This is a genomic window from Nitratifractor salsuginis DSM 16511, from assembly GCF_000186245.1.
Lineage (GTDB): Bacteria > Campylobacterota > Campylobacteria > Campylobacterales > Sulfurovaceae > Nitratifractor > Nitratifractor salsuginis.
The window spans coordinates 1,808,532-1,921,554 of sequence record NC_014935.1 but is presented as its reverse complement, the minus strand read 5'-3'; the positions used below and the strand labels follow the sequence as shown (position 1 = coordinate 1,921,554).

Below are 113,023 nucleotides of genomic sequence, written 5' to 3'. Positions count from 1 at the left end.
AGTCTGAAGACTCTGAGACGGAAAAATAAACACCACTAGGATGAAGGATAAAAAAATGTCAAACGAAATGCGTAAAAAGATGGCGGATACCATCCGGTTTCTCGCGGCGGATATGATTCAAAAAGCCAACAGCGGCCACCCGGGTGCTCCCATGGGTTTGGCGGATATCGCGGTGGTGCTGAGTGAACACCTGCGCCACAATCCCAAAAATCCCCAATGGCTCAACCGGGACCGTGTAGTTTTCTCCGGCGGTCATGCTACGGGTCTGATCTACAGCCTCCTCTATCTCTGGGGCTATGACCTGAGCATGGAGGACCTGAAGAACTTCCGCCAGCTGGGTTCCAAAACCCCCGGTCACCCCGAGTACGGCCACACCCCCGGCGTGGAGATCACTACCGGCCCCTTGGGACAGGGCGTAGCCAACGCCGTGGGCTTCGCGATGGCCAAAGAGTTTACCGCCAGCAAGGTCAACTCTCCCACTTGCAAACTCATCGACCATAAGGTCTACTGCTTTTGCGGGGATGGCGACCTGGAAGAGGGGATCAGCTACGAAGCCTGCGCCCTGGCCGGGCGCTTCGCCCTCAAAGACCTCATCCTCATCTACGACAGCAATCACATCACGATAGAGGGGGAGACCTCCATCGCCTGGAACGAGGATGTTGAAAAGCGTTTCGAAGCCCAGAATTGGAAAGTCCTCAAGATCAACGGTCACTGCTATGATGAGATCGATGCGGCCCTGACGGAGGCCAAGGCTTCCGACCGTCCCACCATCATCGTGGCCAACACCATCATCGGGCGCAAGGCGGTCGGCCTGGAGGGCAACCACGAAGTCCACGGCGCCCCTCTGGGCGAAGAGGTCATCAAAGTCTCCAAAGAGAAAGCGGGCTTCCCGCCCGACGAGAGCTTCTATGTGCCCGAAGATGTGCTGATTCGCTTCCGCTGTGCGGTAGAGCAGGGCGAACTCTACGAAAAAGAGTGGCGCCACCTGCTCAAGCAGGCCCCTTACGCCGAGCAGAACGAAGCCCTTGAGCGCCTGCTCAATCCTGATTTTGACGCCATCGCCTGGCCCGATTTCAGCGACACCAAAGAGATGGCCACCCGCGACAGCAATGGACAGATCCTCAATGCCATCGCCCGGGCCGTCCCCGGCTTTGTGGGCGGTAGCGCCGACCTGGCCCCCTCCAACAAAACCTACCTCAAGGATATGGGTGACTTCCCCGAAGGGAAAAACCTCCATTTCGGTATTCGGGAACATGCGATGGGAGCCATCACCAACGCGATGGCGCTCTACGGCACGGTCATCCCCTTCAACGCCACCTTCTTCGTCTTCAGCGACTATCAGAAGCCGGCGGTCCGCATCGCGGCACTTTCGGGGATTCCCAACCACTTCATCTGGACCCACGACAGTATCGGAGTGGGTGAGGATGGCCCGACCCACCAGCCCATCGAGCATCTGAGCCAATTCCGTGCTCTGCCTGATTTCTATGTCTGGCGCCCCGCCGATGCGACGGAGAATGTGGAAGCGTGGAAGGTGGCGATCCGGATGCAAAAGCCCCAGGCCTTCGTCCTCAGCCGCCAGAAGCTCAAGACCCTCAAACCCGAAAAGGACTTCGGCGATGTCAGTCGCGGCGCCTATATCGTCAAGAAACGCAAGGATGCGGTTTTGACCATTATGGCCAGCGGGTCAGAGCTGATGCCCTCCCTTCAGGCGGGATGCTTCCTGGAGCGGATGGGGATCAATGCCAACATCGTCTCCGTCCCCTGCTTCGACCTTTTCGATGAGCAGGATGAAGAGTACAAAAAAGCGGTGATCGACCCCAATACCAAGGTATTAGCCGTCGAAGCGGCCCGGGGGATCGAGTATTACAAATATGCCGACGACGTGCTGGGTATGGAGACCTTCGGGGCTTCGGCACCGGCAGGAGATCTCTTCAAAAAGTTCGGTTTCACCATCAAAAACATCAAAGCCCGTGCCGCGGCATTGATGGGTGTGGAGAACAAAAGCGTCACGATCGAAAAAATGGGAGAGGCGTAAACAGAATTGAGAATAATGAGTAATGAGCAACCGAGTAACCGAGCAATAAAATCTTTGAAGGCTCAGTGCTCAACACTCATCGATTCTTTTAGTACTTGCCCATAACGTTTAGCACAAAAAAATCTTGCGACGTGAGGGGCAATGCCCCGTGCTTGCGACTTGCAACCGATAGCCGAAGGCTTCGATCTACCGCTTGAGCATTTTTCCCCTGATTTCGTCTTCATCCAGCAGCTCTTTATCGTATTTGATCACCATCACCCCCTCGGTCTCATTGACGTAGACATCATTGATCCCCGCCTCTTTTTTCAGCTCGGGCAATTTGTTCCGGTCGTAATGCTCGGTATCGAGGTAGAGGGTTCCTCGCAGGCCCGGATTGCGCATTCCTGCGATCCAGAGTGCCCAGAAGACCGAAACGATCAGGACGGTGATGGCTACCCCTTTGACACTCCAGTGGGCGAAGATCCATCCGGCCAGGGTGGCGCCGATCCCCATTCCGACATAGGCGAAGGTATTGGCGACGCCCAGAGCGGCCCCTTTCTGGTGGGCTTTGGCGAATTTGCTCACGAAGCTCTGGAGCAGGGGTTCGAACATATTGAAACCGATGAAGAAGAGGGTGACCCCTACGCCGAAGAGCCAAAGCGAGGGGGCGAAGCCCATCAGGACAAAGGCGAGGGCGATGAAGGCGATGGAGATGAGGAAGACCTCTTTACCTTTGTTGTACTTTTCACCAAAGACCGCCGAGGGCCCCATCGCCAGGATTCCGAAGATTACCGCGGGGAGATAGACTTTCCAAAATTCGGAGAGGGGAAGATGGAAGGTATTTTTCAATTCCAGGGGAATGAGGAAAAAGGCGATCGCCATCGTCGAAGAGTGGAAGAGGAAGGTCACATACATCCGTACCAGGTCTTTATCCTTGAAGACGTGGACGACCTTGGCCTCCTCTTCGGCGAAGGTATGAGTGATCTTGGGAGGTTCGGGGACCACGGTAAAGAGCAGGACGATCGAAAGCAGCGCCATCGCGGCGGTCAGATAGAAGAGCAGGGGGACGCCGTCGGGAAGTCCTCCGATGATGGGCCCGATGATCATCGCGGCGGTGAAGGCGAGGGCGATGACCATCCCCATGACCGCCATAGCGTGGGCGCGCTCTTCTTCGCGGACATGATCGCTGATCATGGCGATGATGACCGCTCCGATGGCCCCGGCTCCCTGGAGGAAGCGTCCGGTAAGCAGCGTATAGATATCGTGGGCCATTCCGGCGATGACCGAACCGGCGGCGAAGATGAGCAGACCGATGAGGATCGCTTTCTTACGGCCGATTTTGTCACTCAGGCTCCCGAAAGGGACCTGGAAGGCCGCCTGGGTGAAGGCGTAACCTCCGACGGCCAGACCCACGAGGGTCGGGGTGGCACCGGGGAGGTCCTTGGCGTAGGCCGAGAGGACCGAGATGACGACGAAGAGGCCGAGAAAACGCAGGCCGATAATCAGGCTCAAATGCCAGGTTTTGGCAATGATCGGTTTCATAGGGTCAGATCCTTTATAGGGTATAATCTCGTCATACCCAAAATTTGGGCATAAGAGGAATTTATGGTGAAGATATTCTCTATCGATGAGATATGTTCGTCAGAGATGCCGGAATTATAGTCCCAAGATGATTAAAGAAGGTTAATGAATGCAGTGGGTGCTTGCGACAGGAAATCGGGGAAAATTGCGTGAATTTCGCGAAGCGTTCGGAAAAGAGATCCTGGGGATGGATGAGGTGCTCGATTCGGTGCCCGAGATCGTGGAGGATGCCGACACCTTTGCCGGAAACGCGTTGATCAAAGCGAAAGCGATCTATGATCTCCTGGGGCCGGACTATCTGGTCATCAGCGATGACAGCGGGATCTCCGTCCCTGTATTGGGAGGCGCACCGGGGATCTACTCCGCCCGATACGCCGGAGAAGGGGCCACGGACCGGGAAAACCTCCAAAAGCTCATCGAGGTACTCAAAGAGAGAGGGATACAGCAAACTCCCGCCTATTACACGGCAGCGCTCGCCATCGTCGGAGCGCTGGGGGAATATGTGGTCCACGGCTGGATGCACGGTAAGGTGATCGACGAAGCCCGGGGGGACAAAGGCTTCGGTTACGATCCCATCTTCATCCCCGAAGGGTACGACCGGACCCTGGGGGAGCTGGATGAGTCGGTCAAGGCGGGGATCTCCCACCGCGCCAAGGCGATCACGCTGGCCCGCCCCGTTCTGGAGCTACTTCAACGCAGAGGAGGAGAATGATGAGAGAGTCCTTTATGAGAGACCTTCAGGCGCTCTACGATGAGCTCCAGCGTCGTCAGGAGGAGCTGGGAGCCTATATGGAGATCCTCCACGGCAAAGAGAATCCCGAGGCGACACAGACGGTGGAACGTATGCTGGAACAGCTGGGCCTGCCCAAGAACCCCGAAACGGAGATGGCGGCTCTGACACGGCTGGTGAACCTCAGGGAGGATGCCCTGGAGCAGGTGATGAAGCAGGAGGGTTTTTCTGCCGAGGAGATCATCGCGGCAAAGGAAAAAGCCTACTTTTTCGTCGCCGACTTCCATCTGGAGCGTTTCGAATCCCTGATCGTCTGGATCGAGGAGCAGGGGCTTTTGACCCCCTTCTACCGTTCACTCATTTCAGGGGTCCACGCCGTGGGCCTGGCGGTGACCCGTTGGCAGAACGGCTGGACTTCTCACATCATCCATGGGATCAATCGGGAATTACTGGAGCTTTTCAACGGCGATGAAGAGAAGATCTTCGAAACGCTTCGGGAGCAGAAGCTTCTGGATCGCCACGAAGGGGAGGAGGCCGATCGCTGCTATTCGGTGCTGGTGCCCGACAGCGGGGGGTATCGGCGGGTGAGTTATGCCGAAGCCTTTGCCGAAGAGGTCCGTGAAGTGACTCAGGCGCTCACGATGCTCCTGGAGACGCTGGAGGGTCTGGAGGATAAGATCTACGGTCAAAAAGAACCCTGGCTGGAGTATTTCCGGGCGCTGAAGCGGGCTTTTGCCCATACCGATCCAGATGAGCTGGTGGCCTACTGGGCCGAGGTGGACCGGGCGTGGATGGGGGTGACGACCCCGATCCAGGTAGGGCATCCCCTGGAGTATTACGAAGATCACTACCGCAAAGCGGTGGCTCTGGAGTGGGACCTGCGGGTGATCAACCCCCGGCTGCAGACCGCCGTCAAAGTTCCGGAGCAGATCCGGGCCTTCGGAGCGCATATGGCGGTGGAGCTGGGCCTGGAAGCGCAGAGGATCTTCGCCAAAAACGTCGATCAGATCGAAAAGACCCAACTCTACATCGGCCGGCCGATGCTCTATTACGGTGCGGAGTTCAACGGCCTCTTCTCCGCCCAGGTAGTCCCCAACGATGAAAAGGTCTCCAGCGAACTGGGCAAAAAGATCTTTGCCTATGCCGATTATGTGCGGCAGTCCCAAAAGGACAAGCCGGTCATGCAGCTGAGCCTGGAGAGCCTCGGGGAGGAGCTGGTGCGCAAGCGCCGAGTCCTGCTGGAGCAGCCCGAGCGTTGGATGCGCCTTTACGAGATCGCTACCATCGGCCACGAATACGGGCATATCCTCTGGATCGACAGCGATACCGAAGTGGCGATGAACCGAAGCGGGCAATTCAAGAACATCGAAGAGTTCAAAGCGACGACGGGCGGCTTGATGGCCTTTTTCGATTACGAAGAGGCTTCGCTTAAAGAGGAGGTGATGGAGGACCTCGTCAGCCGGGCGGTCGGATTGATGGCGTGGCGGGAAGTGGGGGAGGTGCTCCCCTACTACTGTGAAGGGCTGATCCATCTGGAGATCCTCTATCGGAGCCGTGCTATCGATTTCGAAGGGGTCCGGGTCCATATCGATCCGGCTGCCTATGACCGGATGAAAGAAGGGTATCGGCAGGCGTACCGGGATCTCGCCACCCACTACGTCCGCAAAGAGGATGCCGCGGATTACCTGGGATGTTACGCCCAAAAGGTCGACGGCCATTTCCTGCCGGTCACACCCGAAGTGCGAAAGTTCGTCGAAGCCTACTATCGACGCTATCTGGAGATCGGTCAGAAAATTGCCCTGATAGAGGGTTGAAACGTTCCGAAGACGAGCGGATGGGTTCACGATATAAAGAGCTTCACGAGCGCCTGAATCTTTGGTACCGGGAGCATGGCCGCCACGATCTCCCCTGGCGCCAAACCCGCGACCCTTATCGGATCTATTTGAGTGAAATTATGCTCCAGCAGACCCAGGTGTCGACGGTACTGGAGCGATTCTATTTCCCTTTTTTGGAACGTTTCCCGACTCTGGCGGTGGTGGCTGAGGCTTCCGAAGAGGAGGTGCTCAAAGCGTGGGAAGGGCTGGGCTACTACAGCCGGGCGCGCCATCTGCACCGCACTGCCCGTCTATGCAACGGCGTGCTCCCCTCCACTTCACAGGAGTTGGAGCGTCTGCCCGGGATCGGCCGCTCCACGGCCCGGGCGATCGCCTGTTTCGCCTTTGATGAGGCGGCCCCGATCCTCGATGCCAATGTCCGCCGCATCCTCTACCGCTTTTTCCGGCGCCGGAAGGCCACGGAGCGGGAGCTTTGGCGAATGGCCGAGCGACTCTTTGACGCCAAACGCCCCTACGATTACAACCAGGCGATGATGGATCTGGGAGCGATGATCTGCACTCCCAAAGATCCCCGATGCGATCTCTGTCCCCTTCGGGAGGGGTGCCGGGGCAGGCAAGCCCCCGAGCGCTACCCCGAAGCGAAAAAGGCTTCCAAAACGCCTGTGCGTCGGGCCAAAATCCTTCTTTGTGAACGAGGTGGAGCCTGGGCCCTGAGCCAAAGCCGGGAGCGTTTTCACGGAGGGCTCTGGCATTTTCCCCGATTCGAAGATGAAGTCTCGGGAGAGTTTCTGGGGCGGGAGCTCGCCCGTTACAGTCATTTTGCACTGGAAGCGGAGATTTGGCGGGTTGCGGTCCTTCCCAAAGATTATGACAAGCCGATCGGATTTTTCACCCCCAAATCGATTGAAGAACTCCCCTTGGGCGGCATCGACCGAAAAATTTTCAAAAAGTATTTTGGAGTGTTGAGCGTTGAGAGTTGAGAGCTGAGAAAGTTGATTCTTCATCCAAAATCCAAAATCCCCTAATCCAAAATCATCTTCAATCTTCCATTTTCAATCCTCCATCAACTTCTTTAACCCCCCTTTGGATATAATCCAACGATTTATGCCGCATTGCTTGGCGTATATTTTTTGCAGAAGGATTCTCTATGCTGCTCTTTACCCCCGGGCCTACGCCCGTTCCCGAATCGGTCCGCCTGGCGATGGCGGGGCCGACCCTGCACCATCGTACTCCCGAGTTCGAAGCGATCTTCGCCGTCGCCCGGACCAAACTCTTCGAGCTGATGGTTACCGATGAGGTGGTGATGCTGGCCTCCAGTGGCACCGGCGCGATGGAGGCGGCAGTGACCAACCTCTGCCACCGTAAACTCCTCAATGTCAATGCCGGCAAGTTCGGGCAGCGCTTCGGCCTCATTGCCCAGGCTCACGGCCTGCCCCATACCGAGATCGTTCACGAGTGGGATACCCCCGCTACGGTGGGGGAAGTGATGGAGATCCTGCGCAGCGACAGTGAGATCGACGCGTTGGCGATCCAGATCAGCGAATCGGCGGGAGGGCTGCGCCATCCAGTCGAAGAGATCGCCGCCGCGGTCAAAGCGGAGCGCCCCGAAGTGATGGTAATCGCCGACGGGATCACCGCGGTAGGGGTCGAGCGGATCGATACCAGCAACATCGACGCCCTCATCGCCGGCAGCCAAAAGGCGCTGATGCTCCCTCCCGGTTTGGCGATCCTGGGGCTCAGCAACGTGGCAGTAGAGAAGATCGGCAATGGTCGGGGTTACTATTTCAATCTCGCCTCTGAGATCAAAAAGCAGCGCCAGAACACCACCGCCTACACGGCGCCGACGACTCTGATCATCGGGCTCAAAGCGATCCTCGAAGAGATTGAAAAGCAGGGCGGCCTGGGGAAACTCTATTGCGACACCGCCCGCCGGGCCAAGGCGACCCGTTTTGCCCTGGAGGCTCTGGGCCTGCACAGCTATCCCAAGACCCCCGCCCGCTCTATGACGACCATTGACGATCCCGACGCCAACACCATCCGCTCCCTGCTCAAGAGTGACTTCGGTGTCAATGTCGCCGGAGGGCAGGATCATCTCAAAGGCAAGATCTTCCGCATCAACCAGATGGGCCTCATCGAGCCCCACGAGATGGTCTGGGTGGTCAATGCCGTGGAGTTGGCCCTGGCGAAGATGGGCCGCCGCCCCTTCGACGGCACCGCCGCACGGATCTGGAACGAAACCTACTACAAAACAATGCTGAGCAAAGCGAAGGGTGAAGAATGATCTTCGAACACGAAATTCCCAGCGGCAGCCGGCTCTATTTCGACGAGAGCGCCCGGATCAAACGCCGGATCGAGAACAGTGCCGCGGAGTTTCTGGAGGAGCGGGGCTACCGGGAGATGGTGACGCCGCTCTTTTCCTACCATCAGCACGAGAGTTTCGATGATCCCAAGGCACTGATCCGCCTCAACGATACCGACAACCACGAAGTGAGCCTCCGGGCCGATTCCACCGCCGATGTGGTTCGCATCGCCACCCGGCGGCTGGGGCGCAGCACCGATTTCAAACAGTGGTTCTATATCCAGCCGGTCTACCGCTTCCCCACCCGGGAGCAGTATCAGATCGGCGCCGAATTTCTGGAAGGGGATTTCCCCAAGATCGTCGCCGACGCCACGGCATTATTGGGAAGACTGGAGATCCGTCCTCTGCTTCAGATCGCCAACATCGCCATCCCGAAGATGCTCAGCGAGGAGTATGGCGTCGATCTCGATGCCCTCAAAAGTATGCATATCGAGCGGATCCTCGAGGCGGGCCACAGCTGGCTGGAGCCGTTGATCCGCATCCACCGCGTCGAGGATCTGGCGGACCTTTCTACCTATCCCGAGGCGGTGGCCCGGGAGTTGGAGAAGATGCGTGAAGCGGTGGCGGGGCTGGAATATGCCCCCATCGTCGTTTCGCCCCTCTACTACGCCAAGCTGCGCTACTACGATTCGCTGGTCTTCCGCCTCTATGAGGGCAACACCCTCTTCGCGACAGGGGGGACTTACCGCATCGCCGAAGTGCGCGCCGCCGGATTCGCGATCTACACCGATGCCTGCATCGCTGAAAAAATGTCGAAAGGGACACTATGAGTACACAAGCAGATCTCATTGTCGGACTCCAGTGGGGGGACGAAGGGAAGGGCAAGATCGTCGATCATATGGCCCAGACCCACGACTACGTCTGCCGCTTCGCCGGAGGCCACAATGCCGGCCATACCATCGTGGTAGGGGAGAAGACCTACGCCCTGCACCTGATCCCTTCGGGAGTCCTCAACCCCGAGGCGGTCAATATTGTGGGCAACGGAGTGGTCCTCTCTCCGGCGGATTTCATCAAAGAGATGGAGCAGTTCGGTGATTTGACCGGGCGGCTCTACATCTCCGACAAAGCCCATCTGCTGCTGCCCTACCATGCCGCCATCGATCAGGCCAGAGAGCGGATGAAAGGGGACAAAGCCATCGGTACCACCGGCAAGGGAATCGGCCCCGCCTACGGCGACAAGGTCGCCCGGGTAGGTCATCGGGTCGGCGAGCTTCACGATCCCCGCAAGCTCACCGACAAGATCATGGCCTATTTCGCCATGAACCGTCCCGTCTTTGACGCCATGGGTGTGGCGGTGCCCGACGAGCAGGAACTCTTCCATGAGCTCGTCGCCTACTGGGAAGCACTGGAGCCCTACATCACCGATACCACGCTCCTGGTCTGGAAAGCGCTGGAAGAGGAGAAGAAGGTCCTGCTGGAGGGAGCCCAGGGGACCATGCTCGATATCGACCACGGTACCTACCCCTATGTGACCAGCTCCACCACTGTCAGCGCCGGGGCCTGCAGCGGGCTGGGGCTCAGCCCCAAGGATATCGGCCGGGTCACCGGGATCGCCAAAGCCTACTGCACCCGGGTGGGTAACGGCCCCTTCCCCAGCGAAGATTTCAGTGAAGCGGGACAGCGGCTGCGGGACAACGGCCACGAATACGGCACTACCACCGGCCGCCCCCGCCGCTGCGGATGGTTCGACGCCGTAGCCATGCGCCACGCTGTGCGGATCAACGGAGCCGACCAGGTGGCATTGATGAAACTGGATGTCCTCGACGGGTTCGATGAGGTCAAAGTCTGTGTAGCGTACCGGGTCCACGGCGAAGAGATCGACTATGTCCCCTACGATCTGGAGGATGCGGAGCCGGTCTATCGGGTCTTCCCGGGGTGGGAAAAGAGCTGCGGCGCACGCCGATTCGAGGAGCTGCCCGAAAATGCCCAGAGCTACATCGCCGAGCTGGAGCAGATGATCGGCTGCCCCATCGGGATCATCTCCACCTCTCCGGAGCGGGAGGATACGATCGTCCGCTAAAGGTCGGCAGCCGGGAGATCGATCGCCGATCTTCACCGTGATTGGATATAATTTTTAGAGCGTATGACCGCCAAAAGGATGAGTATGAGATTGAAACCGCAACAGACCGGATACGTAGCGAGCAAGGTAGCCATCGATCTGGCCAATGCCCCCTTCGTCAAGCTTCTCAAAGGCAAGGATGCCGTCCGGGAGAAGGTCAAAGAGCTGATCGACGCGAATCTGCAGATCGAAAAAGCACTCGATGAGCAGGTCCACAAGATCATCGACGAAAACTACGATGAGATCGAGTTTCAGCACGCCGATGAGCGACAGCTCTTCTTTATGATCAAAAAGAAGCTGGCACCCGAATACGGTGTGATTATGAACTACGACGACCGTTACAACGATCTCTCCCACAAGATCCTCGATGAGCTCTATGAGAATTATCTCATCGAATATGATGTCAATGAGAACCAGGTCAAAAACGTTATCTTCAAAGCCTTCAAAGAGTTCGCCAACGCCTATGAAGAGATCGACGACATCGTCTACAACAAGATCCGGAACATGGAGCGTGAAGTCATTCCCGGCTCCCAGGATTACGAACTCCTCTATGAGCGGCTCTACCAGGAGGAGCTGAGACGGCGGGGTATGTTGTGATGCCGGAGGCATCAGAGCAAATGAGGAGTTAGGAATGAGGAATGAGGAATTAAGGAAAGCGTTGCCTTGCAACGCCTTTGAATTGAGAATGAGGTAAAAATGCAGAAGGTTTCACTCTATTTTGAGAACGGGCTCTTTTTGGAGGCGCGCAGTTTCGGTGCCGAGGGGACGGCGGTAGGGGAGATCGTCTTCAACACTTCGATGACCGGTTACCAGGAGATCGTGACTGATCCCAGCTATGCCGGTCAATTCGTCACCTTTACCATGACCGAGATCGGCAATGTGGGGTGCAATGCCCAGGATATGGAGAGCCGTGGAGCCTTTTGCAAGGGGATCCTGGTACGTCAGTATCAGAAGCGCCCCTCCAACTTCCGCAGCGAAGAGCCCCTCGATGCCTTGCTCAAACGCTTCGGTGTGATGGGGATCTGCGATATCGATACCCGCTATCTGACCCGGATGATCCGCAATCAGGGGGCGATGGAGATGATCGCTTCGACGGAAATCCACGACAAAGAGGAGCTCAAAAAGCGCCTGGAGGCCGCTCCGAGGATCGAAGAGATTAACTACATCGAAGAGGTGAGCACCGACGAACCCTATGTGCATGAAGAGGGACGCTACGATGCCAAAACCTTCCGCTATGAAAAACCTCAGACCAGCAAAAAGATCGTCGCTTATGACTTCGGGATCAAACGCAACATCCTCAATGAATTGACTCACGCCGGCATCCGGGTAGAAGTGATCCCCAACGATACGCCTGCCGAGCAGGTCATCGAGCGTTTCCAGGCGGGAGAGATTGATGGAGTCTTCCTCTCCAACGGCCCCGGCGATCCGCTGATCCTCCACGATGAAAAAGAGCGCACCCAAAAGCTCCTGGATGCCAGGATCCCCATGTTCGGCATCTGCCTGGGGCATCAGATGCTCTCCATCGCCCATGGCTACGATACCTACAAGCTCAAATTCGGACACCACGGAGGAAACCATCCGGTCAAAAATGTCGAAAAAGGCACCGTGGAGATCACCGCTCAGAACCACAATTACAATGTCCCCGAAAGTTTGACAGAAGTAGCGGAAGTAACCCATGTTAACCTCTTCGACAATACCATCGAAGGGGTACGCTACAAAGAGGAGCCGGTCATGTCGGTTCAACACCACCCCGAAGCGAGCCCCGGCCCCCATGAAAGTGCCTATATTTTCAAAGAGTTCTATGAGATGCTCTGAAAAATAAATGAGGAATGAGGAGTGAGGAATTAGGAATTGACGTATGTGTTGCTTCGCAACACCTTTTTTCTTAAATATAGAGCATTTAGCACAAATAATAGATGAAAAAACTCCGACTTTATCTCCACGAATTGCTCGACGATCCTGTCGTCACCTATCCTGCCTGGTATCTGCTTAGCCCCAAACTTTACCGCGACGAGAACCTGCGGGAGACTCTGCGAAAGATCCATTTGATGGAGTTTGATGCCTGTGTGCATCCCGCTGAGCCTTCGGAGATTTTTTCGGCTCTGCGTCAGAGGAACTATCCCATCTATCTCGAAAAATATGCCGTCGGATATTTCGGCGGAAGGGTGATGTATCTCGAGAGCGGAGGCTGGAAGAGTATGCCCCTGAGCGAAGAAGCTTTTGAAATGAGCAATTGGCTTTTGTAGAGTCAGAACCTAACTATTTTTATATAAAATTATCTATTTTACATTATAATTACCGCATCTCACACCAAAGGAACAGTATGAAAAAAGTTCTCTTGCTCTTGTCACTCTGCTTTGCGTTCGCTTTCGCCCTCAATCCTCAAACCGCTTCCAAAGAGGAGCTCATGAGTATCAAGGGGATCGGCCCGGTCAAAGCCGCGGCGATCCTGAAATGTCGACGTACCCATACCATACGCAATAGAGAGGATTTGATGAAAGTCCAGGGGATCGGACCCGAGATCGCCGAGAATGTCTACAAAAATGTCAAAGCAAAGGCGCCTGGCACTGCATCAGCCTCTCGTTCGAAAACAAAGTCTTCAAAAACAGGCTCTCCCCGATCCTCCGGCACGACCAAAAAGAAAAGTGCTGCTTCCGACAGATTGAAAAGCAAGGTCGAAGAGGAAAAGGTCCAGCTCAAAAAGGACAAAGCGGCATTGAAAAAGGCTCAAAAAGCCAAGGACAGCAAAAAAGCGGCCGTCCTCAAAAAGAAGATCGCCAAGGAGGAGTCTCAGCTCAAAAAGAATGAGAAGGGATTGAAGACGTCTCAAAGCAAAAAGTCCAGGAAAAGTCCCAAAAATAAAAAATAGAGCCTTGTCTCTATGATTTCTATCCGCTTTTTCCGGATAGAGATGCCCTCTTTTTACTTCTAATCCGGTTTCCTGACACTTTTCCGAAAGCAATAATGTTAAAATGGTGCCATCAAATCCCCAGTGGAATGAAAGAGGTATCGTGATATGAAAATCGCCATTCTCTTCGGCGGCTCCAGTTATGAACATGAGATCAGCATCGTCAGCGCAATTACCCTCAAAAAGAGTTTGAAGCGAAATGAACCGCTCTTTATTTTTGTCGACAGCGCCCGGGAGTTCTATCTCATCGAACCCGAAAAGATGAAATCCAAGACGTTTAGCTCCGGTGAGTACAAAAAAGCCAAAAAGCTCTCCCTGGAAAGGGGAGGCTTTTCGATGGCAGGAGGATTGTTGGGAGGCCGCAAGCCCCTTGAATTCGATTGCCTGCTCAATCTCATTCACGGTCGGGACGGTGAAGACGGCAAGATCGCCGGAATGATGGAGTTTTTCAGGATCCCTTTTATCGGTCCGAGGTTGGAAGCGTCGGTGATGAGTTACAGCAAGCTCAATACCAAGCTCCTGGCCCAGGCACTGGGAATTTCGGTTTTGGAGTATGAGCTGCTTCGAAAAGAAGGGCCCCGGAAGCTCTCCCGACTTGAATATCCGGTCATCGTCAAGCCGGTACACCTTGGCAGCTCCATCGGGGTCAGTATCGTTCGCGAAGCTTCCCAGCTCGATTATGCTCTCGATGTGGCTTTTGAATTCGATGATTTGGTGATTGTGGAGCCCTTTGTGGAGGGAATCCGGGAGTACAACCTCGCCGGCTGCAAAACCTCCGCCTGGGAACTCTCACTGATCGAAGAACCCCAGAAAGAGGAGTTCCTCGATTTCGACAAGAAGTACATGGACTTCTCCCGGGATACGCGGGTGCAGGAGGCGGTGATCGACGCCCCGCTCAGGGAGCGTCTGGAAACGGCTTTCAAAAATATCTACGATCCTCTTTTCCTCGGGAGCCTGATCCGCTGCGACTTTTTCGTTGTGGAGGAGAAGGTGTATCTCAATGAGATCAATCCGATCCCGGGGTCGATGGCTCATTACCTCTTCGATGATTTTGAAGGGATCATAGAGCGTTTGGCGAAGAATTTGCCGAAAGAGAAGAGTATTCCCGTCGATTATCGCTACATCCACTCGATCCAGAGTGCCAAAGGGAAGGCGTGACAGGGCCCTTCCCTCCTAAAACTTATACATAAATTAAAAATATAATCTAATTATCCCCTCCGAATAAAATCCTTCCTGTTTAAGTTTTTTTATAGCTATGAGCGCCTATAATATGCCGTTACCGTTACATCGTCGTAACAAAATCTTATTTAGGAGGCTTGTATGCAGTCTAGTGCAGCGCTGGAATATGATTATTCCGTTGCCAAACTCTACATGTGGACCGCGGTCATTTTCGGTATTGTCGGAATGACCATCGGTGTTCTGATCGCGTCTCAATTGGCGTTCCCGGAACTCAACTATCTTTTCGGTGAGTACGGGACATTCTCCCGCCTGAGACCCCTTCACACCAACGTGGTCATCTACGGATTTACCGTCAGCGGGATCTTCGCGTCGTTCTACTACGCCGCGCCCCGTGTTTTGAAGGTATCCTTGGGTGAATCGAAGCTTCTCAAAGGCCTGGGTTACCTGCAGTTCGGTCTCTATCTGATCGCGGCGACCTTCCTGGTCATCAGCCTGGCGATGGGAATCACCGCTAGCAAAGAGTACGCTCAGATGGAATGGCCTCTGGATGTCCTGATCGTCGTGATCTGGGTTCTCTGGGGAATTATTATGTTCGGCCTGATCGGTATGCGCCGTGAAAAAGCCCTCTACATTTCCATGTGGTATTACATCGCTACTTTCCTCGGGGTAGCGATGCTCTATCTCTTCAACAACATGGAAGTTCCCACCGTCTTCTTCTCCGGCGGACTCGGTCACTGGTATCACTCCGTCTCCATGTATGCCGGAACCAACGATGCATTGGTGCAGTGGTGGTGGGGTCACAACGCGGTGGCCTTCGTCTTCACCGTGCCCATCATCGCAATCATCTACTACTTCCTGCCCAAAGAGTCCGGACAGGCTGTCTACTCCTATAAGCTCTCTCTGCTGAGCTTCTGGGGACTGATGTTCGTCTATCTCTGGGCCGGTGGTCACCACCTGCTCTGGTCCACCGTTCCCGATTGGATGCAGACCATGGGTTCTGTCTTCTCTGTCGTACTGATCCTCCCCTCCTGGGGTTCTGCGATCAACATGCTGCTGACAATGAAGGGTGAGTGGAATCAGCTGACCGAGAACCCCCTGATCAAATTCATGGTTCTCGCCTCCACCTTCTATATGCTTTCGACTCTGGAAGGTCCCATTCAGGCGGTCAAGTCGGTCAACGCGATCGCTCACTTCACCGACTGGATCCCCGGTCACGTTCACGACGGTGTTCTGGGATGGGTTGCCTTTATGATCTTTGCGTCGATGATGCATGCGGCTCCCCGCGTCTTCAAGCGTGAAATCTACAGCAAGTCTCTGCTTGAGGCTCAGTTCTGGATCCAAACGACTGGTGTTGTTCTCTACTTCACCTCGATGTGGATCGCCGGAATTACCCAGGGTATGATGTGGCGTGCAGTCGATGAGTACGGTAACCTGATGTACAGCTTCATCGATACCGTATCCGTTCTGCACCCCTACTATACGATTCGTGCAATCGGTGGTCTGCTCTATTTGATCGGTGTGTTCATGTTCGCTTACAACTTCTTCATGACAGCGACCGCAGGACGCAAACTCGAGCAGGAGCCTCAGTTCCGCTCCCCTATGGCCTAAGGAGGTAAAGAATGTTTCATTGGTTGGAAAAAAATCCCTTCCTCTTCTCGGTAGGGGTCTTCATCGTTATCGCGTTCGCGGGACTGGTAGAGATCCTGCCTGACTTCGCCAAAGCGTCTCGCCCTATCGTCGGGCTCAAACCCTATACCGTTCTGCAATTGGCCGGTAAAGAGGTGTATAAGAAAGACAACTGCATCGCCTGCCATTCGCAGCTGATCCGTCCTTTCAAAGCTGAGACTGACCGCTACGGTAAGTATTCCCTCTCCGGAGAGTATGCCTATGACCGTCCCTTCCTCTGGGGATCCAAGCGGACCGGTCCCGACCTGCACCGTGTCGGTAACTACCGGACACCCGAGTGGCATGCCAACCACATGTGGGATCCCAAATCGGTCGTTCCCGCGTCGATCATGCCCGCGTATAAGCATCAGTTCAAGAACATTGCTGATCTCGAGACCGCTTATGCGGAAGCCGTAACGGTCAAGAAGGTCTTCAATACTCCCTATGGCGATGATATTCAGCCCGGCAAAGCTGCCTTCGAAAAGTATTACAAAGAGAAGGCCCTCCCCGAAGCGCTCAAGATCGCCAAAGAGATGAAGAACAAAGAGGTTCTCGCACAGGTCCAGCAAGGTAAGATCCCCGAGATCGTCGCCTTGATTGCCTACCTCGAACGTCTGAAGTAAGGAGTCTGCGGTGACATTGACCGAGTTGCAGGGTTACGCCTATTTCTTTCTCACGGTTTTCCTGGTCGTGATTCTATATGGTTATATCCTGCATCTCTACCGCAGTGAAAAGAAGGGTGAAGCGGATTATGAAAAGTACGGGAAAATGGCGCTCGACGACGAGCTCCACGACAAGCCCGTCGAAGCGAATCCCAAAGTTATGAACGAAAAGAAGGAGCGTTAAATGAATTCATTCATTGTCAAAGGGCTGGTGCTCGCCGGGGTATTGATCGTGGCGACGCTGGTGGTGATCAAGCAGATGCATATCGATCTGAGCGATCCGGTCAACCTGATCACATTCCTGGGTGCTGTGGCCATTGCCGTTCTGACCTTCGGGGTCGGAGCGAAATATATGGCTCAGATGAAGACCGATACCGCCAGTGGAGAGCTGGCTGAAGAGAACTGGGACGGTATCGGTGAGTATAAAAACGAACTGCCTTCCGGTTGGGCTTGGTCTTACGTAGGTGTTATGATCTGGGCGATCTGGTATTTCCTCTGGGGATATCCCCTCAATGCCTACAGCCAGATCGGAGAGTACAACAAAGAGGTCAAGAACTATCAAAAGAAGTTCGAAGCAAAATGGAAAAACCCCTCTCCCGAGGTCCTCAGAGATATGGGTGAGTCGATCTTCCTGGTCCAGTGTGCTCCCTGTCACGGTGAAACCGGTGATGGTTTGGACGGTAAAGCGCAGGATTTCACCAGCCGGATGACCAAAGAGCAGATCCTGGCTGTCATCAAAAGCGGCCAGCATCAGTTGATGTATCCTCTGGGTGCCATGCCTGCGGGTATGGCTTCCGGGAAGCAGGCTGAAGAGGTTGCCGCTTGGATTGCCGGTGGAATGAAGGGTAAAGCGCCCGCTACCTGGGCGACCTGTGCCGGTTGCCATGGTCAGGACGGTAAAGGTAACGGCGGCAGCGCACCCGACCTTGCCGAATATGACGAGACACTGGTCAAGCATGTTCTCAAGCACGGTAAAAAGGGTATCATCGGACAAATGCCCGCCTTCCCCGGACGCTTCACTCCTGTCCAGGAGAAAGCGCTGGCAGCTTACCTGAAAACATTGAAACAGTAAGGAGCGTATCATGGCAGCAACAGAAAATACCAGCCGCAATATGTGGGGAATCAACGGGATCGTTGGAATGCTGATCGCTACGGCGCTCCTGCTGAGCATCCTGGCCTTCCTCGTGACCAAGGCTATCGAAGTGGAGCGCGCACAGTCGACTCATTATTACGACCCCACTCCTCTGTGGAACAGTCTGGATAATGTGAAGATGATCAGCAAAGACAATGCCAAATTCAGCTTTGTCGATGCGAAACCTGCTCAGAAAGGGGAGAAAAAATGATCAAGATTATGGATAAAGTTATCGGATGGATGATGGTTCTCCTGGCGATCATCACACTGTGGGCGGTTCTGACTCCCAATCACCTCTACGTAGGTTAATCATTCATGTTTCACACAGCAAGGGTGACCTTGCTCGTGTTTCTTCTCACTTTTTCACTCTCAGCCCAATATCTCATCAATGACCATTTGATCTCACCCAAAGCAGGGGATGTGATCGAAAAGATCGGTCAGGAATTGACACAGAAGACCGGATTGAACGCTTATGTCATCGCGAGCAACGATGTGCTGGACAAACGTGGCAATCTCTACGAGTATGTGAAAAAATACGAGAAGGAGCTGAACGAGCCCTGGGTCGCCATTCTTTTTCTCCCCAATAATAAGCGTTTGGGGATACTCGTCTCCGATCCGAGTCTAAAAAAAGCTTATGATCCTTCCGAGGTCAAAAAGTATGCCATCGATATTCTGGGGAGCGCCGACAGCAACTCCGTGCAATCGAAATACGATGTAGCGATGGTCCAAGCCTATTCGGAGCTGGCCGATGAATTGGCAGCCTCCAAAGGGGTCAAGCTCAAAAACACCATCAAGGACCAGGGGCGTTGGATTATAAAAGTTATAACCTGGCTTGTCTATTTAGGAGCCGTTTTGGTTTTTTGGGTATATTTCGGGCGACCACTTTATATGAGGATACGCCATGGCAAACAATAGTGACAAAGGTAAATATTGGCCCTATATGATCCTGGGCTTTCTGGCCATCGGGATTACGTTGGGCTATTGGACTGTCAAGCATGCCATCGGTATGCCGGTGCACGAGTCCAATGAGTATATGCTCAAATACCAGACGGCCGAAGAGGATGCCAATGAGATCATCAAAGCCCAGCAGCGTTTCGATAGCCGTTACAATCTCAAGCTTGAAGGTCTGAAAGCTTCGGATTTCAAACCCAAGCATCTCAAGCGTAAGCACGCCCAAATCGTCGCTTTGAACCGGGAGAACAGCTTTGCCTATGTGGTAACCGACAAAGCGGGTAAGCCGGTAAGCGACGCCAATGTTTCTCTGCTGGTGACCCGCCCTTTTACCGAAAAAGAGGATCAACATTTCGATTCCATTCCCTATAGAGATGGTCACTATCCCGTCGATCACCTGAGCCTCAAAAAACCCGGGCGCTATATCCTGCGTGTTCGGGTCCAAAAGGGCGATGCCGTTGGCTTCCGGGATACCGAAGCCTACCTGGCTCCCAAAAAATAGGGCAGGTCACCTTAGGGGGAATCTGCCGCGACGCCTCTTTTTTCTACTGCTATAATAATCCCCAAAACCCCAAAGAATCATCATGTCACTTTTGAAAATATACCCCACGGCTCGTGCCATACGTGAAGAGCTGTCCCATTGCCGGACCGAGGAGCGTTTTCTGCCTCAGTTGATGAGGATGGATGAGTTTATCAACCGCCTGGTACGGGTGCCTGGGCGTCGGGCGGCAGAGGGGAGCGAGCGGATCTTCTGGCTCAGGGAGGCGGCGGAGTTCGACGGCTTTTCGCGCCTGAGCCGTGATCGGGAATTGATCCGCTTCTTCACCCGAAGCAGCGATTTTTTCCGCTTTTTCGAAGAGTTGGCCTGGGAGCAGGTGCCGCTGGAGCGTCTCGACGAGGCGGATGCCTATGCGGAATATGCGGAACATATCGAGCTCCTACACACACTCAAAGAGCGCTACCGGGCGATCCTGGATCGGGAATCGGCCTATGACCGGATCTTTCTGCCCGAGCTCTACCGTTTCAACGAAAGCTTTTTGGGTCAGTGGGAGCGGGTGGAGTTGCACCTGGAAGGGTATCTGAGCCGCTTTGAGATGGAACTGCTCACCCAGGCGGCGAAAAGGGCGGAGCTGGAGATCTCCTGGCGCAGCACCCCCTATAATGAGAAGATGCGACGGCGCTTCGCCGATGTGGGTCTGGAGCTTCCTGCTCAGAGCCGCCTTCGCTTCAGTCTGAGCCGGGAAGAGGTTTTGGAGGCAGAAAAAGATCCCCTGAAGATCGATGCGAGGGTCCTGGCGGTGCAGGAGCGCTACGAGCAGGTGGCGGTGGCTTTGGCGGAGATCGAAGGGATGGTGCACCGCGGGATTTCTCCGGATCGGATCGCTCTTGTCTTGCCCGATGAGGGGTTGATGCAGATCTTTGACCTCTATGACCGGATGGACAACCTCAACTTCTCTATGGGATATGACTATCGTGACCGCCCCGAATACCGCCTGCCCGCGGCGTTGCTCGAATCCTGGAACCGTCCGGATGAGCCCGAATACCGTCGCCGGCTTGCCCATTACGGCTTAAGCCTCGACGTTTTGGGCTCTTTGAAGGCAAGTGAACGCTGTGGTGTGGACGGATTCCTGGAGCGTTTTGCCGAAGCGAAAATCCCCGGATTCGAACTCCCCGAGCCGGGCCGGGAACCCCGCCGGGAGGAGGAGCCCCTTTGGGAGTTGAGGCATCGTTTCCAAAAGCTCAATGCCGGCCGAACTTTGAGCCTGAAAGAGTGGCTCTTTCTCTGGCTCGAAGAGGTGGGGGCGCTTCGCCTGGACGATGTCCGTGGCGGAAAAGTGACGGTGATGGGGGTGCTGGAGACGCGGGGCGTGGCCTTCGACGGTGTGGTGATCGTCGATTTCAACGAAGGGGTCGTGCCGGCGAGCAGCGGCAAGGACCGCTTTCTCGACAGCCGGGTGCGCCACTTTGCCGGCTTGCCCGACCGCCGGGATCGGGAAGCGCTTCAGAAACACTACTACGCCCGGCTTCTGGAGGGTGCCAAAGAGGCGGTGATCCTCTATGCGACGGGTGAGAACCGTTTGCCGACCCGTTTTCTCTATGAACTGGGCCTCGAAGAGGGGCGGGAGGTCGCCGCCCCCCGCAAGCTGCTCTATGACCACAGTCCTCTCCCTGCAGCCGACGCCGACCCGGTGGTGGAAGCCTTCGACCCGACGCAGATGCGTTGGTCGGCCAGCCGCCTACGTACCTGGCTGGAGTGCAAAAGACGTTTTTATTACCGTTACATCGAGGGGCTGGAGGAGAAAGAGAGCGAGGAGCTCAATGAGGGCTTGTTTCTTCACCGGGTACTCGAAGGGCTTTTTCGTGAGCGGGACCATTACGACGATCCGGAGCAGATGAGTCGGGAGTTCGCGATCTTGGCGGCGAGAGAGCTGGAGCGTCACGGCAGTGCCGGCCGCTATATCCTGGCCTACTGGAAGCGAAAGCTGGAATCCTACTTCCGAGAGGAAGCGAAGCGCTTCACCCAGGGCTGGCGGGTCGAGAGCATTGAAACGGCGGTGGAGGGAGAGATCGACGGGCTGCGTTTCGGCGGACGGATCGACCGTATCGACCGCCTCGGGGAAGCACGGCTGGCCCTCGACTACAAAAGCGGCTCCATCAAAGAGGCCAACCGAAAAAGTAATCTCGACAAGCTCACCGATTTTCAAATGAGTATCTACGATCTATTGCTCCGCAGCCGTTTCCCGGAGCTGGATCTGGCTTTCGTGACTCCGCTGGATGGAGGATCTTTCGTCCCCGTAGCGGCACTGGAGGAGAAGAATGTTCTGCTGCTGGAGCATCTGGGGCAGTTGAAACAGACCTGCTCCTTCGTCGCCGAGCGATGTGAAGATCTCAAGCGCTGTACCTGGTGCCCCTATCAGCTTCTTTGTGAACGGGGAGAATATCTGTGATAGTGAGGAGTGAGGAGTGAGTAACCGAGGAACCGAGCAATGAAAGCTCTCAACGCTCAACACTCAAGACTTAACACTCACAATAGAGGAGTCACTATGGGATTTCAACCTTTTCTGGCCCTTTCGGCTTCGGCGGGGAGCGGCAAAACCTTTGCCCTGAGTGTGCGCTATGTGGCGCTGCTTTTTCTGGGGGAATCCTCCTCGTCGATTCTGGCGGCGACCTTTACCAACAAAGCGGCCGCCGAGATGCGCCACCGGGTCGTCGAGGCGCTCCGAAGGCTCGATGAGGCTGACTTCGCTCCCTTTCTCGGGGAACTGGCCAAACAGACGGGTCTGAGTCCCGATGAGATTCTTGCCAAGCGACCGGGGGTGCTGCGGCGTTTTTTGGACAGTCCGACCCATATCGTGACCCTGGACAGCTTTTTCGTCTCCGTTTTGAAGGCGGGGGCGCTGGAGATCGGGCTCGATCCCGGCTTCGTGACCAAGGAGGAGGCCTCCGTCGGTTTGCAGGAAGCCTTTTTGGAGGAGCTGGACCGGGAAGGGATGCTGCCCGTACTGGTGGAGCTGGCGATTCAGATGGAGCGGCGCCGGGTCGAGGGGATGACGGAGAGTCTGGCTTCTCTTTATGCCCAGGACCCGCTGCTGCCGCCTTTCCCCGAGGGGGACGGGACGTTGCGGGGGCTAGAGGGGGAGATCGAGGCGCTGAGGGCTTCTCTATACGAACGGGTACAGCAGGTAGGGGCCTCCGCTACGGCGGTGCGCAATTTCGCTCCTGCTACGGTCGCCGAGCTTTTCGCCAAATCAGTTTTCAATCATCCCAGCCTCGAAGAGCACCGCAACTACCGCAAGTATCTCCCGAAGGATCCCAGGATCGAGGAGGAGTATCAGCAGCTCAGAACCCTTCTTGGCCGCTGGGCGGCGGCGAGGGAGCGGGCGGTGCTGCACCGTCTGGGACGGCTCTACGACCACTACCGCAACACCCGCATCTCCCGGGCCAAAAGCCGCAATATGCTGGACTTTGACGACCTGGGCTATTTCGCCTACCGCCTCCTCTATGAGAGCCTTTCCAAAGATCTCCTCTATTTTCGCCTCGACAGCCGCTTCCGCCATATTCTCCTGGATGAGTTTCAGGATACTTCGACGCTGCAGTTTCTCCTCCTCAAACCGTTGATCGACGAGATCTTCGCCGGGAAGGGACAGAGCGATTTTCGCACTTTCTTCTATGTGGGGGATACCAAGCAGTCGCTGTACCGCTTCCGGGGCGGGGTAGAGGAGCTCTTTGACCGGGTGGCCGAACATTACGGTATCGAAGTGAATCCTTTGAGTCACAACTACCGGAGTGCCAAAGGGATCGTGGAGAGTGTCAACCGCTGGTTCGCCGAGGTGATGCCGGGCTATCTTCCCCAGATTCCCCAGAGTGGGAAGGAGGGGTATGTGGAGGTCCTGGAGGCGGAGGAGCCTTTGGCCGAGGCGACCGCTCAAGCCTTGAGGCTCATTGATGCGGGGATCGATCCGGAGCGCATCGCCTTTTTGGTGGCGACCAACAAGGAGGGCAAGGAGCTTCAGGAGCGCTGTGTGGAGGCGGGGATCCCGACCGTGCTGCAGACCAGCTCGTCGCTGCGCACGCTGCCGCAGATCGCGGCCCTGGTGCGGATGGCGGAGCATCTCTACCGGGAGGAGGCGCTGGATGCGGAGGCGCTGCTGCGGCGCAGCGGGCGCAAGGAACACCCCGACCTGGGATGGTACCGCCCTTCGATGCGCCCTGTGGAGGTGCTTCATCGTTTGCTGGAGAGCTATGCCGCCTTCGACAACGACCCCAATTTCCTCAGGCTCCTGGAATTCGCCGCCGGCTACGAGTCTTTGCCGGAGTTTCTCGAAGAGTTCGAAAGCAGCCGCATCGGCGTCGCGCCCCATACCCTTCGGGGGGCGAGGATCCTGACCATTCACGGCTCGAAGGGGTTGGAGTTTGATTATGTGATCCTCCTGGATCGCAGCGGCCGGGGAAGTTCGGAGCGGGATGCTCTGATCCCCCGCTACAATGAGAATCTGCATATCGAACGCTTCTTCTACCGGATCAGCGGAAGGGAGCGCTTCGACGAAACTTACGCCGAGCTGCTGGAGGAGCGCAAAGCGGCGGCGGAGAAAGACCGGCTCAATCTGCTCTATGTGGCCCTCACCCGCGCGGCTGAGGGGATGATCGTGCTCAAAAAGCCCGAGCAGTCGATCTTCGAGCCTCTGGGGATGGTGCCGATGAGACGGGGAGAGTTGCCGAAAATCGAAGATGAAAGCAAGGTACAAGAGGAGGCACCGAGGATCCCCGATGTGGTCCTGAGCCGTTACGGACGGCAGGAGGAACCGCCCACTTCGGAGGATGAGGGGGAGGGGCCCGATTATGAGGCGATCCTCTTCGGGACGGCGCTGCACTATGCCCTGGAGATGATGGAGCCTTTCGGCCCGGAGGGAATCGAGGGAGCTCTGGATGCGGTGCGCAACCGCTACGGAGCGCAGCTGAGCGAAGAGCAGATCGCCGCCATCGCATCCCGGATGGAAGCCCTGATGCAGGATGAGCCTTTCACGCAGATGCTCCGCGGTGCCCGGATCCAAAAAGAACAGCCTCTGGCCCACCGGGGCAAGCTTCTGCAGATTGACCTGCTGCTCGACTATGGGGATCGTTTCCGGATCCTCGACTACAAAAGCTCCCGGAAATTCGCCGAGCATCATCGCCGGCAGCTTCGGACCTATATCGAAGCGGTAGAGTCGATCACCGGCCGTCCTGCCGAGGGGGCACTGGTCTATCTGACGGAGGAGGGAGTGGAGATTGAGGGATTGGGAATGGAGAATTGAGAATGGGAGAAGATGGATTTGATAATGAGTAACCGAGCAATGAGCAACCGAGTAACCGAATAATTGAGAATGATAGATTTTAAATTTTAGATTATTGGAGTAATGTTTCCCAACGACCAACGACCACTGACTCCAATTTTTGCGACTTGAGGGGCGAAGCCCCGTGCTTGGGACTTGCGACCCCAAAATAACAGAGAATATTCCTTAAAAATTACTGAAATTTAGTTGATTTTAAGGATAAGACCCTATAATCCCGCTTACCAAACGGTTCGTCCGTGGAAACCAAACAAGGAAACGATCATGAAAATGACAAAAGTCGTCAAGCCTCATGAAGTAGAGCGCGACTGGCATCTGATCGATGCGGAAGGCAAAACCTTCGGCCGCATCCTGACCGAAGCCGCCACCTACCTCCGGGGCAAGCACAAGCCCTCTTTCACCCCCAACGTCGACTGCGGGGACTATGTGGTCATCATCAACGCCAAAAAGGCGAAATTCAGCGGGAACAAGCTGGATGACAAAGAGTATTTCCGCCACAGCGGATACTTCGGAAGCACCAAGAGCAACAAGCTCTCCGATATGCTGGAAAACCACACCGAGAAGCTCTACCGCCTGGCGGTCCGCGGCATGCTGCCCAAGACCAAGCTGGGGCGCCAAATGCTCAAGAAGCTCAAAGTCTATGAAGGCGCCGAGCATCCCCATACTGCACAACTGAACAAAGGAAAGTAAGATGGCGACAGTCTACGCAACCGGTAAAAGAAAAACGGCAATCGCCAAAGTCTGGCTGACCCCCGGCAATGGCGGGATCATCGTCAACGGCAAGAGCCTCGACGAGTGGCTCGGCGGTCACGAAACCCTCAAGATGAAAGTCCGCCTCCCCCTCGAAGCGACCAAGCAGCTCGAGGCGGTCACCGTCAAAGCGACCACCCTCGGCGGCGGATACAGCGCCCAGGCCGATGCCCTCAAGCACGGTATCTCCAAAGCCCTGGTAGAGTATGAACCCGCTTTCCGTGCCATCCTCAAGCCCATGGGCCTGCTCACCCGGGATTCCCGTGTGGTCGAGCGGAAAAAATACGGAAAGAAGAAAGCCCGCCGGAGCCCTCAGTTCTCCAAGCGTTAAGCCTTCTTTTCGGAGAGCCCATACGGCTCTTCACGACTCCTCCGATTTTCATTTTCCTCTTTTATTTTCCAAATACTTTTAGCGACCGCAACGTGATACGATAAAGCATAGATCGCTATGTCTTATCGGGATGTTCCAAATGCTTGTTGGAAAGTCAAATCTATCGTTGAAGGCGTTTAAGTTCCGTATCGCCAGTGTTGTCAGAAATTTTGAGTTAAAGCGGTTTTTCGGGTTGCTAAAAACCTTTCAGAACTTCGGTAATATGGTTGATTAAAAGGACTTTTTTACAGATGGTTTGTAAAAAAGTGCCCTGTATGTGGTTCAAAACAGACTAAAAAGAATGGGAAAAGAGGTGGAATTCAACGCTATTTTTGTCTCAGCTGTCAGCATAGCTTTTCTTCCCGTAGACGTCAATCCCGGATTCAAAAACAGCTCTTTACCGCCTATTTCTATGAGCACCAAACCTTAAAAGTATTATCCCGGATCTACCACCTATAAAACTCATCCACACCTTGGCATTCCCAACACAACCAACGCTTTAGATGGAGGACTCTTCTCTCCTCTGAAATCATTGATGAAAGTCCATAGGGGTATCGGAGACTCCATGAAGAAAAAACTTATCTCTGATTTCCTGGAAAAAGCCATGAAATAGCAACCCGAAAACCCGCTTTAAGTCGAAATTTTGGAATAATTGGATCCGACCCAAACAGGGCCGTTTCAAAAGGAGGGAATGAATTCATTCAAAAGGAGGAAAAATGAATTCGATGGTCGGTTGGTATCGCGTTGTCAGCCGGAAGCCGACATTGGAAGTATGCCTTCCAAAGTATAACCGAAGTTAAACGAGAAATTTTCTTGATTATCTCGGTAGTTGAATAACTACTTGTGATTTGCAGAATATTATCAGATTATGGTTGTGCCCATTCAGACCCTATTATTGAAGAGGGGTGACGAGCCGGTACCGGCTACTTGACCTCAACCTCTTCAGCCGAAAGGGAGCGGAGGGTTTCGCCTGCATCGGCGGTTTCCTGCACATTGCCCTTGACAAAGACGATGACTTTTCCCTGCTCGACGAGGTCTTTGTAGTGTTCCGCTTTTTCGCGGCTGAGGCCCCATTCGACTAGGCCATCCACCAGACCCAGTGCCGTGGCTCCGGCGACCGCCCCACCTACCAGGCCCGCCAGTGATCCGGCGATGGTCCCGGCCCCGGCGATGGGCCCGATACCGGGAATCACGAAGAGGGCACCGCCGACCAACAATCCCAGCAGACCGCCCCAGAGACCTCCCTGGGCTCCCCAGAAGAAGACATCGGCTTCGACTTTGCTTCGGACCTCTTCATCGACCTTCTCTTCGTTGGTTTTACCGATGATGGAGATTTGGTGCTTGTCGACACCCTCTTTGATAAGAGTGCGGACTGCCTTGTCGGCCTCTTCGATATTGTTGAAAACTCCTACTGCGAAATGATGAGTCATAATCTTTTCCTTTCTATAAATTGTTAATTTGGATGCCGTAAGGGCATTGACTCCTTTATTGTAGCACTTTTGGAACAGCTTATAGATAGCATAAGATAGCCTTTGGTTGGCAACATTATCACCTGCTGCGGTACTGGGAAAAGCGATTCTTCCAATCTGCGTTCCCTCAAAAATGGATTCAAAAACGGCAGATCAGCCGATGAAAGTATCGCTTTTTCTTCCGAAAACCCCGGAAGGATTTTCGAAACTCTTTTCTCTTCTCCTTCGCCAGCTTCTTCATTATTTTTCCGAGTATGGAGAGTGTTTTCTGAACTTCATGGTTTTGAAGATCGGGTGCGGAGGCGAGCTTTTGCAGCTGCGCTCGCTGCGTAACGAGATCCTGGTGATCTCCCAGGATCGTTTGGAATCTCTTGAGCTCTTTGAGGAGGAGCCGGTAGCTCTTCTCCTCGAAAATCGGGCTGAAAAATTCCAGGAGATAGCGAAGCTTTTTCACTTCGATCCGCTCTTTATGGTAGTCGTTGGGAGCAGAATCTTTGTCGAGTTGAGCCCCCCGGGTGAGGACCCGACGGTAGCCTCTTTTGACTCGGGCTTTTGCCGGAAAGACGATCGGCAGGCCGGCGTTCTCCGCTTGCAGCTCCTCCATCGTCTCCTTTCGGGCAAAGTCCCGGAGAGCTTGCAGTTCCCTTTCAAGAACCTCGGAGCTCAAAAAGGTTTCCAGAGAGCGCTGCGATGCCTCCTCTTCCTTTTGGAGATGGGCTTCGAGCTTTTTCAGGCCGGGGTGACAGGCTTTGGGGAGTATTCGACGGTATGCGTCGATGTGTCGGAGCAGGACATCGATCTCTCGTTTGTCCGCCGTGGCTTTCATCAGCCGCGCCAGCGCGGCGCGGTGCTCGGACAACCATTCGGGATCGAAGAGCTCTTTCATTTGGCTCAGAAGTGCCCGAAGTTTGCGTAGCGCCACCCGGAATTGGTGGAGCCGCTCGGGATCGTGGTCACCGGAGAGGATGGCTTCACGATTGGCTTCGAGGCTTCGGAGCAGAGCGTAGATAATCGTTTTGATCACATTTCCTGTCGATTCGAAAGGGTGGAAGCTCAAGCTCACCGAGGCATTGAGCCGTTTCTCTCCGAGCCCGTCTACCTGTTCTCTCAAGGTCGAGAGGTCGCTTTCGATCGAGGGGATACGCATCTGCCGGGAGAGCGATCCGTTGGTGAAACGGGGATCCTCCGTGACTTCGCCGAGGCAGAGGGCGGCGAAGGGCTCGGGGAGGCAGAAGAGCCTGGCGCTTGTTTCATCGGGAAATTCGACCTCCAGGACATTGAGCCCTTTGAGGGATCCTTTGAAGTGGTCCAGCTCCCCCGTCCACCGGCCGAGTCGGAAAATGTAGCGGTCTTTGCGCAGTACCCCGCCCCGGTTGCGCCGCAGGGCTTCGCGGTAGCGGGCTTCGTCGATCGTCTCTTCGCTCTCTTCCCGTACCAGCCCGCTGCCGCTTTTGCGGGTGTGGATGAAGCGCTCGCCGATGCGGCGGTAACGCTCGATTCCTGTTTCGGAGCTCTGCAGATAAAATTGCTCGATAGGAATTTTGCGGTAAGAGATACCGTGCTTTTTCAGAAAGCGCTTGAGAGAGCAGGGAGGCAACAGGAATTTTCGTTCAATCTCGAGATGCTTCATAGTTCAATGATAACACACCTTTGCGATTCGAGGGGAGAGTGATTTTCAGTAGAATGAGGCAATTCTTTTTGGGAGGCTGAAATGGGGGACGTGAAGCGAAAGCCTTTTACTAGGATGCTCAGGGGTGCCGCAATCTCTATGATCTCTATGCTTCCGATGATCCTGGCGATCGTGGGGTTGGTGGGGCTTTTTCAAAGTTACATCACCCAGGAGATGTTCGCTTCGGTCTTCGACGGCAACGCGGTGCATGATACCCTGGCGGGGACTTTGGCAGGGATGATCGCGGTAGGGCAGGCGGTCGTGAGCTACATTCTGGGCGGGGAACTCCTGAAGCAGGGGGTGAGCCTCTATGCGGTGACCGCATTCATCTTGGCCTGGGTGACTCTGGGAGTGGTGCAGCTGCCGATGGAGGCGGAAGTCCTGGGGCTTGGCTTTACGATCCGGCGTAATCTTTTGGCTTTCATTTCGACGTTGCTGGTTTCGGTGATGACGGTTTGGATTCTGGAGCTTTGGCGATGAGCGAAAAGCGAAGGAAATTTCGCTGGAGGGGATTGAGACTCCTGGGCGGAGTGGTTCTGCTCTATCTGTTACTTTGGCTGGCGGGGAGTCCGGGGGTAGGGCCGGCGCTGCAGAAGACAGGCCACATTCTGAAAATGCTCCTGCCTATTCTGGCGGTAGCGGTTTTTCTCGCAGCCCTTATCAATACCTGGCTGAACCCCAAGGCTCTGGCACGGCACCTGGGGGAAGAGAGCGGTTGGCGGGGATGGCTCATCGCTTTGGGGGCCGGGGTGCTGAGCCATGGCCCGATGTATGCCTGGTATCCCCTGATCGAGGATCTGCGCCGGCACGGGATGCGCGACGGCCTGGTGGCCGCTTTTTTCTATGCCCGGGCGATCAAGGTGCCGCTTCTGCCGATGATGGTGGCCTATTTCGGGCTCGATTTCACGATTGTTTTGACACTTCTGACCCTGGGAGCTGCATGGCTGCAGGGGATGGTGATGGACCGTTGGACTCTCCGGAGCTTATCTGAGCGATGAAGTAACGGTTCCTTCCCTCTTTTTTGGCCTGATACATAGCCATATCCGCAATGTTCAGGAGCTCATCGGTATTGTGGATTTCGGGTGTGACGAACACCGCGCCGATACTGGCGGTGACTATGCAGCGGAAACCTTTGATGTAGAAAGGCTTGGAGAGGGCTTTGAGTATTCGGTCCAGGACTTTATGCAACTGGTCGATGTGTTGCAGACGAGTGATCAGGAGGATAAATTCATCTCCGCCGAGACGGATCAACTCGTCATATTCCCTCAGATTGTGTTTGATACGATGGGTGACTTCTTTGAGGACCAGATCCCCGATAGCGTGGCCATAGGTATCGTTGATCGATTTGAAATGGTCGAGATCCAGATAGCAGAGGGCGAAAAGAGTCTGATGGATTTGCATATCCTGGAAGCATTGGGTGATTTTCGTCTCGAGATGCCGCCGATCCAATGTTCCGGTGAGGGGATCGAAATAGGCGATCTGAAGCTCTCTGACCGCTTCCTGTCTCTCGCGAAAAACGGTTCCGAAGATCAGAATGAGGATGGTTGTACTGAAGATGAAGAGATCCAGGTCGAAAAGAGTGTTGCCGAGCCCAGATGCCCCGGCGAAGACGCCTCGGCCATAGTGGATCAGTATCAGGCTGCTTAGATTGAAGGCGAGAGCAGCCGTCAGGGCGTAGGGCAGGTTCACGGCACTGAGGCCGAGAAGAAGCGGGAGGATGATCAGCAAAAGCAGGGCTGGGCTCTCGATCCCCATAGCTGTTTGTAAAACGAAGTTCAATCCTGCCGCCACTCCTGCGACGAGAAAGATCTCCAGGACTTTGGGACGGGGGCGAAGGGTGTAGATCATCAGCAGAAGCGGCGTCAGAAGCAGTTGCCCGACGGAGTTGCCGAACCACCAGTAAAAGAGGTCGAGGTGAAAGTAGCGGTTGCTGCTCTCCCCGGTGAGATAGAGGACCCCGTTGCCCAACAGTGCACTGAAGGGCTGGAGAATGAAGAGAATCATCCCGATGAGGATCAGAATATCTTTCAGGCGTCTCAGATGGATATCCAGTTTCCAGCGTTCGGCAAGGAGGTAAGCCAGGAGTGCTTCGGCGCTGTTGACCAGCGCGACACCCAAAGAAGCGGATAAATGGAGTCCCGAGTCGAGGGCGAGAGCGAATTGCCCGAGGAAAATACCGGGAAGAATCCGCGGTCCGTAGATCAGGACCGCCGCCAGGGCCAAGCCCTCCGGCAGAAAAGCGGTGAGGGTGACGATCTTGTCCTGGTAGAAAAAAGCGAAACTGAATTTTCCTCCGGCGTAATAAAGCAGTGCCAAACAGAGATTATGGATCCAATCTCTTTTATTATTGAGAGAAAAGGAGAAGAGTCGCTTTTTCACGGGAAACATTTTTCAGCCAGCCAATCATTTATACAGATTTATATTAAAAGTAAATAACAATTAACTCCTAATATTGTATCGTAAGTATTTGTTGGGAACAAAGCAAAAGAGGTAATGAAGTTCTCGTCGTGACAGGGGGATGGGAAGAAGCGGGGCTTAGACCGCTCCCTCGTCGATCATCGCGTCGGCGACCCGGCGGAAGCCGGCGATGTTGGCTCCCATGAGCAGGTCTCCTTCGTGGCCGAATTCCCGGGCGGTTTCGTCGGCTGTCTCAAAGATGCTTTTCATAATCCCGAAGAGTTTGGTATCCACTTCGGCGAAACTCCAGCGCTGCATCGAGGCGTTTTGGGCCATCTCCAGCTGACTGACGGCGACACCGCCGGCGTTGGCCGCTTTGGCGGGGCCGAAGAGCACTCCGTGTTTGCGCAGATACTCCAGGGCGTCGGGAGTGGTGGGCATGTTGGCCCCCTCGTTGACCAGTTTGCAACCGTTTTTGACCAGATTTTTGGCATCCACGAGGGTCAACTCATTCTGGGTCGCACTGGGGAAGGCGACGTCACAGGGGATCGACCAGACGGCGTGGCCCCCCTCGGGGTATTTGTGGATCGGAATGTAGGTGGCGTCGGGGTGGAGCTGGGCATACTTCTCCAGCGATTCCCGGCTCACTTCTTTGATCGCTTTGAGGGTTTTGACGTCGATCCCTTTGGGATGATGGATCGTTCCCCGGCTGTCGGAGCAGGTGACGGGGGTCGCCCCCATGCTTTTGAGCTTTTCGATGGTGTAGATTGCCACGTTTCCCGCTCCCGAGACACAGCAGGTTTTGCCTTTGAGCTCGTCACCGTGACTGTTGAGAATGTGCTCGGCGAAATAGACCGAGCCGTATCCGGTCGCTTCCCTGCGGCCGAAGGAACCGCCCCAGCCGACCCCTTTGCCGGTCATCGCCCCTTCGAAGGAGGCGGTGAGGAGTTTGTATTGTCCGAAGAGATAGCCGATCTCACGGGCGCCGACCCCGATATCTCCCGCGGGGACGTCCCGGGTGGTCCCAATGTGGCGGTAGAGTTCGTTCATAAAAGCTTGGCAAAAGCGGTTGACTTCGGCGTCGCTTTTGCCCTTGGGGTCGAAGTTGCTCCCTCCCTTGCCGCCGCCGATCCCCAGGCCGGTGAGGGCGTTTTTGAAGATCTGCTCGAAGCCCAGGAACTTGATGATTCCCAGATTGACGGTGGGGTGGAAACGCAATCCTCCTTTGTAGGGCCCCAGGGTCGAATTAAACTGGACCCGGTAGCCCAGATTGGTTTGAATCTTCCCCGCGTCGTCGATCCAGGTAACCCGGAAGATGATGGTGCGCTCGGGTTGGACGATCCGTTCGAGGATGGCGTAATCGCGATACTTCTCCTCCTCTTCGAGAAGGGGGGTGAGGCTCTCGAAGACTTCCGTCGCCGCCTGGTAGAACTCATTCTGTCCGGGAGAGCACTCCCGGATGAATTTCAGGACATCGTCAATGTACTCTTTGGCGCTCATTTTATGGTCCTTTCTTTGAGGGTCGCAAGTCGCAGGCACGGGGCTTTGCCCCTCACGTCGCAAGAGTTTTTTGTGTTACGTGTTATGTGCTAAGTGTTAAGTATTGAGTGCTGAGCGTTGAGAAGTTTTGTCGCCCAATGACTCACTATTCCTTTAATCCAAAATCCAAAATCTAAAATCCATCATCTTCCATCCTCCATCTTCAATTTTCCATCTATTTCAATAGTGCCGCTGCCTCTTTGGCATGGTAGCTGATGATGAGGTCGGCTCCGGCACGCTTGAAGCCGAGCAGGGTCTCCATCATCACCCGTTCATAGTCGATGACCCCGGCTTTGGCGGCCATCTTGAGCATAGAGTATTCGCCGCTGACATTGTAGACGGCCAGAGGCAGACGGCTCGCTTCGCGAATGTCACGGAGGATGTCCAGATAGGCCAGGCCCGGCTTGACCATCAGGATATCGGCGCCCTCTTTCTCATCTTCCAGGCTCTCCAGGATCGCTTCGCGGCGGTTGGCGGGGTTCATCTGGTAGCTGCGTCGGTCTCCGAAGCTCGGAGCGCTCTCGGCCACATCCCGGAAGGGGCCGTACCAGGCGCTGGCGAATTTGGTCGAGTAGCTCATAATGGGCAGATGCTCGTAGCCCGCTCCGTCCAGTGCTTCGCGGATGGCAGTGATCATCCCGTCCATCATTCCGCTGGGGGCGATCATATCCGCACCGGCTTTGGCGTGGATCACCGCCTGTCTGCCCAGGTTGACCAACGTCGCATCGTTGTCTACGGTTTCGAGGACCGGGTCGAGGATGCCGCAGTGGCCGTGGTCGGTATATTCGCAGAAGCAGAGATCGGTAATGATGAAGAGGTCGGGATGGGCGCTCTTGAGGGCCCGGAGGGCGCTGGCGATGATGCCGTGCTCGCAGAGGGCGTCGGAGCCCACGCTGTCTTTGACGTCGGGGATGCCGAAGAGGATCACCGCTTTGAGGCCGAGGTGCTTGAGCTCTTCGCACTCCCGGATCGCTTCATCGATGCTCAGCTGGTACACTCCGGGCATAGAAGCCACTTCGTTGCGGATCCCTTCACCGCTTCGGATGAAGAGAGGGTAGATGAAATCGTCGGTGCTCAGATGGGTCTCCTGGAGCAGATCCCGCAGGGCGGGGGAGAGACGGCGTCGTCTGAATCGGGTGAACATGAAGCATCCTTTCGCGCTTTTTAGTGAATTTTACTCGTTTTTGTCTCTGGGGAGGCTTGGGGTATAATGCCCCCATGAAAAAAATCGATATTTCACAGATTGCGACCTTGCCGACACGGCACGGAACATTTAAAATCCAGGCATTCCGGGAAGGGGACAAGGAGCATTTGGCCCTCTTTACCGATCCGCTCCCGTCGATCCCCCTGGTGCGGGTCCACTCCGAGTGCTTGACCGGAGATGCCCTGGGATCGCTCAAGTGCGATTGCGGTGAACAGCTCCAGGCAGCGTTGAAACAGATCGCCGAAGAGGGGGGTATGCTCATCTATCATCGGCAGGAGGGGCGCAATATCGGCCTGCTCAACAAAGTCAACGCCTATGCCCTCCAGGATCAGGGTCTCGATACCGTGGCGGCCAATCATCAGCTGGGCTTCGCCGCCGATGAACGGACCTATGAGATCGTCGAAACGATCCTGGAGCATTTCAGGATCAGGCAAATGCGTCTACTGACCAACAACCCCAGAAAGATCGAATCCCTGAAGGGTGTGGAGATCCTGGAACGGGTTCCGCTGATCATCGAACCCAATCCCTACAATGAAAAATATCTGCGGACTAAAAAAGAGCAGATGGGACATCTTTTATGATGGAAGATTTGATGATGAGTAACCGAGTAACCGAATAATTGAAAATAGAAGAATGGGAAGATTTTGGATTTTGGATTGAGAGAGGATTCGTGAGTGGGGAGTGAGAGTCTGAGGGTAGGGCTTGTGAAAGTCGGTTTGGAGCTGGATGAGAGAGTTCTGGAGCGGCTGGAGCATTTTACGGAGCTGTTGCTGGAGTGGAACCGGGTCCATAATCTCACCGGAGCCAGGGATCGTAGGGAGATCGAAGCGAATATTCTCGATTCCCTTGTTCCTCTGAGTTTTGTATCGAAGCCCGATTCGCTCCTGGACGTTGGCACGGGAGCGGGATTTCCGGGCCTGGTGTTGGCGGCAGCCTGGCCTGAAATCCCTACGGTGCTTTGTGAACCCTTGAAAAAGAGGGCTTCCTTTTTGCGGATCGCGGCATTGGAGATGGGGTTGGAGAGGGTGGAGGTGGCCCGCAAGCGGGTGGAGGATCTACAGCATGAACCTTTCGGGCTCATCTCGTCCCGGGCGGTGACCGATACGGGGCTTTTGCTGGAGTTGACACGTCATCTGAGTGACGAGCGGACCCGGTACCTCTTTTACAAAGGGACCCGGGTCGAAGAGGAGATCGCCGAATTGCCCGAGACTCTGAAAGCGGAGATCATCGAGCGACCGCCGCGACGCTACCTCTACCTCCAGCCCGCCGCTTAGGCAAACGTGTTATCATTCATAAAACACACCTTGTAAAGGACGATATAGATGAAAAGAAACGATCTTGATTTGGAACATTTCAAAAAACTGTTGGAAGAAGAGCGCGAACGGCTTCTGCGTGAGATCGACGCGGTATCCAACGATACCCAGGCATTGGATGTCGCGGCCAGTGAGGCGGAGGATCGGGGGGACATTTCCGAGATCGATGCCGAAAATGCCATCGATCAGAAACTTCTCGATGATCTAAAAGCCCAACTCGAAGAGGTCAATGCGGCTTTGAAGCGGATCGCTGAGGGGACCTACGGGATCTGCGAAAAGACAGGGAAACCCATTCCCGTCGAGCGTCTCGAAGCCTATCCCGCCGCCCGAACCCTGGCCGATGTCTAAGCGTGACCCTCGATGTGGTTGAAACTGCTGATCATCGGCGCGATCCTCTACGGCCTCTACCGCCTGACAGGAGGAAGGATCCTACCCAAAAGCGGAAGCGGATCTTCTGCCAAGGCAAAGGGGAAAGATCCGGTGGAGTCGGGAGAAGAGCTGGTGGAGTGCAGCAAGTGCTCTACCTATGTCGTGAAGAGAGAAGCGATTCTCTTCAAGGGGAAATACTACTGCTCGGCAGAGTGCCTCCCTTCAAAACATTAGATTTCTTCTGAAGGAGTAGTTATGTTGATTTTCGGACACCCCTGGATAGAGAGCCCCCGCTTTGTAAAAGTCTTCAGCCTGGACGATATCGCCAAGACCGGACCGGAGGATATCCTGCTTCTGGAGCCTCTGAGTGCCTCCATCGAGCTGGCGAAGCATTGCCGAAAGAACGGCCTGAGTTTCGCTCCCGCGATCAACTCGGTCAAAGAAGCGTTGTTGGCCAATGCTCTGGGGGCCGACTATGTCTTTTGCCAATTTGAACAAGCAATCGTGACTCAGAAAATCGCCAATGAATATCTTTTCGATACCAAAGTTTTGGTTCTGATAAAGGATGAGCGGGGGATCGAAACGATGGCTCGGTTCGATATAGACGGGGTGGTTTTCCCTGCGGCGATCCACCAGGTCTGAGATGTCTTCGCCGGCCCGCTTCCCTCTGACCTGGGGATTGATCCTCCTCTCCCTGCTGGGATATGTAGCCGAGCTGATCTGTGGGGGTAGCTGGAGCGATATTCCTGTTTCTTCTCTGATTGCCTGCGGCGGGGTTTACGCCCCCGCGGTTCTGGAGGGGGGAGAGTGGTGGCGCCTTCTTAGCGGGCTCTTTCTCCACGGCGGTCCGGAGCATTTGGCTTTGAATATGATTTCCCTCTATATCGTCGGGCGGATCGTGGAACTCTATTTCCCTCTGCTCGATTATCTGATCCTCTATTTTCTTTCGGGAATCGGGGGCTTCCTGGTTTCGATGACCCTCCATCCAGAGACGGTGATCATCGGTGCCAGCGGCGCCATCTTCGGGCTCTTCGGAGCTCTGGGCGGCTTTATGTTCTTTCACCGGGAGCGTTTTGGAGCCTCTTACCGTGCTTTCGTCAGAGAGTTCGGAGCCATTCTGGCGATCAACCTGATCTTCGATCTACTCGTTCCCGGCATCGATCTTAGCGCTCATATCACCGGCTTGATCCTGGGAATCATCGGCGGTTATCTCGCCGGAGGCAGGAGATCGCTCTTTTTCCTTTTCACAATCGTCGTCTCTATTCTGATGCTTGCCTGGGCTTATCACCTCTCCCGGGAGTATGGAGTGCAGGGGAGGATTTCGCCAGTCTTTTGAGATCGGTTTCCTGTTACACTTCGCCGGTTTGCTTCGGGTATACTTTGTCGATCTTCCAAGGAGGAGAAGGATGAAAAAACATTGCAAAATCCTGGCGACGGTCGGGCCCGCCTGCCATTCGGTGGAGCGACTCAAGGAGATGCTCCAGGCAGGGGTGAACCTCTTTAGACTCAATTTCAGTCACGGCGATCACGCCTATCATCTCGAGAGCCTGGAGATGATCCGGGAGGCGTCGCGTCAACAGGGGATCTATGTGGGGGTGCTGCAGGACATCAGCGGCCCCAAGGTCCGCATCGGCAAACTCAAAAAAGATGTTTTTCTCGAAATCGGGGACAAGATCGAGTTTGTCCGTGAAGAGATCGTGGGAGATTTCGTGGAACCCCATCATCTGGTGGTGAGCCTCAACCACCCGGAACTCCTGGACAAACTCAAGCCCGGAGAGCTGATCTATCTTTATGACGGCATCATCTGTGCCCGGGTCGTGGAAACCGGCGAACACATCATCGCCGAAGTGATCAGCGGCGGGATGCTCTCTTCGCGAAAAGGGGTGAATTTTCCCAATACCCGTCTCGATTTGGATGTCCTGACCGACAAAGACCGCAAAGATATCGCCTGGGGTGTGGAGCACGGCGTCGATTTTATGGCGATCTCTTTCGTCCAGAAGGCGGAGGATATGGTGCGGGTGCGGGCTCTGGTGGAGTCCCTGGGTGGCCGGCAGGATCTCATCGCCAAGATCGAGAAATTCGACGCGGTGGAGAATATCGACGCCATTCTCGAGGAGAGCGACGGCCTGATGGTAGCTCGGGGGGATCTGGGGATCGAGATCCCCTACTACCGGGTCCCCGAAGTGCAAAAGATGCTGATCCGCAAAGCCAATGAAGCCGCCAAACCGGTCATCACCGCGACCCAGATGCTCCTGAGTATGACCCATTCCGAGCGGGCGACCCGTGCCGAGATCAGCGATGTGGCCAATGCGGTGCTTGACGGTTCGGATGCTCTGATGCTTTCTGAGGAGAGTGCTATCGGGGAGTATCCGGTGGAGGCGGTGGCGACGATGAGTGCCACGATCAAAGAGGCGGAAAAGGTTTATCCCTATTTCAAAATCCACGAATTCGCCTACAATGACGAAATGGATGTGATCGACGAATCGGCGGTGAACCTCGTGGAGAATATCGAGGCGGAGGCGATCCTGGCGATCACCAGCTCCGGCCAGTCGGCGCGAAAACTTTCACGCTACCGCCCCCGCCAACCCATCTACGCCGTGACCCATTCCGAGGAGATCGCCCGCAAACTCACGCTGGTCTGGGGGGTGATCCCCGCCTTCCGCTCCAAAGCGGAGAGCGCCCGGAAGATGATGATCGATATCATCCGCCGCGGCTTGGAGGAGGGGATACTCAAAAAAGAGAGCAACTACGTCGTCACCGCCGGAGACCCCCCGGGCGTACCTGGCACCACCAACATCATCCGTATCTTGCGCCATCACGAGCTGGAGCACTTCGCCAAACTGGCGAGAGAGAAGAGGATTCCGGAGGATTGGGAATAGATTTCAGTCGCAAGTCGCTGGCACGGGGCTTCGCCCCTCAGGTCGCAAGAAAATTGGTCATTGGTCATGAGGTAGGAATTGGATCTGTGGCATTGAGGCATTGGGCATAGGGCATTGGAATAATTGAGCTAAAGCGGTTTTTCGGGTTGCTAAAAACCTTTCAGAACTTCGGTAATATAGGCTTTAAAAAGGACTTTTTTACAGATGGCTAAGTGCTGAGCGCTGAGAGTTGAGAGTTTTTTGTTCTGGTTCCCAGGTTGCACGTAGGAACCCATACTTCACTCTATGCTGCACTCCCACGTGCAACGTGGGAGCGAGAAAACAATTCCCCATTATTCGGTTACTCGGTTACTCATTACTCGGTTGCTAGTTACTAATTACGAGTTCGTCCCATCCGTCAAGCAATTCGATCCTTACCCCTTTGGGGGTTTTGAGGGATTCGATCTCTTCGTGGGCGAGGTAGAGGGGACGGTCGCTGTGGATTTGGAGGGTGTTGTCTTTCCAGGAGAAGCTGATTTTGGCTTCTGAGGAGTTTTCATAGAGGATCAGGGTCAGGGTATAGGCGAAGCTGAGCCATTTGATCACTTCCTTGGAGGGCAGGAGGGATTTATAGCGCCGGTAGAGGGGTTTGTAGTAGAGCGAATCCCCCTTGGAGCGCATCAGCAGGGCGATGGTGAGCATCTGGGAGTGGGTGAAGCCGAAGTTGAGCTCCTGCATCGCGATGTAGAAGGCGTGCTGATGCTCTTTGTAGATGGTCAGCATCTTGCCGATATTGGAGAGGCTCAGCGCGTGGTTGAGCAGGCTCAGGTCCTCTTCCCGGCTCTCATAGCGCTCACGGATCGCTTCGAAGAGGCGTCTGCCGATCTGATGTTTGTTGCCCTCGGGGAGTTTGAGCAGATCGAAGCGGTCTTTGATGCTGCGGATGCTGGGATTGATCCCCCGGGGAAAGCGCAGGCCGTCGCGGCGCAGCAGATCGCTCAGGAAGACTCCCTCCCGCACGCCTACCCCGCTGGTGAGTACCTCTTTGGCCTCCAGGTGTCTGAGGACCTCTAGGAAGATATGGGCGCCTTCGCGGATAGTGTCGAAGCGGTTCTTTTTGATCATCAGGTCCCCCAGCCGATCGATGGGCGATTCGATCAGCTTTTTGAGGTAATCCTTCTCCTTTTTGAAGCTGTAGGAGAAGGCGTGGATCTTGTCGAAGGGGTAGTCGTTGCGCAGCATAATACCGCGGGCCAGGGCCCGGGCGGTCCCCCCGATCCCAATGGCCAGGGAGGAGCGGAAGTGTTCGGGCAGGGCGGCGAGGCGCTCACGGATGTATTTGCGGGCCTCTGCAGGGCTGAGCCCCTTGTCGGTGAAGAGCTCCTTGATCCTGACCGTTCCGAGGTCGAGAGAGACGGTTTCGACGATCTTGCCTTTTTGGATCAGGGCCATATCGGTCGATCCCCCGCCGATGTCCACGGTGATCCCCTCTTCGACCGGGAGCAGATTGAGCGCGGCAACGGCGCCGTAACGGGCCTCTTTGAGTCCGTCGATCACTTTGATCTTCAGCCCCAAGCGTTTCCGGACCAGGGCCAGGAATTGGGAGCGGTTGGGAGCGTCGCGCAGAGCGGAGGTGGCGACGCAGTGGACTTTGTGGACTTTGTACTCTTTGAGGGTGTGGCTAAAGGAGTGGAGGGCACCGAAGGCCCGGCGGATCCCGACGGGCTGCAGGTGCCCGCCGTGCTCGTAAGCCCCCTCGCCGATGCGGACCCGGCTTTTTTGCTGGAGGATGAGATGGAAACCGTATCGGCTGGTGCGTTGGAAGATCACCAACCGGGCGGAGTTGGAGCCGATGTCGATGACGGCGATGCGCTTGGGCATCGGGGTTTAGAGCTCCTCCTGGAGCTTCTCGTATTTGAATTTCAACTCTTCGACGCTCTCGACATTGTCGGGATCGGGAACGATGCAGTCGACCGGACAGACGGCGATGCACTGAGGCTCGTCGAAAAAGCCGACACACTCGGTGCAGCGGTCGGGATCAATGATGTAGATGGGATCGTTCTCCTCGATCGCTTCGCTGGGGCACTCTTCGCGGCAGGCGTCGCAGGCGATGCATTCATCGGTAATCATAAGAGCCATATTCTATCCTCGTAGGAAATTTCAACGGATGGCACACGATGGGCACCATCCGTTTTTGATTCCGAGTTATAGCCTATGGAAGCTTAAGCCAAGGATGCCAAAGGATCAGGAGTCGAGATTTTCCAACGGTAGGATCAATGTCGCTACGGTTCCCCGGCCGTCACGGCGGTTTTGGAGCCGCACTTCCGCCCCCAGGGCATCGGCGGCGCTCTTGACCAGGAAAAGCCCGAGCCCCGCTCCCGGAGAGTCCTGCGAGCGCTTGAAGGGGGCGAAGAGGTCCACTGACTCGTCGATCCCCGGACCTTCGTCACGGATTTTGATGACGAGATGATTCTCTTTAAGATAGGAGAAGAATCGTACCGTCCCCCCTTCGGGAGTGAAACGCAGGGCATTCTGAACAAGGTTTTGGAGAATCTGTGTCAGCAGCAGCGGCTGGAAACGCCCTTTGAGCTGTTTGGGGGTGAGTCGGTAGCGTAGCGTCTTTCCGGAGGCCTCGGCTAGAAGGGCGTACTCTTCGGCTTTTTTATGCAGGAATTCCATCAGGTCCAGGGTTACGGGCGGCTCGAACTGGGCCCCTTCGGCCCGACCGAACTCCAGGATGGCACTGATGATCCGGTTCATATCGTCGACGGTGGAGACGTTTTCCCGGATTGTCTGCTCCAGGCTTTCCTGGGATTTGGAACGTTTCATCAAAGTGACCTGGCTGCGGGTTTTGATGACGGCCAGGGGGGTTTTGAGCTCGTGGGCGGTGCCGACGAAGAGCTCTTTTTTATAGAGGAGAAAACTCTTGATCCGGGTGATGAGTTTGTTGATGGATTGCCCCAGAGGGCGGAATTCCAAAGGGATCTTCTCGAGATCCAGCGGTTCGAGGATGTTTTCGTTCATCTTCTCCAGTTTCTGGGAAAAGTAGCGGATGGGAGACAGGAGCATTTTGGAGAGGAAAAAGGCGTAGAGGATGATCAGCCCCATCGCCAGGATATTCATAAAGATAATGGCTTGAAAGACCTGGTTTTGAAGGCGTTTTTGCAAGGTGATATCTCTGCTAAGGACGAGATAGAGCTGCTGCTGAAAACGGTAGGGGAAATAACCTTCGAGATAGGTCCGGTTTCCCTTCCGGATCTGCCGAAAGTGGCGAGGTTTATAGCTCCCCCCGGGCAGTGAAACGATTTTTGCGTTGATCTTCAGGGTTTGCCGCAGCAGAGGGTCCTGCTTTTGGATCGCCTCTTCCAGGTTGGGGTATTTGGCGAAGAGATAGTTGGCCTGCTTGATCAAAGAGGAGCGCAGGCTTGTCTCCACGCCGTAGTTGATGTAGGTGGAAAGAATCAGGGAAAAAAAGATCAGCAGCACCACCATCGAGGCGGTGAGCTTGATGAGGAAATTGAGTCTTAGGCTTTTTGAGGAAAGCAAAACCGATATCCCCGCCGTCGGACGGTTTCAATGGTGACAATCCCCAGGGGTTTGTCCATCTTTTGGCGGATCTGGTTGATGGCGACTTCGATGACGTTGGGTGTGACCAGCTCAGGCTCTTCCCAGATGGCGTCGAGGAGTTGCTCTTTGGAGACGATCTGGTCTTTGTGCATCGCCAGATGGGTCAGCACTTCGAAGGGTTTACCTTTGAGTTCGATGGTTTCACCTTTGTAGATGATCTTCTCTTCTTCGGGATTGATGATCAAGTCTTCGATCTCGATGATGTTGCTGCCCCCGAAGCGGAGTTTGGCTTCGATCCGCATAAGCAGAATGTCGAAATCGAAGGGTTTTTTGATGTAATCGTCGGCACCGGCCCTGAGCGCTTCGATCTCACTCTCTTTGTCGTCCCGGGCTGAGAGGACGATGACGGCGGTTTTGGGCCGTTTCTCTTTGATTTCGGGGATCAGGTCCACTCCGTTGCCGTCGGGCAGCATCCAATCCAGCAGGATGAGGTCGTAGTTACGGATATCCAGATAGTAGCGTCCGTCGGCCAGACTCTCGGCAACATCGTTTTGGTAGCCGCACTCTTTGAGTCCTTCGGCCAGGGTTTTGCTCAGGGTCACTTCATCTTCGATGATCAGAATTCGCATCGATTCAGCCTTTGTTAAGTTTAAGATTTTTTTAATTATAGCACAAAAATATCCGGAGGGAAGGGCTTGAGGGGAGAAAACGGAAGGAATGAGGAATGAGGAATGAGGAATGAGGAATGAGGAATGAGGAATGAGGAATGAGGAATGAGGAATGAGGAATGAGGAATGAGGAATGAGGCAGCGGAAAAAAATTCCTAGTTACTCGGTTACTCGATTACTCATTACTCGGTTACTTCGTTGTGCCCTGAGTTCATTCAGAAGATAGAGGATCCAGACGAGACTCAGTCCGATGAGGGAGAAGAGGATGGCTTGCTCTTCTCCTAAATGTTTCCAGATCAATCCGATGACCGAAGCTCCCGCCGCTCCGAAGAGGGCGACGCCGCCGTAAAAGATCCCGTAGACCGTCCCTTTGTTGACCGCTTCGTCGCTGATGAGCGCACGAATCGCGTTGAGCCCGGCAACGGTGAAAATGCCCAGCAGAATGAATCCGACGATCACCCGGTCGAAATAGAGGGCGCCCATCGCGGCGATCCCGAAGCCCATAGCGACGCCCAGTACGCGGTGGGGAGAGTAGCGGTCGATCTGGACACCGAAGAAGTAGCTAAGCGTCGTCTGGGTGAAATTGTAAAGCACCATCAGGAGAGGGATGAATTCGATCCCGATTCCGGCCTCTTTGGCTTTGACGATGAAGAAACTGTCGCTGAAGAGGAAAAAGATGAAGAGAAAATAGAGGAACAAAACAGGGAGTAACTTTTTATCAGCCTTCCAGTCGAAGGGCTTCTTTTCTTTCTTTTTGTAGGGCACGTCCTTGACGAAAAAGATCACCAGGATCACCGCCAGCACACCCGGCAGGAGGGTCCAGGCGAAGAGTTCCCTAAAGACCGCTTCACTTTTTCCTACCCAATAAAGCAGGGCGAAGGCGATCAGCGCCCCGCTCATCTCCCCGGCGACATCCATCATCTTGTGAAAACCGAAGCTCCGGCCGCTTTTTCCTTCGCTGTAGGCGGAGATGAGGCTGTCTTTGGTGGCGGCACGGACCGCCTTGCCCACCCGCTCCAGGCCCCGCAGCGCGGCTACATCCTGCCAACTGTGGGCGAGTGCCAGCATCGGTTTGGTTACGGCCGAGATGAGGTAGCCGGCCACGACGAAGGGTTTGACGATCTGCAGTCGATCGCTCAGGTAGCCGAAGAGGATCCGGAAAGCGTAGGAGACAAAGGTGGCGACGGCGACGACAAAGCCCAGCTTGTCCACCCCCTGATCGAGGATATAGACGATGAAAATGGGGAGCACCGACGTGACCATAGCGCTGGCCATATCGGTAAAGAAGCTGACGAAGCCGAGAGTGATGATGTTTCGATTGACCATAACGAAATTGTAGTCTTTTTTTTGCCGTTTTGGTCAAACTCCCGGTGGGTTGAGGCTGATTTCCTTCAGATCTCCGATCCTTCTGAGTGAGCAGATGTGACGGAGCTCCAGCTTTCGCTTACGGCAACGCGGCAATCGGAGAGGATATCCGGTTTGCTGAGGCGTAGGAAGAGATAATCGATATGGGGATAATTCTCGAAGATCCGCTCTTTGAGGACCAGGAGGGCCTCTTCGAGGAGGCTGAATTTTCCCTCCAGAAGGATGTGTCGGATCAGTTCACATAGCTGAGCGTAGTCGAGAAAACCCTGAGCTGCGTAGGAGTACTCGGCCTCCAGGTCCACAATCAGTGCCTGGGGGGTGTGCCGCTCTTCGGGGAGGATGCCGATGATCGCTTCGAGGCGAAACTCTCGGATCTCGATCTTCATGCGACGGGGGCCTCCTCTTTGTTGAAGAGGCGGATGAGGTTGGGAATGTGCTTATAGAGCACCGTCAGAGCGATGATCCAGACCGGGGCGTGGGTGCCGATGCCGGGGACCCCTTCGGGATAAAGGAGATAGGAGGCGATCATCAGCGCGGCCAGGGCGATCAGGGAAGAGAGGGAAGAGATTTTGAGGGTCTTGGCGGCGACGGCCCAGGCGGCCAGAGCGATCAGGGTCGGGATGGGGAGCAGGAAGAGCAGCACCCCGAAGCCCGTGGCGACTCCCTTGCCTCCGTCGAAGCCGAGGAAGATACTGAAACAGTGCCCCCAGACCGCCAGGACGGCGATGGTCCAGAGGGTGGAGGGGGAAGCCCCCAGCATCTTGGCGATGAGGAGGATTACAACCCCTTTGATCGCATCGAGGAAGAGGGTGGCGGCTCCCAGTTTCTTGGCCAAAGCCGGGTCCCGCTGCTTGAGGACCCGAAGGACGTTGGTGGCTCCGATGTTGCCGCTGCCCTCCTGTTTGACATCCACTCCGGCAAAATTTTTGGCCAGGAGGTAGCCGAAGGGGATACTGCCGATCAGATAGGCGGCGAGATAGAGCTGGATGTTTAGATTACTGAGCAGTTCCATTTTAATAATGACCTTTGTATATGTAAAGTGTTGCCGGTATTTTATCGGAAATTGGTCGTCGGTCGTCGGTCGTTGGTCGTCAGAGAAGAGAAAATATCCCATTTACAAGGAGTCTCTTTGATCATCAGGACGATAAAATGGGAATTGTGTGCTGTTGAGTTCTACACATTACCAACGACTAACGACCAACGACCGACGACTATTGTATAATTTCCCCTATTCGCTTATTTATTACTTTTTTAAAAGGTGGTCCAGAGAATGAGTATCGATTATCGCGCCGAGATCGAGCGCCTGAAAAAAGAGTTGCCGGTCACTGTGGTGGCCCACTATTACCAGCGGGACGAGGTCTTCGAGATGGCGGACATTACCGGAGACAGCCTGGAGCTGGCCCGCAAATGCAAGGCGGACGATAACCCCTGGGTAGTCTTCTGCGGCGTAGGATTTATGGGGCAGAGCGTGAAGGTGATTGCCCCCGAGAAGCGGGTCCTGATGCCCAAGGTCGCCTGCTGTGCGATGGCGCGGATGATCGACAGCAGCTATTACGAGGAGACGGTCGAAACGATCGAGAAGGGCGGGGTGAGCCGGGAGGATCTGCTGCCCATCACCTACATCAACTCCGACGCCACCGTCAAAGCCAAGGTAGGCAAGATGGGCGGCCTGGTCTGCACCAGCTCCAACGCCGTCAGGATCATCGAAAAGGGGCTGGAGAGCGGCAAGAAGATTCTCTTCGTCCCCGACCGCTGCCTGGGGCAGAATGTGGCCAATATGATGGGGCTCAAATCCTGCGTGGTGGGCGAAGAGGGGTGCGACCCCAAAGAGGCGGATGTGCTCTGCTTCAACGGATTTTGCTCCGTGCACCAGCTCTTTACCGTGGACGATGTGAACTTCTACCGCCGCAAATACCCGGGTATTAAGATCGCCGTCCATCCCGAGTGTGACCCCAAAGTGGTCCAGGCGGCCGATTTCGTCGGCTCTACTTCCCAGCTCATCAAATACGTCAACGAACTGGACCCCGAGCAGAAGGTGGCGGTGGGGACCGAGTACAACCTGGTCCACCGGATGCGCCCGAAGAACACTTATGTCCTCTCCTCCACCAAACCGGAGTGCCCCACGATGAACGAAACCACCCTCGAGGATCTCTACCGGACTCTCAAGTCCATCGAGGAGGGGCAGCCGCTGAACGAGATCCACGTCGATGGGGAGACGGTGCACTACGCCCGCCTGGCCCTCGAACGTATGCTGGAGATCAAATGACCGTCGAGCAGCGTCTGAAAGAGGAGTTCGTCCGCCGGGCGGTCGAAGAGGATCTGGGGCGGGGAGACCTCTTCGCCCGGATCAGCGAATCCAAAGAGATTTCGGCGGTGATCGTGGCCAAGAGCGAGGGAGTTTTCGCCGGACGGGAGTATATTGATGTTTTCGGGGAGCTCTATCCGCTTAAGCTGGAGTGGATGCGCGAAGATGGAGAATCCTTCGCCCCCGGTGATCGGCTCCTGGTGTTGTGGGGAGATGCCAGAGATCTGCTTGCCCTGGAGCGTTCTATCCTCGATATGGCTCTGCACGCCAGCGGGATCGCCACCCTGACCGCCCGCTACGTGGCGGCGATGGAGGGGACGGAGTGCGTCCTCCTCGACACCCGCAAGACCCGTCCCGGACTGCGGGCTTTTGAAAAGTATGCTGTGCGCTGCGGCGGGGGGCAGAACCATCGGATGGGGTTGGATGACTGCCTGATGCTCAAGGATACCCACCTTCGGGCCATCGAGGATCTGGAAGGGTTTATGAAGCGGGTCCGCCGCCAAATCCCTTTTACCGCCAAGATCGAGATCGAATGCGAAGATCTGGAGATGAGCCGCCGGGCGATGGAAGCGGGAGCCGATATCGTGATGTGCGACAATATGACGCCCGAGCAGATTCGCGAAGTGGTGGCGCTGCGAAACGAGCACTTCCCCCACGTCCTGCTGGAAGCCAGCGGCAACATCACCCTCAAGACGATCCGTTCCGTTGCCGAGACCGGCGTGGATGCGGTGAGCTCGGGCAGCATTATCCATCAGGCGGTATGGCCCGATCTCTCGATGAAGGTCGGGATGTGAGCGCTTCCCGTTCCGCCCTGGAGTTTACGCCGAAGGAGCGTGAAGAGTTCCTCGCTTTGGCGGCAGCCCATCGCTCTATCTCAGTGCTCTCTCATATCCATCCCGATGCCGACGCTCTGGGCACTTCCCTGGGGGTCTATTGGATGCTCAAAAAGGCGGGGCATCGTGTGGAGGTGGCCAATGCCACCAAAGAGCTGCCCCGTTATCTCGACTTTCTCCCGGGATTCGGGAAGATCAAACATAAGATGGATTACGAAGACTCCCTGGTGATCAGCTGTGACTGCGGCAGCCTCGACCGTCTGGGTTTCGATCTGGAAGGCAGGAAGATCGTCAATATCGACCATCACCCCAGCAACACCCGCTTCGGGACCCTCAACCTGGTCCGCCAAGAGGGGGTGAGCAGTTCCGAAGTGGCCTATCGCTTCTTCGAACCCTTTTTCGAGATTCCCGCAGAGAGTGCCGAAGCCTTCTATGCCGCGCTTATCTCCGATACACGCTATTTCACCACGGCCAATGTCAGTGATGAGACCTTCGAAGTGGCCAGGGAGCTGATCCACCTCGGGGTCGATCCCGGCAAAGTGGCCCAGCAGATGCTCCAGCGACGCTCTCTGGCCTCTCTGCGAATCCTGGGGAGGGCCCTGGAGTCTTTGGAGCTCCATCTGGACGGCCGGGTGGCGGTGATGACTATTACCCGGGAGGATCTGGAAGCGACGGGGGCACGCTATGATGACCTGGACGGTATCGTGGATTATGCCCGTTCCCTGGTGACGGTGGAAATCGCGATCCTGATCGTGGAACGTCCCCAAGACCGCAAAGTCTCTCTCCGTTCCAAAGGGGCGGATGTGATGCGGATCGCCCAGGCCTTTGGCGGAGGCGGCCATACGGTAGCGGCCGGGTTTGAGACCGATCGGCTTTCGACCAAGGAATTGGTCGAAGCCCTACTCAAAAAGATCAAGGAAGAAGGAGTCCTGAAAGAACTATGAGAAGAAACTATGTTTACGGGCGGCGCAGAAAGAAGAGCCGGGCCTGGCTGTGGATTTTACTGCTTTTGCTGATTGCCGGAGGGGCCGCCTATATTTACCTCTCCCCCAAATTCGAACGTATCCCTCCGGAGATTTCACTGAAGCCCCGATTTTTCTGGGCACCGGGGCAGACGATTCGGGTCCCGATCCGAGACAATCAGGGCTTGGGAAGTTACGAAGCGATCCTCAGCGACGGCTCCCGCTCTTTGACGGTGGCTTCCGGGCAGTTTGACCGTCCTCTTCGCCAGGAGACGCTTCAGATCACCCTCCCAAAATCGACCGGCCTCGATCTGAGCAAGGGGCACTGGGCTCTGAAGATCGAAGTAAACGATCGAAGCCTCTGGAACCTTGGGCGGGGCAATCGTGCCGTCGCGACCGCCCGGGTCGTCGTCGATACCCAGCCTCCCCGGGTGGGTGTGGTGGCCCACAGCCCCAGTGTGGTCCGCGGCGGCAGCGGCCTGGTGGTCTTCCGAGCCACGGATGCCCATCTCAAGCGGGTCTACGTCCAGGTGGGCAAAAAAGAGTTCCAGGTCCTTCCCTATCGGGCAAAAGGGTATTGGGCCACTTTGCTGGCCTGGCCCTTCCGTGATGAGATCTTCGCTCCCACGATCGTGGCGGTGGATCAGGCGGGCAACCGGACCGAGCAGCCCATCGGTTTCGAACGGATCGACCGGAGCTATCGGGTCTCCTGGATCAAACTCAGTGACCGTTTCCTGCAGGGGAAGATCGCCGAGATTGCCCGTCTCGATCCGGAAATCGCCGCCTTGAGCGATCCGCTCAAGCGTTTCAAAGCGGTCAACGAGGATCTTCGGCAAAAGAACGAAGCTTTGATCCATCACTATACCTCCAAACCCACGGCGGTGGATTTCTCCCGTTGGAGACTGCGGGCTTTCTATCCTCTCAAGAGTGCCAAGCGTGTCGCCGATTTCGGGGATGAGCGCCACTACTATTACCGTGATCGGAATCGGGAAGTCTCCCGCTCCTGGCACCTGGGGTACGATCTGGCCAGTACCCGCCACGCCCCCATCATCAGCTCCAATCCCGCCACGGTGGTCTTCGCCGGTTTCAATGGCATCTACGGCAATATGCCGATCCTCGATCACGGCTTCGGCCTCTACACCCTCTACGGGCATTGCTCTTCCGTCCTCGTCAGCGAAGGGGAGCACGTGCGTGCCGGCCAGGTGATCGCCCGCACGGGCAAGACGGGCCTGGCGCTAGGAGATCACCTCCACTTCGGCATCCTGGTCCAGGGAGTCGAGGTGTGGCCGATGGATTGGATGAAGCAGAATTGGATCAAAAGCCATATCGACGGAGTCTTCAGGGAAGCAGACCGGATCATCGGGAAGAAGTGATTTCGGTCATTGGGAGCGATGAGTGCTGAGAGTTGAGCGTTGAGGAACTTTATTGTTCAGTTTCACCTCGTTCCCAACGTTCTCGTTGGGGATGTATAAGGGATTACCTGCCACTCAGTTCCTAATTCAATTCTTAATCGCTCATTATCTACCCGCTATCCCACTACCCACTAAAATCTGACTTTGGCTATAATTAGCTCAGATAATGCTGCGATCATTCAAGCAGCCTGAAAGGAAGTCATGCTCCAGCGCACAATAGCAGAGCCGACGGAGGTCGTCGGGATCGGTTTGCACAAAGGGGATTCGGTCCGTTTGCGGATCGAACCGCTCGATGCCGACAGCGGGATCATTTTCTATCGCAGCGAGCTGGGGCGGAGCATCCCCCTTTCACCCGAAGCGGTGATCGATACCCGGATGGCGACGGTGATCGGTACGCCTGAGGGCTACATCTCCACCATCGAACATTTCCTCTCCGCGCTCTACGCCCACGGCATCGACAATCTGCGGGTCGTGTTGGAGGGCAACGAAATGCCCATTATGGACGGCAGTGCCGTCTCCTTCTGCCTCTTGATCCAGGAGGCGGGGATCCGATCCCTGGAGCGTCCCAAGCCCTTTTTGAAGATCAAGCGTCCCGTAGAGGTTCGTGACGGAGACAAGTTTGCCCGGCTGGAACCCTCTGACAGGATCGAATTCGACTTCACCATCGACTTCCCCCACCCGGCGATCGGTCGGCAGCGTCTCTATTTCGATTTCACCTTGGCCAATTATATGGAGGAGATCGCCCGGGCCCGGACCTTCGGCTTCGCCCGGGACATACAGTATCTCCAGAGCCAGAACCTCGCTCTGGGTGCCAGCCTCCAGAATGCCATCGGCCTGGATGAGCACAAGGTCCTCAACCCCGAGGGGCTGCGCTACCCCGATGAGTTCGTCCGCCACAAGATCCTCGATGCGATGGGAGATATGATGGTCACGGGCCACAACCTCCTGGGCCGCTACACTGCATTCGCCGGAAGCCACGATCTCAACCACAAGCTCACGCTCAAGCTCCTGGCCGATGCGCAAAACTATGAGATCGTCGCCCTCGAGCAGATCCGCAGTCCCCACTATGAGCGGTGCTTTGCCTAAACGCACCCTGGTCATCAACCCCATCTCTTCTCCTTTGCAGTTCGCCCTCTACGAGGGGAACGAGCTCAAAGAGCAGTGGGAACGGGAAGGCTACGCTTCGGAACTCCTCCTTCCCGAATTGGAACGCCGACTCGAAAGCGGGCTCGATGAGATCCTCTATGTCAACGGCCCCGGAAGCCAGATGGGGATCAAGCTCACCTACATCGCTTTGGAGACGCTCCATCTCCTTCGGGGGATCCCCTTCGGTGCCGTCAGCGCTTTTGCCCTTAACGACGGACGGCCCCTCAAAGCGATGGGCCGGCTCTATTTCGTCAAAGAAAAAGAGACTATAATTACGCAACCTCTCGAGGAAACTATTGCGCAGGAGTTCTCGTTCCCATCCACATTGGATGCGCTGGAGCGGGAGCCGGGGAACCGGCCAGATTATCGACTGCCTGCCGTCTAAAAGGTCCGAAGTGTTTATCAGCGTCCCCGCCACGAGTGCCAACCTGGGCCCGGGTTTCGATACCCTGGGCCTGGCCATCGATCTGCGTAATGAGATCGTCATCAAACCCGCCCGCTTTCACAGTGTCTCGACCAAAGGGGAGGGCGCCGACAACCCCAAGATCAAAAAGAATTCCCTTTTTCTTCATATCTTTCACGAGCAATACCGGAAACTCACCGACGGGAAACGGGCCACTTTCCGTTTCGAATTTACCAACCGAATCCCCATCTCCCGGGGGCTGGGGAGCTCCTCGGCCGTGATCGTCTCCGCCATCACCGCGGCCCATCTCGCCGCGGGGGTCAAATACAACAAACGCAAAATCCTCAATACCGCTCTGCGCTACGAACACCACCCGGACAACATCACTCCTGCGGTGATGGGGGGCTTCAACGTCGCCTGCCTGGAGGGGGAGCGGGTCTACAGCAAGAAGCGGCGTCTGCCTTCCTACCTGCGTGCTGTTTTGGTGGTGCCCGACCGGACCATCTCCACCAACCGCTCCCGCAACGTCCTGCCCAAGATGTATACCAAGGAAGAGGTGGTCTACTCCCTCTCCCGGGCCGCCTATATGACGGCGCTCTTTATGAGCGAATCCTGGGACCTGCTGCGTATCGCTGCCAAGGACAAGATCCATCAGGAGCGCCGGATGCGGATGATGCCCGAGCTTTTCGAAGTGCAGAAGACCGCATTGGACCACGGGGCCTTGATGAGCACCCTCTCGGGCAGCGGCTCGACCTTCTTCAATCTGGCCTATGCGGATGATGCCAAAAAGCTCGCGGCGGTTCTCGCGGAGCGTTTTCCCCAGTTTCGGATCATGACACACGGTCTGGACAATGTGGGCGTCATAGGAAAGTCTTGAGTTTTTTGGTATAATGCCCGTGAAAAAATATCCTATTCGAATGTGTATTGCCTGCAGAAACAGAGAACCCCAACATACATTAATCCGAATACAGTTTGAAAGCGGTCAGGTCATGCCCTATCGCGGTTTCGGTCGGAGCAGTTACATCTGCCGCTCCTGCAGTCAGGACTCGAAGAGGATCAAACAACTGTCAAAACGTTTTCGCATCCAAGAAGACGTTCTTGTCAAGCTACTAAAGGAGTGCACTACTGATGGGTGATAAAGTCAAGATCCAGGAGATTGCGGCCGAAGCCGGAATGTCCAACAGCGAACTGCTGAACAAAGCCAAAGAGCTCGGGTTCAATGTAAAAGTGGCGGGAAGTTCCGTCACACTGGACCAGGCAGCGATGCTGATGGACTATGCGATGACGGGCCGTTGGCCTGCCGGGCTGCCGAAACCGGGGGAGAAGGCGGAAGCCCCCAAAGAAGAAAAAGCCGAGGCGAAGGCTCCTCAGGAAGCGAAGAGTCCCGAGGCTGCCGAGCGTGTCGAAAGTACCGAAAGCGAAGTGACTCCCGAAAAGAGTGAGCCTGCCAAGAGCGAAGAGGCCAAAGAAGCCAAGGAGGCTGCCGCCAAAGAAGAGCCTGCCCCCGAAGCTCCCGCTCCCAAAAAGCCCGCGACCGTCCGCAAAGGGATCACGGCTGTCGCCAAAAAGAGCGAAGAGGAGCAGGAGACGCCCCAGCCGCGCCGTGCTCCTCTTCGCAAACGGGGAATCACTATCGTCAAAAAGGCCAAACCGGCCCCGAGTCGGGAGAAGAAGATTTCCCTGACCGATGTCTCTCCCAGTGCCTCTTCGAGAAAGAAGAAGAAAAAGGTTCCCGCCGAAGCCAAATCGACCGGCGAGAAACTGGAGATCCTGGGCGAGCGGGATCTGGGAGGTTCCGTCGAACTCTTCGAAGAGCAGGAAGTTGTTCTCCTGGATTTCTCCGACAAGACGATCTTCGAAGAGCAGCAGCGCCAGGAAGAGCGGCGCCGGGCCGAAGCCAAGCGCCGGGCCGCTCAGGGGATCGGAGGGATGCCCCAGCGCAACTTCCCCAACCGTCCCGGAGGCCGTGGAGGCCGTCGCGGCGGTAAGAAACGCAGATATTACAAACAACAAGAGAGTACAGAAAAGGTCAGCGTGGTAAGAATTCCCGAAGATGTCCGTGTCTATGAGTTTGCCGAAAAGGTTGGCCGCAGTGTGGGAGAAGTGGTCAAAGTCCTCTTCTCTCTGGGTACGATGGTAACCAAAAACGATTTCCTGGACAAGGATTCCATCGAGATCCTGGCCGAAGAGTTCGATGTCCAGGTCGAAACCATCAATCCCCTCGACGCACTCGATTATGTCGCCGCTTACGATGCCGAGCCCAACACAGTCGAAGAGCCCCGTCCCCCGGTTATTACGGTCATGGGACACGTCGACCACGGTAAAACTTCACTGCTCGACTACATCCGCTCGACGAAAGTGGCGGAGAAAGAGGCTGGAGGAATCACCCAGCACGTGGGGGCTTACCAGGTAGAGAAGGATGGCAAGAAGATCACCTTTATCGACACACCGGGCCACGCCGCCTTTACCGAAATGCGGGCGAGGGGTGCCCAAGCAACCGATATCGCCGTCATCGTCGTCGCGGCCGACGACGGGGTGATGCCCCAGACCAAAGAGTCGATCTCCCACGCCCAGGCTGCGGGAGTCCCCATCATCATCGCGATTACCAAGATCGACAAGCCCACGGCCAACATCGATAATGTCAAATCCCAGCTGGCCGAGGCGGGTATCCTGCCGGTCGAATGGGGTGGGGATTACGAGACCGTCGGTGTTTCGGCTGTGACAGGAGAGGGGATCGACGATCTGCTCGAGACGATCCTCCTGCAGGCGGAGATGATGGAGCTCACCGCCGATCCCACCCGCCGGGCTAAAGCGATCGTCATCGAGAGTTCGGTCGAGAAGGGCTTCGGCCCCGTCGCCAACGTCATTATCAAGAACGGAACCCTCCATGTCGGAGACAACGTCATCGTCGGGACCACCTTCGGCCGGGTGAGGACCCTGATCCTCGACGACGGCAGCCGCGCCAAAGAGATCGGGCCCAGTACTCCGGCCGGGGTCGTGGGATTGCACGAAGTCCCCAGCGCCGGTGAAGTGATGGTCGCGATGGAGAACGAGAAAGAGGCGCGTGAACTCGCCGAGAAGCGCAAAGAGTATGCCCGCGCCAAAGAGCTCTCCAAGAGTACCAAAGTCTCCATCGACGAGCTGGGTGCCCTGATCGCCGAAGGCAAGATCAAGAAGCTTCCTCTGGTGGTCAAAGCCGATGTCCAGGGTTCGCTCGAGGCGATCAAGTCGGCTCTGGCGGAGCTCAAGAACGAAGAGGTCCAGGTGGAAGTGATCCACGGCGGTGTCGGCGGAATTACCGAGAGCGACGTGCTCCTGGCCGATGCCAGCGAAAACGCCATCATCCTGGGCTTCAACGTCCGCCCCACCGGCGCGGTCAAGAAGAAGGCCCAGGACCTGGGTGTGGAGATCAAGACCTACTCCATCATCTACGACCTGATCGACGATGTCAAAGCGCTGCTTAGCGGTCTGATGAGCCCTGTCATCACCGAAGAGGTGACCGGCCAGGCGGAGGTTCGTGAAACCTTCACCGTCGCCAAAGTGGGCACCATCGCCGGATGTATGGTTACCGAAGGGGTCATCGAGCGCAACGCCGGTGCCCGCCTGATCCGCAACGGTGTGGTCGTCTACACCAGCAAGATCAGCTCCCTCAAGCGCTTCACCGAAGATGCCAAAGAGGTCCGTGCCGGCTTCGAGTGCGGAATTATGCTGGAGAACTTCAACGATATCAAAGTCGGTGACGTCATCGAAACCTTCAAAGAGGTGGAGGAGCAGGCGACCCTATGACCCAGGCCGAGATCAAACGGAAGCGCACCGAGTCGGTTCTGAAGGAGTTGATCCCCGAAGCCCTCTCGACGCTCGACGACGAGCGGATCAATGCGCTCAATGTCACGGAAGTCCTCTGCTCCCGCGGGCGCTACGACGCCCGGGTCTTCCTGGACCCTACCGGGATCGAGCCCGAGGAGCAGGAGGAGGCCCTGAAGCGTCTGCGCAAGGTCGCCGGCTATCTCAAAACCTACGTCAAAGAGGCGGAAGGATGGTACAAGGCTCCCAACTTCACCTTTGAGTTCGACGATCAGCTGGAGCGTATCAGCAAGATGGATCAACTGTTCAAAAAGATCGAAAAGGAGCTTGGCAATGAATCTTGAGGATCAGATCGCCAAGATCGTGCGCTCCCACGGAGCGGAGTTTTACGATACCGAAACCGTCAACGAGAACGATCAGACTATTTATCGGGTCTATATCACCAAGGACGGGGGTGTTGATCTGGACACCTGCGCCGATATTTCCAACGACCTCTCCCCCCTTCTCGATGTCCATCCGCCGGTTGGCGGCAAATACTTCCTGGAAGTGAGCTCCCCCGGCATCGAGCGGACCCTCAAAAAGCCCCGGCATTTCCAAAGTGCCGTCGGTGAACGGGTCAAACTCAAGATCGCCGGAGGCGAAAAACTCCGGGGTATCCTGGAGTCTGCCGACGAAGAGGGGATCATTCTTCGCAATAAAGAGGGCGAACACCGCTACAGCTACCCCCAGATCCTCAAAGCCCGTACCTACTTCGACTGGGCCAACAACTCCTGAGCCCTCAGCAACTGTAACAGAGTCGCTCTTTTCGGCTCTCTTCTCTTTCCGGTACCTCTTCCAACTCTTTGAGCATAAATCCCGGTTGAGGAATCAGGCGGAGCAGTTGATAGATGGCCACACCAATCACGATCATTGAATAGATAAAGATTTTTTCTGATAGTTTGAGTTGCATAATGCATCCTTTTTCTGTATTTGGATGCAGAATTGTGGCGAAAGATCGTTACCTTCTCGTTACTGCCCTGTTTCAACAGGGGGTATCTCTTTCGATGAGACAATCCGAAAAGATCGATCGATAGCCTTGGCGGAAGAGGTACTCCTGATGGATGGGGTTGTTAACGGTATAGACGCCGCAGTAGATGCCGAGACGTTCCAAAGACTCGATCGGGGTAGTTTTGATCAGTGTCGTATCGACGTGATAGGCTTCGACCCAGAGCCGCTTCAGGTAGTCTTTGAGTCGTGGAGGATGGGATGCATTCACCAGAGCAGCCAGAGGGAGTGAAGGGATCCCTCGACTGAGCTCGGCCAGGTAATAGTGGTTGAGGGAGGAGACCAGGATGGGCGGCAGCGCCTTGGGATACTCTTCCAAGACCTCCCTGAATCTTCGAACGACCTTTTTTGCCGGAAGCGTCTGCATATCTTTGATCTCGATATTCAGAGAGATCCCGCTCGCTGCGGAAAAATCGAGAACTTCCTCCAGGGTAGGCAGTCGGATAGGCATCAGGGCCTGAATCGTTTCTCTCCACACCCTTCCCGATTTCAGCGTACCGAAGGGGTCCCGGTCGAGAAACCAACTTCCTGCATCAAGTCGGCGAAGCTCTTCCACGGCGTAGTCGATGACCCGTCTTGGGCGCAGTTCCCCCGGGAAACACTGTTCCACATCGGTGGTTCGCTCCAATGTCTCATCGTGGCAAACGACCCAGGCTCCATCCTGGCTCAGCTGCACATCAAGTTCGATGAAGTCGCAATGCCCTGCCGCCGCTTCGAAAGCACAAAGTGTATTCTCCGGACGGATCTCCCTCCAACCTCTGTGGGCACCGATCAACTGGTCTGATCTGAATTTTTCGTAAAAAGCCATAACTACTCCTTCCCTTAAATATATTACCAGTTTAAAATAGAAAGTTGATAAAATCTAATCATTGCCAGAACAAGGAAGGTAGGTTGAAGACCTCTGGAATCAAAATGGAAATTGAAGCATTGCGAAGAGGTTATATTGTCCTGAATATTGATAGGGAAAGCAGTGTGATGGGATCTTCTTGTTAAAGGAATGAAGTATTTTATTCAGATATGAAAGATTCCGGTCTCACGACCGGAAAGAAAAGGAGGGAATGAATCGACGTTTTGGGAAAATTCCTTCAGGAGGTGGGGGAGATTACATCATCCCCATTCCGCCCATTCCGCCCATTCCCATATCGGGAGCGGCGGGAGCGGGTTTGTCCTCTTTGATTTCGCTGACGGTCGCTTCGGTCGTCAGCAGGAGGCTGGCGACAGAGGTGGCATTTTGCAGTGCGACCCGCTCGACTTTCAGAGGATCGATGATACCGGCTTCGAACATATTGACATATTCGCCGGTGGCAGCGTTGAAACCGAGGTTGGCGTCTTCGCTGGTGCTGACTTTGTCAGCGACGACTCCGGCGTCGAAGCCGGCGTTGTCTGCGATCTGCTTGATGGGAGCTTTGACGGCGCGCAGGATGATCTCCGCACCGACCTGCTCGTCACCTTCGAGGCTGATTTCGACCGCTTTGGCGGCTTTGACCAATGCGGCACCTCCGCCGATAACGATTCCCTCATCCACAGCCGCTTTGGTCGCGGAGAGGGCGTCGTCGACGCGGTCTTTTTTCTCTTTCATCTCGGTCTCGGTAGCGGCACCGACCTTGATGACAGCGACACCACCGCTGAGCTTAGCCAGGCGCTCCTGGAGCTTCTCGCGGTCGTAGTCGCTAGTGGTGTTCTCGATCTGAGCCTTGATCTCGCGGATGCGGGCTTCGACCGCCTCTTTGCTGCCTTTACCGTCGACGATGGTGGTATCATCTTTGTCGATGACGACACGGGCGGCTTGACCGAGCTGATCGATGGTGGTCTTCTCCAGGGTCAGACCGAGCTCTTCGGTGATGACGGTACCGCCAGTGAGGATAGCGATATCCTTGAGCATCTCCTTCTTGCGGTCGCCGAAGCCGGGGGCTTTGACGGCGGCGATGTTGAGGATGCCCTTGAGGCGGTTGAGGACCAGAGTCGCCAAAGCTTCACCTTCGACATCGTCAGCGATGATCAGCAGCGGGCGTCCGCTCTGCTGGGTCTGCTCGAGCAGAGGGATCAGGTCTTTGAGGCTGCTGATCTTGAAGTCGGTGATGAGAATCAGCGGGTTGTCCATCTCGACGGTCATCTTCTCACTGTTGGTGACGAAGTAGGGCGAGAGATAACCACGATCAAACTGCATACCCTCGACGACTTCGAGTTCGTCGTTGATTCCTTTGGCCTCTTCGACGGTGATGACGCCGTCTTTACCAACTTTTTCCATCGCCTCGGCGATGAGGTTACCGATTTTGGCATCGCTATTGGCGGAGATGGTGGCAACCTGAGCGATCTGCTCTTTGTCGCTGACCTCTTTACTCATCTTCTTGAGCTCTTCGATGATGGCGGCGCTGGCTTTGTCCATACCTCGCTTCACTTCGATGGGGTTGGCCCCTGCGGTGATATTGCGCAGACCTTCGCGGAAGATGCTTTCCGCCAGAACGGTGGCGGTGGTGGTACCGTCACCGGCTTCGTCCGCGGTATTGCTGGCGACCTCTTTGACCAGCTGAGCTCCCATATTTTCCAGAGAATCGGCCAGCTCGATCTCCCGGGCGACAGAGACGCCGTCCTTGGTAATGCTGGGAGCGCCGAAGCTCTTCTGGATCAGGACATTACGTCCGCGGGGTCCCATCGTGACCTTGACCGCGTCGGCCAGTTTTTTGACTCCGCTGTAGAGTCCGTTACGTGCGATATCTGAAAAGACGATTTCTTTTGCCATTTTTATGCTCCTTTGATGCGTTGACTGATTTCTATTCTTCTACTCTTCTTACTCTCTAATATTCGGGGCTTAGCCCAGGATACCGAGGATCTCGTCGCTGTTGAGGATGAGATACTCATTATTGTCCAGAACGATCTCGGTCCCGGCGTATTTGCCGAAGACGACCGTGTCGCCTACTTTGATTCCCTCTTCTTCCGCATCGGGTCCGACTGCCAGGACTTTCCCTTGAAGGGGCTTTTCTTTGGCGTTGTCGGGGATGATGATGCCGGAAGCGGTGGTTGTGACTTCCTCCTCACGCTCGATCAGTACACGATTAGCCAGGGGTTTGAAGTTCATGCTCGCTCCTTTTTGGTTTAGTTTGACGGTATTTTAGTGAGTTTTTTGATGTATGTCAAGTCAATTCCAGGAAAATATTTAAGAATCATTAGTGTTATTGACTAAAGTTACCTTATTTTTAATACTTATTTCTCTCTCTTTGGCTTGGTATTGACTTTTAAAGTTTTCTAGGGTAATATTCCGGCCTGTATTTTTGATGGCAGGGTAGCTCAGCTGGTTAGAGCGCTGGTCTCATAAGCCGGAGGTCGGGGATTCAAGTTCCCCCCCTGCTACCATTCCCCCTTTTTTATTTCTCATTACTATTTTCCATCTTTTTTTTTATTTTTAACCCACAGTCACACAGTTGGCCTTTTAGATAATACTGCCTTTTTCATTTCGATCTCTAACAATGATTTAGACATAATAGCTCCATTGAACAATTGCAGAGAGGAGTGATCTTTATGGTGAAGCTGGATACCTTGTCATTAAAAGAGGCGCTGGGTTTGGCGTTGGAGAATGCGCCGCTCAAAAGGGAACGGGAGATTGTGACGCTTGATCGGGCTTTGGGGCGTATTCTCGCGCAAGAGGTGAAGGTTCGCAAAAACCTTCCTTCATTTGACAATTCGGCTATGGACGGCTTCGCTTTTCGTTATGGGGATGGCGGGAAGCGACTGCGGATCGCCGCGACGATTTTTGCCGGAGATCGACCCGAAGCGATTTTAGAGGAGGGAGAGTGCTACCGGATTATGACGGGGGCACAGGTACCGGCCGATGCCGATACGATCGTTCCGATCGAGAAGTGCTCTGATGTGACGGATGAAGCGGTGACGATTCCTGAGGGGATCAAGCGGGGGAGCAACCTGCGCAAACGAGGCGAAGAGCTCGACGTGGGGACGACGCTCTTGGAGGCGGGAACGGTGTTGGAACCCTCCCATATCGCGTTGCTGAGCAGCCAGGGGTTGATGGCGGCCGAGGTGACGGCGCCGCTGAGGATCGCTGTATTGTCTAGCGGAGATGAGATCCGCGAACCGTGGGAGGAAGCGGAGGAGGACGAGATTTACAATGCCAACGCTTTTGGGATCATTGCCCTGCTGCAGCGCTATGGCTTCGCGGCGGAATACCACGGCCGCATCCCCGACGATCGGGAAAGCACCGTCGCAATGCTGGGGGAGCTCAAGCGTTACGATGTGATCTTCACCAGCGGAGGGATCAGTACGGGAGAAGCCGATTTTCTCTACGAAGCCTTCCTCGCTAATGGGCTTGAGCCTCTCTTTCACGGGGTCAATGTCAAACCGGGGCGTCCCACGATGATGGGTCGGATGGGGCGGAGCTTCGTGATGGCGATGCCGGGCAATCCTCTGGCTACGATGCTCAATATTTTGGTCCTTGCGATTCCGGTGCTCTTTCGGATGCAGGGGGCCCGATCGGTCCGGCACCGCCGTTTCAGCGCCGCGATGGGCGAAGTGCTCAAGCTGCGGGGCGGGCGGAGCGAAATGGTCCTGGGGCGAATGAGAGAGGGGCGTTTCTTTCCTACCCGGGGCAACCGCTACGGATCGGGGATGCTCACTCCCCTGGCGGAGAGCGATGTCCTAGCGATATTCGGGGAGGAGGTCCGGGAACTTCCGGAAGGAACATCGATCGAGGTGATCCCCCTTTGGGATGCGGTAGAATTTCGAAACGATTCACAGGAAGGATAGCCGATGCAACTTGCTATAGCCCTGGACCTGCCCAGCTCCGCGGAGAATCTCCGTCTCGCCGAAGCCCTGGGGGAGTTCGATGATCTTTGGATGAAGGTTGGCTTTCGCACTTACATCCGCGACGGCCGGGACTTTCTCGATACCCTGCGGAGCATCAACCCCCGTTTCAGGATCTTTCTCGATCTGAAGCTCTACGACATCCCCAACACAATGGCTGACGCGGCGGCGGAGATCGCCGAGTTGGGGGTGGAGATGTTCAATGTCCACGCCAGCGCCGGGGAGCGGGCCCTGCGGACGGTCATGGAGCGGCTGGAACCCTATGGAGAGGATCGTCCCCTGGTCCTGGCGGTGACGGCGTTGACCTCTTTCAGCGAAGAGGAGTTTCGCCGTATCTATGGGAAGGGAATCGACGAGAAAGCTCGGGAGTTCGCCCGAATGAGCTATGAGGCGGGATTGGACGGGGTGGTCTGCTCCGCTTTTGAGAGCCGGGCAGTCAAGGAGGTGACTTCGCAGAAATTTCTGACTCTGTGCCCCGGGATCCGCCCCTTTGGAGAGGAGGCGGGGGATCAGCAGCGGGTGGCGACCCTGGAGTTGGCGGCCAAAGAGCACGTGGACTTTCCCGTCATCGGGCGGCCTGTCTATCAAGACCCCGATCCCAAAGAAAAAGTGCGGCAAATCTTGCAACGCATCGGGGGGCTTTCCGCTCGATCACAATAGCCTTTGGTACCTTGCTGTGGCGCCCTTTTCGGGGGTTTGCATCCGGGAATAAAATCTGTTATACTCGGCGCGAAGGCAGGCAGGTGGCTGCTTGCGGTTGGTGCCGCAAGAGGAAAGTCCGGGCTGCAGTGAGGCAGGACTCCAGCTAACGGCTGGCCGAAGCGATTCGAGGGCAAGTGCAACAGAGAGTAGACCGCCGATGGCGGGTTTTCCCGCACAGGTAAGGGTGAAAGGGTGGGGTAAGAGCCCACCGGTGCCCCCGGTAACGGGGGCAGCCAGGTAAACCCGGTCCGCAGCAAGAAGCACCTGGTACAAGCCTCACATCTTGTGTGCTTCGCTCGAGCCCGTCGGTGACGGCGGGCCTAGATAAATAGTCACCCAACGACAGAACCCGGCTTATCGCCTGCCTTCTTTTTCAAATTAGAAATTAGTAGTTAGAAATTAGAAATTGGAAATTGATGGTAGTGTGTTCAATTATTACATCTCCACGACTAAAAAAGAATTCCTAACTCCTAATTCCTAATTCATGAAGGTTTACCACGCTGTGAAACTCCATAAAACATTTATAATTCTTTCGCTCTTTTTCCTTGGTTCGTTTCTTTCCGCCGCCGAGCACTATGCTCGGGTGGAGCCCTGGGATCGGGCGACGATCAAGGCGGCGGCTCCGGGGGAGGTACTGGAGGCGAATCGTGCTCTGGAGGGGAAGCTCATCGAGGATGCTAGAATCATTCATATCGACGATCGGCTGGACCGGCTCGATCTGGAGCATTCCCGCGAGACGCTGAAGCTGTTGCGGCAAAATCTTGAGCTTACCCAAAAGATGCTGCCCGGCCTGAAGGGAAGTTTCCAAAGGCAGCAGGGCTATTTCCAGCGCCTGAACAAACTCTCCACCGCCAGCCAGACCCAGAAAGATCAGGCTTACCAGGCGATGGTGGCGGCGCAGAACCAGTGGTTGAGTACCCGGCAGCAGGTGATCAACCTGCGCCGAAGCATCCTGGAGATGGAGCAGAAGGTCGCCACGCTCCAGGATAGGATCGCCAAGAAGAATATCCGGTTCAAAAACCGTTATCTCTACCGCCTGCTGGTCCGCCCCGGGGAGTATGCCGGGATCGGCACCCCCCTAGCGATCGTGGATGATCTGAGCCGCGCCCGCCTGGTGATCTATTTGGCGGAGGATGAGGTCAAGGCGCTGCCCAAACTCCGGCTCTGGATCAACGGAAAGCCGAGTGATCTGAGGCCCTACAAGGTATGGAAAGAGACCGATGAGAAGTATCTCTCCTCTTACCGGGCCGAGATCGAAGTGCCCGCCGGCCGTTATCCCTTCTCATCGCTTGTGAAAGTGGAGCTCAAATGATTCAAACCGCCTGCCCTCTGGATTGCTGGGACGCCTGCGCGATCACCTGCGACTCTTCCCGCCCCGACAAACTGGTAGCCACCCCCGGCCACCCGATGTACAACGGAGCCCTGTGCACTCTGCTCAACCGCTCCATCCACGAAGCACCGAGGATCGAAAAGCCCCGCATCGACGGGCGGGAAGTGAGTATGGAGGAGGCACTCGATGCCGTGGCCGAAGCCCTCAAAGCCAAAAATCCGCTGCTTTGGCGCGGGTCGGGGAATCTGGGGGTGATGCAGTCGGTGACCAATCTACTCATCGAGCGCCTGGGCGGCACGCTCACCCACGGCTCGCTTTGTGACGGGCCTGGCCAGGCGGGGATCCGCGAAGGGCGGGGGATCAACCGCCAACTCCCTCCCGAGCAGATCGCCAAGGCGGAAGTGGTGGTGGTCTGGGGGCGCAATCTCCCGGTGACCAATGTCCACCTGATGCCCTTCATCGAGGGGAAGAAGCTCGTCGTCATCGATCCCGTGCGTACCAAGCTGGCCCAGAGGGCCGATCTGCATATCCAGCTCAAACCCCGCACCGATGTCTATCTGGCGCTGCTGCTGGCCCGATTCATCACGATGGAGGATACCCAGAACGACGCCTGGTTGGAGGAATGGGGCCCCGATTTTGACGAATTCTACGATTTCACCCGCTCTTTCCGGATCAAGGCTCTGCTGGAGTATATGGGGCTGAGTCTGGACGATATGGGGGATCTGCTGACCTTTCTGCAGCAGGATCGGGTGGTCTTTCTCGTCGGCGGCGGGGTGCAGAAATACTCCATCGGCCACTACGCCCTCTGGGCCATCGACTCCCTAGCGGCGACGCTGGGGCTATTCGGCCGAGAAGGGTGCGGCGTGAGCTTTTTGGGGGAATCCCGCCAGGGCTTCAAAGACCCCTTCGCTGTGAAGACCCCGACGGTCCCTATGGTGACCACTCCCTTCGAGAAGTTCGAAACGGTGCTGGTGCAGGGGGGCAACCCCGCCGCCAGTATGCCCGCCAGTGAAAAAGTCGTCGAAAGCCTTAAGGCGGTCAAAAACCTGATCTACTTCGGCCTCTACGAGAACGAAACCAGCGAACTGGCTCGGATCGTGATCCCCGCCAAGAATTTCCTGGAAAAAAGGGATCTGCGCCTGAGCTACGGCCACCCCTATGTGACGGTGATGAACCAGGCGGTCGAGAGTGGGATCGGGATCAGCGAATATGACTTCACGGCTGAGCTTTTCCGCCGTCTCGGTTTAGAAGGCCTGCGGAGAGAAGAGGAGTATCTGCAGGAGTGGATCGCCCAGTGCCGCCGCGAAGGGGATTGGCTGCTCCTGCCCGACTACGAGGAGCTTCCCTATGCCGAGGGCTTCGGCGAGGAGGGGGGTGACGCGTTTGCCTTTATGGATGATTTCGACGACGAGTTCGAAGATACCCGCCGCTTCCGCAAAGCGCGCAAACTCAAGCCCAGGGATGAAGAGATCACCGAATTTTGGCTCCTGACTCCCAAGCAGAACAAATCCCTCAACACCCAGTTCCACCGGCCCGAGTCGGTTCACGTACCGCCGACGACAGGGATCGAGGAGGGGGCGCAGATCACCGTGCGTTCCGAACACGGCAGCGTGACGCTAACGGCTCATATCGACGAGCGCCTGCGTCCCGACTGCGTGCTGATCCCCGCCGGTACCCGGGGCGTCAACCGCCTTACTCCACCTATTCTCAGTGAAGAGGGCGACGGGGCTTGTTATCAGGAAGTCAAAGTAACTTTAGAGAGTGAGGAGTGAGGAATTAGGAGGTAGGAATTAAGGTTTTTCCTCCCTGACTGCTCTATCAAAAATCTCCCGATCTCTGTCGGAATGAAAGACAAACCGCACTTCCATCTCCGGATGGGTCTTGAGCCACTCATTGACCGTTTGCCAGGCGATCCGTGCCGCCCGCTCTTTGGGGAAGCCGTAGATCCCGGTGGAGATGGCGGGGAAGGCGATACTCCGGCAGTCGAGTTTGTGGGCAAGTTCCAGGGAGTTGAGGTAAGCGTCGCTCAGCAGCCGGTCGCACTCCTCTTCGCTTCCGCAGCGCCCCCAGATGGGGCCAACGGTGTGGATGACGTATCGCGCGGGCATCTTCCCGGCGGTGGTGGCCACCGCCTGCCCCGTCGGCAAGCCATCGGGCAACGCTTCGCGGCGGATACGTTTGCACTCTTCCAGCATCTGAGGCCCTCCGGCCCGATGGATCGCCCCATCCACCCCGCCCCCGCCCATACAGGAGCTGTTGGCGGCGTTGACGATGGCACAGGCTTCCTCTTTGGTGATGTCTCCGGTTTTGATGACAATGCCCATACCGAACCTCCGGATCGAGTAACGAGTAACTAGCAACCGAGTAACCGAGTAATGAGTAACCGAATTTTTAGTTACTTGTTACTAGTTACTCTCCTAAAACTTCTAATTAGGAAATATATTATCACAAGTTCCGTCGCCAGCAGGAGCCAATGGAGCTGATAAACTTTCGCTTCGGGGGTGCTGATGCCGTAATGTTCCAGGACTTTGTAGGTAAGCCAGGAGGCGGCCATTCCGATGAGGTATCCGATCTGTTTGGCGGTATCGACCCGGCGCAAGAGTTCATCGTCCTCCAGGGCCAGGGTCTCGGCCCGCACCAGGTAGCTGCCGAAGGAGAAGGTGACCTGATAGCCCGCATAGACCAGCAGGGCCGTGGTCCAGGTGTAGGGCTTGGCCAGAAAGATAAGCACCATCACCAAAACCACCAGCTCCACCAGCAGGGAGATGCGGAAAAACCAGGGGAGGGTCATAATCCGGCCGTAGAGCTGGGCGATGGCGAGCATCGCCAGGGCCAGGGCGATGCCCCCCAGGGAGTAGATGGAGGGATCGAGAGGCTTGTAGATGACAAAGATGGTGCCCACACTCAGCCCCAGGAAAAGGGAGTTGAAAAGTTTGTAGCGGATATAGGATCGGGGGCGAAGCTCCCAGCCCTCCCGGCGGAAAGCGTTGCTTGGCGTGTCGGACACGGGCAGGTTCCTTTAGAATTTATACTCCACTTTACCATAGATGCTGCGCCCTTCGGTGCTGTAGCCTTTGACGCTTTCGTAATGCCGGTCAAGAACGTTGTGAGCCTGAATGGAGAGACTCAGATTCTTTGTGACCTGTTGGTTGTAGCTGAGATTGAGCAGGGTGTAGCTGCTCAGGGGTACATTGCCGTAGTCGGTGCGTTTTCCCACATACTGGAGGTTGGCTCCCAGGTGGATTTCGGGGGAGAAGAAATAATCTACGAAGAGATTGGCTTCATTGCGCGGAACTCTTAGAACGGTATTGCCTTTATCGTCGGTCAGGGAGAACATATGGGTCCAGTTGGCGCTGATTTCCGTATCGATGGAATCGATGCGGTAGCGGCTCTCCACTTCGATACCGTCGAGGGTGTAATCCCGGGCTGAGTTGAAATAGCTCCAGGTATTAAAGTCGTAATCGATCCGGTCTTTGACCTTGTTTCGGAAATAGGTCACCTTCAAGAGCTCTTCATAGCCTGCGCTGATTTCGTAGCCTTGGGTTGATTCGGGTTTGAGGTCGGGATTGGTACTGTATTGATAGAGGCTGGGGGCTTTGTAGGCGCTGTAGAGATTGGCGGCGGTGAAAAGCCCCGGAAGAGCCAGGCACTCCCGCTTGATCCCGAAGCGGTAGGTCGTTTTGTTTTTGAAAGTGCTGAAATCATCGTAGCGCACGGTCGCGTTCACGAGGGTGCGGGCTCCCAGCAGATCGTCGAAAATATAGCGGTAGCCGGCATAGTATCCCCGATTGTCGTAGCTCGATTCGGGTTGGAAGGTGGTACTGCCGCTGTAACGGTTGTAATCGATACCGCCGCTGAGTCGCTGGTGGGCGTCGATTTTCCAGGCACCGTTGAGTGTGGCGCGCGTGGCGTCTCCGTGATAGTCGCTGGCACCCCAGGAAGCATCGAGCATATGGCGATCGATCCTGTTAGTGCTGAAGCTTCCGTGGAGGCTGCGGGTCCCGTCGTCGTAATGATAATCGAGGCCAATGAGTTTATCTTCAAAGGTCCCCTGACTTATAGAATCATCAGGATTGCCGGAGTCGTAATCGAAATCTCCCTGGATATCGTGATAAAAAAGGCCGAAATCGGCATTCTCCCCCACATTGATCTTTCCTTTGAAATGGAGGGTATTGTTGGTGTAGCCATCATCTTCCGCGCCGCGGGGAGCGAGAGCGGAAAAACCGTCGGTTTTGAAGTGGTCACCACTGAGAACGAAGCTCCCAGCTTCACCGGCTGCGGAGAGGCTGATCCCTGCGGATTTGCTATCGTAGCTACCGTACTGTCCCCGGAGGGAGACATGGGCCCCCGGCGCCGCTTTTTTGGTGACGATGTTGATTATCCCGGCGACGGCATCCGCGCCCCAAACTCCGCTCTGAGCTCCCTTGACGACTTCGATCCGGGCGACATCGTCGAGTCTAAGGTGCGCTAGGCCGGCGGAGAAGGAGGGGTCGGTCGGATCTTTGAGCGGGATACCGTCGAGGAGGATGAGAATATTTCCGCTATTAAATCCCCGAAGATAGAGTCCTGTGGTCTGTCCCGGGCCGCCGTTGGCGCTGGCGGCAAAACCGCTGATCCGGCTGACGGCATCAGACACGGTCTGATAACCCCGTTCCCTGATCTCTTTGGCCGTGATAACGGTGACATTGGCAGTGCTGTCTTTGAGGGGTTCGCTGACCCGATCGGGGGTGACGGTGATGACCCCCAGGTCTTCCCCGGAGTCGAGATTGTCTGCCGAAAGAGTCTGGAGATTCAGGGTGCTCAATGCCAACAGGGCAGCAAGAGAAAAACGATATTTGGTCATAGTAGTCCTTTTGAATTGTGTTATGTGCTATGTGTTATGTGTTACGTTTGGAAATATGTGCAAAGAGTGTCAGCACTAAATACTACTTTTTCGTAGCACTTAGCACTTAACACTTAACACGAAGGATACGGCGGCGATGTTTTATATTCGTGGTAGAGGTGGGGGCGGTCCTGGCGGCGGTAGCGCTCATCGAGGCTGCAGAGTCTGTGCAGCGTGGAGTGCATGGCAATCGTGGCGAGTGAAAAATAGCGCTTGCTGTGGCCCCGGAGATGTTTCATGGGGCGTATTCTACCTTCAAAGGGCTTTTATTATAGCACTCGGAGACTCTCCGGATCGTAATGGTGATGATTCCACTCATCCTCAAACCGAATTCAAGAAGAATCTCAAGTAAGATATAATTAGGCATTTTTTATCAAAACAATTCTTTTTAGGAGTATTTATGGCAATCGAAACGGTAACAAGCACCGAAGCGTTCAAAACATTGGTTGAGGAGATCAAAGCGAGCGAGGGGTACCGCGAACCCGTCGCTTTCGGCATCGCCCGGGTGGACCGTGGGCAGAAAAACGCCGACAAGGTGCTGCAGGCCAACTACGCCATCGTCAACTGGAAGGAGAATTACGGTTCCGCCGCGATCTTCATCAAAGCCCTGCAGGAGTCCCGCGTCGAGGTGGATTTCAGCGGCAGCGAATTTGTCGCCACGATCGGAGACGAGTTCGTCAAAAACGCCATGAACGCCTTCACCCCTTACCTGGCCGAAGCGGTGGGTGAAGCCCACAAGAATGTCCAGGTCATCAAGACCCTGGCGGCGATGGAGGATATCGGTCGCAACTTCCGCATCACCTTCCTCTTCGAGGATGCGGCACCCCGGAGCGTGGAGGCGGTCTATCTGAAACTCTATGCCCTCTCTCTTGGCAAAGCACCGCTGAGAGGGGTCAATCTCAACGGAGCCTTCGGCGTACTCAGCAATGTCGCCTGGGTGGGCAACAAGCCCTATGAGCTGGAGTACCTGCGGGAGAACGAGATCGAGATGAAGCTCAACGGCACCTTCCCCAATATCGACAGCGTGGACAAATTCCCCCGCTACCTCCAGCACATCATCCCCGCCGACAATACCCGGATCCTCGACACTTCGAAGGTCCGCATGGGCGCCCAGCTGGCCCCCGGCACCACCGTGATGCCCGGCGCAAGCTACATCAACTTCAACGCCGGAACCCTGGGGCCCGTGATGGTGGAGGGCCGTATCTCCTCTTCCGCCGTCGTGGGAAGCGGCTCCGACGTCGGAGGCGGCGCGAGCATCCTGGGGGTCCTATCCGGAACCGACGGCAATCCCATCAGCATCGGCGAAAATACCCTCCTGGGAGCCAACTCCGTGACCGGCGTGCCCCTGGGCGACGGCTGCATCGTCGATGCTGGCATCGCCGTTTTGGCCGGGACCAAGATCCGTATCGACGAGGATCAGCTCGAAAAGATCAAAGCAGCCAACCCCGAGGCGGATCTGGAGGACAAAACCGTCTTCAAAGGCGCCGAGCTCCAGGGGCTCAACGGCATCCACTACCGCATCGACTCCCTGAGCGGAGAGATGGTCGCGCGCCGCAGCACCCGGGAAGTGAAGCTCAACGAGGAACTGCACTGATCGAAACCGTAGTTTCGATCAGGATGGAAGATTGAGGATGGAAGATGGAAGATGGCGGATTGGGGATCAATGAGCGGGTCTTTTTACTGGGAGTAATGACCCAGGAGAAGGGGCAGAGCCTCAACGATCTGGTCCTGGCCCTGGCCAATACGGGGATGTTCACCCCCAAAGAAGGCAAGAGAATCCGTAAGAATCTGGAAGCGGAGGGCTATCTCAGCGAGGGATCCCTGACCGTCAAAGGGCTGATCGAGGCGAAAAAAGCCGAGGCGGAATTCAAACTTTGAAGATCGAGAGACTAGTAACTAGAAATACTTTACACTAAAATATTCTTGAGACTTGAGGGGTAAAACCCCGTGCTTGAGACTTGCGACTAATAGATTTGGAAGGAAAGAAGATTTGAGGATCGATAAGTGGCTTAGCAGCGTGAATGTGGTCAAGCGCCGCACCATCGCTCAGGATATGGTCAAGAGCGGAGTGGTCTTCATCAACGGGGTCAAAGCCAAACCCTCCAAAGAGGTCAAGGTCGGGGACCGGGTCATCATCGAGTATCTCAAGGGGCCCAGAGAGTATGAAGTGCTGGCGATCCCGACGACCAAGACGATCCCCAAGTCGAAAAAAGAGGAATACGTTCGTGAACTCTAGTAGAGTTCACGAATTGAGAATGGAAAATGAAAAATTGAGAATAGATTTGCTGGGAAAATCGCAGCACTTAGCACATACGATTTTTCTTGCGACTTGAGGGGCGAAGCCCCGTGCTTGCGACGTGCGACTTTATAGAATGGAGGATGGAAAGATGAATAGTTCGGTTAAAAAAGAGTTTGAGAGGCTCTTTGCCAACGAGATGAGCGAGGAGGAGGCGCGGGATTTTCTGGTCGCGCTTTACGAAAAAGGGGAGAGCCCTGAAGAGATCGCGGCGGCGGCGGAGGTGATGCGCGCGCATTCCGTCAAGCTGCCGGTTCCCGAGGATCTGCGGCAAAAGCTCATCGACGTGGTGGGTACCGGCGGGGACAAGAGCGGCAGCTTCAATATCTCGACCACCGTGGCGTTGCTGCTGGCCGCTTCGGGCTCCTATGTCGCCAAGCACGGGAACCGCTCCATCACCAGCAAATCGGGTTCGGCCGATGTACTCGACGCCCTGGGAATGCGCCTGGACCTGAGCCCCGAACAGCAGGTGATGATGCTGGAGGAGACCGGCTTTACCTTCATCTTCGCCATCCATCACCATCCGGCGATGAAGCATATTATGCCCATCCGCCGTTCCCTGGACCACCGCACTATTTTTAACATCCTCGGCCCCCTGACCAACCCCGCCGGAGCCCGCAAATACCTGCTGGGGGTTTTCAGCCCCGACTATGTGTGCCCCATCGCCAAAGCACTGCTGGACCTGGATGTGGAGCGGGCCTATGTGCTCAGCAGCGAGGACGGGATGGACGAGATCTCCATCTCCGCCCCGACCCGTTTCGCCTATGTCGAGGCGGAGAAGGTGAGCGAAGGGGTGATCGAGCCGGAGGCCCACGGCTTCCGCCGCGCCCCCAAAGAGGCGATCCTGGGTGGAGAGGCCGAAGAGAATGCGACGATTCTTCGCCGCATCCTTTCGGGAGAGGAGCAGGGCCCCAAACGAGAGATCGTCCTCCTCAACGGCGCCTATGCCCTCTCCGCCGATGGAAGGGTCCGAGACATCCAGGAGGCGATCGAGATCCTCTCCGAAACCATCGACAGCGGCAAAGCGGCGGAACATTTGGAGAAAACGATCCGAATTTCCAATGAATTGTAAATTCGAGTGAGGAGTGAGGAGTGAGGAGTGAGGAACTGGATAACCGAGTAACCGAGCAACCGAGCAACCGAGCAACCGAAGAGGAAAAATCCCCAACGCTCCAATCACAAACGTCTTCTCCCAACGACCAACGACCAACGACCAACGACCAAGATATTCTCAACGCTCAACGCTCAACGCTCAATGCTTCCAAAGAAATCACTGCAAATCTGGAAGAGCTGCCCAATGTCGTCGAAGCGATGAAGCGCCTGATCCCCGACAATGCCGTGATCTCCCTGCGGGGTGATCTGGCGGCGGGGAAGACGACGCTGGTGCAGGCCATCGCCCGGAGCCTCGGCAACGAATCGGCGGTCACCTCTCCCACTTTTTCTTTGCAGCACGCCTACGGCGGCGGGCTCTACCATTACGATCTCTACCGGGTCGGCTTCGAGGAGCTGGCCCAGTTGGGGATGATGGAAGAGTTCGAAAAACCGGGCTGGCATCTGGTGGAGTGGATGGACGATCGGCTCAAAGCCTTCTTAGCCGCCGCGGGATATAATCTCTGGCAAGTGACGATCACTCCCGAGGGTGATCGCCGAATCTATCGAATCGAGCCCCTCAATGCATAGACTTCAAGCCCAGGGCCTGGCCAAGGTCATCAAAAAAAAGACCATCGTTCACGATATCTCCCTGGAGGTCAAGAGCGGGGAGATCGTGGGGCTCCTGGGGCCCAACGGGGCAGGGAAGACCACCTCTTTTTATATGATTTGCGGCTTGACCGAGGCGACGGAGGGGCGGGTGATCCTCGACGGCACCGATCTGACCCCCTATCCCCTCAGTGTGCGGGCCCGGATGGGGATCGGCTATCTCCCCCAGGAGTCGAGTATTTTCAAAGATCTCAGCGTGGAAGAGAACCTTTGGATCGCCGCCGAGGCGACCGAAATGAGCCGAGAGGAGGCCGGTCGGCGGATCGACGATCTCCTGGAGCTTTTCAACGTGGAGCCGATCCGGGACCGTCTGGGCTTTCGGCTCAGCGGGGGAGAGCGGCGCCGGGTAGAGATCGCCCGGGCTCTGGTGGGGCGGCCGAAGTTTCTGCTCCTGGATGAGCCCTTCGCCGGGGTGGACCCGATCGCCGTCTTGGATATCCAGGCGATCATCCGCCAGCTCAGGGATTTGGATATCGGGATTCTCATCACCGACCACAATGTCCGAGAAACCCTGGGGATCTGCGAACGGGCTTATGTGATGCGTCAGGGGGAAATGATGGCGGAGGGAAGCAGCGAAGAGATCGCGAAGAATCCCGAGGTACGGAAACACTATCTGGGAGAGGAGTTTTCGCTCTAAATGGAGTGCTAAGCGTTGAGCGTTTAGTATTGAATATGATAATTTTTTCCTATGCCAGTTCTCCGCTTCTCCGCTTTATCAGTTGCTCGGTTGCTCATTGATCAGATCCTTGTTCCTTTCTTTCTTCTTTGTTAGCGCCACAAAGAAGAAGAGAAACGAACCCAAAGAAAGAAGAAAGGGCGATTCACTGGCGTCTTGTTTGTTGCGCCTTGCCTTGCGGTCTTTGATGTGATTCTAAAAGTTAAAGTGAGAAATAGGGAAAGTTGAGGTTTGTTGTGCAGAGTAGTTAAAAAGGATCGGGTCAAACGGCCCGGAGGGTGAGCTGCTTACTTGATCAGCTCGAAGGGGTTTTCGACGACGCGCTTGCGGTCGACGATGTAGGGGATCAGGGCGGTTTGGCGGGCGCGCTTGATGGCAGCGGTGACCATCTCCTGATGTTTTTTGCAGTTGCCGGTCAGGCGACGGGGCATGATTTTGTAGCGCTCAGAGAGGCTGAACTTCAGCAGTTGCAAATCTTTGTAATCGATAAAATCGACTTTCTGCTCGCAGTAGCGGCAGTAGCGTTTTTTGAATCTTCTTCTTTCGGCCATTTCATATTCTCCTAAAAGGGTATTTCGTCTTCGTCAATGTCGATCTCGGGGACGCTGGGCTGGGCGGGCGGCTGCTGGGGAGCCGAGGCGGGAGCACTTCGGTTGGGCTGGGGCTGTCCGTAGCCGCTGTTGGCTTTGGGCGCACCGTAGCCGCCTTCGCTTCCGCCGTAGCCGGTTCCGCTGTTCTCACCGGGGCGATCCAGCATCTGCAGGTTGTCCACGGTGACCGAGTGGCGGCTCCGTTTGGTGCCGTCCTGGGCAGTCCACTGCTCCAGGACCAGGCGTCCTTCCACGAGAACCTTGCTTCCCTTGCGCAGATACTGGTTGGCGATCTCGGCGGTGCGTCCGAAAAAGGTCAGGTCGATGAACATCGTCTCGTCCCGCTGCTCGCCGTTGGCGGCTTTGAAGCGGCGGTTGGTGGCGATGCCCACCTTGCCGATGGCACTCCCACTGGGGGTGTACCGGATTTCGACGTCACGGGTGAGGTTTCCCACCAATATCACGCGGTTATACATAGGAAGCTCCTTGGGTTACGGGCGCTTACGCCTCGGTGCTTTCGGCAGCGGCCTCTTGGGCGGGTGCTTCGGTCTCGGCGGGCTTCTCTTCAGCGGGAGCCTCTACGGCAGGGGCTTCCTCGGCTACGGGAGCTTCGCTCTTCTCGGGTGCAGGTTTTTTATTGGCGGCTTCGACCATTTTTTCGAAGACGGCCAACTCTTTTTTGTTGGTGTACTTCACGGTCATGAAGCGCAGGATCTCTTCGTTGTACCGCAGTTGGCGCTCCAGCTCGATGACCATCTCGGAGGGAGCGGTGTAGTAAACGACAGTGTAGTAACCGCGCTCCTGCTTCTCGATGGGGTAAGCCAGACGGCGCATTCCCATCTCATCGGTAGCTTTGAGCTCACCGCCGTTCTCGGCGATAATCTCTTTGACCCGCGCAATCTGCCCTTCGATCTCCTCGGCTGTGAGGGTGGGCTTGACGACGAACAGTGTTTCGTAACAGTTCATTGAAGTCCTTCTTATGGTTTGATAGCCCGTTCTCCCGACCCCCAGGGGCCGTCCAAAAACGAGCAAGAATTTTGGAGCAATATTTTAGCGAAGTGAAACTTTGTTTTTAATGAGAAGATAGAAATTAGAAATGAGAAACGAGATTAATGAGTAATTAGTAACCGAGTAATGAATAACCGAATGACCTATTTGTCGTAGCACGTAGCACATAACACTTAGCACGGTTTAATTCTTGCGACTTAGGGCCGTAGGCCCGTGCTTGCGACGTGGGACTGACTCAGACATTACACCCGCTCCCCTGGGGGCGCTTTTTGAGCATCCCTTCCATACTGATGTAGCTGTTGAGCGCTCCGAGATAGGCTTTGGCGCTGGCGAACATCGTATCGATGCTGAGCCCGTGGCCGATGACGGCGGGTTCATTGTCGTTGAAGGCGACCTGGACGGTGACGCTGGCGAGGGCGTCTTTGCCCTGGGAGACCGATTTGACCTTGTAATCCTTGAGCAGGCCGTGGTAGCCGGTGATCCGGTCGATGGTCTTGAAGACCGCGTCGATGGTCCCGTCGCCGATGCCGGCGTCGGTCACTTCGCTGCCGTCGTTCTTTCGGATGGTCACCGCTGCGCTGGGGACACCGCCGGTGGAATCCATCAACTGCAGGGCCACCAGTTCCCAGGTCTTTTCGATGTTGGTCATCTGGCTGGTGACCAGGGCACGCAGGTCGTCGTCGTAGATATCCTTCTTCTTGTCGGCCAGCTCTTTGAAGCGGGCGAAGGCTTCGTTGAGCTCCTCTTCGTCGAGGGTGAAGCCGAGTTTCTCCAGCTTGTCCTTGAAGGCGGCGCGGCCGGAGTGCTTGCCCAGCACCAGGGTATCGTTGACATCGAGGCCGATCTCTTCGGGGGCGAAGATTTCATAGGTCTGCTTGTTTTTGAGCACGCCGTCCTGGTGAATGCCGCTCTCGTGGGCGAAGGCGTTTTTACCCACGATGGCTTTGTTGGGCTGGGGCTCGATGCCGGTGATGGAGGCGATCAGGCGGCTGGTGGGGTAGATTTCCCGGGTATTGATGCCGGTTTCGACATTATCGAAGACATCGCTGCGGACCTTGAGTGCCATGACGATCTCCTCCAAAGCCGCGTTGCCCGCCCGCTCTCCCAGGCCGTTGATGGTGCACTCCACCTGTCGGGCGCCGCTTTGGATGGCAGCGAGGGAGTTGGCCACGGCGAGACCGAGGTCGTTGTGGTTGTGCACCGAGATGATGGCCCGGTTACCGATGAAGGCTTTGAGCTCGGCGATCCGCTCGGCGACCTCCTGGGGCAAGAGGATCCCCACGGTATCAGGGATATTGATGGTGCCGGCACCCGCGCTGATGGTGGCGTCGATGATCTCTTTCATAAAGCCCATTTCGCTGCGCCCCGCGTCTTCGAGGCTGAACTCCACGTCGTCGACGAAGGTACGGGCATACTGCACCGCCTCTACGGCGCGCTTGATCACTTCGTCGGGTTTCATCCGGAGTTTGTACTCCATATGGATGGGGCTGGTGGCGATGAAGGTGTGGATCCGCTTCTTGGGCGCGGCGGCGATGGCGTCTCCGGCGGCTTTGATGTCTTTTTCCAAAGCCCGTGCCAGGGAGCAGACGGTGGAATTTTTGACCCGCTGGGCAATGCGGGCGATGGCGTCGAAGTCTCCGGGGCTGGCCGCGGCAAAGCCCGCTTCGATCACATCCACCCCCAGCTTTTCGAGCTGACTGGCGATCTGGATCTTCTCTTCGGTGTTCATCGAGGCGCCGGGGCTCTGCTCCCCGTCGCGGAGTGTGGTGTCGAATATGACGATATGCTCTTTACTCATAATGTAGCCTTTGCAATGGTAAACGCTGAGGAAATTGAACCGATTTTACCCAAAAGGGCCTAAATCGGCACCGAAAGCTAAATATCGGATCGAATCGTGGAGGAGAAAATTAGAAGCGTAGCAGGAGGATAGAACTCTTTTTGTTGAAGTGGCGGTCGTATCGATTGATGCTGTAGACCATTGTCTATCCTCCTTTCGGGTAAATTATTTTGACGGAAGTATAGCCTTTGTAGAGTTGAAAGTCAAGTAGATAATAAAAATTATCCTTAACTTTTTTCAGCGGGATAAATATGTACCGCCAGCCAGAGGGTCCCTCGAGCGGTGCGCAGGACCGTGTGGGGGGTGTGGGCCGGGAGGAAGAGGGTGTCACCCCGTTTCAAGGTACGCCGTTTCCCGTCGATCTCCATCTCTGCTTCCCCTTCCAGCAGCACAACCCACTCGTCCTCCTCCTGGTGATATTCGGTGGGCTCGATATTGTTGGAGCTGACAATGCGCACGATCTTGACGTTTTTGTCTTGGAGGAGGGTGGTGAACGCTTCGCCGGTGGGGGGCACGGTGTAGTAGAAGAGGTTGAGATCGGTCATTGTGCTTCCTTCTGGATTGATCTGTCAGTCCGAATAAGGTATCATATTCTGACTGAAAGGAGTCCCTTATGGATATAGTGAGTGATATCAAATCAATTACCTATCTGAAGAGCCGGGCGGCTGATGTCTTGAAGCAGATCAACGAAACCGGCCGTCCAATGATCATTACCCAAAACGGTGAAGCAAAGGCAGTTATTCAAGATCCCAAAAGCTATGAAGAGATGAAGCGTGCCATTACGTTGATGAAAATGCTCTCTTTCGCCGAAGAAGATATCCGCAAGGGCGAAGTGTACAGCGAAGAGGAAGTCTTTGCTTCTGTGGAAGAGCTGTTGGAAAAATGAGTCAAGCGTATCACCTGGTTTGGACTGCCAATGCCCTGGAAGATCTGCTAGAGATTATTGCCTATATCAAAGAAGATAATCCTGATGCTGCGGAGAGGGTGTATCGAAGCATTAGAGAAAAAGCCGAGTCGAGTAGCTTCTTCCCCCTCAAAGGCCGGGTGGTTCCAGAATTAGAACGGGAGGGGATAACTCTTTACCGTGAAATAGTTGCCCCGCCTTGGCGGATCATTTATCGGATAATGGATGAAAGGGTCTATGTTATGGCGATCGTTGATTCGAGGCGCAATCTTGAGGATTTGTTGTTGAGGAAGCTGTTGAAGAAATAGAGTCGATGAGATGGATGTCTGATGTCGTGAGTTAACATAGATGGAGATTCTCAGCAGATGATTGCTGATATATTAGGAATAATATAGCAAGCTGTTTGTTTGATAATTAAGAGAAGTAGGAAATTAGTTGTAGTTGTTACCTGACCCCTTGACTCTTCCGGGGAGAAATACAGGGGTGAAGTTGAGTGGATTGAAGGGGAGATTTTATGGGATTTTAAGGTAGCGACTGACCCCTTTTGCTCTTTTGCTTGCTTGAAAAAGATTCGTGGGTAGAAAAATTGTTTTGTTTATGAGATGAAAATGTATAACAAGGAGCTCGTTCGGACGCAAACAACGCTACGCTTCGTTTGCGCCGCACAGCTTGGTCGTTAGTTTTAAGGAGAGATTTTATGTTTGAGTTACCGCCACCTAAAGATTGGGAGACTTTTGAAGAACTATGTGCGGACTTGTGGTCTGAAATACTGAAAGATAAAAACATTCAAAGAAATGGAAGAAGAGGACAAGCTCAAAATGGTGTTGATATTTATGGAGTAGATGATGAGACAGGGGAGAGATATGGAATACAATGTAAACACAAAACTTTTTACAAAAAATTAGATATTAGTGAAATTGACAGCGAAATAAAAAAAGCAGAAAGTTTTAGGCCAAGATTAGATAAATATATTATCGCAACATCTGCTTCAAAAGATGTAAGAATAGAAAATCATGTAAGGCAGTTAAATGTACAAAATTTCACAAATGGTAAGTTTTCAATATATGTATATGGTTGGGAGGATATTTTAGAGAAAATATATAATTATAGAAATATTTTAAAAAAATACTATAATTTTTTGATTAATCCATCAAGTCCAGATGAAATTTATTTTAATTTTTGGTATAGAAACGCATCTATAGATAAACTCTGGTATTATGGGTGTTATTTACCGTTCCATACTTATGATCTTCAGTATTCTTATTATTTTATTGAAATTCTAAATAGTTATTTAAATAAACATGATGATTTTATATCAAGTACATTAGCTGTAAATAGTAATAGCTTATTGAAAGAGTATATTTCAAAATTTAATGTTGCCGCCCAAAATTTACTATACGCGCTCCATGAATATGAACCTAAAAAAGAAACTTCAACAAATAGCGACGATATTATACTTATTTACTGGGTTGAGTATGGACATTTAGAATACCACGAACGAAGTGATTTTGTGGAAAGCAAAAAAGACAATATCAGAAGTTGCTTTTATCATTTAATTGAAGTGGCTAATAAAATTATCACCATATGGAATACGCGATTAGGTAATGGAAAAAACATTAATTTAATCGAATTTGCTCAACCAAATCCTGACTTTGGTCTTATAAGAGGGTTATATTTAATAAAGCCACATTATCCAATACTAAAAAACTAACAAGTGGGTGCACTTAATTGCTGTTCCGCTGTGCTCCACAGCGGCAAGTGACCCATGACGTTAGCCTTCGAACTTGGCAAAGGATGTTATGGCACCAAAGATAAAATTCTTGGCTTAGCTAGTTGGAACCACTATTGCAATTATATTGTTGTTTCGGTAACTGTTCCTGAGATAAGGCAACTCGTGGGTCTCGAAGAATCACCAAGTCATATTCAACCTGGTTTGGTAACGTAAAGTGGAACTTTTGCTCTATTAGAATTCGGAGAATTTGAGGTCTTTTGCCCCCGAGAATTCAAGTCTCCGCCTGTTTTACGGGTCAGGCGTTGAATATCTACCTTTGAGCATCTTTGAGACCAGCGATCGTGATACGCCGAGATACGCAGCGATCTTTGCCTGTGTGTAGCCATCATCCAAAGCATGGCGTATGGCTTCGTTGCGTTCGGCATCTTTGAAATGTTCTTCGAGACTTTTGCTGTAAGCGACTTGCTTGACTCCGTCTTTTTCTATCACCTTTTGTGCCTGTATCTCTGCCAGCTGTGTCATCGCTTCTTCATCGAGCTTCACTCCGATGATCTCCTGTATATTTTCGTAATCGAGCTCCTGAAGCAGTTTTGAGTCACGAGTACACGGTATAGGTTTTTGCCGGTTGGCAATGACCGCTCCCAGTGTATAGGGATATTCACCTACCCTCTCGACCAAGCCTGCTTCGATGGGGTTTTGTTCTATGTACCGTATCAGCGTATAGTAGTACTCTTCATTGACGATATAGCGGGAATAAAACCTTCCCTGCCAGAAGTGACCGGAGCGTTTCTGTTTTTTATTGGCATAGAGGGCGTAATTACTATTGAGCTGTTTCATAAAAAGTGAGAGGTTATTCAGTCGAGTCTCGATCAGCAGATGGAAATGGTTACTCATCAGGCAATAATCATGCACGACGACTTTGTAATCCCTGCAAGCTTTGCAGAGTATTTGCAAAAACGCTTCATAGTCATCCTCATCAACGAAGATATCGGAGCGGTTGACACCTCTGTTGATGACATGGTGATAACCTGCGAGATCTATTCGGGGTTTTCTTGGCATAGTAACCTATCCTCTTTTTTGTGCAGTATAGCGTATATTTAGTGGATATTCAACGCCTGACCCTATGAAAGAGGATACTGGGTTGCAGCGAGTGGAAATATAACTGATGAAGTCTGGATGGAATATATCAAGAACCAACAACCCCCAGAGCCTGATGAGTTCTGAGTTGTCTGATCAACCGACGGCCTTCAGGCTGTATGACCGGCTTTTAGCCGTAACCTGAAGCCATCGGCTATTAGCCGGTGGAGGTATTCACAAGATTTTAAGGATAAATAATATAAAGTATTGGGAAAATAAATAAGGACTTTTAATAATGAAAAAATTAAAAGAATTAATAAAAAATAAATCAACGGAACGAGTTATTCAAAAGTATTTGAAAAGCAATCTTCATTTAATTGCAGAACATTATGCATCTTCTGAAAATGAATATATAATCTTTTCAGAATTTCCAATAGATGAAGGTAAAGTAGATTTCGTAATATTTACAGATCGTTCGAGAATGCAGATTATTCTAATAGAGATAAAAGGAGCTGATTTTCCATATTTGACTAAATCTAATAAAACATCTAATGTGATAAGAGATGCACATGAGCAAATATTAGAAAGATTTGATTTCATAAACCATAATTACGAGCTTTTTAGACGGAAAGTTCATGAGATTAGACAAGAGGTTGAAAAAGGTGAAATAAAATACAACTCCTTATTGGGTAGCAATGGTTTTTTACATGTTGATCCTAATAAAGAAATTAAATATCGTGGTATTGTTATTGGTGGATACACAACCGACGATATTTTAGAAAGTAAAAAAAGGAATCAGCTTGAATTAGATTCTAATCTTAAGATTCAATTTGAATCATGGGATAGTTTCCTGAGAAAAGTTGAGAACAAAAATAGAATAAAGATGACAAACTTTATAAGTACTTGTTCAAATAAAAGTTTTCCAATTGGCACAAGAGTAAAAACAAAAATTGCGTGGCCTTCTGTACCTATAGGTACAGAAGGAATTGTCGATGAACATTATGGTAATGGAGGAATAATGGTTGCTTGGGATTTGCCAAGTCAACCTTTGCCACATGATTACAAAGAATTTAATTTAGAAAAATCAGTACGTGGGATTTTAAGAGATGGTTTTTCTGAATCTGAAACTAAATATTTGGAAATTATTAAACGAAATTAACAAAATATAGGAGCCAATTGGTTACGGGGTGGTCATTGATGACTCTATTCAATCGTTAAGCAAAAAATAGCACACAGTAAACCCTAATAATTTTAACCAAAGAAGTATCAAATTCGACTTCCCGAAGATGGCGACATCACTCTTAATCTTTATGATCGGTATCCAAACGGTGATCGTATTGACATTGTGCTTCAAAAACTCATACTCATCCCATCCACCTCTTCCCAACTGAGTCCCCTTTTCCTCTCCTGCCGATGGCGCAGGATATGATCCACATAGCGGGCGAAAAGATCGGTTTCGATATTGACCTTGCTCCCGACGCGATAATCCCGAAAGAGAGTGTTTGCAATGGTGTGGGGGATGATGGTCAGGCGGAACCAATCGTCTCCTACTTCGTTGATGGTGAGGCTGACTCCGTCGATGGCTACCGAACCTTTGGGAATGATGTAGGCGATCTGGGCGGGGTCGACGGAGATGGTGTATTCGGTGGCATTTTCGCCCCGCTGGATGCGGCGGACGGTGCCGACGGTGTCGATGTGGCCCTGGACGATGTGCCCCTCGAAGCGGTCGCCCATGCGCATCGCCGGCTCCAGGTGCACCCGGCCCCGGAGCTTCTGTGGCGGGACGATGCGGCGGGTTTCGTCGGCGGCTTCGACGCGGAAGCCGTTGGGGAGGACTTCGGTGACGGTGAGGCAGACGCCGTTGACGGCGATGGAGTCGCCCACCTCGGGCCGGAGGGAGGAGCGGATGGTGAGGATGTGGTTTCGGTCATCGACGACAGTGCCGATCTCACGGATCAATCCGGTAAACAAAACGTCCCCCTTTGGCTATAATTGCGGCAATTATACAACATCCCGGAAGATGCAGCGGACTTTCATCATCTGTATCGATGATCGGCGGCATGGGCGATCGATGCGAATACTCGACTTACCCTCCGGGTAGGCCTCCGTTTCGCCTTGGCCTACGCGGCTTCGTATTTGCTCCGACCGCTTCGGGTTCGAAGCTACCAACGCAAAGCAGTTTGCGTTGGTTCACGCTTCTCCCCCCTGCGCACCAAGCATCGACACATCTGAAAGAAATCCCGCCACATATTCTGGGATAAAGAGTGAGTAGCGAGTAGACTAAGTAAAAAAAGAAAGCGTCAGCTTTCAACTGAAACTCCTCACTCCTCACTCCTAATTCCTGACTAAAAATTGGAGTTTTTATGAATCACGACGTGATTGTCATCGGCGGGGGGCATGCGGGGATCGAGGCTTCCCTGGCCGCTGCGCGGATGGGGGCGAAGACCCTGATGATTACCATTCTGGCCGAGCAGATCGGTGCCAGCAGCTGTAACCCCGCCATCGGGGGATTGGCCAAGGGGCACCTGGTCAAGGAGATCGACGCCCTGGGCGGGGAGATGGGGCTCTGTACCGACGCGACGGGTTTGCAGTTTCGTCTGCTCAACTCTTCCAAAGGCCCCGCCGTTCGCGGCAGCCGGGCCCAGATCGATATGGACCGCTACCGGATCTATATGCGTGACGTCTGCCTCAATACCCCCAACCTGGAAGTCAAGCAGGAGATCGTGGAGCGGCTCATCGTCGAGGATGGGGAGGTCAAGGGGGTTGAGACCCAGCTGGGCAACCGCTACCTGGCTCCCAAGGTGATCATCGCCTCGGGGACCTTTCTGAACGGTCTGATCCATATCGGGCAGCGGACCCAGCAGGCGGGGCGTCAGGGGGAGTTCGCCTCAGTGAGCCTGGCGGAGAATCTGCGCGAAATGGGCTTCGAGATTGGGCGGCTCAAGACCGGGACCTGCGCCCGCATCGCCGGGGATTCCATCGACTTCTCCGTGATGGAGGAGCAGCCAGGCGACGAACGGCCCATTCCCTTCTCTTTCCGCACCGACCGGGAGAATTTCAATCCCGAGCAGATGCCCTGCTGGGTCACTTATACCACCGAAGAGACCCACAGGATCATCGAGAGCAATTTTCACCGGGCACCGCTTTTCAGCGGGCAGATCGAGGGAGTAGGGCCCCGTTACTGCCCCAGCATCGAAGACAAGATCGACCGCTTCCGGGACCGGCCCCGGCACCAGGTCTTCGTGGAGCCCCAGACGCGGGAGGCGGACGAGTTCTACCTTAACGGCCTAAGCACTTCGCTGCCGACCGATGTGCAGGAGGCGATGATCCGCTCCATTTCCGGGCTGGAGAAGGCCAAAATTGTCCGCTGGGGCTACGCCATCGAGTATGATTTCATCCAACCTACCGAGCTCTACCATACCCTGGAGAGCAAAAAGATCCGGGGGCTCTACTGGGCGGGGCAGGTCAACGGCACCACCGGTTACGAAGAGGCGGCGGCCCAGGGGCTGATGGCGGGGATCAACGCCGTGCTGGCCCTGCGGGGGGAAGAGCCTCTCATCCTGGGGCGCGACGAAGCATACATCGGAGTGCTCATCGACGATCTGGTCACCAAGGGGACCAACGAGCCCTACCGGATGTTTACCAGCCGGGCCGAATACCGGCTCCTGCTGCGGGAGGATAATGCCCATCTGCGCCTGGCCCACTACGGAGTGAAGCTGGGGCTGCTCCCCGAGAAGTTCGGCAAAAAGGTGGCCGGGACCAAGGCGCAGATCGCCGAGGCGCTGGAGTGGCTGCGGAGCCACTACGCCACCCCGACCAAAGAGTTCATCGCCCAGCTCGAAGCGATGGGGGAGCAGCGCATCAACGACAAGACCGCCTGGATCGATCTGCTCGCCCGCATCGCCGAACCTTCCAGAGAGAAGCTCCTGGAGCTTCTGCCGGAGTTCGCCAAATATCCCGATGAGGTGATCGAGCAGATTCTGGTGGAAGCCAAATACTACCGCTACATCGAAAAACAGCAGCAGCAGATCGACCGGATGCACGAGATGCACACCGTCAGGATCCCCGAGGATTTCGACTACCGCAAAGTCCAGGGGCTCAGCAACGAGATCGTGGAAAAGCTGGAGAAGGCGACCCCTCCGACCCTCTTCGAAGCCTCCCGGATCAGCGGGATCACCCCCGCGGCGATCGAGATTCTCCACGTCTACATCAAAATGGCCCAGAAAGGAAAAGCATGATCTACCTCTATGCCTATACCAACCACCGTGCCGACCTGGATCACCTGCGGCGTATGGGGGCGCTTTGGCGGGCGCTGGAGCGTCGCGGGGTCCCGGCGGAGATCATTGTCAACGACTATCGCGCCCAACTGGCGGGGCGTGAGCTGGGCTTGCCCCTGGCGACGACGGTGGAGAACATTATGGAGCTCGATGCACTGGTGACACGCGGCGATACGCTGGTGATCGACTCTCCCGAGGAGGCCGGGGAACGGCTGGGTTACTATGTGGAGAAGTATCGGGAAGTTTGGCGGGTGAGTGAGTGTGGCGAAGCGCCCCGCTACGGAGAAAAGATCCTCGAAGCGTGGAAAGAGGGGGCGGTGGTCGATCCCCTCTACGCCGAAGGAGTCGGGGAGAAAGCGGCGCGCCGGGTGCTGATCTACGGCGATACCGATCAGGACAGACGCCTGCTGGAAGCGGCGCCCGATTTGGCGGTCTTGGATCTGGAGCTCTACTGGGGGATCTATTTCTATGTCAAATACGAAGAGGAGCTCGCGAAGCATTTCAGGGTGATCCACGAGGATGAGGAGTATGCCGAGCTGATTCAAAGCTCCGAGACCGTCATCACCGCGATGCCCCAGACGGCGGCGGAGGCGGCGGCTGCCGGGGCGCGGGTCGTGTGGCTGGATCGGGGAGAGAATGCGGCCTGTGTCAGCGATACTCTGCGGGAGGCAGGCGTGCGTGGGCTCCCCTGGGGTGCGTGGGAAGAGCTTGGCGCTGCGCTGAAGGACTTGTCGCCGGTGGATGGAGTGGACAATCGGGTCGAAAAGTGGGCGGAGCTTCTGAGCACCCGGTAAATCCGATAAATTTACTCCGAATTCTTAATTCGGGCTTTTTTTGACGGATAAATTGAAAAGCTGTATCTTTTTTTCACATTTGCCACTATATTCCCCGAATCTTTTGAGCCCTATCAATCCTTTTTAAAAGGTTTCGTCCTATAATTAAACGTTTTAATCTTCCATCAAAGGACGCGAAATGAGCGACAGAAGAGATTTCTTCGGCAAAGTGCTCGGTGCCTATGCCGGATTGGGAGCCCTCGGGGCTCTCTATGCGGCCAAGCGCACCTGGGATCCCCTGCCGAGTGTCAAAGCGGCCGGGTTTACGACCCTGGATCTGAGCGCCTACAAAGAGCAGAACAAGCTCTACGTCGAAAAATGGCGCGGTAAACCGATCCTGATCATCAATGTGCCCAAGGATGCCAAGCCCGACACGGCACCCAACGGCAACGACAAGAACGCCTACGAAGATCCCCGTCTGATCAAAGTGGGCGACAAGAAGTTTATGATCGTCATCGGCCTCTGTACCCACCTGGGGTGTATCCCCGATTACTTCCCCGAGAAGCACAAGTTTGTCTGCCCCTGTCATGGAGGGCAGTTCAACGCTGCCGGTGAAGTCCTCAAGGCTCCGCCGCCAAGCCCCCTGGTGATTCCCCCGTTCAAGATCAAAGGCAATGCAGTTGTCCTCGGTGAAGAAGGTCCCGAGTACAAGAAGCTCAAAGAAGCCGGTTTAGTGGCGTAAGGAGAGGTATATGGCACATTTTGACCCCAACGCGAAGCCGTTTTCACATCAATGGCTCAATGAACGACTGGCGATCGATACCCTCAAGAGGGTATTGTCCACCGAATACTGGATCCCCAAAAACATCAACTTCCTCTGGGCCATGGGGATGGTCCTCGCCGCCACCTTCGGCGTACTGCTGATCAGCGGAATCTTCCTGTTGATGTATTACATCCCTGACACCAAATTGGCGTTTGACAGTGTCAACCACACCATTATGGGTGAGGTGGGCTACGGATGGCTCTGGCGTCATATGCACGCTGTAGCCGCTTCTCTGGTCTTCCTGATTATCTACATCCATATGTTTACCGGAATCTATTACGGCTCCTATAAGCGGGGCCGTGAGCTGATCTGGCTGAGTGGTATGCTGCTCTTCGTCTCCTTCTCCGCTGAAGCTTTCTCCGGTTATATGCTGCCCTGGGGACAGATGAGTTACTGGGCGGGAATGGTTATCACCAACCTCTTCAGCCTCGGTTCTCTGAACCTTAACGGACTGGTCGAGTGGATCCGTGGTGACTACGTTCCCGGCCAGGCATTCCTGGGCCGCTTCTTTATGCTGCACGTTGTGCTGATGCCTCTGATCATCATGGCATTGATCGTACTGCACTTCGGAACCCTGCGGATTCCCCACGTCAACAACCAGGACGGTGAAGAGATCGACTTCGAAGCGGAAGCCGAGAAGTGGAAAGCCGGTCTGCGCAAAGAGTCCAAAGTCATCCCCTTCAACCCGGTCTTCCTGAGTAAGGATACCTTCGTTATGGGGATCTACTTCATTCTCTATTTCTATCTGGTCTTCTACCACTTCGAGTTTGCGATGGATCCGGTCAACTTCGATCCTGCCGATCCTCTGAAAACTCCGCCGCACATCTATCCCGAGTGGTACTTCCTCTGGAGTTATGAAATCCTGCGGCCCTTCTCCAAGAATGCAGGTCTGATCGCCTTCGGTTTCGCCCAGGTGATCTTCTTCCTCCTGCCTTTCCTGGACCGCAGCCCCAACGTGGCTCCTGCCAACCGGCGCGGAATCTTCGCCATCTGGTTCTGGCTGCTGCTGGTAGATATGGTCGTGCTGACAATCATGGGTAAAGTGCCTCCGATGGGCATCTATACGAAAATCGGAACGGTAGCGGCCTGGACGTTCATCATTCTCTGGATCGCTCTGCCGTTCATTACCAAAATGGAAAAACCTGTTAGGGGGCAGAAATGAGAGATTTGAAAGTCTTAGCCGTCGTCGTATTCTTTACGCTGGTGACCTATTGGGGAGTGGAGCCTTATGCCCACTCCGTCATGCACAAGCATGTGGAGTTCGAGGGGTTCAAATATAAGGACCTCAAAACTCCTCCCAAGGGAGATCCCGCCAAGGGTAAAGCGCTCATCGCTACCTGTACTTCCTGCCACGGCATCAAGTCTCAGGGAATGAAAGCGCCGATGGATCCCGTTTCCGCTTCTGCAGCCTACGGGGTCAATCCTCCCGATCTGAGCAATGCCGGCGCCGTACTTGACGAGAAGTTCCTGGCCAACTTTATCGTCAGCCCCACCCATGCCGGTCTGGTCAAAAAGAGCGGAATGCCCGGTGGTATGGCTGATGCCCAGGGTGCGGCCGATATCGCTGCTTACCTGAAGTCCATCGCTCCCAAAGAGGTCAAGCCTCAGGAAGCTTTCGAATTCGCTTGCGGACGCTGCCACGCTATGCGCTATGCCAAGTGGACTCAGATCGGCTTCGTTCCCAAGACCAAAGCCGACATCAAAACCGGTGTCGATCTGGCGAAGCTCGATTTCGAGAAGAAAGTGGGTCAATATCAGCTGAACCTTGCCAAGTACCTGGGTAAACTCCCCCCCGATCTTTCGATTATCGTTCGGGCACGGGGTGAGCACTATCTCAAGACGTTTGTTGAGAATCCCCAAAACCTCCTGCACGGAACAGCGATGCCCCGTGTCGGCGTAAACAACGAGGGATACGAAAAAGTCTATAAATACCTCGAAGAGGTCGGTGATCCCAGCAAGCCCAAGCGCGAGAAAGTCGGTCCCTGGGTGCTCGGTTACTTTGTCCTCTTCGCCTTCCTGGCTTACCTCTGGTACAAGTCTCAGTGGAAAGACCTCCACTAAGAGGCTTCCCGAGTTTTTTCCAATCTTCGACGTCCGCTTGTCGGGCGTCAATCCTCTTTCAAGATCTTTCTGATACTCTTATCTTTTGAATTCAACTTTTGCCGATAGGTACGAAAAGAGAGTCATGCTCATCGATGGACATGGACGCACCGTCAACTATTTACGCGTCTCGGTAACGGAGCGCTGTAATTTCCGCTGTCAATACTGTATGCCGGAAAAACCTTTCAGCTGGGTTCCCCAGGAGAATCTTCTCAGTTTCGAAGATCTCTTCAAATTTATCAAGATCGCCATTGACGAAGGGGTGAGCAAAATACGCCTGACGGGAGGAGAACCCCTGCTCAGACAGGACCTGGATCGTTTCGTGAAGATGATCCACGACTACAAACCCGATATCGACCTGGCCCTGACGACCAACGGATATCTCCTGCCCGATACCGCCCAGGCATTGAGGGATGCGGGGCTGAAACGCATCAACATTTCCCTCGACTCCCTCAAGCCCGCCGTGGCCGCGCAGATCGCCCAAAAGAACGTCCTGGGCAAAGTGCTGGAAGGGATCGACAAGGCCCTGGAAGTGGGACTCGGGGTCAAGATCAATATGGTCCCGCTCAAAGGGATCAACGATGCGGAGATCCTCGATATTCTGGAGTATGCCAGAGCGCGGGGGATCCGGGTCCGTTTCATCGAATATATGGAGAATGCCCACGCCAACAGTGAGATCGAAGGTATGCACGGCAAGGAGATCCTGGAGCGGATCAAAGAGCGTTATACCATCCGCCGTCTCGGACGGGAAGGGGCGAGCCCCTCTTACAACTACAAGATTGAAGAGAACGGCTATATCTTCGGCCTCATCGATCCGCATAAACACGATTTCTGTGAAAGCTGCAACCGCATCCGTCTCACGGCCGAGGGCCATCTGATCCCCTGCCTCTATTTCGACGAAGCCCAATCGATCGCAGAAGCGGTCCGGGAAGGCGACATCGACGCCGCGGCAGCTATCCTGGCCGACGTCCTGGCCAACAAACCCAAGGAGAACCGCTGGAGCGAGACGGAGAACGAAGGCTCCAACCGGGCTTTCTATGAAACGGGCGGATGATAAGAGTGAGGAATTAGGAGTGAGGAGTGAGGACTTGTGGTTTGCGGTGCAGTGGCTCCGCTTGGTTTTATAGGAAGGATTTTTATGAGTTATTTAGTATATAGAAGCTTTGCGCAGCAAAGCTATCCAAAATTCCTCATTCCTCATTCCTCATTCCTCATTTGTTTTGCAGAAGGCAAAACATGTTTTGGCTGACCGAAAAATTCCTCTCCATCCAGGGAGAGGGGCGCTATGCCGGTGTTCCCTCCTACTTTTTGCGTACGGGGGGATGCAATCTCCATTGTCCGGGATTCGGAGCGGAGTATGACGTGGAGGGTGAGAAGCGCTACGGGTGTGATACCTGGTTTTCCGTGGACCGTGCCTTCGCCGCTCGGTGGCAGGCTGTGGAGTCGGCCGCACCACTGCTCGAAGAGATGGACCGGGCTTTTCTTGAGATCGGCTATCTCCCTCACGTCGTCATCACCGGAGGGGAGCCTCTGATCTATGCGGCGGATCCCGCCTTTTACGAAGTCGTGGAGGGGTTGGTAGAGCGGGGAGTACAGATCACGTTTGAGACCAACGGCACGGTGGCCCCGGATTTTCTCCGCTATGGCGCCTATAAAGCGTGCACTTTTGCCCTTTCGGTCAAACTCTCCAACAGCGGCGAGCCCAAAGAGCGCCGGATCCATCCCGAAGTGCTCAGGACGATCGCCTCGGAAGCGGGGGAAGCCTTTTTGAAATTCACTCTGGATCGATCTTCCATCGAAAGCGGAGAGGCCCTCAGGGAAATTGAGGAGATCCGGAATTATTTGCCGGAGACGGAAGTCTACTGTATGCCTATGGGAGAGAGCCGGGAAGTACTCCGGCAAAACGACTGGGCCGTCTTCGCGTTTTGCATCCGTCATAATTTTCATTACTCCGATCGGCTCCATATTCGGATCTTCGATACCACGGTCGGTGTCTAAATCTCACGATCGCTTCACAAAAATCGGCTATAATTCCCCCAAATGACCTATCAAGGAGTGTGATTATGAAAAAAAGTTATTTGATTGCAGCGAGTGTAGCTGTCGCATTGATGGCCGGATGCAGCCAGGAGACCAAAGAGCATGCGAAAGAGACGGTTCAAAGCGCTGCCAAGGATACGGCTGTCGTGGTTGAGAAGGTCAAAGAGAAGAGTGCGGATCTGATGGCACAGGCAAAAGCCAAAGCAGCAGAAGCTGTAGCAAAGGCCAAGACAACGGCGAGTGAAGCGATGGAAAAGGCCAAAGAGAGCGCGGCCAAGAATGCTACCCAAGTGGCAGAAAAGGCTAAAGAAGCCACGGCTGAGGCCGTGGAGGCGGCCAAAGCCAAAACGGCAGAAGCGGCTGCAAGCGTTGAAAAAAAGGCTACCGAGGCCAAGAAGAGCCTGGGCGGAGGAGATGAAGCGAAGGGGAAGGCACTCTTCGCCAAATGTGCCGGATGCCATGGCGCCGATGGAAAAATGAAAGCCCTGGGTAAATCCCCTGCGATCGCCGGGCAAGATGCCGCTTCGATCGCCGAGAAGCTCAAAGCCTACAAAGCCGGTACCCGCAATGCCTACGGAATGGGCGGAGTGATGCAGGGACAGGCTGCCGGACTCAGCGACGAAGATATCCAGGCGCTGGCCGATTATATTTCTAAGCTGAAATAAGCGGAGCCGTATGGATCTGCTCATCTCCTATCACCGGACCTTGGTCGAAGGGCTCCTACTGGTCCTTTTGCTGAATCTCGTGCTGCCCTGGATCCTTCGGGGCCATCCAGCCCGCAGAATCTTCTATACCCGGATCGGTTATTTCGCCTTCTGGGCCTTTTGGGCGATGACGGTTTTCAGCGGTTTGATCGTCTGGATCTTCGCTGGACGGCCGGTGAGCCTCCCGATTCTCGTGATGCTGGGTGTGATGATCCTGCTTCCTATGCTGGACGGTTATCGGGCGATACGTCTGCGCCGACTCTGGTTGGAAGAAAAGGACGGATTGGGGTTCCACACCCTGATCGTCCTGCTGGAGATCCTGGCCGTCGTCGCCACGATTCTCGTGAGTATCTTCCTTAAATAACCCTCGATGCAATTCCTCTATCATCCCGAGGCGGGCGCTTCGCAACTTCTGCTCGAGGGGGAATCCTACCGCTACCTCTTCAAGGTCCGCCGTCTTCGCAGCGAAGATCCGCTTCATTTGAGGAATATGCGGGATGATTGCCTCTATACTTACCGGACCGAGACGCTGGACCGCCGTCGGGCCAGGATCGCGCTGGTCTCCTGCCGGGATTTAAAAATAGTACTGAACAGAAAGCTTCATCTGGGTTGGTGCCAAATCGATCCCCGGAATGTGGAGAAAACCCTGCCGGCGCTCAATGAGATGGGGGTCTTCGGTATCACCTTTGTTCGATGTGAGCGGAGTCAGCGGCAGTTCGAGCCCGATTTTGAGCGTCTGGAACGGATTTTGATCAACTCTTCCCAGCAGTGCGGGCGCAGCGAACTGATGCGGCTGGAAACGGCGGAGAGTCTGGAGGCATTCCTCGAGCGTCATCCCGAGGCGATGCTCCTGGATTTTTCCGATCGGAGGCTGCCCTGCGGAGGGGATTGGACAGAGCGTTCGATCGTGGTAGGGTGTGAAGGGGGCTTTACCCCCGAAGAGCGTGCTCTCTTTTCCGAAGAGCGCATCTTCGGCTTGGAGACGCCGACGATCCTGCGGAGCGAAACGGCCGTTTGCGCCGCGGCGGCCCGGCTGCTTCTGGGATAGGGACTCAGCTTTTTTTAAAAGATACCGGATATAATTACGCCCTGATTTTCCCCATGCATGGCGACATGAATGGGAGAGTTGTCTCGCGAAATGCGTTGCAGCGACCCCTGCCTTCGGCAGCGGAAGGGTATGCTTCTGCATACCGGAATGGGTTGGTTGCCCATCATCCAAATATTTTTAAAAGGTATTTCCGATGAAAAAAGATATTCATCCTAAGTATGTAGATTGTCACGTCACCTGCGCCTGCGGCAACGAGTTCGATATTCGCTCCACCAAGCCGGAGCTCTCCATCGACATTTGTAATCAGTGCCACCCCTTCTATACCGGTTCGGAAAAGATCGTCGATGCCACCGGTCGCGTCGAGAAGTTCCGCAACAAGTACAAGCTCTCCTAAGACATTCGTCCCTGCGGGGGCGTTGCTATGTTGACCTTTGTCCCCACTCCCCTGGGAAACCTCCAGGATATTACCTACCGTTCCCTTTCCGTTTTTGAATCTGCAACCCTCTTTCTCTGTGAAGATACCCGTGTCACTCGACATTTGCTCGAACTGCTTCATAAACGGGGACTGATGGAACGACTTCCCGAAGCCGATTTTCTCTCGTTTAACGAACACAACGGGCCGGCGCGCCTGGATGAGGTGGGCACACGGCTGGAAGCGGAAAATGTCGTCTATGTCAGTGATGCGGGGATGCCGGCGATCTCCGATCCCGGCCAGCTTCTGGTACGCTACTGCCAGGAACGGGAGATCGCCTACGATGTCCTGCCGGGCCCCAGCGCCGTCACCGTCGCCTATGCCGCGAGCGGTTTCGAGTCGGGCCGTTTTCTCTTCTACGGTTTTTTGCCCCACAAGGGGAGGGAGCGCAGAGAGGCTTTGGAGGAGTTGCTCCGCTCCCCTTGGGACAGTGTGCTCTATGAAGCGCCCCATCGTCTGGAACGCCTTCTCGAAGAGATCGTCTCCCGTGACCCCGATCGGGAGCTCTTCGCCGCCAAGGAGTTGAGCAAAAAGCACCAGCGCTATTATCGCGGGTCGGCCCGGGTATTGCTGGAGCGGTTGCGGGCGGAGAACGCCTTCCGGGGGGAGTGGGTGGTGATCATCGCCGGGGCGAAAGATTCGGCACCGGCGCTCTATCAGGAAGATATCCGGAGCATGGACCTTCCCCCCAAAGTCAAGGCGAAGCTCCTGGCCAAGCTCCTGGGAGGGAGCGTTTCCCAGTGGTATCAGGAGTTGTGTCAAAAGAAGTGACCCGCTCCCCTTTCGCGGTGGAAAGGCCTTGCTTTCGGAAAAAATGGTAAAATCCCCTATGATTATTTATGGAAAACAGGTAGTGCTGCACGCACTGCGACGGCACCCCGAACAGGTACACAAAATCTACATCGCCAAAAAAGGGGTCTTGCCTCAGGATCTCTTTGAGAAATACGGCGACAAGATCACCTTTATCGAAAACCGATGGGCCCAGCAGCTCAGCCGGGGAGGGAATCATCAGGGGCTCCTGGCCGAGATCGAAGACTACCGGCCGGCCAGCCTGGCCGAGGTCAAAGAGGGAGATTTCGTCCTGGTGCTCGACACCCTGACCGATGCGGGGAATATCGGCGCGATCGTCCGAAGCGCCTATGCGCTGGGAGTGGACGGGATCGTGGCGACCGGGATCGGCCAGCTCAACTTCTCGGCGGTCACCCGTACCAGCAGCGGGGCGTTGCTGGAGATGCCCTTTGCCCTGCACCGCAATATCCTGGATGTGCTCCACGAGCTCAAACAGGCCGGCCACCGCCTCTACGGTGCGTCGATGGAGGGTGAGCCGATCGAAGAGAAACTCTTTGACCGGAAGCGGACCCTGGTGCTGGGAAGCGAAGAGCGGGGGATCTCCAAAAAGGCCCGAGAGCGTCTCGACGAAACGGTGGCGATTCGGATGAAGCGGCCCTTCGACTCCCTCAATGTCAGCGCCGCGGCAGCCATTATGATACACAGGATGAGTTATGCAGTTGAATGATATTATCGAAGAGAATACCCTCCCTACCATCAGCCGGAAGACCCGGATCTCCGTCGAAAACCTGCAGGCGCTGATCGATCGGGACTGGAGCCGTCTGCAAAAGGTTCAGGCTCTGGGGTTCATTTCGATCCTCGAGCGGGAATATCACGCCGATCTCGGTAAACTCAGAGAAGAGTGTCGGGCCTATTACGAGGAGCATGCCCCGGCACGGGAACCCGATGCCCTGGTGGTGTCGCCGGTGGAGAAAGAGGGATCGGGCGTACTCTATAAAGCCCTGCTGGTCCTCGTCCTGCTGGCCCTGGCCTACGGTGCCTGGAAGTATATGGCGGCAGCTCCCGCCGGGAAATCCGATGTGGCCTCCGCTTCCGAACCCAGGAGCGGTTTTTTTGATTCGGTTCTCTCGATGACGAAAGGATGGCTGGGAGAAGAGAAGCCCGGGACGGGTAAACCCGCCGCTGCGCAGGAGTCTCCGAGTGGAGCCGAGAGTGGGCAAAACCCTACGGCCGTCAGCGAGGGGGCCTGGGCGGAGAAAAACGGGAGTGAGGGCAACGATTCGCAGAATGCGGAGAGCAACGACTCCTCCGCCAAGCCTCTGACGATCGCCAAGGTGGAGACGGCCGCAAAACAGAAGAGCGGGAAGAGCGACGAAGCTCAGGAAGAAGAGAAGATCATCACCCAGGTCAAGCAGGAGCAGGCCAAGGCCGAGGCGTTGCGCCGGGAGAGCGCCCAGGCACCCGAGGAAAACGGTGAGGGGAACCTGAGCGATGTCTCCCGGATGATCGTCGCCGCGACGGCGGGGGCGGATGAAGAGGAGAACGCTTCCCGAAAGGAAGCCGCCTCCACATCGGCGGGGCAGGAACAGGCCGAGGCCTCCGAGAAAGAAGCCGAGGAGAATCCTTCGGCAGCGGAGAGGACGGAGACCGCGGCCCAGCCGGCGGAAGCGGCCCTCGAAATCCCTGAGCCGAAAGCCAAAAAACCCGCGGCTGTCACCGATTCCCTGGTGATTTTCCACCCCCGATCCAAAGTCTGGGTGGGATATACGGAGTTGCGGAGCATGAAACGCACCGCAAAGGTGGCGACCGGGGATATCACTTTCGATACGTCCAAAGGGGACTATATCCTCGCGACCGGTCACGGCAAATTGGAGTTCAAGGGAAAAAATACCCTCAAGCTCAACGACGGAAAACGGCACTTCTTTATGATCGCCAAGGGCGGGGTGCGGGAGATTTCCCATGAAGAGTTCCAACGACTCAACAAAAGCAAGGTATGGTAAACGAAAATGTTTGACGAAATTCAATTCAACAAAATCAATCGGCTTCCCAAATATGTCTTCGCCGTGGTCAACGAGCTGAAGATGGCCGAGCGGCGTGCCGGGGCCGATGTGATCGATTTCAGTATGGGCAATCCCGACGGCCCCGCCTTCGAACCGGTGATCGAAAAGCTGGTCGAAAGCGCCCGCAAACCCCACACCCACGGCTACAGCGCTTCTAAGGGGATCTACAAGCTCCGCCTGGCGATCTGCAACTGGTATCTGCGCAAATACAATGTGGTCCTCGACCCCGAGACCGAAGCGGTAGCGACGATGGGGAGCAAAGAGGGCTATGTCCACCTGGTGCAGGCGATCACCAACCCCGGCGATGTGGCCATCGTCCCCGATCCCACCTATCCCATCCACTCCTACGCCTTTGTCTTGGCCGGCGGCAATGTGGAGAAGATGGAGCTGACCTTCGATGAAGAGAGCTTCGAAGTGGATGAGGAACGTTTCTTCTCCGATCTGGAGCGGGCTTTGAAAAATTCGGTCCCCAAGCCCAAGTTCCTGGTGGTCAACTTCCCCCATAACCCCACCACTGCCACCGTGGGGCTGGACTTTTACGAGAAGCTGGTGGCGATCGCCAGGCGGGAGCGCTTCTACATCATCAGCGATATCGCCTATGCCGATATTACCTTCGACGGGTACAAGACCCCTTCGATCCTCCAGGTCGAAGGGGCCAAGGATGTGGCGGTGGAGAGTTTCACCCTCTCCAAGAGTTACAATATGGCCGGCTGGCGGGTCGGGTTCATCGTGGGCAATCCCAAACTGGTGGGCGCACTGCAAAAGATCAAATCCTGGCTCGACTACGGGATGTTCACCCCGATCCAGGTCGCAGCGACGGTGGCCCTGGACGAATACGAACACCTGGTCGAAGAGATCGTCATTCCCAAATACCAGAAGCGTCGGGATGTGCTCGTCGATGCCTTTGCCAAGGCGGGCTGGGAAGTGGGCAAGCCCAGGGCGAGTATGTTCGTCTGGGCCAGGATCCCCGAGTGTGCCCGGCACCTGGGTTCGCTGGAATTCTCCAAAGAGCTGCTGCTCAAGGCCCATGTGGCCGTGAGCCCCGGCATCGGGTTCGGGGAGTATGGAGACCGGTATGTGCGCATCGCCCTGATCGAAAATGAAAAACGGATCCGCCAGGCAGCCAAAAACATCAAACGTTATCTTGCCGAGCTCAAGGGGCAGCAAAAGACGGGGAACGATACCGAGACGATGAAAAAAGAAGTGAAGAAGGAAGTGTAGCTTTATGGTAAAAATAGGGATATTGGGTGTAGGGACCGTCGGAGAGAGTGTCGCGAAGATTCTGCTGGAAAATGCCGACATCATCGAAGCACGCGCCGGCAAAAAGATCGTACCGGTCCTGGGAGCGGTGCGGGATTTGAACAAGCCCCGCGATGTCAGCATTCCCCTGACCGACGATCCCGGGGAAGTGATCGAGAGTGCCGATGTGGATATCGTCGTGGAATTGATGGGCGGGATCGAAAAACCCTACCGGCTGGTGCGCAAAGCTCTGGAAGCCGGAAAACCGGTGGTCACCGCCAACAAAGCGCTCCTGGCTTACCATCGCTACGAGCTCCAGGAGATCGCCGGGGAGATTCCGCTCTTCTACGAAGCGAGTGTCGCCGGAGGGATCCCCATCATCGGCGCTCTGCGCAACGGCCTGAGTGCCAATCACATCGAGTCGATCAAAGGGATCATGAACGGCACCTGCAACTATATGCTCACCAAGATGATCCAGGAAGGGGTCGCCTACGAGGAGGTGCTCAAAGAGGCCCAGGAGCTCGGCTATGCCGAAGCCGACCCCACCTTCGACGTGGGGGGCTATGACGCGGCGCACAAGCTGCTGATCCTGGGTTCCATCGCCTACGGAATCGACGCCAAGCCCGAAGAGATCATCATCGAAGGGATCGAAGAGATCAGCCCCACCGATGTGGAATTCGCCCGGGAATTCGGCTATGAGATCAAACTGCTGGGAATCGCCAAGAAAGGCGAGAAGGGCGTGGAGATGAGGGTGCATGCCACGATGATCCCCGCCAAGAGTATGATCGCCAAAGTCGATGGGGTGATGAACGCCGTCAGCGTGGTGGGTGACCGGGTCGGAGAGACGATGTTCTACGGCCCCGGTGCCGGGGGTGACGCGACCGCCAGTGCCGTGATCGCCGATATCGTGGAGATCGTCCGGGGCAACAGCGGCCCGATGCTGGGGTATAAAAAGGGTCTCGAGAGCGGCTTGCCCCTGGTTCCGCCCGAAGCAATCGTCACCCAATACTACCTCAAGCTCAAAGTGCTGGACGAGCCGGGGGTTTTGGCCAAGGTCACCAGCACTCTGGGCGAGTTCGGCATCTCCATCGAATCGATGCTTCAGAAGCCTTCCCGCCTGGCCGACCGGGTGCGGCTGCTCTTTACCACCCACCAGTGCGAAGAGCGCAAGATGAAAGAGGCGATCGAAGCGCTGAAGAAGCTGGATGTGGTGGAGGAGAAGGTGACGATGATAAGAATCGAGAAGTGACATTCGTCACTTCTCGAATGAGGAATGAGGAGTTAGGAATGAGGAATTTTGGTTTGCGTTGCTACGCAACGCTACTGTGAGAGAATAGGGAAAAACTCTCTACTCCAATGACTAACGACTGATCAATAAAAGGAGCTTTTATGGCGAAAGCGAAAGAGCATTATTTCGATATCAGCGCCAAGCTGGATATGATGGAGATGAAAAATGCCATCGAGCAGGCAAAAAAAGAGGTGAGTACCCGTTTCGATTTCAAAGGGATCAGTACCGATATCGAGCTCAATGAAAAGGCCAAGACCCTGACGTTGGTGAGCTCCAGCGACTCGAAGATCGATGCCCTTAAAGACATTCTCCTCTCCAAAATGATCAAGCGGGGGCTTTCGCCCAAATCCCTCGATGAGGTCAAGAGAGAAGGGATCAGCGGCGGAAACGTCAAGGTGATTTACCGCATCGTCGATTCCATCGACCGGGATGAAGCGAAACAGATCGTCAAAGCGATCAAAGATCTCAAGCTCAAGGTCACTCCCTCCATCCAGGGGGAGGAGATCCGGGTCAGCGGCAAGAAGATCGACGAATTGCAGCAGGTGATCGCCGCAGTCAAAAAGCTGAATCTCAAAGCGCCCCTGGTCTTCGGAAATTTCAAATAAATCATCGACCGGTAAATTTTATTCTTATTCCCGACAGAGCTTTCACTCGACAGCTCCCTCTAATGGCAGAGTAATATTTTAAGCTTTCCGGAGTATAATCGCCCCAAATCAGGACTTACCCACCGGTGATCTTCCGCCGGGCAAGCCCTCTTTCGCGCCGCATCGGCGACGCTTTCCCAAAAAATTATCATTGTTTAATTGTTTATTCGTTGTTTCGTTGTTTTGATTTTTTCGGCGTGAAGTCGTTTGCCAATGAAGTCTGATTTTGGAGTAAAAAATGCCTTTTGCATTTCATCTTGATGCCCTGTCGCTGCTCTTTGTCTTTTTGATCCTCCTCGGAGCCCTGCCCAATCTCTTCTACTCCCAGGGATACCTGCCCCATATCGAGCGCAAAGCCCACTACCTGATCCACTATTTCGGTTTCATCCTCTCGATGCTGGGGGTGGTGACGGCGGCCAACGCTCTGACCTTTCTGCTCTTTTGGGAATTGATGAGCCTGACGAGCTGGCAGTTGATCCTGACGGAGCCCGAAGAGAAGGGAACGATCCCTGCGGCGCGTTTTTATTTCTTTATGACCCACTTCGGCTTCGTCTTTCTGCTGCTCTTCTTCCTCCTGGTCACCGACGGGAATCTGGAGCTGGACTTTGCCCAGATGCAGGGGGTTGCGGCCCACTTCGCCTATCCGACGCTGCTCTTCTTCTTCCTGATCCTGGGCTTTCTCTCCAAGGCCGGGGCAGTGCCCCTGCATGTCTGGCTCCCCTATGCCCACCCGGCAGCCCCCAGTCCCGTCTCCGCGCTTATGAGCGGGGTGATGCTCAAAGTGGCGATCTACGGGATGTTCCGCTTTATGCTCGATGTGCTCTACCCCTGGCCGCTGGAGTGGGGGATCCTGATCCTGGTGATCGGGGCCCTCTCTTCCCTGGTGGGGGTGCTCTACGCCCTGAGCGAGCACGATATCAAAGCCCTGCTGGCCAATCATTCCATCGAGAATATCGGCATTATTCTGATCGGCTTCGGGATGGGGATGATCTTCGACGCGCTGCAGCTGGGGATTCTGAGCACCTTCGCCTTCATCGCGGCCCTTTTCCATACCTTCAACCATATGAGTTTCAAATCTCTGCTCTTTATGGGGGCGGGGAGTGTGCTCCACGAAACCCATACCAAAAACATCGAAGCCTATGGCGGGCTCATCAAGAGTATGCCGATCACGGCCCTGACCTTTTTGTTGGCTTCGGTCTCCATTTCGGCCCTGCCGCCGACCAACGGCTTTTTGAGTGAATGGATGATTTTTCAATCGCTGCTCAGCTCCAACACCATCACCAATATGTCTCTCAAGCTGGCGATCCCCTTTGCCATTTTCGCCCTGGCGCTCACCGGAGGCTTGGCCATCGCCTGCTTCGTCAAAGCCTACGGCATTACCTTTTTGGGTTTGCATCGCAGTGCCAACGCCCGACACGCCAAAGAGGTTAACGGCCTGATGCGTTTTGGGATGCTGGCGATGGCGGGGGTGGTGATCGCCCTGATGCTCTTCGCTCCGGCTTTTATTCATCTCTTTGACCGGGCGCTGGTGGCCGAGGGAAAAGTGGGGGCTTATGATGCCATCTTCCCCTTTGGCGTTTGGCATATGCACTCCGTGGCGGTCAACGGCGGGGTGGTTTCTCCGCTCCTTCTTCTGATCTCCCTGCTGGGGGTGACGCTGCTTCTGGCCTGGGCTTATCGGATGCTGGGGGTCAAAGAGCGGCTCCACCGTACCTGGGCCTGCGGTTACCGCACCGGGGCGCGGACCCAATATTCGGCCACCGGCTTCGCCGGACCAATCCGCCGCTTCTTCACCTGGCTCTACCGGCCCGAGGAACACCTGCACAAGGAGACGCTGGCCGGGCACGAAAGCAAATTCGACGCCTCCAGCTACGAAGTGCACGTCAAACCCCTTTTCGAGCGCTCTCTCTATGACGGCACGGCGAAGCTGGCGAACCGGATCAGCTACTGGATCTACCGACTGGCCCACTTCGAGCAGACCCGTTACGCGGCGATGATCTTCAACCTGATGCTGCTGGTGCTCTTCAGCTACCGGATCTTCGCCCACGAATTCAGCTGGGCTACCTTCGCCCTGGAGTCGGTGGTGATGGTGATTTCGATCAAAGTGCTCATTATCGGAGAGAAACGATGATCCTCTATTTCGTGACAATAGTGCTCTTACTGGCTTTGGCCCCGATCCTGCTCAGTTTTATCAAGGCGGTCAAGATGTGGCTGCTCTACAAACGGCCCGTTTCGCTGCTGCAGGGTTATCGGGACTTTTCCAAACTGCTTGGCAAAGAGACGGTGCTCAGCCGGGAAGCCAGTGTGATGACCCGGGTGGCGCCCTTTTTGGTCCTCGCTCCGCTGCTGATCGTCCTCTTTTATCTCCCCCCGGCGGTGAAAGGGGCCTATTACGTCAGTTTCGTCGATGCCTTCACCATCACGGGGCTGCTGGCTCTTTCGACCTTCTTCCTGATGTTGCTGGGCCTGGACAGTGCCAGCAGTTTCGGAGGGATGGGGTCGAGCCGCGAAGCCTTCATCTCCGCTCTCGTGGAGCCGGCGATGGTTTTGACCATCTTCAGTGTCTCGATGATGGCCGGTGACCTAGGAGTGGGGCAGGCGGGGGTGAACCTGGCGCAGCATTTCCCCCGGGAGCATATGGCCAGCTACCTCTTTGCAGCGATCAGTTTCTTTATCCTGCTCATCGCCGAGAACGGGCGCATCCCGGTGGACAATCCCGAAACTCACCTGGAGTTGACGATGGTGCATGAAGCGATGATCCTGGACATTACCGGGATCTATCTGGCGATCATCGAGACGGCGGCTTCGGTGAAATTCGTCATCTTCGCGTCGCTTTTTGCAACCCTCTTTTTGCCCTTCGGGATGGAGGCTGCCTGGCCTCTGGCCCTGCTGATCTTCGTGGGCAAGCTCTTCGCCGTGGCTTTGGCGGTGGCGCTGATCGAAGTCAATACGGCCAAACTGCGGCTTTTCAAGGTGCCCGATCTGCTGGGGATCGCCATTGTGTTTGCCTTTTTGTCGCTGATTACCTTTTACGTACTGGGGGCTTGAAATGGTGGATTTTCTGATCGGTCTTTTTTTGGCCACACTGATTACGGCGCTCTTTACCACGCGGCTCTATCGGCTGCTGTTTTGGTATTCCCTCAACTCGTTGACCCTGGGGCTGCTGGCTCTGGTCCTGGGGAGCGAGCTTGGCGACCGGGCGATGCTCATCAGCGGGACGCTGACGATCCTGCTCAAAGCCCTGGCGATTCCCTACATTCTGAAGTATCTCAGCCAGAAGTTTCAGTTGGTGCGTCAGGTTCCTCCCAGCATCAAAACCCAGTATGCCATTATGCTGGTGCCGGCGATTCTGGTCTTTACCTTCTATCTGGCCGAACCCATCAGCCATATGGTGCAGGGCAATGCTAACTATGTGGCGGTCAGTATCTCATCGCTCTTTCTTTCGCTGCTGCTGATGATCGAGCACCGCAACATCGCCCCCAAGATCGTGGGCTTTTTGAGTATGGAGAATGCCCTCTTCCTGCTGGGGACCACCGCCACGGGCGGGATGCCGATGCTGGTGGAGCTGGGGATCTTCTTCGATCTGTTGATGGCCATTGTGGTGATCAACCTGCTGCTCTATCGTGAGGAGGCCGAGTCATGATTGTTTGTAGAGCGTTCCAACTGTTTCAAAATCACTCCACTTTGACCCGACAGCTCCGGCAGTCGCAAACGCCTGCGGCGCCCCTGCGGGGTTGGGTGCTCCTTTGTCACCATCGAATCAAAGCTCCGTTGTCTTGTAGAGGAGAGGGATTATGATGCTCTTTTTCCTGCTCTTACCCCCCTTCCTGATGTTCGCCGCCAGCTTTTCCCACAATCTCTGGGCGCGCCGACTGCTGCCGATCAGCTCTTTTGCGGTATTGCTGCCGGTGATCGAACTTTTCCGCCTGCCCAAACCCTATCATCTCTGGGGCAACTATTTGGTGGCCGACGATCTCAACACTTATATTCTGCTGGTCTCATCCGTGGTCGGCATCGGGGTGACTTTGGCGCTGCTGACCCTGGATAAACACGTGAAGGTCACCCAAAAAGCCCTCTACCGCTTCTACCGGTTCTTCGGGCTCTTCTGGATCGGTTTGACCCTTTCGATCCTGGCCAACCATATGGGGATCTTCTGGATCGGTCTGGAGATGGCGACCCTCTCCACGGTCTATATGATCAAGACCAACCACAGCCCCGCCGCCCATAAAGAGGCATGGAACTATATGATCGTCGGGGCCATCGCCATTTCGCTGGTACTGTTTGGGGTGATCCTCATCTACGCGGCGGCCAAGCCGATCCTGGGTGAGGAGGCGATGCTCTTCGATGCGCTCCTGAGCCACGCCGACAGGATCCCCTCTCCCTTCCTCTTCGAGATGGGCTTTGCGTTGGCGGCTCTGGGGATGTTCGTCAAGATGGGCTTTTTCCCCATGAACCTCTGGCTGGCCCATATCGAGCGGGCTTCCTTCTACCCCGTGGCGGCTTTGTTTAGCGGGATTTTGGAGAGCGGGGTGATGGCGGGCTTTTTCCGTTTTTCGAAGATTGCCGAGCGGGTCAACTATGACCACCTCTTCATCTTCGTCTTTATCTATACGCTGTTGACGATCTTCATCGTCTCTTTCTTGATTTTCCGGGCCAAGGATTTCATGCGCCTCTTCAGCCTCTCAGGGGTCGAGCATATGGCCCTCATCGCCCTTTTCTGGGTGAGTGGGGGGACCTTCGCCGCACTGCTTCATTTCGGGGCCCACGCCTTTCTCAAACCGGCCCTTTTCCTTTCGACGGGGGTACTGGAATCGACCGGGCGTTACCACTTCGCCGGGGCGCTCAAAGGCTACAGCGGCAATCGGGGCCGGCTCTTCTGGTTCCTGGTGGGGCTCTTTATGCTGGCGATCATTTCGATCCCTCCCAGCCCGATGTTCTTCAGTGAACTCTACGGCTTCGGTGCTATGATCGACAATGCCAAAACAAGCCACCATCTCCTGGCGATGCTGGGGGCCATCGCCCTGCTACTGGTGCTACTCTCGGTGATCTTTTACCGCTTTGTGCAGATCTATCAGTCGATGAAATACGAGGGGGAGGAGAGCCCCAAAAAGGTCTACACGAGTGAAGTACTGGCCCTGGCGATCTTCGCGGTGGGCCTGGCGGCGCTGTTGCTTCCCTCTTCGATGAGCTTCCTCCAGGGAATCGGATGAGCCTTTTGGAATTGAGAATGGAGAATTGAGAATGGAGAATTTGACTTGCGACGTGAGGGCCGAAGGCCCGTGCCTGAGACTTGCGACTGAAAAAGGCTTTGCACAATGAAACGTCTGATTGCCCGCTATGCCGTCGATCGCGGCGACAACTTCGAACTGCTGACCCGTTTCGATGACGGGATGGTCCGTGAACAGGTTTCCCGCTCTCAGCCGGTGGCGGCGAGTATCATGCCCCGTTTTCCGGCGGCGATCTGGTTCGAGCGCAAGACGGCCGACGATTTCGGGATCCGTTTCGAGGGGGCTTTCGACTTCCGGCCTCTGGTCCATCACGAACGTTGGCCCGAGGGGGTTTACCCGATGCGCAGGGATTTTGACGTTCATACGGTTCTTGAAGCGGCGGAGTACCGCCCCTATCATTATGAAACGATCGGCGGGGATGGAGTCTTTGAAGTGGCGGTAGGACCGATCCACGCCGGGATCATTGAGCCGGGGCATTTTCATTTTTCCCAGGCGGGGGAAGATATGCTTCACCAGGAGGTGCGCCACTTCTACAAATACCGGGGCATCGAAAAGATGCTGGAGGGCAAAAACCTGGCCGAAGCCGCCCCTATCGTCAGCCGGATCAGCGGCAACGAAAGTGTCGCCGCCCAGTCGGCCTTCCTGCACATCGTGGAAGAATCCACAGCTCAGGAACTGCCCGAAGCCCTTCGCCTGCGCCACGCCCTGCTGCTGGAGCTGGAGCGGATTATCCACCACTGGACCGACCTGGGCTTCATCCCCAACGATGCCGGTTTCGGCGCAGCTCTGGCCTGGGGCTCCGCCCGGGCGGAAGAGGCACGGCGCTTGATGGCCCGGCTCACAAGAAGCCGCTTCGGTTTCGAGGCGCTTTTCAGGGAGCTTCCGGCTTGGGATCTCGGGGAGATTTCGAGCTTTGCCCAGCGGATGGAGGAGGCGATCGGATGGTTTGAGAATTGGATCGTCGATATCCCCTCCCTCTGGGACCGGATGGATACCACGGGTATCCTGAAAGCCGACGATGCCAAGCGTTACGGTTGTGTGGGGGTGATGGCCCGTGCCAGCGGTTTGAGTCTGGATGTGCGTTCTGACGATCCCTTTTACACGGAGAGGGGCTTCGCAGCGGCCACGGAAACGAGCGGAGATGTCGCAGCCCGTTTCAAAGTCCGTATCGCCGAAGTCAAGAGCTCTTTGGCGTTGATACAAAGCTTCGTGCGGGAGTTGATGGAGAAGGGTGCCGAATCCGGCGAAGACTTCTCCCTTTTGGAGAGTGAGGCGAAGGATGGCTTCTACGAGAGCTTCGTCGAAAGTTCCCTGGGAGAGATCTATATGAGCATCGAGATCGAGGCCGGGAAGATCGGTCGCTTTTTCTACCGGGATCCCAGCTTCGTCAATTGGCAGGCGTTGCACCTGATGATGCCGGGTAATATCATCGCCGATTTCCCCCTGATCAACAAGAGCTGCGATCTGAGCTATGCGGGAAATGACCTATAAATGAGTGAAGAATGAGGAGTTAGGAGTGAGGAATTTTGGTAAGCGTTGTTTCACAACGCAATTAATTATGAGCGGGCAAAGCCCGCAAACCAACGATCGACGATTGACGACCAACGACTCCCAGCCGGAGGCTGCATTATGCTGAAATATTGGCAAAAGCGATTCCAAACCGGGGTTTTGACGGAGCATCCTGAGTTTGACGAGCGGATGAAGGAGCTGCGCAAGCGGCTCAGGGATGAGGTCAAGCGCAAATTCGCCGGTTCTCTGGCGATTCGGATGGTGGACAGCGGCAGCTGCAACGCCTGCGAAGCGGAGTGCAATGCCCTGAGCAATCCCTATTACGATTTGGAGCGTCTGGGGATTCATTTCGTCGCGTCGCCCCGGCATGCCGACCTGATGCTGCTCAGCGGCGTGCTGACTTTCAATATGCTCCCCCACGTCCTGGATGCCTGGGAGCAGATCCCCGAGCCCAAATGGTGCATCACCCTGGGGGATTGCCCGGCGATGCAGGCACCCTTCGAACACACCTTCGCCGTCACCGCTCCCGCTTCGGAGCATCTGCCGGTAGCCCATCATATCCCCGGCTGTCCCCCGAGCCCGGATCGGATCATCGAGGGTCTGCTCGAATTTCTGGAGAACCTGGAAAGCTAAAGCGACTTCGTGTGCCCAAATATCTTGAGTGATTAGAGCAGCCCGTAGAGCATTTTGAAGGCCAGAATATAAAGGATCAATGCCATAATCTTTTTGATCTGCTGCTGATTGAGTTTGAAATGCATCAGGTGGTTCCCCAAGTATCCTCCGACGACGGAGGCGAGGGCGACGAGGAGCAGGAGTCTCCAGTCGAGGGGGACGTAGCTGGCGTAGGTGAAAAAAGAGCCCAGTGCAGAGAACGGAACGACGAAACTGACAGCCACGGCCACTTTGCGGGGTTCGAATCCCAGGAGGATCAGGAGAGGGATGAGCAGGTTTCCTCCGCCGACCCCCAGCAGACCGGAGACGAGCCCCACGCCGCTTCCCACCGCCAGAAGGAGCGGTTTGGAGTGCAAATGGGTCAGCGCCTTTTTCCTCCCGAACATCATCATTGTGGCGCTATAGAGCAGGAGAAGCACGAAGAGCGCCTTGACGAACTCCTGATCGACGAAGCGGTTGAACCAGGCTCCCAACGGGGCGAAGAGCAGCATCCCCAGGGCCATAGGCCAGAGTTGGGCGATATCCAGGGCTTTGCGCCGAAAGTTCATCACGCTGGAGGTGATGGTGGTAGAGGCCCCGGCGAAGAGCCCGACTGCCTTGGCGACGTTGAAATCGACTCCCAAAAAGTGCAGGATAGGGATCAGGGCAATCCCCGATCCGGCGCCACCCATTGAAAAGAGAATGGACAATACAAAGGCCAGGAAGACATAGAGAAGATATTCGGCAGGCAAAAAGGCTCCTTGGATTAACGCTTTCTTATCGGAATAATAAGTAGTATACTATTGAATCTGGAGTAATATTCTCCTGATTAATAGAAATTAATAAAAGAAGGAGTCGATGATGAAAGAGATTACGATGGAGACCAAGATCGCTGATCTGCTCAACAACTATCCGGGGATGAAGGAGACACTGATCGCCATCAACCCTAAATTCAAAAAGCTCAACAACCCCGTCCTGCGCCGCACCCTGGCCAAAGTCGCCGGTGTACGCCAGGCGGCGATCGTCGGCGGGATGGAGCCCCTCGATCTGCTCAACAAGCTGCGCGAAGCGGTGGGGCAGCCTCCCGTCGATGCCGAAGGGGTAGCTACGGAGAGCGAAAGTGTGAGTGAAGCACCCGAGTGGATTGATGGAGAGGTCAAAGCGACTCTCAACGCCAACGAACTGCTGGATGCCCAAAAGAACCCTCTGGCCGAAGCCCATATGGCGCTCAAAGGATTGAATGAGGGAGAAATGATCGCTATCGAGTCCGATTTCAAGCCCGAACCGCTGATCGAAGAGCTTCAAAAGGCCGGCCACGAAGTCTATTGTAAAGAGGAGTCGCCGGAGCGCTTCTTGACCTATGTGAGGAAATGAGGGGCGAGAGTTTAGCGTTGAGAGCTGAGCGTTGAGAGTTGAGACGGTTCTCTTTCTGGTTCTCGCGTTGAACGTAGAACCCCATACGATACTTGATACAGAGGACATACTTTTAGCCTCTTACCTATGATAGATTTGAGTGGGATAGGCATTCCCACGCATAGCGTGGGAACGAGAGGCGAGAGAGTGCTTGGATAGTGCCTTTTTGCCTTATCCCGGGATCCCGTCGGCTCTGGGGCTCAGGAGCCATTTGAAATAGCGTTTGATATAGAGGATAAAAGGCAGCGCCCAGACGATCGCCGAGAGGAGGATCAGGAGGCTTCCCTGCGCCGGGTAGAAAGTGACGGCGGTTCTCAGGATCGCCGAGAAGAGAATGAGCCCGACGCTCAGGCAGATCCAAATATCCCGTTCTTTGGCGATATCGCGTCCGGTATGGACGATGGTGATGACCACCATCACGAGATAGAAGGAAAGCGTCCAGGTTCCGGAGGTGAGCATATGGAGAAGATCGCCGTTGTACCAGGGTAATCCCGCCAAGTAGTTGTAGCCGATCAATCCGAATCCCGCCGCCATACTCACAGGAACCAGCGTCAGCGAAAAGATGAGCCGTTTTTTGAAGAGATTGGTCTCGTCGTAGGCGATGAAATCGTTCAGAATGGCCAGGCTTGCCGCGGCGGTGCCCAGGGCGATCCAGCCGATAGCCCGGTTCTGGGGCCAGAAGAATTCGACGGCGGTAAAGAGGGCGATCATAAAGATCGTCAGGTTATAGGCAGGCGGCCGGGCGAAGAAGACCTCTTCGTACCCTTCGTGCTCCAGGATCTCGTTGACCGCTTCGATATTGACCCGGCGGATGGAAAGGACGATGAGCACCAGAAAGATCCCCAAGGCGACTTTGAGCACTTCCAGCGGCGGCGTGCCGACCCAGCCCGCCGCGGCGAGATAGAACCAGACCTGCGCTGCCTGCACAGCGACGAATGCGTAGGCGATACTGACGTGCCGTTTGGCCGGGTCTTGGAAGATGGGTTTGATGACCAGCAGGGTCAGCCAGGCGAAGAGGGCGATATTGATGAGTGCGGCAGGGTAGAAGGTGATCCACCCCGAAAGCCAAAAGGCCACACGCCCCAGGATCCAGAGGCCGAAGAGGCGGCGCAGGGTTTCGCCCACGATCGGCACGGTGCCGGGGTAGAGCTCAGGCGCTCCCGTGAGGATAAAGGCCGCCATCCCCAGAAAGCCGACTCCATAGAGCATCTCGTAGATGTGCCAGCTGAGCGCGTCGCCGAGGAAAGGAAGAGGGATGTAGCCCGTGTAGTGCAGGGCCCAAAGGAGGATCGAGAGGATCATATAAGGAGCCATCAGCAAAAAGGTGGGGCGGAATCCGTAGGCCAGGTACGGGGGGAAATCCCCTTCGGGGTAGTAGGCGTAATGTTCGGTAGCGGCCATTATTTAAACTCCAGTTCAAAGGTCTCGATGACATAGGGGTCGGCGAGCAGTTTGGCGGTCTGGGCATAGACCCACTCATCCGTGCGCTCTTTTTGGGGAAGGGTGAAGCTGTAGCTCTTGACGATGCGCCCCGGATCGGGCTCGAGCAGCAGGATCTTGTCACTGAGGCGGATCGCTTCCATCAGGTCGTGGGTGATGAAGAAGATGGTGATCTTCTTTTGGGCGATCATTTCGATGATGTGGTTCTGCAGCTCCCGCTTGAGCCCGATATCCAGCGCCGAGAAAGGCTCATCGAGAAAGAGAAGCTCCGGTTCGGTCACCAGCGCTCTGGCAAAGCTAACCCTCTGGCTCATCCCTCCGCTGAGCTCCTTGGGAAATTTGTCGAAATCTTCCGCTTCGAGATCGAATTTCAGGGCGATCTCTTCGGCCCGTTCGATCCGCTCTTTGGTGGGCATTCCCTTGGCTTTGAGCCCGAAGGAGATGTTGTCGATCACATTCTTCCAGGGCAGGAGCCGCGGGTCCTGAAAGGCGATCGCCTGGCTTTTGAAGCTGTTTTCGATCCACCCCTCCTGACGGTCCAGGAGTCCGGCGCAGAGCCGAAGCAGCGTGGTCTTCCCTCCGCCGCTGGGGCCGACCACCGAGAGGACTTCTCCCTCGTTCAGCTCGAAACTTATATCCTTGAGAATCTTCTTGTAGCCGAAGGAGAAGCTGACATTTTCCAGTTTCAATCGCGCCATTTTTCCACCTCCCGCTTGATCGGTTCGAGGAAGATATACTCCACGATCATCAGCGATCCGATCATAATCACCACCAGCGCCATTGCCGTATCGGTATCGAGCTGGCTCCTTGCCATCGCCAGGGCCGCCCCAATCCCGTCGCTGGCGGCCAGCAGTTCCGCCATCACGACGATCTTCCACGCCATTCCCAGGGCGCTGACCCAGGCGGGGAAGATGTAGGAGAAGATATGGGGCAGGTAAATGTCGGTGAATTTCATCATCCTCGGGACTTTGAAGGTGTCGGCCATTTCGTCGAACTTGTCCTCGAGGGTCCGTGTCCCCTGCAGGGCCCCGATGAAGACGATCGGCAGCGACGCGACGATAACGGTGAACTCCACGGTCATATTTCCCATTCCGAACCAGATCATCGCCAGGACGATCCAGGCGATCGGCGGCATCCCCATCAAAATGGTGATGATGGGGCGGCTGGTGATCGAGGCGGTGACGAAAAAGCCGGCCAGCAGCCCCAGGAGGGTCCCGATGACAAGGGAGACGGCAAAACCTACGGCGACACGTTCGATCGTCAAAGAGAGGTTGGCGAGAAATTCGTCATTGTGAAAAAGTGTCACGACGGTCTGGAAAGAGTGCAGAGGTGAAGGGAGGATCATATCGCCGTAGAGCTGGCTTCCCAGATCCCACAGGGCGATAAAAAGGAAGATAGCGGCGAGTGCTCCCCACCCGCCCCAGAGGAAGGCGGGGAAGTCTCTGATGATTTTCTTGAGGGCATCCATCAGCGATAGAATCCTTCATCGGGCAGTTTTCCGCCGATGATCTTGGGATCGTTCTCTTTGAGCTTTTCGAAGAAGAACTCCACATCTTTGCGGGCCGCTTTGGCCGGGACCACCTTCATCTTCACGTGACCGATGGAGTCGGCGACCGCTTCGGGGGTGAACATCTTGGTATATTTGACCACCAGATCTCCCGCCTCTTTGGGATGCTTTTTGTACCACGCCATCGCCGCTTCGTATGCCTTTTCAAATTTGGACACGATTTCGCTGTTGGAGCGCATCTTCCCTACGACGGCCATCCCTGCCTGGGCGATTTTGGGTTCGACGCCGAAGGCTTTGCCCCACTCTTTTTGCAGGTCGATCCCCCGGTAGAGCTCCGGTGCGATGATGCTGACGGGAAAAGAGTGGGTCTTGCGCAGCACCATCGAAACGGCCGGTTCAGGCAGGAGGGCATTGTCCTGGCGGCGCATAATGAGCTGCTGGGCGGCATCCATCGGGTTGGAGACGTAGATGATCTTGAGATCCTTTTGGCTCAAGCCCTCTTTTTTCATCACACTTCGCAGCACGATATCGGGCATATCTCCCCTCCAGGGCACGACGAGGGATTGCCCTTTGAGCTTGGCGAGGCTGTCGATCTTTTGATCGCGCACGAGGATTTGGAGGATTCCCCAGATGGAGACGTTGAGCATCTGAATGGGCTGCTTCTTGTTGTAGAGGATCGCGGCGACATTGGTGGGCACGGCGACGAAATCGACCTCTTTGTTGATGATCATCGCCCGAAGCTGATCGGGGTTGTTCCAGAGTCTGAACTCCACCTTTTTGGCGACATCCTTGAGCGCCCCGCTTTCGATCATCCGGAAAATGGGGTGGGACACATTGGCCGCCGGTCCGGCGATGACGATCTTGTCCACTTTGTCCGCCCCCATAAGCAGGGTGGAGGCGAGCAGCAGCATCGTTCCCATAATTCTTTTTAACATTTTCGATCTCCTATCTGTTTTGTATTGTAATGATATCCATTATCGCTTTCAAACATCTTAAAATGAGAATCACTCTCATAAGATTAGAACATATAACCTACGCGGAGCATAAATCTCCGTTTCTCCAAAGGCTGATACTCTTTGAGGTTTTTATGGATCAGGAAACTCATCCCCGCGCCCACAAAGAGTTTCGGTTTCCCGAAGGGGAGGAATTCAATCTCCGGTGTCAGGTAGCCCGCGCTTCCGCTAAAGGCTTTGAAGGGGAAAATCTTTCTTAACGCTTTGTTGGGGGGGATATCGCTACCCATATCGGTGGCGCTGTTGTATTGGAAATTATACTCCAGACCCACATTGAATTTATCGTTCAGAGCTTTGACGACCCCGGCATCGAAGAGGAACTCGTTGCCGAAGTCGTAATCGTTTTTGGCTTTGGGGCGATAAGTGTACATCGCGTGCATATCGAGCCTGAAGTCGGGGCTGAAGACTTTGGAGAGACCCGCTTCCATTTTATACTCCGTTTTGTCGGTGCCGGGCTGGGTAGGAAGGGGTGTTCTATCCCCTTTGGTGAGGTGGAAAGGAGGAGCCTTTTTGAAGCCTTTGTTCGTGGAACCGGTCGGGAGCTTGAGTCCTGCGCCGACGGCGAGCTGAAGGCCGTTTTGGTTGTAGAAACGGTATTTGCCCATCACGACTATATCGCTCAGGCCGGTGTTGTCGATGGCGACACCGACGCCGGGCATCAGCTGGGCCGTCGCGTCGATATGTTTGACCGGCATCACCACACGGATATCCATATTGTCGGCGATCCCGTAGCGAAGGGCCAGCAGGGTCATATAGGCGGTGGCGTCGAGGTGCTGTAGGTTGGTTACTTCGTGGGTGCCGTCGAACATATGGTTCTTTTTGAGATAGACATATTTGATCCCCATCACGGCCTTGCCTTTGGGGACGACCATTCCCCCGGCTTTGGTATTGATACCGGGGATTACCTGGGCTCCGAGGCTATAGGGGAGGGCCGCCGCGGCGAGCAGGGCGATCCATAGGGTCTGTTTTACGCTCTTCATCTACTTTTTTCCTTTCTCGTTTTGATTTGAGACACTCTTCTTTTGGGCTTTGCGGCAAATCGCCGAGGCTTGAGACAAAATCTTCCTGGCCGAGGTGTTTTGGATACCGACGGTCATAATCGCTCCTTCTCATTGTTGGAATTGATAATCGTTCGCAACTATAGCAATATGAAACTTGTCCTCTTCTTAAATTGGTAATCATTCTCAATTATTTGGCACAAAGCTGTGAATTCAACAGCTCAGCGATTCCGATTTGGATAAAATGGCACCCAAAAAAACAATAGGAGCCATTTTATGGAACAAAGAGTATGGGCTCTTCTGGAAGAGACGCTCTATCCCGGTTTTCCCAAGAGTATCGTCGCCTACGATTTCGTCAAATCAGTCGAGTTTGACGGCAAGGCTTCGAAGATTGTTCTGGAGATTCCCTCCGCTTCGGAGCAGGTGGCCGAGCAGCTGCGGCTGGAGATCGGCAAGAGGCTGGAGGCGGCGGGGATCGCTCTGGGGGTCCTGGAGATCCGCCAACCTCCCAAGCCGCGGCAGACCAGCTCCAACGGGCGAAACGTGCTGCCAAATGTCGCCAACTTCGTGATGGTCAGCTCCGGCAAAGGGGGCGTGGGCAAAACGACCACGACGGTCAACCTGGCCCTGGCCCTGGCGCAGCAGGGTAAACGGGTCGGCCTGCTCGACAGTGATATCTACGGCCCCAACATTCCCCGGATGATGGGGATCGAAGGGGTGGAGCCCGTTTTTATGGGCAAGAGGATCAAACCGATTATGGCTCACGGGGTGAAGGTGATGAGTATGGGATCGCTTATCGCTCCCGATGCGTCGCTCATCTGGAAGGGGGCGATGGTGACCCAGGCGATCGAGCAGATGCTCGAAGATATCGAGTGGGGGGAGTTGGATGTGCTGATCTTCGATATGCCCCCGGGCACCGGAGACGCCCAGTTAGCCCTGGCTCAGAATCTTCCCATCACGGCGGGGGTCTGTGTGACCACGCCGCAAAAGGTGGCCCTGGACGATACGGTGCGGGCGCTGGATATGTTCCGGCAGCTCCATATCCCCATCGCCGGGATC

General features: G+C 55.2%; 117 protein-coding genes, 1 tRNA gene, 1 other RNA gene and 1 pseudogene (2 of these 120 only partly in view). 86 read left to right on the top strand and 34 right to left on the bottom strand.

The features are described from left to right. Both NITSA_RS09820 and tkt read left to right on the top strand, forming a co-directional pair. Window positions 1-29 carry the 3' end of a polyprenyl synthetase family protein gene (locus NITSA_RS09820; protein WP_013554881.1) on the top strand. Its footprint begins 856 nt before the window's first position, so the window shows 29 of its 885 coding nt (coding positions 857-885); its start codon lies beyond the left edge, outside the window; the stop codon is at window positions 27-29. 26 nt (window positions 30-55) lie between these two features. Beyond that, window positions 56-2,035, top strand: coding sequence for a transketolase (gene tkt / locus NITSA_RS09815; RefSeq protein ID WP_013554880.1), 1,980 nt, complete (start codon window positions 56-58; stop codon window positions 2,033-2,035). Between the two features lie 186 nt (window positions 2,036-2,221). Here tkt and NITSA_RS09810 read toward each other — a convergent pair whose 3' ends face one another. Continuing rightward, on the bottom strand, window positions 2,222-3,556 hold the full coding sequence (locus NITSA_RS09810; protein WP_013554879.1) for an MFS transporter: 1,335 nt from the start codon (window positions 3,554-3,556) through the stop codon (window positions 2,222-2,224). 148 nt (window positions 3,557-3,704) lie between these two features. On the opposite strand from NITSA_RS09810, the gene rdgB reads away from it, so the two are divergent. The 23 genes and pseudogenes from rdgB to NITSA_RS11810 all read left to right on the top strand — a co-directional run. After that, window positions 3,705-4,307 carry an RdgB/HAM1 family non-canonical purine NTP pyrophosphatase gene (rdgB, locus tag NITSA_RS09805; RefSeq protein ID WP_013554878.1) on the top strand — a complete coding sequence of 201 codons (603 nt, stop codon included), beginning with the start codon at window positions 3,705-3,707 and terminating at the stop codon, window positions 4,305-4,307. After that, complete coding sequence (ciaB, locus tag NITSA_RS09800; protein ID WP_042203969.1) at window positions 4,304-6,139, top strand: invasion protein CiaB; 1,836 nt, start codon at window positions 4,304-4,306, stop codon at window positions 6,137-6,139. Before rdgB ends, ciaB begins: the two co-directional genes overlap by 4 nt. Beyond that, a complete protein-coding gene (mutY, locus tag NITSA_RS09795; RefSeq protein WP_013554876.1) occupies window positions 6,136-7,140 on the top strand; it encodes an A/G-specific adenine glycosylase in 1,005 nt (334 codons plus the stop codon). The genes ciaB and mutY overlap by 4 nt, the downstream gene beginning before the upstream one ends. A gap of 167 nt (window positions 7,141-7,307) precedes the next feature. Next, complete coding sequence (locus NITSA_RS09790) at window positions 7,308-8,441, top strand: pyridoxal-phosphate-dependent aminotransferase family protein (RefSeq protein WP_013554875.1); 1,134 nt, start codon at window positions 7,308-7,310, stop codon at window positions 8,439-8,441. Further along, window positions 8,438-9,289 (top strand): ATP phosphoribosyltransferase regulatory subunit, encoded by an 852-nt coding sequence (locus NITSA_RS09785; RefSeq protein ID WP_013554874.1) that lies wholly within the window; start codon window positions 8,438-8,440, stop codon window positions 9,287-9,289. Before NITSA_RS09790 ends, NITSA_RS09785 begins: the two co-directional genes overlap by 4 nt. Beyond that, window positions 9,286-10,539, top strand: a complete 1,254-nt coding sequence (locus NITSA_RS09780) for an adenylosuccinate synthase (RefSeq protein ID WP_013554873.1) — start codon at window positions 9,286-9,288, stop codon at window positions 10,537-10,539. Before NITSA_RS09785 ends, NITSA_RS09780 begins: the two co-directional genes overlap by 4 nt. Window positions 10,540-10,623: 84 nt before the next feature. Continuing rightward, window positions 10,624-11,175 carry a DUF507 family protein gene (locus NITSA_RS09775; RefSeq protein ID WP_013554872.1) on the top strand — a complete coding sequence of 184 codons (552 nt, stop codon included), beginning with the start codon at window positions 10,624-10,626 and terminating at the stop codon, window positions 11,173-11,175. Window positions 11,176-11,274: 99 nt separating this feature from the next. Beyond that, the gene (gene carA / locus NITSA_RS09770) at window positions 11,275-12,393 is read left to right on the top strand and encodes a glutamine-hydrolyzing carbamoyl-phosphate synthase small subunit (RefSeq protein ID WP_013554871.1); all 1,119 of its coding nucleotides are present in this window, start codon (window positions 11,275-11,277) and stop codon (window positions 12,391-12,393) included. 101 nt (window positions 12,394-12,494) lie between these two features. Then, the gene (locus tag NITSA_RS09765) at window positions 12,495-12,824 is read left to right on the top strand and encodes a hypothetical protein (RefSeq protein WP_013554870.1); all 330 of its coding nucleotides are present in this window, start codon (window positions 12,495-12,497) and stop codon (window positions 12,822-12,824) included. 77 nt (window positions 12,825-12,901) lie between these two features. Then, window positions 12,902-13,447, top strand: a complete 546-nt coding sequence (locus NITSA_RS10975) for a ComEA family DNA-binding protein (protein ID WP_013554869.1) — start codon at window positions 12,902-12,904, stop codon at window positions 13,445-13,447. Between the two features lie 147 nt (window positions 13,448-13,594). Beyond that, the gene (locus tag NITSA_RS09755; protein WP_013554868.1) at window positions 13,595-14,644 is read left to right on the top strand and encodes a D-alanine--D-alanine ligase; all 1,050 of its coding nucleotides are present in this window, start codon (window positions 13,595-13,597) and stop codon (window positions 14,642-14,644) included. A gap of 162 nt (window positions 14,645-14,806) precedes the next feature. Then, window positions 14,807-16,273, top strand: coding sequence for a cytochrome-c oxidase, cbb3-type subunit I (gene ccoN, locus NITSA_RS09750; RefSeq protein WP_013554867.1), 1,467 nt, complete (start codon window positions 14,807-14,809; stop codon window positions 16,271-16,273). Between the two features lie 11 nt (window positions 16,274-16,284). Next, window positions 16,285-16,953 carry a cytochrome-c oxidase, cbb3-type subunit II gene (gene ccoO / locus NITSA_RS09745; RefSeq protein ID WP_013554866.1) on the top strand — a complete coding sequence of 223 codons (669 nt, stop codon included), beginning with the start codon at window positions 16,285-16,287 and terminating at the stop codon, window positions 16,951-16,953. A gap of 10 nt (window positions 16,954-16,963) precedes the next feature. Further along, a complete protein-coding gene (locus NITSA_RS09740) occupies window positions 16,964-17,176 on the top strand; it encodes a cytochrome c oxidase, cbb3-type, CcoQ subunit (protein ID WP_013554865.1) in 213 nt (70 codons plus the stop codon). Further along, window positions 17,177-18,064, top strand: a complete 888-nt coding sequence (locus NITSA_RS09735; RefSeq protein ID WP_013554864.1) for a c-type cytochrome — start codon at window positions 17,177-17,179, stop codon at window positions 18,062-18,064. Window positions 18,065-18,074: 10 nt separating this feature from the next. Beyond that, window positions 18,075-18,335: a DUF4006 family protein gene (locus NITSA_RS09730; RefSeq protein WP_013554863.1), complete on the top strand. Its 261-nt coding sequence runs from the start codon at window positions 18,075-18,077 to the stop codon at window positions 18,333-18,335. Between the two features lie 122 nt (window positions 18,336-18,457). Further along, the gene (locus NITSA_RS09725; protein ID WP_148224978.1) at window positions 18,458-19,039 is read left to right on the top strand and encodes a hypothetical protein; all 582 of its coding nucleotides are present in this window, start codon (window positions 18,458-18,460) and stop codon (window positions 19,037-19,039) included. After that, window positions 19,026-19,577 carry a FixH family protein gene (locus NITSA_RS09720; protein ID WP_013554860.1) on the top strand — a complete coding sequence of 184 codons (552 nt, stop codon included), beginning with the start codon at window positions 19,026-19,028 and terminating at the stop codon, window positions 19,575-19,577. Before NITSA_RS09725 ends, NITSA_RS09720 begins: the two co-directional genes overlap by 14 nt. 82 nt (window positions 19,578-19,659) lie before the next feature. Further along, complete coding sequence (locus NITSA_RS09715; RefSeq protein ID WP_013554859.1) at window positions 19,660-22,023, top strand: PD-(D/E)XK nuclease family protein; 2,364 nt, start codon at window positions 19,660-19,662, stop codon at window positions 22,021-22,023. Window positions 22,024-22,119: 96 nt separating this feature from the next. After that, window positions 22,120-24,867, top strand: coding sequence for a RecB-like helicase (locus NITSA_RS09710; protein ID WP_013554858.1), 2,748 nt, complete (start codon window positions 22,120-22,122; stop codon window positions 24,865-24,867). A gap of 306 nt (window positions 24,868-25,173) precedes the next feature. After that, window positions 25,174-25,593: a 50S ribosomal protein L13 gene (rplM, locus tag NITSA_RS09705; RefSeq protein WP_083799892.1), complete on the top strand. Its 420-nt coding sequence runs from the start codon at window positions 25,174-25,176 to the stop codon at window positions 25,591-25,593. A 1-nt stretch (window position 25,594) separates the two neighbouring features. Then, window positions 25,595-25,984, top strand: a complete 390-nt coding sequence (gene rpsI, locus NITSA_RS09700; RefSeq protein ID WP_013554856.1) for a 30S ribosomal protein S9 — start codon at window positions 25,595-25,597, stop codon at window positions 25,982-25,984. Window positions 25,985-26,299: 315 nt separating this feature from the next. Beyond that, window positions 26,300-26,482, top strand: a pseudogene (locus NITSA_RS11810) (IS1/IS1595 family N-terminal zinc-binding domain-containing protein); the annotation flags it as partial. 464 nt (window positions 26,483-26,946) lie between these two features. Here the strand turns inward: NITSA_RS11810 and NITSA_RS09695 are convergent. Then, window positions 26,947-27,453, bottom strand: a complete 507-nt coding sequence (locus NITSA_RS09695; RefSeq protein ID WP_013554855.1) for a general stress protein — start codon at window positions 27,451-27,453, stop codon at window positions 26,947-26,949. A gap of 178 nt (window positions 27,454-27,631) precedes the next feature. Beyond that, on the bottom strand, window positions 27,632-29,122 hold the full coding sequence (locus NITSA_RS10970; RefSeq protein WP_013554854.1) for a CYTH and CHAD domain-containing protein: 1,491 nt from the start codon (window positions 29,120-29,122) through the stop codon (window positions 27,632-27,634). Between the two features lie 138 nt (window positions 29,123-29,260). Here NITSA_RS10970 and NITSA_RS09685 point away from each other — a divergent pair, with 138 nt between their 5' ends. Together NITSA_RS09685 and NITSA_RS11195 are read left to right on the top strand one after the other, a co-directional pair. Next, window positions 29,261-29,641, top strand: a complete 381-nt coding sequence (locus tag NITSA_RS09685) for a permease (protein ID WP_245526299.1) — start codon at window positions 29,261-29,263, stop codon at window positions 29,639-29,641. After that, window positions 29,638-30,159 (top strand): permease, encoded by a 522-nt coding sequence (locus NITSA_RS11195; RefSeq protein WP_013554852.1) that lies wholly within the window; start codon window positions 29,638-29,640, stop codon window positions 30,157-30,159. The genes NITSA_RS09685 and NITSA_RS11195 overlap by 4 nt, the downstream gene beginning before the upstream one ends. Here the strand turns inward: NITSA_RS11195 and NITSA_RS09680 are convergent. From NITSA_RS09680 to hemB, 3 genes are all read right to left on the bottom strand, one after another. Continuing rightward, window positions 30,065-31,477, bottom strand: coding sequence for a diguanylate cyclase domain-containing protein (locus tag NITSA_RS09680; protein ID WP_169308543.1), 1,413 nt, complete (start codon window positions 31,475-31,477; stop codon window positions 30,065-30,067). The genes NITSA_RS11195 and NITSA_RS09680 overlap by 95 nt on opposite strands. Before the next feature lie 219 nt (window positions 31,478-31,696). Next, a complete protein-coding gene (gene gdhA / locus NITSA_RS09675) occupies window positions 31,697-33,058 on the bottom strand; it encodes an NADP-specific glutamate dehydrogenase (RefSeq protein ID WP_013554850.1) in 1,362 nt (453 codons plus the stop codon). A 214-nt stretch (window positions 33,059-33,272) separates the two neighbouring features. Beyond that, window positions 33,273-34,241 carry a porphobilinogen synthase gene (gene hemB / locus NITSA_RS09670; protein ID WP_013554849.1) on the bottom strand — a complete coding sequence of 323 codons (969 nt, stop codon included), beginning with the start codon at window positions 34,239-34,241 and terminating at the stop codon, window positions 33,273-33,275. Window positions 34,242-34,315: 74 nt separating this feature from the next. Between hemB and ribA the strand changes: the two genes are divergently transcribed. From ribA to pyk, 7 genes are all read left to right on the top strand, one after another. Then, window positions 34,316-34,882 (top strand): GTP cyclohydrolase II, encoded by a 567-nt coding sequence (gene ribA, locus NITSA_RS09665; RefSeq protein ID WP_013554848.1) that lies wholly within the window; start codon window positions 34,316-34,318, stop codon window positions 34,880-34,882. Window positions 34,883-34,975: 93 nt separating this feature from the next. Then, window positions 34,976-35,575 (top strand): 16S rRNA (guanine(527)-N(7))-methyltransferase RsmG, encoded by a 600-nt coding sequence (gene rsmG / locus NITSA_RS09660; RefSeq protein WP_013554847.1) that lies wholly within the window; start codon window positions 34,976-34,978, stop codon window positions 35,573-35,575. A gap of 48 nt (window positions 35,576-35,623) precedes the next feature. Further along, window positions 35,624-35,962, top strand: a complete 339-nt coding sequence (locus NITSA_RS09655) for a TraR/DksA family transcriptional regulator (protein ID WP_013554846.1) — start codon at window positions 35,624-35,626, stop codon at window positions 35,960-35,962. A gap of 12 nt (window positions 35,963-35,974) precedes the next feature. Next, on the top strand, window positions 35,975-36,217 hold the full coding sequence (locus NITSA_RS09650; RefSeq protein ID WP_013554845.1) for a PP0621 family protein: 243 nt from the start codon (window positions 35,975-35,977) through the stop codon (window positions 36,215-36,217). 21 nt (window positions 36,218-36,238) lie between these two features. Next, window positions 36,239-36,625, top strand: a complete 387-nt coding sequence (locus NITSA_RS09645) for a hypothetical protein (RefSeq protein ID WP_013554844.1) — start codon at window positions 36,239-36,241, stop codon at window positions 36,623-36,625. 1 nt (window position 36,626) lies between these two features. After that, window positions 36,627-37,319: a rhomboid family intramembrane serine protease gene (locus NITSA_RS09640; protein WP_013554843.1), complete on the top strand. Its 693-nt coding sequence runs from the start codon at window positions 36,627-36,629 to the stop codon at window positions 37,317-37,319. Window positions 37,320-37,389: 70 nt separating this feature from the next. Further along, complete coding sequence (gene pyk / locus NITSA_RS09635; protein ID WP_013554842.1) at window positions 37,390-38,862, top strand: pyruvate kinase; 1,473 nt, start codon at window positions 37,390-37,392, stop codon at window positions 38,860-38,862. Window positions 38,863-39,228: 366 nt separating this feature from the next. On the opposite strand, the gene NITSA_RS09630 is transcribed toward pyk, so the two are convergent. The 7 genes from NITSA_RS09630 to plsY all read right to left on the bottom strand — a co-directional run bounded on the left by NITSA_RS09630 (window position 39,229) and on the right by plsY (window position 45,453). Next, window positions 39,229-40,722, bottom strand: coding sequence for a Ppx/GppA phosphatase family protein (locus NITSA_RS09630; protein ID WP_013554841.1), 1,494 nt, complete (start codon window positions 40,720-40,722; stop codon window positions 39,229-39,231). 6 nt (window positions 40,723-40,728) lie between these two features. Next, window positions 40,729-40,980 carry a YfhL family 4Fe-4S dicluster ferredoxin gene (locus tag NITSA_RS09625; RefSeq protein WP_013554840.1) on the bottom strand — a complete coding sequence of 84 codons (252 nt, stop codon included), beginning with the start codon at window positions 40,978-40,980 and terminating at the stop codon, window positions 40,729-40,731. Between the two features lie 105 nt (window positions 40,981-41,085). Continuing rightward, on the bottom strand, window positions 41,086-42,387 hold the full coding sequence (locus tag NITSA_RS09620; RefSeq protein WP_013554839.1) for a sensor histidine kinase: 1,302 nt from the start codon (window positions 42,385-42,387) through the stop codon (window positions 41,086-41,088). Further along, entirely contained in the window at window positions 42,366-43,037 is a 672-nt protein-coding gene (hsrA, locus tag NITSA_RS09615; protein WP_013554838.1) for a homeostatic response regulator transcription factor HsrA, read from the bottom strand. The genes NITSA_RS09620 and hsrA overlap by 22 nt, the downstream gene beginning before the upstream one ends. A 198-nt stretch (window positions 43,038-43,235) precedes the next feature. Continuing rightward, the gene (locus NITSA_RS09610; protein ID WP_013554837.1) at window positions 43,236-44,402 is read right to left on the bottom strand and encodes an MFS transporter; all 1,167 of its coding nucleotides are present in this window, start codon (window positions 44,400-44,402) and stop codon (window positions 43,236-43,238) included. Window positions 44,403-44,467: 65 nt separating this feature from the next. Continuing rightward, a complete protein-coding gene (locus NITSA_RS09605) occupies window positions 44,468-44,827 on the bottom strand; it encodes a dihydroneopterin aldolase (protein WP_013554836.1) in 360 nt (119 codons plus the stop codon). Continuing rightward, on the bottom strand, window positions 44,824-45,453 hold the full coding sequence (gene plsY / locus NITSA_RS09600; protein WP_013554835.1) for a glycerol-3-phosphate 1-O-acyltransferase PlsY: 630 nt from the start codon (window positions 45,451-45,453) through the stop codon (window positions 44,824-44,826). Before plsY ends, NITSA_RS09605 begins: the two co-directional genes overlap by 4 nt. 258 nt (window positions 45,454-45,711) lie before the next feature. Between plsY and nadA the strand changes: the two genes are divergently transcribed. The 11 genes from nadA (at window position 45,712) to rimP (ending at window position 56,080) form a co-directional block, all read left to right on the top strand. Continuing rightward, entirely contained in the window at window positions 45,712-46,707 is a 996-nt protein-coding gene (gene nadA, locus NITSA_RS09595; protein WP_013554834.1) for a quinolinate synthase NadA, read from the top strand. Next, complete coding sequence (gene nadC / locus NITSA_RS09590) at window positions 46,704-47,540, top strand: carboxylating nicotinate-nucleotide diphosphorylase (RefSeq protein ID WP_013554833.1); 837 nt, start codon at window positions 46,704-46,706, stop codon at window positions 47,538-47,540. The genes nadA and nadC overlap by 4 nt, the downstream gene beginning before the upstream one ends. After that, window positions 47,507-48,523, top strand: a complete 1,017-nt coding sequence (locus NITSA_RS09585; protein WP_148224977.1) for a DHH family phosphoesterase — start codon at window positions 47,507-47,509, stop codon at window positions 48,521-48,523. Before nadC ends, NITSA_RS09585 begins: the two co-directional genes overlap by 34 nt. Continuing rightward, complete coding sequence (locus NITSA_RS09580; protein WP_013554831.1) at window positions 48,520-49,914, top strand: M23 family metallopeptidase; 1,395 nt, start codon at window positions 48,520-48,522, stop codon at window positions 49,912-49,914. Before NITSA_RS09585 ends, NITSA_RS09580 begins: the two co-directional genes overlap by 4 nt. A gap of 240 nt (window positions 49,915-50,154) precedes the next feature. Next, window positions 50,155-51,039, top strand: coding sequence for a UDP-3-O-acyl-N-acetylglucosamine deacetylase (gene lpxC / locus NITSA_RS09575; protein ID WP_013554830.1), 885 nt, complete (start codon window positions 50,155-50,157; stop codon window positions 51,037-51,039). Next, a complete protein-coding gene (locus tag NITSA_RS09570) occupies window positions 51,032-51,484 on the top strand; it encodes a hypothetical protein (RefSeq protein ID WP_052296622.1) in 453 nt (150 codons plus the stop codon). Before lpxC ends, NITSA_RS09570 begins: the two co-directional genes overlap by 8 nt. 10 nt (window positions 51,485-51,494) lie before the next feature. Continuing rightward, a complete protein-coding gene (gene thrB, locus NITSA_RS09565; RefSeq protein WP_013554828.1) occupies window positions 51,495-52,379 on the top strand; it encodes a homoserine kinase in 885 nt (294 codons plus the stop codon). Window positions 52,380-52,392: 13 nt separating this feature from the next. Next, window positions 52,393-52,638: a DUF448 domain-containing protein gene (locus NITSA_RS11190; protein WP_013554827.1), complete on the top strand. Its 246-nt coding sequence runs from the start codon at window positions 52,393-52,395 to the stop codon at window positions 52,636-52,638. After that, the gene (infB, locus tag NITSA_RS09560) at window positions 52,631-55,288 is read left to right on the top strand and encodes a translation initiation factor IF-2 (protein ID WP_013554826.1); all 2,658 of its coding nucleotides are present in this window, start codon (window positions 52,631-52,633) and stop codon (window positions 55,286-55,288) included. Before NITSA_RS11190 ends, infB begins: the two co-directional genes overlap by 8 nt. After that, a complete protein-coding gene (rbfA, locus tag NITSA_RS09555) occupies window positions 55,285-55,650 on the top strand; it encodes a 30S ribosome-binding factor RbfA (protein WP_013554825.1) in 366 nt (121 codons plus the stop codon). Before infB ends, rbfA begins: the two co-directional genes overlap by 4 nt. Beyond that, window positions 55,640-56,080, top strand: coding sequence for a ribosome maturation factor RimP (gene rimP, locus NITSA_RS09550; RefSeq protein WP_013554824.1), 441 nt, complete (start codon window positions 55,640-55,642; stop codon window positions 56,078-56,080). Before rbfA ends, rimP begins: the two co-directional genes overlap by 11 nt. Window positions 56,081-56,084: 4 nt before the next feature. Here the strand turns inward: rimP and NITSA_RS11465 are convergent, their stop codons facing one another. The 4 genes from NITSA_RS11465 to groES all read right to left on the bottom strand — a co-directional run bounded on the left by NITSA_RS11465 (window position 56,085) and on the right by groES (window position 59,426). Then, window positions 56,085-56,255: a hypothetical protein gene (locus tag NITSA_RS11465; protein WP_013554823.1), complete on the bottom strand. Its 171-nt coding sequence runs from the start codon at window positions 56,253-56,255 to the stop codon at window positions 56,085-56,087. Window positions 56,256-56,327: 72 nt separating this feature from the next. After that, the gene (locus NITSA_RS09545) at window positions 56,328-57,158 is read right to left on the bottom strand and encodes a glycerophosphodiester phosphodiesterase (protein ID WP_013554822.1); all 831 of its coding nucleotides are present in this window, start codon (window positions 57,156-57,158) and stop codon (window positions 56,328-56,330) included. A gap of 294 nt (window positions 57,159-57,452) precedes the next feature. Next, window positions 57,453-59,090 (bottom strand): chaperonin GroEL, encoded by a 1,638-nt coding sequence (gene groL / locus NITSA_RS09540; protein WP_013554821.1) that lies wholly within the window; start codon window positions 59,088-59,090, stop codon window positions 57,453-57,455. Between the two features lie 69 nt (window positions 59,091-59,159). Beyond that, complete coding sequence (gene groES / locus NITSA_RS09535; protein WP_013554820.1) at window positions 59,160-59,426, bottom strand: co-chaperone GroES; 267 nt, start codon at window positions 59,424-59,426, stop codon at window positions 59,160-59,162. Window positions 59,427-59,624: 198 nt separating this feature from the next. On the opposite strand from groES, the gene NITSA_RS09530 reads away from it, so the two are divergent. The 6 genes from NITSA_RS09530 to NITSA_RS09510 all read left to right on the top strand — a co-directional run bounded on the left by NITSA_RS09530 (window position 59,625) and on the right by NITSA_RS09510 (window position 64,963). Then, window positions 59,625-59,701 (top strand) — tRNA-Met (locus NITSA_RS09530). 165 nt (window positions 59,702-59,866) lie between these two features. Further along, window positions 59,867-61,102, top strand: a complete 1,236-nt coding sequence (locus NITSA_RS09525; protein ID WP_013554819.1) for a molybdopterin molybdotransferase MoeA — start codon at window positions 59,867-59,869, stop codon at window positions 61,100-61,102. Between the two features lie 3 nt (window positions 61,103-61,105). Then, window positions 61,106-61,819 (top strand): orotidine-5'-phosphate decarboxylase, encoded by a 714-nt coding sequence (gene pyrF, locus NITSA_RS09520; protein WP_013554818.1) that lies wholly within the window; start codon window positions 61,106-61,108, stop codon window positions 61,817-61,819. A gap of 71 nt (window positions 61,820-61,890) precedes the next feature. Next, an RNA gene (gene rnpB / locus NITSA_RS11005) (RNase P RNA component class A) lies at window positions 61,891-62,234 on the top strand. A 210-nt stretch (window positions 62,235-62,444) separates the two neighbouring features. After that, window positions 62,445-63,173, top strand: a complete 729-nt coding sequence (locus NITSA_RS09515) for an RND family efflux transporter (protein ID WP_148224976.1) — start codon at window positions 62,445-62,447, stop codon at window positions 63,171-63,173. After that, a complete protein-coding gene (locus tag NITSA_RS09510; protein ID WP_013554816.1) occupies window positions 63,170-64,963 on the top strand; it encodes a molybdopterin-containing oxidoreductase family protein in 1,794 nt (597 codons plus the stop codon). The genes NITSA_RS09515 and NITSA_RS09510 overlap by 4 nt, the downstream gene beginning before the upstream one ends. Before the next feature lie 18 nt (window positions 64,964-64,981). Here the strand turns inward: NITSA_RS09510 and NITSA_RS09505 are convergent, their stop codons facing one another. The 4 genes from NITSA_RS09505 to NITSA_RS11460 form a co-directional block, all read right to left on the bottom strand. After that, on the bottom strand, window positions 64,982-65,515 hold the full coding sequence (locus NITSA_RS09505; RefSeq protein ID WP_013554815.1) for an O-acetyl-ADP-ribose deacetylase: 534 nt from the start codon (window positions 65,513-65,515) through the stop codon (window positions 64,982-64,984). A 71-nt stretch (window positions 65,516-65,586) separates the two neighbouring features. Beyond that, entirely contained in the window at window positions 65,587-66,198 is a 612-nt protein-coding gene (locus tag NITSA_RS09500) for a hypothetical protein (protein WP_013554814.1), read from the bottom strand. Between the two features lie 12 nt (window positions 66,199-66,210). Beyond that, complete coding sequence (locus tag NITSA_RS09495) at window positions 66,211-68,034, bottom strand: TonB-dependent receptor plug domain-containing protein (RefSeq protein WP_013554813.1); 1,824 nt, start codon at window positions 68,032-68,034, stop codon at window positions 66,211-66,213. Window positions 68,035-68,147: 113 nt separating this feature from the next. Next, entirely contained in the window at window positions 68,148-68,312 is a 165-nt protein-coding gene (locus NITSA_RS11460) for a hypothetical protein (RefSeq protein ID WP_169308542.1), read from the bottom strand. A gap of 161 nt (window positions 68,313-68,473) precedes the next feature. On the opposite strand from NITSA_RS11460, the gene NITSA_RS09490 reads away from it, so the two are divergent. From NITSA_RS09490 to lptB, 6 genes are all read left to right on the top strand, one after another. Beyond that, window positions 68,474-69,667: a tetrahydrodipicolinate N-succinyltransferase N-terminal domain-containing protein gene (locus NITSA_RS09490; protein WP_013554812.1), complete on the top strand. Its 1,194-nt coding sequence runs from the start codon at window positions 68,474-68,476 to the stop codon at window positions 69,665-69,667. 44 nt (window positions 69,668-69,711) lie between these two features. Beyond that, window positions 69,712-69,951: a hypothetical protein gene (locus NITSA_RS09485; RefSeq protein ID WP_013554811.1), complete on the top strand. Its 240-nt coding sequence runs from the start codon at window positions 69,712-69,714 to the stop codon at window positions 69,949-69,951. Window positions 69,952-70,063: 112 nt separating this feature from the next. Then, on the top strand, window positions 70,064-70,309 hold the full coding sequence (locus NITSA_RS09480) for an RNA-binding S4 domain-containing protein (RefSeq protein ID WP_013554810.1): 246 nt from the start codon (window positions 70,064-70,066) through the stop codon (window positions 70,307-70,309). A 151-nt stretch (window positions 70,310-70,460) separates the two neighbouring features. Beyond that, window positions 70,461-71,441 carry an anthranilate phosphoribosyltransferase gene (trpD, locus tag NITSA_RS09475; RefSeq protein WP_013554809.1) on the top strand — a complete coding sequence of 327 codons (981 nt, stop codon included), beginning with the start codon at window positions 70,461-70,463 and terminating at the stop codon, window positions 71,439-71,441. A gap of 20 nt (window positions 71,442-71,461) precedes the next feature. Next, complete coding sequence (gene tsaE, locus NITSA_RS11650; protein ID WP_013554808.1) at window positions 71,462-72,049, top strand: tRNA (adenosine(37)-N6)-threonylcarbamoyltransferase complex ATPase subunit type 1 TsaE; 588 nt, start codon at window positions 71,462-71,464, stop codon at window positions 72,047-72,049. Beyond that, a complete protein-coding gene (lptB, locus tag NITSA_RS09465) occupies window positions 72,042-72,764 on the top strand; it encodes an LPS export ABC transporter ATP-binding protein (protein WP_013554807.1) in 723 nt (240 codons plus the stop codon). The genes tsaE and lptB overlap by 8 nt, the downstream gene beginning before the upstream one ends. 326 nt (window positions 72,765-73,090) lie before the next feature. On the opposite strand, the gene rpsR is transcribed toward lptB, so the two are convergent. The 5 genes from rpsR to NITSA_RS09440 all read right to left on the bottom strand — a co-directional run bounded on the left by rpsR (window position 73,091) and on the right by NITSA_RS09440 (window position 76,783). Beyond that, complete coding sequence (rpsR, locus tag NITSA_RS09460) at window positions 73,091-73,354, bottom strand: 30S ribosomal protein S18 (protein WP_013554806.1); 264 nt, start codon at window positions 73,352-73,354, stop codon at window positions 73,091-73,093. Window positions 73,355-73,365: 11 nt separating this feature from the next. After that, window positions 73,366-73,869 carry a single-stranded DNA-binding protein gene (locus NITSA_RS09455; RefSeq protein WP_013554805.1) on the bottom strand — a complete coding sequence of 168 codons (504 nt, stop codon included), beginning with the start codon at window positions 73,867-73,869 and terminating at the stop codon, window positions 73,366-73,368. 25 nt (window positions 73,870-73,894) lie between these two features. Next, window positions 73,895-74,359 (bottom strand): 30S ribosomal protein S6, encoded by a 465-nt coding sequence (rpsF, locus tag NITSA_RS09450; protein WP_013554804.1) that lies wholly within the window; start codon window positions 74,357-74,359, stop codon window positions 73,895-73,897. Window positions 74,360-74,636: 277 nt separating this feature from the next. Next, entirely contained in the window at window positions 74,637-76,199 is a 1,563-nt protein-coding gene (locus tag NITSA_RS09445) for a 2-isopropylmalate synthase (RefSeq protein ID WP_013554803.1), read from the bottom strand. Between the two features lie 266 nt (window positions 76,200-76,465). Further along, entirely contained in the window at window positions 76,466-76,783 is a 318-nt protein-coding gene (locus NITSA_RS09440) for a cupin domain-containing protein (protein ID WP_013554802.1), read from the bottom strand. Window positions 76,784-76,851: 68 nt separating this feature from the next. On the opposite strand from NITSA_RS09440, the gene NITSA_RS09435 reads away from it, so the two are divergent. The 3 genes from NITSA_RS09435 (at window position 76,852) to NITSA_RS10965 (ending at window position 78,853) form a co-directional block, all read left to right on the top strand. Next, window positions 76,852-77,124 carry a type II toxin-antitoxin system Phd/YefM family antitoxin gene (locus NITSA_RS09435; RefSeq protein ID WP_013554801.1) on the top strand — a complete coding sequence of 91 codons (273 nt, stop codon included), beginning with the start codon at window positions 76,852-76,854 and terminating at the stop codon, window positions 77,122-77,124. Continuing rightward, window positions 77,121-77,450 carry a type II toxin-antitoxin system RelE/ParE family toxin gene (locus tag NITSA_RS09430; protein WP_013554800.1) on the top strand — a complete coding sequence of 110 codons (330 nt, stop codon included), beginning with the start codon at window positions 77,121-77,123 and terminating at the stop codon, window positions 77,448-77,450. The genes NITSA_RS09435 and NITSA_RS09430 overlap by 4 nt, the downstream gene beginning before the upstream one ends. Window positions 77,451-77,839: 389 nt before the next feature. Beyond that, window positions 77,840-78,853: a restriction endonuclease gene (locus NITSA_RS10965; protein ID WP_013554799.1), complete on the top strand. Its 1,014-nt coding sequence runs from the start codon at window positions 77,840-77,842 to the stop codon at window positions 78,851-78,853. 309 nt (window positions 78,854-79,162) lie between these two features. Here NITSA_RS10965 and NITSA_RS09420 read toward each other — a convergent pair whose 3' ends face one another. Continuing rightward, a complete protein-coding gene (locus NITSA_RS09420; protein WP_013554798.1) occupies window positions 79,163-79,933 on the bottom strand; it encodes an REP-associated tyrosine transposase in 771 nt (256 codons plus the stop codon). Between the two features lie 313 nt (window positions 79,934-80,246). Between NITSA_RS09420 and NITSA_RS09415 the strand changes: the two genes are divergently transcribed. Continuing rightward, window positions 80,247-81,110 carry a Shedu immune nuclease family protein gene (locus tag NITSA_RS09415; protein WP_013554797.1) on the top strand — a complete coding sequence of 288 codons (864 nt, stop codon included), beginning with the start codon at window positions 80,247-80,249 and terminating at the stop codon, window positions 81,108-81,110. A 191-nt stretch (window positions 81,111-81,301) separates the two neighbouring features. Here NITSA_RS09415 and ribE read toward each other — a convergent pair whose 3' ends face one another. Further along, window positions 81,302-81,922, bottom strand: coding sequence for a riboflavin synthase (gene ribE, locus NITSA_RS09410; protein WP_013554796.1), 621 nt, complete (start codon window positions 81,920-81,922; stop codon window positions 81,302-81,304). Window positions 81,923-82,314: 392 nt separating this feature from the next. Between ribE and mnmG the strand changes: the two genes are divergently transcribed. The 23 genes from mnmG to NITSA_RS09295 all read left to right on the top strand — a co-directional run bounded on the left by mnmG (window position 82,315) and on the right by NITSA_RS09295 (window position 105,575). Continuing rightward, entirely contained in the window at window positions 82,315-84,189 is a 1,875-nt protein-coding gene (gene mnmG, locus NITSA_RS09405) for a tRNA uridine-5-carboxymethylaminomethyl(34) synthesis enzyme MnmG (protein WP_013554795.1), read from the top strand. After that, window positions 84,186-85,022, top strand: coding sequence for a hypothetical protein (locus NITSA_RS09400; protein ID WP_013554794.1), 837 nt, complete (start codon window positions 84,186-84,188; stop codon window positions 85,020-85,022). Before mnmG ends, NITSA_RS09400 begins: the two co-directional genes overlap by 4 nt. Before the next feature lie 178 nt (window positions 85,023-85,200). After that, complete coding sequence (gene petA, locus NITSA_RS09395; RefSeq protein ID WP_013554793.1) at window positions 85,201-85,743, top strand: ubiquinol-cytochrome c reductase iron-sulfur subunit; 543 nt, start codon at window positions 85,201-85,203, stop codon at window positions 85,741-85,743. Between the two features lie 10 nt (window positions 85,744-85,753). Further along, entirely contained in the window at window positions 85,754-86,986 is a 1,233-nt protein-coding gene (locus NITSA_RS09390; RefSeq protein WP_013554792.1) for a cytochrome b, read from the top strand. Beyond that, complete coding sequence (locus NITSA_RS09385) at window positions 86,983-87,885, top strand: c-type cytochrome (protein WP_013554791.1); 903 nt, start codon at window positions 86,983-86,985, stop codon at window positions 87,883-87,885. The genes NITSA_RS09390 and NITSA_RS09385 overlap by 4 nt, the downstream gene beginning before the upstream one ends. A gap of 124 nt (window positions 87,886-88,009) precedes the next feature. Then, window positions 88,010-88,978 (top strand): GTP 3',8-cyclase MoaA, encoded by a 969-nt coding sequence (moaA, locus tag NITSA_RS09380; protein WP_013554790.1) that lies wholly within the window; start codon window positions 88,010-88,012, stop codon window positions 88,976-88,978. 182 nt (window positions 88,979-89,160) lie between these two features. Then, window positions 89,161-89,922: a 7-carboxy-7-deazaguanine synthase QueE gene (locus NITSA_RS09375; protein ID WP_013554789.1), complete on the top strand. Its 762-nt coding sequence runs from the start codon at window positions 89,161-89,163 to the stop codon at window positions 89,920-89,922. 65 nt (window positions 89,923-89,987) lie between these two features. Continuing rightward, window positions 89,988-90,626 carry a c-type cytochrome gene (locus NITSA_RS11185; protein WP_013554788.1) on the top strand — a complete coding sequence of 213 codons (639 nt, stop codon included), beginning with the start codon at window positions 89,988-89,990 and terminating at the stop codon, window positions 90,624-90,626. A 10-nt stretch (window positions 90,627-90,636) separates the two neighbouring features. Next, window positions 90,637-91,029, top strand: coding sequence for a hypothetical protein (locus tag NITSA_RS09365; protein ID WP_013554787.1), 393 nt, complete (start codon window positions 90,637-90,639; stop codon window positions 91,027-91,029). Window positions 91,030-91,035: 6 nt separating this feature from the next. Continuing rightward, window positions 91,036-91,713, top strand: coding sequence for a 16S rRNA (uracil(1498)-N(3))-methyltransferase (locus NITSA_RS09360; protein WP_013554786.1), 678 nt, complete (start codon window positions 91,036-91,038; stop codon window positions 91,711-91,713). A gap of 193 nt (window positions 91,714-91,906) precedes the next feature. Next, the gene (gene rpmE, locus NITSA_RS09355; protein WP_013554785.1) at window positions 91,907-92,107 is read left to right on the top strand and encodes a 50S ribosomal protein L31; all 201 of its coding nucleotides are present in this window, start codon (window positions 91,907-91,909) and stop codon (window positions 92,105-92,107) included. Window positions 92,108-92,134: 27 nt separating this feature from the next. After that, window positions 92,135-92,956: a 16S rRNA (cytidine(1402)-2'-O)-methyltransferase gene (gene rsmI, locus NITSA_RS09350; RefSeq protein ID WP_013554784.1), complete on the top strand. Its 822-nt coding sequence runs from the start codon at window positions 92,135-92,137 to the stop codon at window positions 92,954-92,956. A 58-nt stretch (window positions 92,957-93,014) separates the two neighbouring features. Further along, a complete protein-coding gene (gene rlmB / locus NITSA_RS09345; RefSeq protein ID WP_042204419.1) occupies window positions 93,015-93,701 on the top strand; it encodes a 23S rRNA (guanosine(2251)-2'-O)-methyltransferase RlmB in 687 nt (228 codons plus the stop codon). Further along, window positions 93,688-94,974, top strand: coding sequence for a hypothetical protein (locus NITSA_RS09340; RefSeq protein WP_013554782.1), 1,287 nt, complete (start codon window positions 93,688-93,690; stop codon window positions 94,972-94,974). Before rlmB ends, NITSA_RS09340 begins: the two co-directional genes overlap by 14 nt. Before the next feature lie 6 nt (window positions 94,975-94,980). Continuing rightward, complete coding sequence (locus tag NITSA_RS09335) at window positions 94,981-96,255, top strand: LL-diaminopimelate aminotransferase (protein WP_013554781.1); 1,275 nt, start codon at window positions 94,981-94,983, stop codon at window positions 96,253-96,255. 4 nt (window positions 96,256-96,259) lie between these two features. Next, window positions 96,260-97,522: a homoserine dehydrogenase gene (locus tag NITSA_RS09330; RefSeq protein WP_013554780.1), complete on the top strand. Its 1,263-nt coding sequence runs from the start codon at window positions 96,260-96,262 to the stop codon at window positions 97,520-97,522. A gap of 140 nt (window positions 97,523-97,662) precedes the next feature. Further along, complete coding sequence (locus tag NITSA_RS09325; RefSeq protein ID WP_013554779.1) at window positions 97,663-98,166, top strand: YajQ family cyclic di-GMP-binding protein; 504 nt, start codon at window positions 97,663-97,665, stop codon at window positions 98,164-98,166. 277 nt (window positions 98,167-98,443) lie between these two features. Then, window positions 98,444-100,336, top strand: coding sequence for a proton-conducting transporter transmembrane domain-containing protein (locus NITSA_RS09320; protein ID WP_013554778.1), 1,893 nt, complete (start codon window positions 98,444-98,446; stop codon window positions 100,334-100,336). Next, window positions 100,333-101,253: a respiratory chain complex I subunit 1 family protein gene (locus NITSA_RS09315; RefSeq protein ID WP_013554777.1), complete on the top strand. Its 921-nt coding sequence runs from the start codon at window positions 100,333-100,335 to the stop codon at window positions 101,251-101,253. The genes NITSA_RS09320 and NITSA_RS09315 overlap by 4 nt, the downstream gene beginning before the upstream one ends. A gap of 1 nt (window position 101,254) precedes the next feature. After that, window positions 101,255-101,848 (top strand): hydrogenase, encoded by a 594-nt coding sequence (locus NITSA_RS09310; RefSeq protein ID WP_013554776.1) that lies wholly within the window; start codon window positions 101,255-101,257, stop codon window positions 101,846-101,848. 151 nt (window positions 101,849-101,999) lie between these two features. After that, window positions 102,000-103,415 carry a proton-conducting transporter transmembrane domain-containing protein gene (locus NITSA_RS09305; RefSeq protein ID WP_148224975.1) on the top strand — a complete coding sequence of 472 codons (1,416 nt, stop codon included), beginning with the start codon at window positions 102,000-102,002 and terminating at the stop codon, window positions 103,413-103,415. 105 nt (window positions 103,416-103,520) lie between these two features. Beyond that, window positions 103,521-104,924, top strand: coding sequence for a hydrogenase large subunit (locus NITSA_RS09300; RefSeq protein WP_013554774.1), 1,404 nt, complete (start codon window positions 103,521-103,523; stop codon window positions 104,922-104,924). Between the two features lie 138 nt (window positions 104,925-105,062). Beyond that, a complete protein-coding gene (locus NITSA_RS09295; protein ID WP_013554773.1) occupies window positions 105,063-105,575 on the top strand; it encodes an NADH-quinone oxidoreductase subunit B family protein in 513 nt (170 codons plus the stop codon). Window positions 105,576-105,607: 32 nt separating this feature from the next. Here NITSA_RS09295 and NITSA_RS09290 read toward each other — a convergent pair whose 3' ends face one another. Continuing rightward, window positions 105,608-106,345, bottom strand: coding sequence for a sulfite exporter TauE/SafE family protein (locus tag NITSA_RS09290; protein WP_013554772.1), 738 nt, complete (start codon window positions 106,343-106,345; stop codon window positions 105,608-105,610). 106 nt (window positions 106,346-106,451) lie between these two features. On the opposite strand from NITSA_RS09290, the gene NITSA_RS09285 reads away from it, so the two are divergent. Continuing rightward, window positions 106,452-106,967: a DUF1858 domain-containing protein gene (locus NITSA_RS09285; RefSeq protein WP_245526298.1), complete on the top strand. Its 516-nt coding sequence runs from the start codon at window positions 106,452-106,454 to the stop codon at window positions 106,965-106,967. A 210-nt stretch (window positions 106,968-107,177) separates the two neighbouring features. Here NITSA_RS09285 and NITSA_RS09280 read toward each other — a convergent pair whose 3' ends face one another. The 5 genes from NITSA_RS09280 to NITSA_RS09260 all read right to left on the bottom strand — a co-directional run bounded on the left by NITSA_RS09280 (window position 107,178) and on the right by NITSA_RS09260 (window position 111,946). Then, complete coding sequence (locus NITSA_RS09280; RefSeq protein WP_013554770.1) at window positions 107,178-108,407, bottom strand: NnrS family protein; 1,230 nt, start codon at window positions 108,405-108,407, stop codon at window positions 107,178-107,180. Beyond that, on the bottom strand, window positions 108,407-109,144 hold the full coding sequence (locus NITSA_RS09275) for an ABC transporter ATP-binding protein (RefSeq protein ID WP_013554769.1): 738 nt from the start codon (window positions 109,142-109,144) through the stop codon (window positions 108,407-108,409). The genes NITSA_RS09280 and NITSA_RS09275 overlap by 1 nt, the downstream gene beginning before the upstream one ends. Next, entirely contained in the window at window positions 109,132-109,914 is a 783-nt protein-coding gene (locus NITSA_RS09270; protein ID WP_013554768.1) for an ABC transporter permease, read from the bottom strand. Before NITSA_RS09270 ends, NITSA_RS09275 begins: the two co-directional genes overlap by 13 nt. Beyond that, window positions 109,914-110,888 (bottom strand): ABC transporter substrate-binding protein, encoded by a 975-nt coding sequence (locus tag NITSA_RS09265; RefSeq protein ID WP_013554767.1) that lies wholly within the window; start codon window positions 110,886-110,888, stop codon window positions 109,914-109,916. The genes NITSA_RS09270 and NITSA_RS09265 overlap by 1 nt, the downstream gene beginning before the upstream one ends. Before the next feature lie 83 nt (window positions 110,889-110,971). Further along, window positions 110,972-111,946, bottom strand: a complete 975-nt coding sequence (locus tag NITSA_RS09260; protein ID WP_013554766.1) for a transporter — start codon at window positions 111,944-111,946, stop codon at window positions 110,972-110,974. A 294-nt stretch (window positions 111,947-112,240) separates the two neighbouring features. Here NITSA_RS09260 and NITSA_RS09255 point away from each other — a divergent pair, with 294 nt between their 5' ends. Next, window positions 112,241-113,023 carry the 5' portion of an Mrp/NBP35 family ATP-binding protein gene (locus NITSA_RS09255; RefSeq protein ID WP_013554764.1) on the top strand. 297 nt of this gene lie beyond the right edge of the window, so the window shows 783 of its 1,080 coding nt (coding positions 1-783); the start codon lies at window positions 112,241-112,243; the stop codon falls past the right edge of the window.

Coding starts and splice junctions, on each gene's coding strand:
- tkt (WP_013554880.1), top strand. CDS start 56: ATGTCAAACGAAATGCGTAAAAAGATGGCGGATACCATCCGGTTTCTC.
- NITSA_RS09810 (WP_013554879.1), bottom strand. CDS start 3,556: ATGAAACCGATCATTGCCAAAACCTGGCATTTGAGCCTGATTATCGGC.
- rdgB (WP_013554878.1), top strand. CDS start 3,705: ATGCAGTGGGTGCTTGCGACAGGAAATCGGGGAAAATTGCGTGAATTT.
- ciaB (WP_042203969.1), top strand. CDS start 4,304: ATGATGAGAGAGTCCTTTATGAGAGACCTTCAGGCGCTCTACGATGAG.
- NITSA_RS09790 (WP_013554875.1), top strand. CDS start 7,308: ATGCTGCTCTTTACCCCCGGGCCTACGCCCGTTCCCGAATCGGTCCGC.
- NITSA_RS09785 (WP_013554874.1), top strand. CDS start 8,438: ATGATCTTCGAACACGAAATTCCCAGCGGCAGCCGGCTCTATTTCGAC.
- NITSA_RS09780 (WP_013554873.1), top strand. CDS start 9,286: ATGAGTACACAAGCAGATCTCATTGTCGGACTCCAGTGGGGGGACGAA.
- NITSA_RS09775 (WP_013554872.1), top strand. CDS start 10,624: ATGAGATTGAAACCGCAACAGACCGGATACGTAGCGAGCAAGGTAGCC.
- carA (WP_013554871.1), top strand. CDS start 11,275: ATGCAGAAGGTTTCACTCTATTTTGAGAACGGGCTCTTTTTGGAGGCG.
- NITSA_RS09765 (WP_013554870.1), top strand. CDS start 12,495: ATGAAAAAACTCCGACTTTATCTCCACGAATTGCTCGACGATCCTGTC.
- NITSA_RS10975 (WP_013554869.1), top strand. CDS start 12,902: ATGAAAAAAGTTCTCTTGCTCTTGTCACTCTGCTTTGCGTTCGCTTTC.
- NITSA_RS09755 (WP_013554868.1), top strand. CDS start 13,595: ATGAAAATCGCCATTCTCTTCGGCGGCTCCAGTTATGAACATGAGATC.
- ccoN (WP_013554867.1), top strand. CDS start 14,807: ATGCAGTCTAGTGCAGCGCTGGAATATGATTATTCCGTTGCCAAACTC.
- ccoO (WP_013554866.1), top strand. CDS start 16,285: ATGTTTCATTGGTTGGAAAAAAATCCCTTCCTCTTCTCGGTAGGGGTC.
- NITSA_RS09735 (WP_013554864.1), top strand. CDS start 17,177: ATGAATTCATTCATTGTCAAAGGGCTGGTGCTCGCCGGGGTATTGATC.
- NITSA_RS09730 (WP_013554863.1), top strand. CDS start 18,075: ATGGCAGCAACAGAAAATACCAGCCGCAATATGTGGGGAATCAACGGG.
- NITSA_RS09720 (WP_013554860.1), top strand. CDS start 19,026: ATGGCAAACAATAGTGACAAAGGTAAATATTGGCCCTATATGATCCTG.
- NITSA_RS09715 (WP_013554859.1), top strand. CDS start 19,660: ATGTCACTTTTGAAAATATACCCCACGGCTCGTGCCATACGTGAAGAG.
- NITSA_RS09710 (WP_013554858.1), top strand. CDS start 22,120: ATGGGATTTCAACCTTTTCTGGCCCTTTCGGCTTCGGCGGGGAGCGGC.
- rplM (WP_083799892.1), top strand. CDS start 25,174: ATGACAAAAGTCGTCAAGCCTCATGAAGTAGAGCGCGACTGGCATCTG.
- rpsI (WP_013554856.1), top strand. CDS start 25,595: ATGGCGACAGTCTACGCAACCGGTAAAAGAAAAACGGCAATCGCCAAA.
- NITSA_RS09695 (WP_013554855.1), bottom strand. CDS start 27,453: ATGACTCATCATTTCGCAGTAGGAGTTTTCAACAATATCGAAGAGGCC.
- NITSA_RS10970 (WP_013554854.1), bottom strand. CDS start 29,122: ATGAAGCATCTCGAGATTGAACGAAAATTCCTGTTGCCTCCCTGCTCT.
- NITSA_RS09685 (WP_245526299.1), top strand. CDS start 29,261: ATGATCTCTATGCTTCCGATGATCCTGGCGATCGTGGGGTTGGTGGGG.
- NITSA_RS11195 (WP_013554852.1), top strand. CDS start 29,638: ATGAGCGAAAAGCGAAGGAAATTTCGCTGGAGGGGATTGAGACTCCTG.
- gdhA (WP_013554850.1), bottom strand. CDS start 33,058: ATGAGCGCCAAAGAGTACATTGACGATGTCCTGAAATTCATCCGGGAG.
- hemB (WP_013554849.1), bottom strand. CDS start 34,241: ATGTTCACCCGATTCAGACGACGCCGTCTCTCCCCCGCCCTGCGGGAT.
- ribA (WP_013554848.1), top strand. CDS start 34,316: ATGAAAAAAATCGATATTTCACAGATTGCGACCTTGCCGACACGGCAC.
- NITSA_RS09655 (WP_013554846.1), top strand. CDS start 35,624: ATGAAAAGAAACGATCTTGATTTGGAACATTTCAAAAAACTGTTGGAA.
- NITSA_RS09650 (WP_013554845.1), top strand. CDS start 35,975: ATGTGGTTGAAACTGCTGATCATCGGCGCGATCCTCTACGGCCTCTAC.
- NITSA_RS09645 (WP_013554844.1), top strand. CDS start 36,239: ATGTTGATTTTCGGACACCCCTGGATAGAGAGCCCCCGCTTTGTAAAA.
- NITSA_RS09640 (WP_013554843.1), top strand. CDS start 36,627: ATGTCTTCGCCGGCCCGCTTCCCTCTGACCTGGGGATTGATCCTCCTC.
- pyk (WP_013554842.1), top strand. CDS start 37,390: ATGAAAAAACATTGCAAAATCCTGGCGACGGTCGGGCCCGCCTGCCAT.
- NITSA_RS09630 (WP_013554841.1), bottom strand. CDS start 40,722: ATGCCCAAGCGCATCGCCGTCATCGACATCGGCTCCAACTCCGCCCGG.
- NITSA_RS09625 (WP_013554840.1), bottom strand. CDS start 40,980: ATGGCTCTTATGATTACCGATGAATGCATCGCCTGCGACGCCTGCCGC.
- hsrA (WP_013554838.1), bottom strand. CDS start 43,037: ATGCGAATTCTGATCATCGAAGATGAAGTGACCCTGAGCAAAACCCTG.
- NITSA_RS09610 (WP_013554837.1), bottom strand. CDS start 44,402: ATGGTCAATCGAAACATCATCACTCTCGGCTTCGTCAGCTTCTTTACC.
- NITSA_RS09605 (WP_013554836.1), bottom strand. CDS start 44,827: ATGAAGATCGAGATCCGAGAGTTTCGCCTCGAAGCGATCATCGGCATC.
- plsY (WP_013554835.1), bottom strand. CDS start 45,453: ATGGAACTGCTCAGTAATCTAAACATCCAGCTCTATCTCGCCGCCTAT.
- nadA (WP_013554834.1), top strand. CDS start 45,712: ATGAGTATCGATTATCGCGCCGAGATCGAGCGCCTGAAAAAAGAGTTG.
- nadC (WP_013554833.1), top strand. CDS start 46,704: ATGACCGTCGAGCAGCGTCTGAAAGAGGAGTTCGTCCGCCGGGCGGTC.
- NITSA_RS09585 (WP_148224977.1), top strand. CDS start 47,507: ATGGCCCGATCTCTCGATGAAGGTCGGGATGTGAGCGCTTCCCGTTCC.
- NITSA_RS09580 (WP_013554831.1), top strand. CDS start 48,520: ATGAGAAGAAACTATGTTTACGGGCGGCGCAGAAAGAAGAGCCGGGCC.
- lpxC (WP_013554830.1), top strand. CDS start 50,155: ATGCTCCAGCGCACAATAGCAGAGCCGACGGAGGTCGTCGGGATCGGT.
- NITSA_RS11190 (WP_013554827.1), top strand. CDS start 52,393: ATGCCCGTGAAAAAATATCCTATTCGAATGTGTATTGCCTGCAGAAAC.
- infB (WP_013554826.1), top strand. CDS start 52,631: ATGGGTGATAAAGTCAAGATCCAGGAGATTGCGGCCGAAGCCGGAATG.
- rbfA (WP_013554825.1), top strand. CDS start 55,285: ATGACCCAGGCCGAGATCAAACGGAAGCGCACCGAGTCGGTTCTGAAG.
- rimP (WP_013554824.1), top strand. CDS start 55,640: ATGAATCTTGAGGATCAGATCGCCAAGATCGTGCGCTCCCACGGAGCG.
- NITSA_RS11465 (WP_013554823.1), bottom strand. CDS start 56,255: ATGCAACTCAAACTATCAGAAAAAATCTTTATCTATTCAATGATCGTG.
- NITSA_RS09545 (WP_013554822.1), bottom strand. CDS start 57,158: ATGGCTTTTTACGAAAAATTCAGATCAGACCAGTTGATCGGTGCCCAC.
- groL (WP_013554821.1), bottom strand. CDS start 59,090: ATGGCAAAAGAAATCGTCTTTTCAGATATCGCACGTAACGGACTCTAC.
- groES (WP_013554820.1), bottom strand. CDS start 59,426: ATGAACTTCAAACCCCTGGCTAATCGTGTACTGATCGAGCGTGAGGAG.
- NITSA_RS09525 (WP_013554819.1), top strand. CDS start 59,867: ATGGTGAAGCTGGATACCTTGTCATTAAAAGAGGCGCTGGGTTTGGCG.
- pyrF (WP_013554818.1), top strand. CDS start 61,106: ATGCAACTTGCTATAGCCCTGGACCTGCCCAGCTCCGCGGAGAATCTC.
- NITSA_RS09510 (WP_013554816.1), top strand. CDS start 63,170: ATGATTCAAACCGCCTGCCCTCTGGATTGCTGGGACGCCTGCGCGATC.
- NITSA_RS09505 (WP_013554815.1), bottom strand. CDS start 65,515: ATGGGCATTGTCATCAAAACCGGAGACATCACCAAAGAGGAAGCCTGT.
- NITSA_RS09495 (WP_013554813.1), bottom strand. CDS start 68,034: ATGACCAAATATCGTTTTTCTCTTGCTGCCCTGTTGGCATTGAGCACC.
- NITSA_RS11460 (WP_169308542.1), bottom strand. CDS start 68,312: ATGAAACATCTCCGGGGCCACAGCAAGCGCTATTTTTCACTCGCCACG.
- NITSA_RS09490 (WP_013554812.1), top strand. CDS start 68,474: ATGGCAATCGAAACGGTAACAAGCACCGAAGCGTTCAAAACATTGGTT.
- NITSA_RS09485 (WP_013554811.1), top strand. CDS start 69,712: ATGGAAGATGGCGGATTGGGGATCAATGAGCGGGTCTTTTTACTGGGA.
- trpD (WP_013554809.1), top strand. CDS start 70,461: ATGAATAGTTCGGTTAAAAAAGAGTTTGAGAGGCTCTTTGCCAACGAG.
- lptB (WP_013554807.1), top strand. CDS start 72,042: ATGCATAGACTTCAAGCCCAGGGCCTGGCCAAGGTCATCAAAAAAAAG.
- rpsR (WP_013554806.1), bottom strand. CDS start 73,354: ATGGCCGAAAGAAGAAGATTCAAAAAACGCTACTGCCGCTACTGCGAG.
- NITSA_RS09455 (WP_013554805.1), bottom strand. CDS start 73,869: ATGTATAACCGCGTGATATTGGTGGGAAACCTCACCCGTGACGTCGAA.
- rpsF (WP_013554804.1), bottom strand. CDS start 74,359: ATGAACTGTTACGAAACACTGTTCGTCGTCAAGCCCACCCTCACAGCC.
- NITSA_RS09445 (WP_013554803.1), bottom strand. CDS start 76,199: ATGAGTAAAGAGCATATCGTCATATTCGACACCACACTCCGCGACGGG.
- NITSA_RS09440 (WP_013554802.1), bottom strand. CDS start 76,783: ATGACCGATCTCAACCTCTTCTACTACACCGTGCCCCCCACCGGCGAA.
- NITSA_RS09435 (WP_013554801.1), top strand. CDS start 76,852: ATGGATATAGTGAGTGATATCAAATCAATTACCTATCTGAAGAGCCGG.
- NITSA_RS09430 (WP_013554800.1), top strand. CDS start 77,121: ATGAGTCAAGCGTATCACCTGGTTTGGACTGCCAATGCCCTGGAAGAT.
- NITSA_RS10965 (WP_013554799.1), top strand. CDS start 77,840: ATGTTTGAGTTACCGCCACCTAAAGATTGGGAGACTTTTGAAGAACTA.
- NITSA_RS09420 (WP_013554798.1), bottom strand. CDS start 79,933: ATGCCAAGAAAACCCCGAATAGATCTCGCAGGTTATCACCATGTCATC.
- NITSA_RS09415 (WP_013554797.1), top strand. CDS start 80,247: ATGAAAAAATTAAAAGAATTAATAAAAAATAAATCAACGGAACGAGTT.
- mnmG (WP_013554795.1), top strand. CDS start 82,315: ATGAATCACGACGTGATTGTCATCGGCGGGGGGCATGCGGGGATCGAG.
- NITSA_RS09400 (WP_013554794.1), top strand. CDS start 84,186: ATGATCTACCTCTATGCCTATACCAACCACCGTGCCGACCTGGATCAC.
- petA (WP_013554793.1), top strand. CDS start 85,201: ATGAGCGACAGAAGAGATTTCTTCGGCAAAGTGCTCGGTGCCTATGCC.
- NITSA_RS09390 (WP_013554792.1), top strand. CDS start 85,754: ATGGCACATTTTGACCCCAACGCGAAGCCGTTTTCACATCAATGGCTC.
- NITSA_RS09385 (WP_013554791.1), top strand. CDS start 86,983: ATGAGAGATTTGAAAGTCTTAGCCGTCGTCGTATTCTTTACGCTGGTG.
- moaA (WP_013554790.1), top strand. CDS start 88,010: ATGCTCATCGATGGACATGGACGCACCGTCAACTATTTACGCGTCTCG.
- NITSA_RS09375 (WP_013554789.1), top strand. CDS start 89,161: ATGTTTTGGCTGACCGAAAAATTCCTCTCCATCCAGGGAGAGGGGCGC.
- NITSA_RS11185 (WP_013554788.1), top strand. CDS start 89,988: ATGAAAAAAAGTTATTTGATTGCAGCGAGTGTAGCTGTCGCATTGATG.
- NITSA_RS09365 (WP_013554787.1), top strand. CDS start 90,637: ATGGATCTGCTCATCTCCTATCACCGGACCTTGGTCGAAGGGCTCCTA.
- NITSA_RS09360 (WP_013554786.1), top strand. CDS start 91,036: ATGCAATTCCTCTATCATCCCGAGGCGGGCGCTTCGCAACTTCTGCTC.
- rpmE (WP_013554785.1), top strand. CDS start 91,907: ATGAAAAAAGATATTCATCCTAAGTATGTAGATTGTCACGTCACCTGC.
- rsmI (WP_013554784.1), top strand. CDS start 92,135: ATGTTGACCTTTGTCCCCACTCCCCTGGGAAACCTCCAGGATATTACC.
- rlmB (WP_042204419.1), top strand. CDS start 93,015: ATGATTATTTATGGAAAACAGGTAGTGCTGCACGCACTGCGACGGCAC.
- NITSA_RS09340 (WP_013554782.1), top strand. CDS start 93,688: ATGCAGTTGAATGATATTATCGAAGAGAATACCCTCCCTACCATCAGC.
- NITSA_RS09335 (WP_013554781.1), top strand. CDS start 94,981: ATGTTTGACGAAATTCAATTCAACAAAATCAATCGGCTTCCCAAATAT.
- NITSA_RS09330 (WP_013554780.1), top strand. CDS start 96,260: ATGGTAAAAATAGGGATATTGGGTGTAGGGACCGTCGGAGAGAGTGTC.
- NITSA_RS09325 (WP_013554779.1), top strand. CDS start 97,663: ATGGCGAAAGCGAAAGAGCATTATTTCGATATCAGCGCCAAGCTGGAT.
- NITSA_RS09320 (WP_013554778.1), top strand. CDS start 98,444: ATGCCTTTTGCATTTCATCTTGATGCCCTGTCGCTGCTCTTTGTCTTT.
- NITSA_RS09315 (WP_013554777.1), top strand. CDS start 100,333: ATGATCCTCTATTTCGTGACAATAGTGCTCTTACTGGCTTTGGCCCCG.
- NITSA_RS09310 (WP_013554776.1), top strand. CDS start 101,255: ATGGTGGATTTTCTGATCGGTCTTTTTTTGGCCACACTGATTACGGCG.
- NITSA_RS09305 (WP_148224975.1), top strand. CDS start 102,000: ATGATGCTCTTTTTCCTGCTCTTACCCCCCTTCCTGATGTTCGCCGCC.
- NITSA_RS09300 (WP_013554774.1), top strand. CDS start 103,521: ATGAAACGTCTGATTGCCCGCTATGCCGTCGATCGCGGCGACAACTTC.
- NITSA_RS09295 (WP_013554773.1), top strand. CDS start 105,063: ATGCTGAAATATTGGCAAAAGCGATTCCAAACCGGGGTTTTGACGGAG.
- NITSA_RS09285 (WP_245526298.1), top strand. CDS start 106,452: ATGATGAAAGAGATTACGATGGAGACCAAGATCGCTGATCTGCTCAAC.
- NITSA_RS09280 (WP_013554770.1), bottom strand. CDS start 108,407: ATGGCCGCTACCGAACATTACGCCTACTACCCCGAAGGGGATTTCCCC.
- NITSA_RS09275 (WP_013554769.1), bottom strand. CDS start 109,144: ATGGCGCGATTGAAACTGGAAAATGTCAGCTTCTCCTTCGGCTACAAG.
- NITSA_RS09270 (WP_013554768.1), bottom strand. CDS start 109,914: ATGGATGCCCTCAAGAAAATCATCAGAGACTTCCCCGCCTTCCTCTGG.
- NITSA_RS09265 (WP_013554767.1), bottom strand. CDS start 110,888: ATGTTAAAAAGAATTATGGGAACGATGCTGCTGCTCGCCTCCACCCTG.
- NITSA_RS09260 (WP_013554766.1), bottom strand. CDS start 111,946: ATGAAGAGCGTAAAACAGACCCTATGGATCGCCCTGCTCGCCGCGGCG.